Below are 86,285 nucleotides of genomic sequence, written 5' to 3'. Positions count from 1 at the left end.
ACCATGTCTGGGTGACCATAGCCAGGCAAGCATCTAGAGTACCCCCTGGAAGCAGATGTTGGTGCGACCCAGACAAAGCAGACATGTCCGTTTGCATCTGTTTGTCTTTGTGCCGCGCAGCGCAGCCTTTGTCTGAAATGGCAGCTCTGCCAGTGCTTGCGGGAACGCTCTCTGTATGGCTGCTTGCGCTCAGGGGAATCGATGTCCTGCAGCTTTGATTTAACTTGTTCAGCTCGCCAAGTTGGCCATAGAAGGCCAGCGTCATGAGATGCTGACGATGACGCAAAGGAGGGCAGCTAGCATCCCACGTAGAAAAAAGCCCCGACACTTTGATTGGTGTCGGGGCTTTTTGCTTTGAGCGAGCATTAAGACTGGCCCCATTGGCATGGGAATAGCGTCGTGAAAGGTGCGTAGTAGCTCCAGTCCATCACCACAAATATTACCCAAAAGCTGCCGAAAATCGGTTGAATACTCGCTTGTGAGCCAGATAAAAACTCAATGCTCTTTTTCAAGGCTGCTGAAGCAGCCCCAGGGTGTGACTTCAGATCACAGCGGCAATGGCCTTGCACACATAGTCGATGTTCTTGCTGTTCAGCGCAGCCACGCACATGCGGCCGGTGTCGGTGCCGTACACGCCGAATTCGGAGCGCAGGCGTACCATTTGCTCCTTGGACAGGCCGGAGTAAGAGAACATGCCGATCTGGGTGGTGATGAAGGACATGTCCTGCGTTACGCCCGCAGCCTTTAGGCCGTCCACCAGCTTTTGGCGCATGGCCTTGATGCGCACGCGCATCTCGCCCAGTTCCTTTTCCCACAGAGCGTGCAGCTCGGGGTTGTTCAGAACTGCCGCGACCACAGCGCCACCGTGTGTGGGGGGGTTGGAGTAGTTGGTGCGGATGACGATCTTCAGTTGCGACAGCACGCGAGCCGCTTCGTCCTTGTCGGCGGCGACCACGGACAGGGCGCCCACGCGCTCGCCATACAGGCTGAAGCTCTTGGAGAAGGAGGTGGACACAAAAATGTCCAAACCAGCGGCCACGAACTTGCCAATCACGGCGCCGTCTTCGGCGATGCCGTGGCCGAAGCCTTGGTAGGCCATGTCCAGGAAGGGAACCAGACCCTTGGCCTTGACGACGGCGATTACTTCATCCCATTGAGCGGCAGTGATGTCATAGCCTGTGGGGTTGTGGCAGCAGGCGTGCAGCACGACCACGGTGCCGGCTGCGGCAGCGTTCAGGTCGGCCAGCATGCCGGCGAAGTCGATGGAGCGGGTGGCTGCATCGTAGTAAGCATAGGTGCCGACTTCAAAACCAGCGTTGGTGAAGATGGCCTTGTGGTTTTCCCAGCTGGGGTTGGAGATCAGCACCTTGGCGCTGGGGTTGAGCTTCTTCAGGAAGTCAGCGCCGATCTTCAGGCCGCCGGTGCCACCGATGGCCTGGACAGTCGCCACGCGACCGGACTTGACCACATCGGATTCGGCGCCGAACACCAGAGCCTTGACGCCGTTGTCGTAAGCAGCGATACCGTCGATGGGCAGATAGCCACGGGCGCTGGGCTTGTCCATCATGGCCTTCTCGGCGGCCTGCACGCACTCCAGCAGAGGCAGCTTGCCGTTGTCGTCGAAGTACACGCCCACGCCCAGGTTCACTTTGCTGGGGTTGGTGTCAGCGTTGAATTGCTCGTTCAGACCCAGGATGGGGTCGCGGGGGGCCATTTCGACGGCGGTAAACAGAGACATGAAAAAATCCTTGAGGGATGGAAATAAGTCAGGTCACCCCCAGCTACTGCTACCAGGAGCGTGTTGACGAGTGCGACGGGCGCGGTGCTCGAAAAAACGCATCAGCCTAGGTTAGGCTTGAGGGTTGGTCTGACATTCTACTCCGCGCTAACCCTATGCGTCATGGACATGACATCATGCAAGAAGAAAATATGACTGCTGAGCCACAAGGCCGTTTTGTGCAATACCCGGACTCTCCGTTCGAGTTGTTCCAGCCTTATCCGCCGGCGGGCGATCAGCCTACGGCCATCGAGCAGCTGGTGGAGGGCGTGAATGACGGCGAGACCTACCAGACGCTGCTGGGGGTGACGGGTTCGGGCAAGACCTTCACCATGGCCAATGTGATTGCGCGGCTGGGCCGTCCGGCCATTGTCTTTGCGCCCAACAAGACGCTGGCCGCACAGCTCTACTCCGAGTTCCGGGAGTTTTTTCCTAAAAATGCTGTCGAGTACTTCGTCAGCTACTACGACTACTACCAGCCCGAAGCCTATGTGCCGCAGCGCGACCTGTTCATCGAAAAGGACAGCGCCATCAATGAGCACATTGAGCAGATGCGTCTGTCCTGCACCAAAAGCATCATGGAGCGGCGCGATGTGGTGATTGTGGCCACGGTCTCGGCGATTTACGGTATCGGCGAGCCCGAGAGCTACCATCGCATGATCATGACGCTGCGCACCGGCGACACGCTGAATCAGCGCGATGCCATTGCGCAGCTGATTCGCATGCAGTACCAGCGCAACGATCAGGATTTCTCGCGCGGTACCTTCCGCGTGCGCGGCGATACGATTGACGTGTTTCCGGCCGAGCATTCAGAGCTTGCCGTGCGCATTGAGCTGTTCGACGACGAGGTGGAGAGCCTGCAGTTGTTCGACCCGCTCACGGGGAGGGTGCGTCAGAGCATTCCGCGCTTTACGGTCTACCCCAGCAGCCACTACGTGACGCCGCGCGACAAGGTGCTGGCGGCGGTGGAGACCATCAAGGAAGAGTTGGCCGAGCGTCTCAAGCAGCTGGTGGGTATGGGCAAGCTGGTGGAGGCCCAGCGGCTGGAGCAGCGCACCCGCTTTGATCTGGAAATGCTCAGTGAAGTAGGGCACTGCAAAGGCATCGAGAACTACACCCGTCATCTCTCCGCATCCAATCCCGGCGACCCGCCGAGCACGCTGACGGACTACATGCCGCGTGACGCCATCATGTTTCTGGACGAAAGCCACCAGATGATTGGTCAGCTCAACGCCATGTACAACGGTGACCGAGCGCGCAAGACCACGCTGGTGGAGTACGGCTTCCGTCTGCCGTCGGCACTGGACAACCGGCCGCTCAAGTTTGAAGAATTCGAGCAGCGCATGCGCCAGGTGGTGTTTGTCTCGGCCACGCCGGCCGAGTATGAAAAGACCCATGCCGGCCAGGTGGTCGAGCAGGTTGTGCGCCCCACGGGTTTGCTCGATCCGCTCATCGAGGTACGGCCCGCCATCCATCAGGTCGACGATGTGCTGCAGGAAATTCGCCTGCGCGTGGATAAGGAAGAGCGCGTGCTCATCACTACGCTGACCAAGCGCATGGCCGAGCAATTGACGGAATATCTGACTGACAACGGTGTCAAGGTCCGTTATCTGCACTCCGATGTGGATACGGTCGAGCGGGTTGAAATCATCCGCGACCTTCGTCTGGGCGCTTTTGATGTGCTGGTCGGCATCAACCTGCTGCGTGAGGGGCTGGATATTCCCGAGGTATCGCTGGTGGCGATTCTCGATGCGGACAAAGAAGGTTTTCTGCGTGCCGAGCGCAGCCTGATTCAGACCATAGGCCGGGCTGCGCGTAACGTGAATGGCAAGGCGATTCTGTATGGCGACCGCATTACGGTATCGATGAAAAAGGCCATCGACGAGACGGAGCGGCGCCGTGAAAAGCAGAGGCTTTTCAATGAGGTGAATGGAGTTGTTCCAAAGCAGATTGTCAAGAGGGTGAAAGACCTGATTGATGGCGTGTACAGTGAAAAAAGTAGCAAAGAGGCCGAACGTTTGCAGGATCAGGCCCTGCAGAAGGCGCGTGTCGAAGATATGTCAGAAAAAGATATTGCCAAAGAAATCAAACGCTTGGAGAAGCAAATGCTTGAGCACGCCAAGAATCTGGAGTTCGAACAGGCAGCCCGGGTGCGCGATCAGCTCTCACTGCTCAAACAGCAGCTCTTTGGGGCAACTCCGTAGGACGGAGCCTTCGGTTTTGTCGGGGTTATTACGTGAGTGTGCGCCGTTACCCGACAAAATTGATGGGGAATGTGATATACTTCGATCAAATACTTAACAACAAACTTCCCTCACAGAAGGGCTCTGAACCTAATTGCAGGACGGAGTAAGGGCGGAGACTGTGCTCGTCTAGGTAGCTGTGGCCGGGCGGGCGTTTCTGTAACTAACAATCCTGACTGAAGGAGCTCATATGCGTCTTACGACCAAAGGCCGCTTTGCGGTCACCGCGATGATCGACCTGGCCCTGCGCCAGAACAACGGCCCTGTCACGCTGGCAGCCATCAGCCAGCGTCAGCAGATTTCGCTGTCTTATCTGGAGCAGTTGTTCGGTAAGCTGCGTCGTCACGAGCTGGTGGAATCCACTCGTGGCCCTGGCGGCGGCTACACCCTTGCTCGCAAGGCCACAGACATCACTGTGGCAGACATCATCGTGTCGGTGGATGAGCCGATTGATGCCACGCAATGCGGCGGTAAAGAAAACTGTCTAGGCGAAGCAGGTCGCTGTATGACCCATGAACTGTGGGCAGCACTGAATCAGCGCATGGTGGAGTTCCTTGATTCCGTCACGCTGCAAAAGCTAGTGGATGAGCAACTGGCCAAGGGCATCCAGATTGAGGATAAGCCCGTGGTTCGCCGCGCCATCTCTACTGCTCCTGTGGTCAAGCCTATCCGCGTGAATGCACCGAATTCGGTGTTTGCGCTGGGTAACGCCTTCGCTAAATCCTGATCCGGGCGCCGCTCAAGCTTGGCTTGTGCGGCAACTCGATCAGCATGAAGCCTGATTCCGATAGTCAGGGCGGGGATGCATGCATGGCTGTGCGGCATGTTCCCTCGCTCAGACGGCACCTTTGAGTGCATCGATTTCCTCACGATTTGTCAGCCAAAAACAAGACGAGCCAGTCATGGACATGACCCCGCACTTTCCCATTTATCTCGATTACGGCGCAACGACTCCCATGGACCCCCGCGTCGTAGACGCGATGATTCCTTGGTTGCGTGAGCATTTTGGTAATGCTGCATCGCGTAGTCACGCCTGGGGTTGGGAAGCTGAAGAAGCTATCGAAAACGCCCGTAAGCAAGTGGCCGAGCTGATCAATGCTGATCCCCGTGAAATCGTGTGGACCAGCGGTGCGACCGAGTCCGACAACCTGGCTATCAAGGGTGCTGCGCACTTCTACCAGGGTAAGGGCAAGCACCTGATCACGGTGAAGACCGAGCACAAGGCTGTGCTGGACACCATGCGTGAGCTGGAGCGTCAGGGCTTTGAAGTCTCTTATCTGGACGTCAATGAAAACGGTCTGCTGGATCTGGAAGTGTTCAAGGCGGCAATTCGCCCTGACACCATCCTCGCCAGCGTGATGGCTGTGAACAATGAAATCGGTGTGGTTCAGGATCTGAACGCCATCGGCGCTCTGTGCCGTGAAAAGGGCATCATCTTCCACGTGGATGCCGCTCAGGCCTCCGGCAAGATGGTTCTGGACATGCAGAGCATGCCCATCGATCTGATGAGCCTGGCTTCGCACAAGACTTATGGCCCCAAGGGTATTGGTGCTCTGTACGTTCGCCGCAAGCCCCGCGTGCGCCTCGAAGCGCAAATGCACGGCGGCGGCCATGAGCGCGGTATGCGTTCAGGCACGCTGGCGACCCATCAGATCGTGGGCATGGGCGAAGCCTTCCGTATCGCCAAGGAAGACATGTCCAAGGACATGGAGCATGCACGTGGCTTGCGTCAGCGCTTGCTCGACGGTCTCAAGGATCTGGAGCAGGTCTTTGTGAACGGCGACATGGAAAATGGCGTCCCCCACTACCTGAATATGAGCTTCAACTACGTTGAAGGCGAGTCGTTGATCATGGGTATCAAGGGTCTGGCTGTTTCCTCCGGCTCTGCCTGCACGTCTGCCAGTCTGGAGCCCAGCTATGTTCTGCGCGCCCTGGGCCGTAGCGACGAGCTGGCTCACAGCTCGCTGCGCATGACTTTCGGTCGCTTTACGACTGAAGAAGAAATTGACTACGCGATCAAGACAATTCGTGAAAACGTATTGAAGCTGCGCGAGCTGAGCCCTCTGTGGGAGATGTACAAAGACGGCATCGACCTCAGCACTATTCAATGGGCTGCACACTAAGTACAGATTACAAAGAGTTCAAGAGGTAGACACCATGGCTTACTCCGAAAAAGTTGTTGATCACTATGAAAACCCCCGCAACGTAGGTTCGTTCGACAAGAGCGATGACTCCGTGGGCACGGGCATGGTCGGTGCGCCCGCTTGCGGCGACGTTATGAAACTGCAGATCAAGGTCAACCCCGCCACTGGCGTGATTGAGGATGCGCGTTTCAAGACCTATGGCTGTGGCTCTGCCATTGCTTCGTCTTCTCTGGTGACCGAATGGGTCAAGGGCAAGACGCTGGATGAGGCTGCGGCCTTGAAGAACAGCCAGATCGCTGAAGAGTTGGCTCTGCCGCCCGTCAAGGTTCACTGCTCCATTCTGGCTGAAGACGCCATCAAGGCTGCGGTGAACGACTACCGCGCAAAGCGCACCACGACGGAAGCCTGAGGCCATGGCTATTTCAATGACCGAGGCGGCCGCCCGTCATGTGAATCGCTACCTCTCGCGTCGCGGTAAGGGTGTTGGCGTTCGTCTGGGCGTCAAGACCACAGGTTGCTCCGGCTTGGCTTACAAGCTGGAGTATGTGGACGAGATACTGCCCGATGACGTGGTGTTTGAAGACCACGGCATCAAGGTGCTGGTGGATCCCAAGAGCCTGGCTTATATCGACGGCACCGTGCTTGATTTTGTGCGCGAAGGCCTGAATGAAGGCTTTAAGTTCGGCAACCCCAACGAGCGTGATCGTTGCGGTTGCGGCGAGAGTTTTAGAATTTAAACTCCCCCTGAGCCGCTTTGCGGCTTCTCCCCGAGGGGGAAGACACCTTCGCCGTGAGGCGGCTTTTGCTTGGTGTTTCTGGCCTTGGTCAGCTCCCTGGTTTGAGTAAAGGAAGCCGCCTCAGCCCTGCTGAAGGCGGTTTTTTAATGCCATGAATCTGCAATCTGACGACTTTGAATTGTTTGGTCTGCCGCGCAAGTTTGCCCAAGAGCGCAGCCAGATTGATGCACGCTGGAAAGAGCTTCAGCGCGAAGCGCATCCTGACCGCTTTGCTGCGCAGGGTGCTGCCGCGCAGCGTGTGGCCATGCAGTGGTCTGTGCGCATCAACGAGGCCTATCAACGCCTGAAGGACCCGCTCAAGCGCGCGGCATACTTGTGCGAGTTGCTGGGTGCCCCCGTGCGGGCTGAAGACAACACCGCCATGCCCACCGCATTTCTGATGCAGCAGATGGAGTGGCGCGAGTCTTTGGACGACGCTTCTTCTGAGGCAGCGCTTGATGCGCTGGATGACGAAGTACTGAGCGCCAAAAAGCAGATGCTGGCTGAATGCGGCCGTTTGCTGGATGACGTGAATGACCCCGCCGCAGCTGTGCAGCAGGTAAGAGCCCTCATGTTTGTTGCGCGATTTGCGCAGGACGTGGAGCGCCGCCGCGAGCAACTGGGACAATAAGACCCAGAGCACCGTTCGCGGCATTGCCAGAGGACGTATCCATCTTGAAAAGGCCAGCCCTGCTGGCCTCTGACATTTCAAAAGAAGAATTTCATGGCGCTTTTGCAGATTTCCGAGCCCGGCCAATCCCCCGATCCCCATCAGCGACGCATTGCCGTAGGTATTGACCTTGGCACCACGCATTCTCTGGTCGCTTCCGTGCGCAATGGCGTGGCCGAGTGCTTGCCTGATGATCAGGGCCGCGTGCTGTTGCCATCCGTGGTGCGATACATGGAGATGGGCCGCCGCCAGATCGGTTTTGACGCCAAGGCCGCGCAGGCTGCGGATGCCGCCAACACGATCAGCTCTGCCAAGCGCTTCATGGGCCGCAGTCTGGCCGATATCGAGTCGCCTGAAAACCTGCCCTACCACTTTAAGACAGATGGCGACGGCAGCGTTATCTCCATCAATACGGTGGACGGTGCCAAGACGCCCATCGAAATCAGTGCCGAGATTCTGGCCACCTTGCGTTTTCGCGCTGAAGACACGTTTGATGACGAACTCTACGGCGCTGTCATCACCGTGCCTGCGTATTTTGACGATGCTCAGCGTCAGGCCACAAAAGATGCGGCCAAGCTGGCCGGCATCAACCTGCTGCGCTTGATTAACGAGCCCACTGCGGCTGCCATTGCCTACGGTCTGGACAATGCTGCAGAGGGCGTCTACGCCGTGTACGACCTGGGTGGCGGCACCTTTGATATTTCCGTACTGCGACTGTCGCAGGGCGTGTTTGAAGTCATTGCTACCGGCGGTGACTCGGCACTGGGCGGCGATGATTACGACGATGCACTGGGCTTGTGGGTGGCCGAAAAAACCGGCACGCAGCTGCACAGCGCCGCCGACAAAACCATCTGGCGCATTGCTGCACGCAACTGCAAGCAGGCTTTGACAGATGCAGAAATCGTAGCGTTTACCGCTGATCTATCGTCGGGTTCAGTCACTTTTGATGTCAAACGTGAGGAATTCAGTACGCTGACTGCTCACTTAACCAATAAGAGTCTGTCTGCCGTGCGCCGCGCGCTCAAAGATGCAGAGCTGAGTCGCGACGAAGTGCAGGGCGTGGTTCTGGTGGGCGGCTCCACCCGCATGGCGCAGATCCGTCAGGCCGTGGCCGACTTCTTTGGCCGCGAACCACTGACCAATCTCAACCCCGATGAAGTGGTGGCGCTGGGTGCTGCCATTCAGGCCAATCAGCTGGCTGGCAACAGCACCGCTGGTGATTTGCTGCTGCTGGACGTGATTCCGCTCTCGCTGGGCGTGGAAACCATGGGTGGCCTGGTCGAGCGCATCATAACCCGCAACGAAACCATTCCCAGCGCACGTGCACAGGACTTCACCACGTACAAAGACGGTCAGACTGCGCTGGCCATCCACGTGGTGCAGGGCGAGCGTGATCTGGTGGCAGACTGCCGCAGCCTGGCGCGCTTTGAGCTGCGCGGCATTCCCCCTATGGCCGCCGGTGCAGCGCGCATTCGCGTGACCTTCACGGTCGACGCCGATGGCCTGCTTGCCGTCAGCGCCAAGGAGCAACTCAGCGGCGTGGAAGCGCACATCAACGTCAAGCCATCCTATGGCCTGTCTGACGATCAGATCGCTCAGATGCTGCAAGATGGTTTTGCCACCGCCCAGCAGGACATGAAGGCCCGCGCACTGGTTGAGGCGCGTGTGGATGCCGATCGCATGATCTTGGCTACAAACAGCGCACTGGATGCCGATGGCGATGTGCTCAGCAGCGCAGAGCGCGAGCATATTGATGCGCTGATGGCTGCCTTGCATGCTGCCGTCTCCAGCGAAGACCCTGCGGTGGTGGAAGCTGCGACACAGGCGCTGGCCAAGGGTACGGAGGCGTTTGCCGCCGAGCGCATGAACCGCAGCATCCAAAAGGCGCTGGCGGGCAAAAACCTCAATTCCATTTAATTCATAAGCAGAACAATGCCCATCATCAAAATTCTTCCCCACGCTGCGTACTGCCCCAACGGCAAGGAAATCGATGCGCCCGTTGGCACATCGATCTGCGAAGCCATGCTGGACAATGGCGTCAATATCGAGCACGCCTGTGATATGAGCTGTGCCTGCACGACATGTCACGTCATCATCAAGGAAGGCTTCAACTCGCTGAATGAAGCGGAAGAAGAGGAAGAAGACTTGCTGGATCGTGCCTGGGGTCTGCAGCCTCAGTCGCGCCTGTCTTGCCAGGCCATTTTGTCGCGTGAGAATGTGACGGTGGAGATTCCCAAGTACTCCATCAATCACGCGAAAGAGAACCACTAACCCCCTGAGGCGCTTTGCGCATTCCCCCTTTCTCGCCTCGCGGAAGGGGGGTGCTGCCTTCGCTGCGGGGCGGCCCTTGCTCGGTCGCTCTGAGTGGGGACGGTGCCAGTTGTTTGGCAATGAAGGCGATGTCAGCGTCGCGGGTCGCAGGTAACAGAGAGAAAACGAATGTCGCGCCAAATTTTCCTGGATACAGAAACCACGGGTCTGTCAGCCATTGATGGCGACCGCCTGATTGAGCTTGGCTGTGTGGAAATGGTCAACCGCAAGCTCACCGGCAACAATCTGCATCTGTATTTCAATGCCGGCCGCGACAGCCATCCCGATGCTTTGCGTGTGCACGGCATCACGACAGAGTTCCTGAAAGACAAGCCGCGTTTTGCCGACAAGATTGATGAGATCTGGGAGTACCTGCAAGGGGCCGAAGTCATCATTCACAATGCGCCGTTTGACTTGGGGTTTCTGAACAACGAACTCAAGCTTGCCAAGCGCCCGCCCATCAAGCAATGCATCGGCAGTGTCATCGACACCTTGGTCATGGCCAAGGAGATGTATCCGGGCAAGCGCAACTCGCTGGACTCTCTGTGCGACCGACTGGGCGTTGACAACTCCAACCGCACCTTGCACGGCGCCTTGCTGGACTCGGAGTTGCTGGCGGATGTCTATATCAACCTCACCCGTGGGCAAGAAGCCCTGCTGATGAGCGATGAGCCAGTTGATGCCCCCACTGCAGGCGCTATCGTCATGCCTCTGGTGGATCTCAGTACTTTCAAGCTACCCGTGCTGCGCGCTAATGAGCAGGAGCAGCAGGCGCACGACGATGTGCTCAAGCAACTGGACAAATCCAGCGGCGGCAAGACAACTTGGCGCAGCTTTGAAAATGTGAGCGCCGAATCGTGAGAGAATAACGCTCTAGGGTGATTAGCTCAGCGGTAGAGCACTGCCTTCACACGGCAGGGGTCACAAGTTCGAACCTTGTATCACCCACCAAACATGCAACCCTCTTGGATCATTGATCTAAGAGGGTATTTGTTTTTGGAATTCCATGGGCCGTTGCATTGATGCATGGTTGGCGGGTCATTTCGTGACTCGGTGCCAATTTTACACCAATGAACTCCTTAGACAGAGTACCGCATCATGGGCGAGCGCTGAGGCTAAGTCCAAACTGAGCAGCAGTGCTTTTGTTGAGGTTTCTCGCCGATATGTTCGTATCCCGGTGAATTTACTCAGCGATTCCAGCAACTTGAACCAGTGGAAGCTACGGTAGTTCTCAGCGAGGAGCGGACTATCTACAAAAGATGCCAATCGCTTCTTGTCCGTTGCAGAAGATGAGTTGAGCTTTCCCTGCCGTCGCGGTAAATGATTCGTCAGAGCGAATGGTTCAGTGGACTTGTTCTTGGTTCCGCTTCTTTGCGCCAACTTTGGTTACGACGAAGAAAATAGCCGCAGCCAGAGCCATGATCAATCCGCCGAAGAATAGATGAAATGATTGCAAAACAACCGCACCGACGAAGAACAGAGCCGTAGGGATGGCAAAAAATAGGATGAACAAGATCATGAACATATGTGCTCCTGTTATATGAAACCTCACCTAATGTAGCCTTCTAACTTGCATTCAAAAAGCACATCAAAAAAGCACATCAAGAGACGTTTTTCGTTCTCTTAAATAGGAATTTTTTCCGCCAGTTGAGTCTCAGCAATGGGCAGCCGGCAACAGTTGCAGATTGACGAGGAGTCGACCTTTCTAATGCCTCACCCATGTTTGCTTGCGTCGCGTTTTGGAGCTCGTGAGCGAGGCTCTAGAACAAGCAGGCAATCCAGAATTTATGGCGCAGCAGGTAGAGCGTTAATGGAGCGCAGAACGCCGCGTGTAATGCTCTGACGCTTGGCAAGGTCACCCAGCCTGTTTGGAGTGTCCATGTTCAAGGCGAAGAAGACGGGGCCACTGGGCCACTCGACCCAGCCCACCCACCAGCCGATTTTCCCGGTCCATCCCGTTTTGGTACGGAGTATCCAGTCAGGGCTGGCTTCATTGACCATCACGTCCTTCACAAGCCTCTGGTGTTCAACCTGAAAAGGCAGTTGATTGCGGTACAGCTGCTGCAGGAAAGCAATCTGCTCGACGGATGAGATGGCAAGGTCGCCTTCAACCCAGAATGGCTTGTCGCCCGTGGCGACAGCATTGCCATATCCGATCGTGTGCATATAGGCGGTCTCGCGTGTATCGCCAAGTTCCTTGGCGAAGCGCTCATATACCCAGACCGTGGAATTTCTCATCGCAGAGCGCAGATTTTGGTCCGCGTTCCACGCCGCAGCAGATCGTTTCACGCCATCCCACGGAATGAGCTGAAATTCGTCACGCAGCAGCCCTGAATCAAGCGCGAATAGGCTGTGCGGAATCTTGAAGGTAGAGGCTGGCGAGTAACGTTGATATGCACGAGATACGTTGTAGACGTGGGTCGTTTCAGATTTACCTCGGGCATCGAGAACGACGATGCTTCCTTGTGCATCGGCATCTGTGAAAAATCGAGACCATTCGGTCATTTCTTGAAACTGCGGACCAGCCATCGCCACTTGAGCAAACCCGGCGGCCAGGGCGGATAACACCAAACTTCGTCGATTCATGCGTCTAGTTTAAAGGTCAAAGGAACTCGTTTTAGGGTGGCTGGGATAGTGGCCTGGGTCGCATGCTGTCGGTTGTCAGGAGCTATTCCTGGCCACGGTGTGTTAGTTGCAACAGCGTGGGCATCCTCGTTGGGGTGAGGTGAGTCTGGTTATTCGCAAATCAGCCCCTGAAAAATCAACAGGCCGCGCCACTGTGCTTAAGTGGGGCGGCCTGTTGTGTATGCGGTTAGCAGATCAACCAACCGGGGGCTGATGGTAAACAGCGCGGTATGTTGAATGGGTTTGCTGCGTCGATCAACGTGCTTCCATGGGTTCCAAGTTTGCATGTTGCGCTGCAGAAAAGGTTGCTTCAATTTCTGCAAATATGGCTTTGCTACAGAAAATTATTCTGCTTAATACGGATATGCAGTAAATTCAAGGTTATGGATACCTTGGATAAAAAGATTCTTGCTGAACTCCAGTCCAACGCACGCGCCAGCTTGCAAGACATTGGGGCGGCGGTGGGCCTGAGCGCATCGCCTTGCTGGACGCGCATCAAAAAGATGGAAGAGGCAGGCGTGATCGAGGGCTACACCGTGCGGCTGAACCCGCAGGCGCTGGGACTGGCTGATTCGGTGCTGGTCATGGTCACGCTCGACAGCCATTCCGACAACACGCTGGAGAAGTTTGGCGAGGTGCTGGCCACCATTCCCGAAGTCGTGGAAGCGCATCTGGTCTCGGGCGATTACGACTATCTGCTGCGCATTGTTGTGAAAGACACACGAGACTACGAGCGCCTGCTGCGCGAGAAGCTCTACAAGATCAAGGGCATACGCCACAGCCAGTCTAGCTTTGTGCTGCGTACGCTGAAGCGCGCTGATCTGCCTTTGGGTGTGTGAGTGAAGCTCTGAGCAGACCCCAAAGTGCTCAGAGTATTTTTCGGCGTATCAAGGGTCGTGTTGGCGGGTCTTAGCGCATGGCTCGGCGCAGGGCGGCGCTGCTCCAGTCCACGGCAATGCTCAATAAAAGCATAGCAATAATCACCGTGCTGGCTTGCGCATAGTGGAATAAAGACAGCTCAAAGTACAGCAGCTGACCAAGTCCTCCAGCGCCCACAAAGCCCAGAATGGCGGCCATGCGGATGTTCATCTCCCAGCGGTACAAGGTGTACGCCAGCAACTGTGGTGTTGCGCCGGGGAAGGTGCCGTAGCAAAACGCCAGCAAGCGGCTGCTGCCAGACAGGCGTAGCGCATGGGCGGGCGCTGCGGGGGCGTTTTGCAAGGCCTCTGCATACAGCCGTCCCAGCACGCCGGTTGTGTGCAGGGCGAGGGCCAGAGCACCGGCAAACGGCCCCAGACCCACGGCCAGCGCGGTGATGGTAGCCCATACCAGTTCCGGCACGGAGCGCAGCACGTTCAGCACCGCATTCCACGGCGCCCGCCAGCGCGGCAGGGCCAGCAGCAGACCGGCTGCGGCGGCCAGCAGCGTGCCGATGATGGAAATCGCCAGTGTCTCCCACACGCCTTGCAGCACTTTTAGCAGCCAGGGTTGGCTCAGGTCTGGTGGAAAGAAGCCGCGCACAAAGTCGCCCATGCTGCTGGCAGCGTCTTGGGTGAACAGGGCCGGTAAATCCATGTCCAGCAGGCGCAGACTGCCCAGCAGACCGGCGAAAGCGGCTATCAAAAATGCTGCAGTGCGCCAGCCAAAGGGCTGGGCGCGGGCGGCAGGGGCCGTATCCAGCGCACGGCGCAGCCACCATGAAAGCAGATCGGCAACTGCCACCAGTACCATGAAGGCCAGCAGGATGCTGGCCGCTTCGCCGCCGTTAAGCATCTTCATGGCCTGATCCATGAGCTGGCCCAGACCGCCCGCGCCCACAAAGCCCATGACCACGGAGGCGCGAATCGCGCATTCCCAGCGGTACACGGTGTAGGACGTTAATTCCTTGGCCGCCTGTGGCAGCAAGCCATAGAGCAGGGCTTGCAGGCGGCCCGCGCCGCTGGCACGCAGAGCGCGAGCGGGCGCGGGGTCGGTGGATTCCAGAATTTCGGCATAAACCTTGGCCAGCATGCCGCCATAAGTCAGGCCCAGCGCCAGCACGCCCGCAGCGGGGCCGAGGCCAAACACGCGCACAAAGACCAGCGCCCAGACCAGCTCCGGTATGCCTCGCAAGATGGTGAGCACGCTGCGGGCCACCGGGTTGAGCGTGACCCGCTCACGCGCTGCGCCGGTCGATAGATAGGACATGGGCACGGCAATGGCAAAGGCCAATGCCATGCCAGCCGTGGCAATGGCCAGGGTCTCCAGCGTGGCCTGGCCCAGATAGCCGAGGAACTCGCGGCCTGTCTCGGGTGGCAGAAAGCCTGCGAGAAAACCGCCAATCACCTTGAGATTGTTGGCGTCAAAAAACGGTTCCAGCGAAAAGCCCGAGGTCTGCAACATGGGCCACAACACGATCAGCGTGACGACCAGCCATGTGAGGCGGCCGCGTGCAGCGGGATCGCGCTGTGCCATTGCTGGCCGCGCAGCGCTTACCGACATGCGATCACCTGAATGGGCGTGGTGGCGCTGGGCTCATCGCTGGGCGTCGACGACAGGCTTTGCAGCGTGGGCAGGGCCACGGCGCTGCCATCGGCATTGGCGTACAGAGCTTGCAGCAGCGCGTCGGTGACTTGGGCAGCGGGCAGGTCAAAGGCCACGCGCCCATCGCGTATGCCGACGATGCGGGCAAAGTGGCCCAGTGCCAGATCGACGGCGTGCAGGCTGGCCACCAGCGTGGCATTGCGGGCGGCGGCTTCCTGGACCAGCAGTTGCACGGTGGCCTGTGACAAAGCGGGGTCGAGGGCGGAGACCGGCTCGTCCGCCAAGATCAGCTCGGCTTGCTGGTAGAGCACGCGGGCAATGCCCACGCGCTGCAGCTGCCCGCCAGAGAGCTGGTCGCAGCGGGCAAACAGTTTGTCTTCCAGTTGCACACGGGCTAGCGCATCGCGTGCGCCGGGCAGGTCTTGTGGGTAGGCCAGCGATGCCAGCGCCTTCCACAGCGGCCATTGCCCCAGTTTGCCTGCCAGCACGGCGGTCACCACGCGCTGGCGCAGGGGGATGGGGGCGGCTTGGTGCACGGTGCCGATGCGGCTGCGCAGCACTTTCAGCGTGCTGGCCGGTGATTGGGCAGACGCGGCTTGCCCCAGCACCTGCATGCGGCCTGCGGTGGGCAGATGGTGGGTGCCAATGGTGTTGAGCAGCGATGTTTTGCCCGCGCCCGAGGGGCCGATGAGCGCAATGCTCTCGCCTTGCATGGCGGACAAATGAATATGGGACAGGGCAACAAAGCCGTTGCCGTGGGTCAGGCCCACGTCGTCCAGCATGAAACTCATGAGACGATTACTCTAAAAATGGTAGCTGCCAGCGCTTGATTCATAAGCGCTGGCAGTCAAAAAAGCCCGAAGTTTTTTACTTCAGCAGACCAGCCGACTTACCGGCAGCTTCAATGCCGTCGTAGTTCTTGGACTCGGTCGCCACGAACTTGGAGGCACGCTGCAGGTCCATGATGGCCTTGTGCTCGGGCTTGGAGGGGTCCAGTGCCAGGAAGGCGTCTTTCAGCTTCTTGATGATGGCGGGGTCCAGATCACCGCGCACCGTCCAGTTGTAGTCAAAGTAGGTGGGGGTGGTGGCAAACACGCGGACCTTGCTGGTGTCGACTTTTTTGGATTCGACCAGCTTGTCCCACACGGAGGTGTTCAGCACGCCGGCATCGGCCTTGCCTGCGGCCACGAAAGCCACGGTCGCATCATGCGCGCCGGAGTAGGCCACGGTCTTGAAGTCTTTTTCAGGGTTTAGGCCGTCTTGCTGCAGAAAGAAGCGGGGCATCAGGCTGCCGGAGGTAGACGATGGCGCGCCAAAGGCAAAGGTCTTGCCCTTGAGGTCAGCCAGGGTCTTGATGGCGGGGTCTGCCGTGATGAATTTGCTGGTGAAGACCGCATCTTCCGCGCGCTGCACGATGGGGATAGCCGTGCCGTTTGTACGGATCTTGGCCTGTACATAGGTGAATCCGCCCAGCCATGCCAGGTCCAGTTTCTTGGTGGCCAGAGACTCGACCACAGCGGCGTAGTCGGAGACGGGGGTGAACACCACCTTCATGCCCGTGGCGTGCGAGAGGTACTCGCCCAGGGGCTTGAACTTGCGCTGCAGCTCGGTAGGGGCTTCGTCGGGGATGGCCGAGACGCGGAGCACGGCGGGGGTGTCGGCGTGGGCGCTGAAAGTGGTCAGCGAAGAAGCGGCCATAGCTGCCACGGCCAAGCCGCGCAGCGCCGTGCGGCGAGCGAAAGATTGCGTCATTGAAGTGTTCCGTTCAAAAAGCCACCGCCGTCCGGTTACACGGCGGTTTAATAGGCCCAAGCCTTGCTTGTGGCGAATGAAAGACCATAGGCAGTACACCGACTGCTGGGCTCATTGTTACGTATTTGCTAAAACCACGGTGCACTCTTTACTTAGATTGAATAGCAAAAAACCCCGTAAAGACGGGGCTTGGAGCGCTAGCAGCTACTTGGCTGCGGGCTTTGTCACCGAAGGCTGAGTGGGCCCCCGGTGGTGCCGCTATCAAGGCTGGCGCATCTCCCGCGCATAGTGTTTGGGGTTGAACTGCGCCACCATCAGGCACACCAGTGCGGCAACGCCGGCTTGATAAAGCCAGCCCACCGTCCAGCTGCCGCTCAATTGCTGCAGCTGCGCCACGATCCAGGGGGCCAGCGCCGCCAGAATAAAGCCGCCGCCCTGCATCAGCGCATTGAGAGCGCCAGCCTGGGTGGGGGAGGGCAGATGGTCCAGCGCCACCAGCATGTAGAGTGAGAAGCAGCCGCCCAGACCAATGCCCAGAATCACAATGCTGAGCGTGGGGGCGGCCGTGGGCCACAAAGCCATCAGCGCAAAGCCGACGGCTTGCAGCAGCAGGGCCACGATGATCCAGAGGCGGCGGTCCGTGCTGTGTGCTGCCAGCGCGGGCATGATCAGGGCCGATGCGGCCTGCGCCACTGAAAGAATGGCCACTAGTGAGCCGCTTTGCGTCGCCGTCCAGCCATGGGTTTGATAAAAGGGTGCCAGCCACGCCACGGTGGAGGCATAGCCGCCATTCATCAGGCCAAAGCTCAGCACCAGCAGCCAGGTGCGGCGGCGGCGCATCAGCCATGCGGTGTCGCTGGCGACGGGTTGGCTGTGTGTTGCAGCCGTCGCCGGGACGGGCAAGCCGATGCGGCCCAGCGCATAAAAAGCCAGTGGCAGGGCGATGACCACGGGAACGGCCCACATGGCCAGTGAAGCTTGCCAGCTCATGCCCCATTGAATGGCCAGCGGCGAGAGCTGCGCTCCAAAGGCACCGCCGCCCATCAGTGCTGCGGAATACAGGCCCATCATGAAGGGCACGTTATGCGGCGACTGGCGCTTGATCAGACCCGGCAAAATGCTTTGCACCAAGGCCACACCCGCGCCACACAGGCCTGCCGTGGCAATCAGCACCATGCTGCTGGCACCGGCGATGCGCAGCGCACAGCCCAGAGCAATCAGCACCAGCGCGCTGACGATGGCCTGGCGGGCCCCCATTCGCTGCAGGGCCGTGGGTGCAAGCCAGCCGCCCAGTCCCATGAGCACCATGGGTAGCAGCGTGAGCCAGGAGAAGGCGCGCAAATCCATGCCTGTGGCGTTCTGTATCACGGGGCCCAGCGGGCCGGGTGCCGAAAGAAACGGGCGCAGATTGATGGTGATGAGCACCACCACGGTCAGCCACAGCAGGGGCGAGACGCGTTGAGGTTGGGAGGGCGATGAGGTCATGAAAAATTCCGGCCTGGCCGCTGCGCTTGTGAGGTGACGAGACTGCGATCCAAGGGCTTGTTGTATTCGTTTGTATGCCGGGGCACGGCGTGCTTGTAGTCACTGTGCCGTGCATTCATGTCTTTGCCTGCTGCGAGGCATCAGTCTGTTTCAGGGTAAGGCCAGGCGGCATCGCCGTACAGCTGCTCTGGGCGGATGCCCGTGTCAATACGCGTGATGGGCAGGGGCGGTGGCGTCAGCGACAGGCGCAGGCGCTGATAAGTGCCTTCGCTGGACATACCGTAAGGCGCTGCATCGTTGTTGTCGAAGGCGAAAAACACCTGCTCGGCCCCATTCATGACCAGCGCCGCAAGGCACATGGGGCAGGGGTGGCCGCTGGCATAGATGGACAGACCGGCAAGGCTGGGGTTGGCGCGCTTTTGCGTGCCCGCGCGAATGGCTTCCATCTCCGCATGGGCGCTGGGGTCGTGGCTGGCGATGATGTTGTTCACGCCCGTGGCGATGACTTCATCGCCCAGTGCCAGTACGGCACCAAAGGGGCGACCGCCCTGCAGACGATTGGCATGGGCCAGATCCACGGCCAGACGCATGAGTTGTTGATGCTTGGGTGTGCTTGTCATGACTATGAAATTTATAGCTGCTTGCGCATATGGAATATACGTAGAGCACGGTTTTTGCATGAAGTTCCGAACAGGTGAGTACCTGCTGAGAGCAGGGTACACCCGTACCACCAAGCCTGTAGTGACTCGCAGATCAAAGCTTTTTTGCGCAGATGGACGGGTTACAGCCCCGCCCATCCAGCGCTGGCGTTATGACTGCGCCGTGTTGTCCAGCCCCGGTGCACGGTACACCAGCACCTTGAGGCTGCACTCTTCATTCACGTCAGCAAACACGGGAGGGTTCGCCAGACGTTGCATAAACTTCAGCTCGGGCGCGATTTCGGTCATCTGCTCCTGCAGAAAGGCGGTTCCTAGCTCGGGGGCGTTCAGGCACAGCAGCACCTGCCCTTCGGGCGCCAGCAGATCGGGCAGGCGGCGCATCAGGCGGGCATAGTCCTTGGTGGCGATAAAGCTGCCCTTTTGATAACTAGGGGGGTCCACCACAATCAGGTCATACAGGCCGCCACGGGTGATCTTGCCCCAGCTGCTGAAGATGTCATGCGCCGCAAAACTGGCTCCAGCCTTGACGCCGTTGATCTGGTGGTTGTGCTGGCCGGTGGCCAGCGCGCTCTTGCTCATGTCCATATTGAGCACCTGACCGGCACCTGCCAGTTTGGCGACGACAGAGAAAGCGCAGGTGTAGGCAAACAGGTTGAGCACTTTCATGCGCTCTGGCCGGGTGTGAGCCAGCACCTGCTGGCGCACCCATTCGCGGCCGGCGGCCATGTCGAGGAACAGGCCGTGGTTTTGTCCGCGCGAAATATGGATGAGGTACTTGGCGCCGCCCTCGGTCACCACATGTGGCTCGGGCAGCTCGCCGCTCATGACACGTGTTTCGACCCTGCCACCGCTTTCGCGAGTCTGGAAGGCCCAGGTCAGCGGCTGGCCTGCAGGGGCAATCTGCTGCCAGCGCTGCTCAAGTGCCTGACCAATGACGGTCAGTTGTGCCTCATCCATGGGGGCAAAGCTGGTCAGCACGATGACGGGCGGGAACGCATCCAGAGAGATTTGTTCGCAGCCCGGATACAGCCCGCCCCGACCGTGAAAGATGCGCTGGGCATCGGTGCAATAGGGCATCTGGGCAATGGCGGCTAGCAGGGCTTGCATGGAATAAGACTTGGCGAATTGATCACTAAAGGGCGCCAGTGTATGCAGTTCAGCGCGCCTGGGCGTGTTGCTGCGTCATTCCTGCCGCTCAATCAGACCCAGCCCAAGCCCAATGGCGATGGAAGTACGCCGCTGCATGACTGGGCAACGGCCCAACAAGTCACTTCTCTAAGACGCATTGATTCCGCAACGAGCTGCCCCACTGGCTTCCTGCAAAAAGCCTCGGCGCGAGGTTTTTGTGCAGGAAGTGGCCAAGGGTGGCGGCAAGCAAGCTCAACCGACAGGTAATGCGAGAGCGATTGCGTGCTTAGTGATACACCCGCCGCACATCAAAAAAGCAGCTTTCAGTGCCGCCAATGCCTTGCAGGCCGGCTTCTGCGGCGGCGCGGGCGGCTTTCATCCAGCGGCCAAACATGAGTTTGGCCTCGTCGCTGATTTCATCGGGCGGTGTGTCTTCCAGTCCTTGAACCAGAGAAAGCGCTTCGCTGACCTGATCTTCGCCCCCGAGCTGGCGTGCCAGTACGCGGGCGTAGCGCGCTTCGGCTTGCTGGCGTTTGTCTTCGGGCAGTTCTGGGTAGTCGCAGAGGGAGACGGTGAAATGGGCTTCTTGCATGTCCATATATCCACAGTGTTTAGACTGTTTAAATATACAGTAAGCAACTGTCTTTGTATCCAGTGTCTATGATTTTTTTGCACGCCGACCACGGCATGATGGTCAATAAGCACCGCGTAGACTGGGCTGCATGAATCAAGTTGCTCCCTTGCCGTTCTTTGCCCATGCCTTGTTTGTCACGCGTATTGGCGTGTGCGGCATGGCCTGGAATGCTCACGCGATTACGGCAGTGCAATTGCCGGAAGCGACTTGCGCCGAAACACGCGAGCGCATGCTGCTGGGCCTGCACAAACGCCATGCGCTGCAGCCGGACCGCGGGCCAGCGTCTTATGGCGCGCTCACCTCCCCATCAGAGGTGCCGATGTTTGCGTTGCAGGCCATGTCGGGTGTGCAGCGCTTACTGGCGGGAACAAATGCCGGCCTCGAGAGGGGCTGGGCTGATGTGTCCGCTGAAAATGCTTCTTTGGGCGTCTTGGGTGATATGCGCGATGTGTACCGGCCTTGCGCGGCAGATCTGGCTCAGGACAATGGCTTCGCGGCCTTGCCCGCACTGGAGCAGATTGCGCTTGATGAATTCGCCGTGCCAGAGTTTCATTCGCGGGTCTATGCCTTTACACGTGCGCTCAAGCCAGGGCAGACCGCCACTTATGGTGAGGTGGCCACGGCTTTGGGCGCACCCGGTGCTGCGCGGGCCGTGGGGCAGGCGCTGGGTGCCAACCCGTTTGCGCCGATTGTTCCCTGCCATCGCGTGCTGGCGGCGGGTGGCAAGCCCGGCGGTTTTTCGGGCGGCCAAGGCGCTTTGACCAAGCTGCGCATGCTGGAGATTGAAGGCGGTGCCTGGGGTGGAACGCTGTCCTTGTTTGCGGATTGAGCGGCGCGTTGCCACCTGCGGGACAGCACCGACACGCAGGTGACAAGTGCGCGCTTTTGCCGCCCGCACAATCCATTCAGCCACCCATGCAGCCATAGAGCGCATTGGTCTTAGTTTTTGATTCTTGATAACAAGCAGGAGACATGGCAATGACACGTACGGTGCAGCAACTTTTTGACCTCTCGGGCAAGACCGCTCTAGTGACCGGTGGCTCGCGCGGGCTGGGTTTGCAGATGGCGCATGCGCTGGGCGAGGCGGGGGCCAAAGTCCTGTTGACTTCGCGCAAGGCGAATGACTTGCAGGAGGCCGCTGCCGAACTCAAGGCCGCAGGCATCGAGGCAGACTGGATTGCCGCCGACTGCGCCGACGAGGCCGATATTGACCGATTGGCCCAAGAGGCCGTGCAGCGCCTGGGTCATGTGGACATTCTGATTAACAACGCGGGCGCCAGCTGGGGCTCGCCTGCTGAAGAGCACCCGACGGCGGCCTGGGACAAGGTGATGAACCTGAACGTGCGCGGCTACTTTTTGCTGAGCCAGCGGATTGCCCGCCTGTCCATGCTGGAGCGCAAGAGCGGCCGCATCATCAATCTGGCGTCGATAGCCGGGCTGGGCGGCAATCCCACGGGCATGAAGACGATTGCCTACAACACCTCCAAGGGGGCGGTGATCAATTTCACGCGTGCGCTGGCGGGCGAGTGGGGCGAGCATGGCATCACCGTGAACGCCATCTGTCCTGGTTTCTTCAAGACCAAGATGGCAGCCATCTTGATTGAGACTCTGGGCGAAGACGAGATGAAGTCCCATGCCCCACTGCGCCGTCTTGGCGACGACGAAGATCTGAAGGGCCTGACCCTGCTGTACGCCAGTGACGCAGGCAAGCACATCACCGGTCAGTGGATGGCGGTGGATGGCGGCGTGAGCGCGCTGGTAGGCGGCTGAGACTGAGGAAAGGTGAAGCCGTATTTTTGCGCCGCGTTGCCTTTTACCCAAGTCTGGCGCGCTTACATTCACGGCTTTGCTGCCGCCTGCTGTAGTGCTTGCGGTGCTTCACTTTCCTGAAAGGTCTTGCGGTGTTGTCATTTGGTCCTGATATTCCTTTTGTGCATGAGCTGGGTTTTGTCCTTATCAAGGCGGAAAACGGCGAGTCTGAGCTGCAGTACACACCGCGCCCCGAGCATCTGAACTCCTTCGGCGTCACGCATGGCGGCGCGTCGATGACTCTGCTGGATGTGACCATGGCCGTGGCCGCGCGCAGCGTGGATTTTGAGCAGGGCATTGTCACCATCGAGATGAAGACCTCCTTCATGCAGGCGGCCAACGGCCCGCTGGTGGGCAAGGGCGTGATGCTGCATCGCACGGGCACCATGGCTTTCACCGAAGGCCGTATTTACGACGCGCAAGGCCGACTTTGCGTGCATGCCACGGGCACCTTCAAATACATGAAGCGCAAGCCCAAGGTGGATGGCGATGTGAATGGCGAATTGCGTTCGCTGGCCACGGATTGAGTGCAGGTTTGAGTGCAGGTTATCGCTCCTGTTTCAGGAGCTGGTAGCGCTGTCTCTATCTGGGATTGATATGAATTTAGCTTTGAGTGTCTTATAAATCAGACGCTGGCAGCTATCAAATTTGAAATTTCAACGGAAGTTCACACAGGAGACAGGTCATGACGGTCAATCAGCAAATCCTTCTGGATAACCGCCCTCAGGGCGAAGCGGTGGAGAGCAATTTCAAGCTGGTGCAATCGCCGCTGCCCACAGTAGGCGAGGGTGAGGTGCTGGTGCGCCACCACTATCTGAGTCTGGACCCCTATATGCGCGGCCGCATGAATGACTCCAAGAGCTATGCCCAGCCCCAGCCGCTGGGTGAAGTCATGCAGGGCGGCACGGTGGGCGAGATTGTGGAAAGCCGCCACCCCAAGTTTCAGGTGGGCGACAAGGTGGTGGGCATGGGCGGCTGGCAGGAGTATTCGGTGGTCAACCCCAGCGTGCCCGGTGCGCTGCGCAAGGTCGATACGACCCATGTGCCGCTGTCCTACTACCTGGGCGCTGTGGGCATGCCCGGCGTGACGGCTTGGTATGGTCTGGTCAAGATCATCAATCCCAAGGCCGGTGAAACCGTGGTTGTCAGCGCCGCCACTGGTGCCGTGGGCAGTGCCTTTGCGGCGCTGGCCAAGGCGCGCGGCTGCCGCGTGGTGGGTATTGCGGGCGGGGCTGAGAAATGCCGCTATGCCGTGGAAGAGCTGGGCTTTGACGCCTGCATCGATTACCGCGAGCACCCTGACACCAAGACCATGGCCAAGGCATTGAAGGACGCCTGCCCGAACGGTATCGACGGCTATTTCGAAAACGTGGGCGGCTACATCTTCGATGCCGTGCTGCTGCGCACCAATGCCTTTGCGCGCGTGGCCCTGTGCGGAATGATTGCGGGCTACGACGGCCAGCCTCTGCCAATGGCCAACCCGGCTCTGCTGCTGGTTAACCGTATCAAGCTTGAAGGCTTTATCGTCAGCGAGCACATGGAAGTCTGGTCCGAAGCGCTGACCGAGCTGGGTGGTCTGGTTGCCGCTGGCAAGCTCAAGCCGCGCGAGACGATTGCGCAGGGCTTGGCGGCTGCACCCGCTGCATTTCTGGGCCTGCTCAAGGGCAAGAACTTTGGCAAGCAGCTGGTGAAGCTGGTTTAAACGCCTGAGGCACTGCGTGCCTTACCCCTTTCTCTACGCGCTTCGCGCTAGGGAAGGGGAACAACATCCTCGCTGCGGGGCGGCCCTTGCTTGATGTTTCTTGTTTGGGCAGCGTCCATTTTTCGCATCGCGGTGTATTCGTAGATAACAAGATACGGAGACATGGATGATCACGAATTTCAAAGGAAAGACGGCGGTTTTGACCGGGGCTGGCTCGGGTTTCGGGCTGGAGTGCGCACGCATTGGCGCCAGCAAGGGCATGAACCTGGTGCTGGTCGATGTGCAGCAGGAAGCACTGGACAAGGCCGAGGCCGAGCTCAAGGCCACAGGTGTCAAGGTGCTGGCACGCAGGGTCGATGTGTCGGATGCGGCGCAGATGGAGGCGCTGGCCGCTGAAGTGAAAGCCCAGTTTGGCGCGCCGCACTTTGTGTTCAACAACGCAGGTGTGGGTGCGGGCGGTCTGGTCTGGGAAAACTCTGTGGCCGACTGGCAATGGGTGCTGGGCGTCAACGTCTGGGGCGTGATTCATGGCGTACGCCTGTTCACCCCCATGATGCTGGAAGCCGCCAAGGCCGATCCCAGCTTTGAGGGCCATATCGTCAACACCGCCAGCATGGCGGGCCTGCTGGCCCCCCCCAATATGGGTATCTACAACGTCAGCAAGCATGCCGTGGTGTCGTTGACCGAGACGCTGTACCAGGACTTGGCTTTGGTGACTGACCAGATTAGCGCCAGCCTGCTGTGCCCGTTTTTTGTGGCCACCGGCATAGGCCATAGCGAGCGCAATCGCCCGCAAACGCTGGAAGCCCAGCCGCTGACGGCCAGCCAAAAGATTGGTCAGGCCATGACGGACAAGGCGGTGGGCTCAGGCAAGATCACGGCGATCGAGGTGGCGCAGAAGGTGTTTGATGCCATCAGCACAGGCCAGTTCTATATCTATAGCCATCCACAGGCGCTGGGCTCGGTGCAGGTGCGTATGGAGGATGTGGTGCAGGGCCGCAACCCCACCGATCCGTTTGCGCACAAGCCTGAGCTGGGCGTGAGCCTCAAGGCGGCATTGCGGGCCGCTTGATCAACCACGGAAGACAAAAAGCCTTGCCTCTGCAGCAAGGCTTTTTTCATGGAGCTGGCTGGAGTTCGGTTTCAGTCGCAGGACGCACCAATCTGAGCAGTAGGGCATTGCCCTTGCCCATATCGGGCGTGGCCTGCAGTGTTTCGGTGTTGACGGCCCATGCCTGCTGGGCGGACAGACTGGAGAGGTTGTTGGACCGGTCCACCTGGCTGTAGTTGTAGCTGTTCACCCGCGTCGAGTTGACGGAAGCCGTGCCCGTCCAGTGCCAGTCGCGCGGGGCATTGGGAAAGAGGGTAGGGTTCAGGCCCTGTGGTTTGCTGCTGCGGTCCAGCAGACGTTTGAGTTCGTTCACGCGGGGCAGGCGCCAGCGCTGATCTTCGGCCTTGCTGCGCTCGGCAGCATGGGTCTGGGCCTGTTTGTAGTTGAAGACCTTGGCGCTGCCGATGCAGGCTTTGCCATTCCAGTCCATACCTTCAGCGCAGCGGGCCCAAGCCAGTTTGGCGCGGGTGTCGATCACGGATTTTCCGTCGGCAGCAATCTGAAAAGCAGAAGGCGCAGGTGTGGACCTTGAATCTTGCGCGATGGCAGCGTTGCTCAGGCTGCTGAGCAGGCCAATAAAAATCACAGGAGCGAAAACAGTTGCGAACACAGCGACAGCAGAGGGTGAAGTAGATGCCTGATTGTGCGCAGATCGGGCACCGGCATTGGCCCGATGACGGCCATGAAAGCGGCGCTATTGCTTAGAGCGTGTTTACGATCTCTACGGTGCCGCGTTGAGACGCAATCGGAATGAGTTCGCAGCGAGGTGACACAGCTTGCATCGGGATGCAAGCAAGCCGCAGCGCGAAGAAATCACCCGATTTCGTCTCAACCCTTCGGGCCAGTGCTTTTGCGGGCGGTCTGCGGCGTTGCGAATCCTCGCAATAGCACGGCTATTGCTGCGGTATCGCGCCTTGCATTCCATCCCACAAAGGTACTGGCGCGACATCGAGGAGATCGTCAATACGCGCTTAAGCCTTTGAGTCAGACCCAAGAGGTTTTCTGGCGTCAGAGCCAGCTGCTCCAAGAAAACAGCGTTCAGCACAAAAATCAAGTTACCACGACAATTGCCTCCCTATGCAAGCTTCTGTTTCCCTGCGTCTGGTCTTGATTCTGGGCCTGTTATCGGCCATCGGGCCGTTCGCCATTGATATGTATTTGCCCGCACTGCCTCAAATTGGTAGCAGCCTGGGTGCCGAGGTGGGTGCGGTGCAAGCCAGCCTGACCGCGTTCTTTCTCTCCATTGGTGTGGGTCAGCTGCTTTACGGCCCGGTCTCAGACATGGTGGGCCGCAAGCCGCCGCTGTACTTTGGCCTGACGGTGTTTGCCGCCGCAAGTGTGGGCTGTGCGCTGGCCCCCAATATTGAGACGCTGGTGGCCTTTCGTTTTGTGCAGGGCCTGGGCGCTGCCGCCTGCATGGCCGTGCCGCGTGCCGTGGTGCGCGATCTGCACACCGGCCACGCCGCGGCTCGCATGATGTCTTTGCTGATGTTGGTGTTCAGCGTTTCGCCGATTTTGGCCCCTCTGGTCGGCAGCGGCGTGATTGCTGTCGCGGGTTGGCGTGCGGTGTTCTGGGTGGTGGCAGCGGCGGCCTTGCTGGGCTTGATCGCGACCTGGCGCGGAGTCGAGGAGACGCGCACCGCCAAGGCACGACTGGACAGCAGCCTGAGTGGCGCCTTGAAGGCGTACCTGCGCCTGCTGCGCGACTGGCATTACATGGGCCTGGTATTTATTGGCGGCTGCGCCATGGCGGGCTTTTTTGTCTATCTGGCGGGCTCGCCCTTTGTACTGATCAATTACTACGGCCTGTCTTCCACCGAGTACAGCATGGCGTTTGCGCTCAATTCCATCGCCTTTATTGGCGCGTCGCAGCTGACAGGGCGACTGGGTCAGCGCTTTGGCCTGGTCAATGTGGTCAAGGCCGCGGCGTCGGCATCGGGCGTGACCATGGTTGCTTTGCTGGTGTACTACCTGATGGGCGGCGAGCAGTTGATGGTGTTGATCGTGCTGTATTTCATTGCCAGCGCTTTCATGGGACTGGTGATTCCCACGACTTCGGTGCTGGCGCTGGAGGAGCATGGCGAGATTGCCGGCACGGCTTCGGCTTTGCTGGGCACGCTGCAAATGCTCAGCGGCGCGGCGGCCATGCAAATCGTGGGTCACTTCTCCAACGGCAAGCCCTTGCCCATGGTGACCGGCATGGCGCTTGGCGCGTTGGTGGGTGTGGCGCTGACTTGGATCACATTGGGCAGGACTGCCGGGGCGCGAGCAGCGCATGACTGATAGCGCCACCAAAGCGGGCTCCACGCCTTACGACGGCCTGCCAGATGGTGCGCGTGGCCGCGCCATGCTGGTCATTATTCTGGGCCTCACGCTGTCGGTGCTGGACAGCAGCATCGTCAACCTGGCCTTGCCGGCCATTGCCCGCGAGCTGCAAGCCAGCTCGGCACTGACGCTCTGGGTTGTCAACGCCTATCAGTTGGCGGGGCTGGTGCTGTTGCTGCCTTTGGCCGCTTTGGGTGAGCGCATGGGCTACCGGCGCATCTACCTGATGGGCATGGTGGTGTTTGTGATGGCCTCCGTGGCGGCGACGCTGGCCAATTCACTGAGCACGCTGATTGCCGCACGGGTGTTTCAAGGGATTGGCGCCGCCGGCGTGATGAGCGTGAATGCTGCACTGGTGCGCCTTACCTATCCGCGCGCCATGCTGGGGCGGGGCATGGCAATTAACTCGCTGGTGGTGGCGACGTCCTCCATGGCCGGGCCTACGGTGGCAGCGGGCATTTTGTCGGTGGCCAACTGGCCCTGGCTGTTTGCCATCAACGTGCCGCTGGGCTTGCTCACGCTGTGGATGGGCTATAAGGCCTTGCCCGCCAACCCTGTGGTGAACCGCCAAAGCGAGCCGATTGCGCTGCTGGATGTGGTTCTCAATATTTTGATGTTTACGCTGCTGTTTCTGGGGGGCGAGCAACTGGGCGTGCGCATGGGGCAAGAAAATGCAGCGGGCAGCTCGTTCATGCCTTCTGGCTGGTGGCTGCTGGGTGCGGGTGTGGCGGTGGGTTATGTCTACCTGCGCCGCCAGTGGCATAAGACAGCACCGCTGTTTCCGGTGGATTTGATGCGCATTCCGGTGTTCAGACTGTCCATGTGCGGCTCGGTCTCGGCCTTTTGCGCGCAGATGCTGTCCTACCTGGCCCTGCCGTTTTTGCTGCTGGAGGCTAGAGGCCTGTCTCCCATTGAGGCAGGCATGCTGATCACGGCCTGGCCGCTGGCCACCATGCTCACCGCCCCAGTGGCCGGGCGGCTGATCGGTAAATACCCCGATGGGCTGCTGGGCGGCATTGGCATGGCCATGTTTGCCACAGGTCTGTGGTTGCTGGCTGCCATGCCGGTGGATGTGGCGCACTGGGACATGGTCTGGCGCATGGTGCTGGCGGGTAGCGGTTTTGCGCTGTACCAGTCGCCCAATAATCACACCATCGTCACCTCGGCCCCTTTGTCGCGCAGCGGTGCGGCGGGCGGCATGCTCAGTTCTGCCCGCATGACGGGTCAGACCCTGGGCGCGGTAGTGTTGGCCACAATTTTTGCCATCTCTGGCGGGCATGGCGGTAACGCGGAAGCACTGGCCCTGGCAATTGCCGGTGGCTTTGCTGCACTGGCCGGTGTGTTCAGCATGATGCGCGTGGGCAAGGTTCCAGCCGCAGCAGGTGCTCGCAAACACTGATTTTGATTCAAAAAAGAGCGATAGACCTTTGGTATAAAGCACCAAAAGCTATTGATTTGGTAGCAAGCTTGGGGTGGCTCTCTAGTCCGTTGAGATGACGTGGGAGGAGCCGCCGCCATTTATATTGAAGTGTCAAATATCAAGCGCTGCATAGCGCTTTCAGCAACGGCCACGGGGTAGGCGTATTAGCTCCAGGTCGTTGCGAGGTCGCCTGCTTTACATTTGATTCATATTGACGGCGCACAATATTGATAAGTTCTTTAGATCAGACCGCACGATAGACACGTATGACGATTGACCAGCATGCTTCACTGAGCCCGCGCCGCAAGGCGCATTTTTCTTATCTGCCCAGTGCAAGCCCGCTGAGTTCTCACCGCCCGAGATGGGCGCTGGCGCTGGGTGCCGTGCTGATTGCCGGTGCACTGGCCGCTTGTTCCAAGCCCGCAGACGAACAAAGAGGCCCGCCCAAGACAGAGCCCAAGGTCGGTGTGGTGACCTTACAGCCGCAAAGCCAGCAACTCGATGCCAGCCTGCCCGGCCGTACCAAGGCCTTTATGACCGCAGAGGTACGCCCCCAGGTCTCGGGCATCATTCAAAAACGCCTGTTTACCGAAGGTGCTGTGGTCAAGCAGGGCCAGCCTCTGTATCAGATTGACCCTGCTTCTTTAAAGGCCACGGAAGCCAGCGCCATTGCTGCCGTGGCCAAGGCCGAGGCCAGCCAGCGCACGCTGGCCGCAACGGCACGCCGCAATGCGGAGCTGGTGAAGATTGATGCCATCAGCAAGCAAGCGTTTGATGAAAGCCAGGCGGCTGCGGCACAGTCGGCATCCGATGTGGCGGTGGCCAAGGCCAATCTGGACACTGCGCGCATCAACCTCAAATACAGCCGCATTGAGGCACCCATTGGTGGCCGCATTACTTTGTCTGCCGTCACGCCCGGTGCACTGGTGACGGCCAATCAGGCGACTGCGCTCACCACCATCGTGCAGCTGGACCCCATGTATGTGGACTTCACCCAGTCCAGCAATGACCTGATGCAGCTCAAGCGTGATCTGGAGTCCGGCCGCTACCAGAAGGTGGATGGCGACAAGATCCCCGTGCGCATTCAGTTTGACGACGGCAGCGACTATGCCCAGCAAGGCAAGCTGGCGTTTGCGGGTGTGATCGTGAACGACACCACCGGCACGCTGACGCTGCGCGCTGAAGTCCCCAACCCCGATGGCCTGCTGATGCCCGGCATGTACGTGAAGGCCTTGCTGCCCACGGCGCTGGCCCCTGATGCGCTGCTGCTGCCACAGCAAAGCGTGACGCGTGATCTGGCTGGCAAGCCCAATGTGATGGTGCTGGCCGAAGGCGATGTGGTGGAAAAACGGGAAGTGCAGCTGGACCGCGCCGTGGGTGCGTACTGGCTGGTCAAGAGCGGCCTGAAAGCGGGCGAGCGCGTGATGGTGGACGGTTTTCAGCGCACCAAGGCCGGTGACAAGGTCAAGCCCGAAGAGGTGGACATGAAGGCGAATGCCGAGCGCAAGAGCCTACGCGGCGAGCCGCCTGTGCAGGGCGCAGCCGATGCACCTGCCGCCAAGGCGCAAGCCAAGTAAGGCGGGGCAGTAGTCATGGCTCAGTTCTTTATCAACCGGCCCATTTTTGCATGGGTCATTGCCATCGTCATCATGCTGGCGGGCGCGTTGTCTATCTCTTCACTGCCTCTAGAGCAGTACCCCGATATTGCACCGCCGCGCGTGACGATCTCGTCGCAATACACAGGTGCTTCGGCCGAGACCGTGGAAAATTCGGTCACGCAGATCATCGAGCAGCAGATCAAGGGCATCGACAACATGCTCTATATGAGCTCGACCAGTGATGCGTCGGGCCGCTCGCGCACCACGCTGACCTTTGCGCCGGGCACGAACATCGACGTGGCTCAGGTGCAGGTGCAAAACAAGCTGCAGGCCGCCATGAACCGCCTGCCCGATGCCGTGAAAAGCCGGGGTGTGTTTGTGAACAAGGGCGGCCAGGATTTTCTGGTCACTTACAGCTTCTACTCGCTGGACCCATCGGTGACCGATGTGGCCATTGGCGACTATCTGAACAGCAATCTGATTGATGTGATCGGTCGCCTGGAAGGCGTGGGCGACATCAACGTCTTCGGCTCCCCCTATGCCATGCGCATCTGGATGGACCCAGCCAAGATGGAGAAGTATGCGCTGATCCCTTCTGATCTGGTCAGCGCGCTCAACTCGCAAAATGCCCAGGTCTCGGCCGGTCAGCTCGGAGCCTTGCCTGCGGTGCAAAACCAGCAGCTCAACGCCACCATTACGGCGCGCACCAAGCTGCAGACGCCTGAGCAGTTCCGTGACATCGTGCTGAAGTCAGCCACCGATGGCTCGGTGGTGACGATGGGCGATGTGGCGCGTGTAGAGCTGGCGGCAGACAATTTGAATATTCAGGCCAAGCTCAACGGCATGCCCGGTGCGGGTATGGGCGTGATTCTGGCTGACGGTGCCAATGCCATGCAGGTGGCCGATGCGGTGGCGGCCAAGCTGGCTGAACTCAAACCCTTTTTCCCCAACAAGATTGATTATTTTGTGAGTTCGGACTCCACGCCTTTTGTGCGTGCGTCGATTCACGAAGTGGTCAGCGCTTTGGGCGAGGCCATGGTGCTGGTGGTGATCGTGATGTTCATCTTCCTGCAGAACTTCCGCGCTACCCTGATTCCGGCCATTGCCGTGCCCGTGGTGTTGCTGGGTACGTTTGGTGTGTTGTCGATTGCCGGTTACTCCATCAACACGCTGACCATGTTTGGCATGGTGCTGGCCATTGGCCTGCTGGTGGATGATGCGATTGTGGTGGTCGAAAACGTCGAGCGCGTGATGCACGAGACGGGCAAGTCGCCCAAGGAAGCCACGCGCCAGTCCATGACGGAAATTACGCCCGCACTGGTGGGTATTGGCGTGACGCTGTCTGCAGTGTTCATCCCCATGGCCTTCTTCGGTGGCTCCACGGGCGTGATCTATCGTCAATTCTCCATCACCATCGTCGCTGCGATGGCGCTTTCGGTGTTTGTGGCGCTGACCTTGACGCCGGCGCTGTGCGCCACCTTGCTCAAGGCCCCCGAGCACCATGGCGGTGAAGGCCATGCGCGCCCCGTGCGTTCAGGCATGTTGGGGTTGAGCGACAAGTTCTTCAACTGGTTTAACCACAGTTTTGATCTGACGGCCTCACGCTATCAGGGCTCGGTGGCTTATATGCTGCGCCGCTCAAAGCGGATGATGCTGGTGTTTCTGGCCATCTGTGCGGCAGTGTGGCTGTTGATGGCGCGTCTGCCCACGTCCTTCCTCCCCGACGAAGATCAGGGCTTTGTCTATGTCAGCGTGAACCTGCCTTCAGGCGCCTCGGATGCGCGCTTGCAGCAGGTGCTGGATGAGGTGCGTAACTACCTGCTCAAGCAGCCCGAAGTCACAAGCTTCAACCAGGTCTCCGGTCTCAATGGTGACCAGAGTTCGGCACGCGGTTTTGTGCGCTTGAAGCCCTGGGCCGAGCGCACCTTGTCTTCTCAGTCTTCGATTGCCGTGGCCCACCGCGCGACCAAGGAGCTGGCTTCCATTCGTGATGCCCGTGTGTTTGTGATGAACCCGCCTGCCGTGCGAGGCCTGGGTGCGAATGCGGGTTTCAACTTCATGCTCAAGGACATCAACGGCATGGGACACGATGCTTTGCTGGCGGCCAGTAAACAGGTGGAAGATGCCGCCCGCAAGAGCCCTGAGTTGACATCGGTACGTACCACCAACCTGGAAGATGCCTCTGAACTGCGCCTGGATATCGACGACCGCAAGGCAGCAGCTCTTGGCCTGGCATACACGGACATCAACAGCGTGCTTTCCAGCGCCATGGGCGGCACCTATGTGAACGACTTTTTGAATAACGGTCGTGTCAAGCGTGTCTACATTCAGGGCGATGCGCCGTATCGCATGTTGCCGCAGGACATTGCCAAGTGGACGGTACGCAACAAGAGTGGCGAGATGGTGCCCTTCAGCGCCTTCTCACGCACGTACTGGGCCTATGGTTCGCCTCAGCTGATGCGCTACAACGGCGCGCCGACCTATGAATTCATCGGCAGCGCAGCGCCGGGCGTCAGCTCGGGCGTAGCCATGAAGGTGGTTGAAGACATTCTCAAAACTCTGCCGCAAGGCATTGGCTATGAGTGGACGGGTGCATCGCTGCAAGAGCGTCAGTCGGGGGCGCAGGCTCCCATGCTGTATGCCATCTCGATTTTGTTCGTATTCCTGTGCCTGGCTGCACTCTATGAAAGCTGGACGGTGCCGCTGTCCGTCATGCTGGCCGTGCCGCTGGGCGTGGTGGGCGCGTTGCTGGCCACCTATACACGGGGCTTGACGAATGACGTGTACTTCCAGGTGGGTCTGTTGACCACAGTGGGTCTGGCATCCAAAAACGCGATTCTGATTGTCGAGTTTGCGGTGCAGCTGCAAGAGCAGGGCAAGAGCGTGTTCAACGCCACAGTGGAAGCCGTGCGTTTGCGCCTGCGCCCCATCTTGATGACATCGCTGGCCTTTGGCTTTGGTGTGATTCCGCTGGCCATTGGTACAGGCGCTGGCGCAGGTGGCCGTAACGCCATTGGTACTGCTGTGTTGGGCGGCATGGTGGCATCGACAGTGCTGGGTATCTTCCTGGTGCCGGTGTTCTTCCTGCTGATTCGCAGCTGGTTCAAGAGCCGCCTGCGCACTGACGACGAAGCAACAACCAAGGAGAGCGCAGCATGAGGCGCCTGAGCATGAATATTTCTGCGATCGCTGCTGCCTGTGCTGCTGCGCTGCTGGCAGGCTGCAATCTGGCACCCGTCTACAAAACGCCCGATCTGCCCGTGCCTGAAACCGTTTCGGCCAACGCTGCGCCGGTGCTGGCCAGCGAAGTCGCTTTGCAGCAGGCGCAGGCCCTGCAATGGCTGCAGTCGCCCCAGCTGCGCGATGTGGTGGCGCTGGCGCTGAGCAACAACCGCGATTTGCGCGTAGCGGTCGAGAACATAGAAAAGGCACGCGCCCAGTACGGCATCACGCGGGCTGACTTGCTGCCGGGCATTACGGCTCAGGCCCAGGGCAACCGCACGCGTAGCGCGGCGGATTTGACGACGACTGGGCGCAGCACTATTAATGAGCAATACACAGCCCAGCTGGGCTTTGCCAGCTACGAGCTAGACCTGTGGGGGCGGATTCGCAACCTCAGCGAAGCATCGCTGCAGCAGTTTTTGCTGAGCCAGGAAAATCAGCGCAATGTGCAGATCAGCCTGGTGGCCGATGTGAGCAATGCCTGGCTGACGCTGGCTGCCGATCAGGCTCGCCTGCAACTGGCAAAAGACACGCTGGACAGTCGCATCAAGGCGTTCGAGCTGACACGCAAGATGTATGAGCTGGGCTCTACATCGGGTCTGGTTCTGGCACAGAACCAGACCACGGTAGACACGGCGCGAGGTGATGTGGCCAGCTATACCTCGCAGGTGGACAGAGACCGGAATGCACTGCAGCTGCTGGTCGGTGGCCCTGTACCTGCCCCGTTGCTGCCCACAGCGCAGACGCTGATGAATGGCGCAGGGGATGGTATAGAGAGTGGCAGTGATGTGGCGGCACTGAAGGCCGTACCCGTGCCCCTGCCATCTACCGTGCTGCTCAAGCGCCCGGATGTGCAGGCGGCTGAGCGTAATCTGCAAGCCATGAATGCCAGCATAGGCGCGGCACGGGCGGCCATGTTCCCCAGCATCACATTGACGGGCAGCATCGGGACGGGCAGCAGTGACCTGGATCGCCTGTTTGGTAACGGCAATAGCACCTGGAGTTTTATTCCGCTGGTACGTCTACCCATCTTTGATGCTGGCCGTAACCGTGCCAATGTGCAGGTGGCCGAGAGCAATCAGCGTATTGCACTGAACCAGTACGAGAAGTTCGTGCAGACGGCTTTCAGGGAGGTGGCTGACGTTCTGGCAGACCGCGCCCAATGGGGTGAGCGCCTGTCAGCCCAGACCAGCATGGTGGCCAATACGCAAAAGGCGTTTGATCTGTCGAACGCCCGTTTCAAGGCTGGTGTGGACAACTATTTGTCTGTGCTCGATGCACAACGCAGTCTCTACACAGCGCAGCAGACCTTGATTGGCCTGCGCCTGTCGGAGCAGCTCAACCGCGTGACCTTGTGGAAGGCGTTGGGCGGCGAGGAGGCTGCGCAGCAAAGCTGATCTTTGTGTGCGCTTAAAAATAAAAGCCGCAGCTCGAAAGACTGCGGATTTTTTGATAGCGCCTAGCGCTTTATGAGTAAGCGGTTAGAGCGAATTTCATGCGAAATTCAGATTCAAGGCATCTTGAACAGCAAGGCGACCTGGAGTTGAAACAGGGTCTTGGCATTCATCGGCACTTCGGGGTGAATGACCGTGTTGTTCATCATGGCCATCCAGAGGGGGGCGAGCAGCAAGGCCGGGTGCTGAATCAGTTCAGGCGCCTTAAGCTCTCCGCGTTCAGCAGCCAGTTGGGCAAGTCTGCTGAAATGCTCCAGCAAGGCATCGTTCACATAGCGGCGATACATTTGCGCCAGAAGTGGAAATTCCAGGCCTTCAGCGATGACCAGTCGAGCTGTCGCAGAGCGTCCGCTGCTGTCAATGACCTCTGCGGCTGCGCCCACCGTACGGAGCAGATATTCACCCACAGATTCATGCTCAAGCATGGGGCTGGATTGCAAGGCCACAGCTGCAGAGGCGATATGGGTCTGTATCACTGCTTCGAATAAGGCATCTTTGCTATCAAAGTACCGAAACAGGGTGACTTTTGAGAGACCTGCGCGCTGCGCGACCGATGCGGTGGTGCCACGCGCATAGCCATGCTCCAGAAATTCCTCAAAGGCCGCCGCGACGATGGTGCGGCGCGTCGCCTGAGTCTTTTGTGGGCTGGGGCCGCGCGGTGTGCGCTTGGGGCGGTCGAGGTCTAGTTGAGTCATGGCGCGAGAGAACTTGTTATAGAGCTTCTGGGCTTGTTCGGTATGGCTGAGATGCGCTGACTGAGCTTGGCAAGACTGATTGAAAGAGGAACGCCTTACCCTGCTCGGCCAGAGATCATTTTGATATACGGCACTCACCCAATGATGGCACATTCCTCAATATAGCTTACCGAGGAGAAGCCATAGCTCAGACTCGCCAGCGCATCATCACCTGGGTGCCGCCCCCTTGCCTTGGGTGAATGTGCAGATCCCCTCCAATTTCGCGCATGCGCTTGAACATGTTGATGACGCCGTGGCCGGATTGGGATACATCGCTAAGCACGGCGCGAAGATCAAAACCCTTGCCGTTGTCTTCGACGCTGAGGCACCAGTCCCAGCCAAAACATTCGGGGTCATCGCTCTCATAAGGCTCCAGCGTGACCCAGATGTCACTCGCATGAGCGTGCTCCAGCGTATTGCTGAGACTGGTTTGCACCACGGCCAGAATTTGATGGGCAACGCGGCCTTTGGGCAGGGTACGGCTGGTGTGTCGACCGATACCTAATTCAGGATCGCAAAGCTGCCAGTGCAGAGCCAGACCTTTGCGCTGCAGCACTGGATCCAGCCTATGGCGCAGCCGAGCCAGACGCATGGTGAGACTGTCGTCTTGCGCGTCCATGGAGTCCACAATCAGGCGTAAATCCAGCAAAGACCGCTCAAGCACTTCTTTGATGGGGCTGCCTTCGGTGAGCGCTTGCCCATCCATCAAGGTCAAGGCCTGCACTAGCTGGCTGCCCAGTGTGTCGTGCAAGTCAGAGGCGATGCGCTTTCTCTCCTCCTGCACCTCTCTGGAGGGGTGGACGCTGAAGCGCATTTTGGCTTTGATGACGCGATAGATTCTTGGCATATAGCGCAAAGCCATCATCAAGCCGATTAATGCAGCCAGAATGCTGATGAAGAAAAACCAATTGTTATCTCGTATGGAGGTAATGAAACACCAGCATAATATTACACTGACCTGCAGCATATTAGCTGCAGACCTGAGCCCAAGACTGCGTAAAGATTCCATATCAACCTCAAAATGGTTGATTGACGGATGAAATGATTTGACTCAGCTGAGCCTGTACGGGTATTCCTATATCAGTCCTCGCAATGAGGCTGCTCTCACTGCATGGGCTCTTGTTTTGGCTTGCAACTTTCTATACATGTTTTTTACATGTGTCGAAACAGTGAGTGTGCTTATTTTTAAGTAGCTTGCTATTTCAGGGGAACTATACCCGCAGGCAATCAATTTTAATATTTCAATTTCTCTCTCTGAGAGCTTTTCTTCTGCAAGAAAATTTGAAGTTGGCATGCTTAATGGGTGGGTTTTTTCTAGGCGGGAAAGCATCTTTTTTGCCAGCGATGGCGTGATAGATGCACCGCCATTAGCAACTTGCAGAACCGCTTGCGAATAGTCTCCAAACCAGGAGTTCTTTAACAAGTACCCCACGGCACCTTTCTCAAAAGCCTGAAAAACTTTGTCATCACGCTCCGTCACCGACACCACAATGCTGAGCACATGGGGGCGGGTCTGGTTGACAAGATCGAGCAGCTCCAGGCCTTCTCCGTCGCCAAGGTTGAGGTCCACGATCAGCACATCGAAGTCCTGAAGCGGGATGTTCTTGCGCGCCTCCCTCAAACTGGATGCCTGTCCCACGAGCAAGGTTCGAGAGTCACCCATGAGCTCTTGGGCAATCACTCTGCGGATGTGGCTGTCATCGTCTACTACAAAGACTCGCACAGGCTGGCTTTGTTGTCCCACCATGTGCATGGGCCACATGTGCATGTTTGCAGTGTGTGCGGAGTCTCCTGTTCCACTGAAGGATGCAGGGCAAAAAGATGTTTGAACAGCCGACATGGTTCACTCCCTGCTAACAACTGGAAATTTATGAGCTGATTTGGAAAATAAATTATGAGATTTTTTAAATCTATAAAAACTGTTAATTCAATATTTTTTTTACCAAATTTACAAAAAATCACTTTAAATCTAGGTATTAATCATTGAGTATTTATAAAAACTATTGATTTATTATTTTTAGTTGAGATGTTTAATTTATCTATTGGATCATATAAGGATAAATTTTTTGTCGGACTATTGGCTAGTCTTAAAAGACCAAGAGATATTTATTTTCCGTAACGAGGGCGGTAACTTTTTTTCGATATTGGTGTGTGATGTGGATTAAATTTGATTTCTTAAAGATAAGAAATTTACATTTTTATACTTCACTGATTCAAGTGTCTAAAAATGCAAACTGCATAGCATGAAGATGCCGTCTATCAAAGGCTGTAAAGGTTTATTTGGCAGTCTTCGAAGATTGAAAAAATTTCTTTCGATCAAGGTATTCCTGATTTTTTCACCTGTGCTGAAACTGGCGCTGACCGAAAGCAAGTTTTGAAACGGAACTTAAGACATTTCAAAAGTTGCAGACGGTTTATGGGAGGTGTTGCAGTGAGATGCAACAACTCTGTTGCCTCAACTCTCTCAGTGTTCTGGGAACTGGCTAATCAAAGGGTCCATCATGAAAAAATCTCTGATTGCAATGGCTGTCGTCGCTTTGGCTGGTGTTGCATCTGCTGCTGTTAGCAGCAATAGCATTGCTGCAACGAACACGTCGTCCAGTGCCGGATCGGCTACGTCGTCAAATGCTGCGAGTGCAGGCAACGGAAGTGCCTTGAGCTTCAATAGTGCTTCTTCGGCTGCTAATGCAACCGCAGGTGCTACTGGTGGAGCAGGCAACATTGGCCATACTGCTATCGGCGGTGCAGCCGTCGGCGGTAGCGCTACAACTACAGGTTCCGTGCAAAGTCTGGCTGCAACGTCCGGAAACGGCGTAGCTGCAGGCGGCGGCGTGACCAGTGCCAATGCGCATTCAGGCGCAGCTGCCGGTTACGGCGCTAGTGCACCTGGCGGTGCCGCTGTAGTGGGTGGTGCAGCCGGTCAGGCAAATTCGCACACCAACAATGCCGCGGGTACTTATGCTGGCCCTGGTGGCGGTATTGCGGCAGTCAATAGCACGGCCGGTACGCAATCCAACTACGGCGCCACCTCGGGAGCCATTTCCGGCCCTGGCGGTGCTTGGACCAACAACACCTCCGGTGCTAGCTCGGTCGGACATGTCAACACCAGTGGCGGTGCTCTAGGTAATGCCGGCGGCTTCTCTAATGGTGGCGGTACTGGCGGTAGTGCAGGAGCCGGATCGGGTTCCTTCGCTTTCTAATAGTTATCCACCCTAGTTATGCTTGTCCCCGGGTCTTGCCGTTCAAGGCAAGACTCGGTGTCAAAGGAGAAAAAGCATGAAAGTCTCAATAGCTTTATTAAGCCTTTGTGTTCCTTTGTGTAGCGTTGCGCAGAATGCCGATAGCAGCGCGCAAAGCTCCTCTTCCTCATCTTCCGTGGGGGCCCAGCAAAATCAGTCGATTACGTTCATTACGCCTGCAGCAAGTCCGGCGGTGGAGTCTCGGTCTGCATCAACCATGGACAGTCGATCGACTCAGACCGTTGATAGTCGCTCAGACCAAAGCATTACGACATCTGGAACGACGACCCAGAACATTAACAGCACCATTGGTGGAACGTCCAAGAACATTGTGGAGTACACGGGTTCGTACACCATGAAGAATGTGCCCAGCGTCAATGGTCCAAACTTGACGACCAGCAATGACACTTGCATGGGAAGCAGCAGCGGCAGTGCCAACGGGCCTGGCTTCGGTGTGAGCTTTGGAACGACTTGGTCAGACGATCATTGCAAGCGTCTGAAAATGAGTCGCGAGCTCTGGAACAAAGGCATGAAAGCCGCATCTCTGGCCATGGATTGCATGGACCCGGCAGCGCGTGTTGCACTGGAAATCACGGGTTCGAAATGCCCTCAATCCATGACGGCGGATGAGCGCCGCAGCAACTACGGTGCAAATGCCTCTGCTGAAGGTAGCGTCGCAATGCTGCCAGAGCAGCAGACAGCTTCCAGCTCTCCGGTCAACCAAGCATCGGAATTACAGCCTGGATCCACCTCGGCGCTTTATCCTAATTGATGGGCGCTGAACAGAATTCAGGAGGCTGCTATGTATAAAGCTCTCGTTTTTGTCGCGGCAGTCGCTGGCTGCATTCCTGTATGGTCTGCAGCAGCCCCTGTCATTGCCAATATGCCACTGAGCATTCAACGCCAAATTTTTGGCAGTGGCGAGCAAAGCGGGGGGGGGGAGGAGCAGGCTCAGCCCGTAGGCAACTACGGTGTATGGCATGTGCCTCAGTACCTGCCTGGCTACCCGACTGCTGCAACTATTTGGCCTCGGGCCATCACCGTGAAGTGTAAGAACGGCAATTGTGAAGGCTATGTGATCACCCCGCAAATGGGGCCTGGTGAGTATCTGTTTTTTATTCCGGTTGAGGAGTAGATTCTGTTATCTGTCGCTATAAGGCATGATGAATGTCTGCTGCTGATACACAGCAGCAAAGCAGCTAAGGACTTCCCGCAAGCACTCAATGTTTTGCGGGATTTCTTTTTTTCGCTTCATCTTTAGAAAACTCCCAGAGCCAGCCCTGCAGCCAATGATTGGCCCAGTTCCTCGCAGCGCTGCAAGTCGGCGGAGTCAATCTGCTTGGGCGCGAGAATGGCCTTGGGCGTTTGCGCATGAGTGCAAATGATGAGGGGTTCGGCCACCGCTCTCAGATGCCAACCCGTCGCAATTCGCTCTATTTGTCTGGCGGCGTTGCGGCCGTCGCTGCCCGCACAGATCAGGCTGGCATAGGGGCGGCCCTGAATTTGATCGAGTGCACCGTAGTAGCTGCGATCAAAAAAATCCTTCATCAAGCCGCTGATAGCTGCCAGATTCTCAGGTGTGGCAAACAGATAGCCTTGGGCGCTCAGCAAGTCCTGCGCACCTGCCTGGCTTGCATGCAGCAATCGCACATCAACCGACCCTTCACGCAGGGCACCTGCACAGGCCGCCTCAGCCATCTGGCAAGTTCCGCCAGTATGAGAGTGGTAGATGATCAGTAAAGCAAGGCGCAGAGGCATGGTGAATGATCTGTTCAGAGGTTTGTATCCAGCAAATTTGCAGTGCAATAACCTACTGAAATATATTGGATCTCTGTGATTGTTGTTTTCAACAGACGATCTAGTACCGCTTTATAGAGCTCCTAAAAGTGACTAAGCGTTGAGGAATATTGACGTTTATTAATTTTCCAGACGCGCTGTGCTCTTGATTTTTTTAGCGCTTTGCACTTGATGCATCTGGTTTTACCTATGATTTGAAGCGTGTGTGACAACCTGAATGTCACATCACTCAGGGTATTCACTTGGCACAAATTTTCTTTGGTTTGTAGGAGTATTCTTACAGGCTGTGACATGACTTTGTTGTCGCAGCGGAGACCGCAAGCGCATTTCAGAGCGTGTGTGTAGCAACTTCATAACTCAGGACTCTTGTGTTTTTGGCATGTCCCCATTTGCGACACAACCGACGATAAAGGCAAGCCGACGCTGGCTGGCTCTGCTTGCATTGGCACTGGGGGTCTCTGGCGGTGTGCTGGGAGCCTGGGCTTTGCGCCATCAGCATGAATTGCGCATGGAGAAGCGGCTGCAGTTCAGTGCTGATATGGCGACGCGCTTGCTGGAGCAACGCCTGGGGGACTATGTTCAGTTGCTGGCAAGGCTGGCCGATGATCTGAGCGGCATTGAGTCGCTGAATCAGCAGATGTTTGCCCAACATGCGCATGCCCAGCTAAGCCAAAGAGGGTTGATGGGTTTGCAGGCTCTGAGCCTTACGCGCGCCTTGGGCGCGGGCAAGTATGTCGACCTTGAGAAGGATTCGCAGGCGTTTGAGGTTGCTTACGCTTGGCCAATAGTTGGCAATGAGGCCTTGGTTGGAACCAACGCGCGCCAGCCTGCTGAGGCCTTTCATTCTTTGATGACGGTCTGGCATTCACGCCAGATGTCTATGTCCGCGCCATTTCGCTTTTTGCAGCTTCCGGGTAGCCCGGATGGAGTGATTTTGCGAGTGCCTTTGCGCACCGTTTCCGATGTCCGCTCTGGTGGTGTGCAGCCATTGCCACTGATGGGGACGGTGAACGCCAGTATCAGGTTGGATGATCTGATCAGAGGCGTGGTGCCAAGCAATCTCTATCCGCAAGTCGCCATGCGCCTGCTGGATGTGAGTCCTGCCGCGTTGCCCAAAAAACCTTCTGTCTCAGGGGGAAAGGTTTTCGTGCGGAGGGTGGATACGCGTGGCCTGTCTTCACAGACGCTATTTACTGGAAAATTGTGGAAGGCGTCTGAAAGCCATCAGGAGTTTGATTTGATCAAACCGCTGGAGCGGGAGATACAGGTGAGTGACAGGGTCTGGGCTTTGCAGTTCAAGCCCGCGCTCAGCAGTCAGCACAAGTTGGAAAGAATATTGCCCTGGCTGATGCTGGCTGCCGGTGTGCTTGTTGGTCTTGCGCTGGCCGCCGGGGTTTCGGGTTGGTGGCAGAGTCGTTGGAGTTGGCGCAAGCGCATCAAAGTCAGCGCGCAGGCCCGCCAAGAGAGTGATGCCCGCTTTCATGCCATGTGCGAGCAGGCCGCCATGGGCGTCATTGAGATGGATGTTGAGACGCGTAGCGTGCTCAAGGTCAATCAGCATCTCTGCCGAATGCTGGGTTACGAAGTCCATGAGATTGATCAACGCAACGCGATGGATCTGGTCATGCCTGAAGACCAGGCCCGTTGTGCACAACTGCTGAAGGGGCTCGATCTGCAGCAGTTTCAGCACAATGCAGCAGAGTTCTGCTTGCGTGCCAAGGATGGGTCACCAGTCTGGGTAGAACTCAACGCCTTTTTGACGGGCCGGCAAGATACCAAACGTTTGCAGCTGCTGGTGAACGACATCAGCGAGCGCAAGCGGCTGGAGCAAATGGAGCGCTTGGGCCACCAACAGCTGCGCAATCTTATGCAGAGGCTGCCCGTAGGGGTCGTCATGGAAGACCTGAGCGGTCGTCTTGTGTACTGGAATGATGAATTTCTGCGACTGGCCGGCCAAGGCAGCAAAACCGGTATCACCACCTCGCAATGGTGGGAGTGCATGTTCCCCGATGCAGCAGAGCGCGAGCGCGTGGTGCAGCGCTGGGAGTTTGCCAAAGCCCAGGCCAGCCAGCTGCTCAAGGCGCAGCAGACTGTTCGGGTTGCGGATGATGGCATGGAATGGGAAGAGATCTTTACCCATTCAGCAGCCAGCATGATTGCTGCCCAGCTGCTGGTTCTGACAGGCGTGGATGGTGAGCGCCGCACCGTGGCAGTTAGTGCAGTGCTGCAAAACGATGGCTGCCTGATGGTGATGCAGGACCAGAGCCAGCGCATCGCAGCCGAGCAGGAAGTCAAGCGCCTGGCTTTCTACGATGCGCTCACCGCTCTGCCCAACCGTCGCTTGCTGGCTGACCGACTGCAGCATGCGCTGGTTATGGCGCAGCGAAAATCGCATTTCGGCGGTGTCGTGCTGCTAGATATTGATAACTTTAAGGCCTTTAACGAGACCTATGGTCTTGAGCAGGGCGACTTGCTGCTGCAGGCACTGAGCCAGCGTATTCTGGGCTTTCTGCCGCCGGGTGCCACAATCGCACGCCAGGGTGGCGATGATTTCGCATTGCTGATTGAAAATCTGGGCGGGGACTCCGTCGCCGCCGCTGCCCGGCTGGAGAAGGAAGCCAATCAATGGCTGACCCGGCTGCGTGAGCCGATGGTGACTGGGGGCGTGACGCACTCCATCACGGTGAGCATGGGCCTGAGCCTGTTTGGGGAGCAGGCGCTGACATCTGAAGAAGTACAGCGGCGCGCCGAAATGGCGATGTACCAGGCCAAGAATCTGGGCCGCAACCTTAGCTGCTTTTTTGACCCATTGCTGCAATCTGCTCTGCAAGAGCGCCGTTCCATGGAGCATGACATGCGCAGTGGGCTGGAAGCGGGAGAGTTTGAGCTTTACTACCAGCCACAGGTAGAAATGGGCAAAGTAATTGGCGCCGAAGGCCTGCTGCGTTGGAAGCACCCAGAAAGAGGCTTTGTGCCCCCGGCACAGTTCATCTCCCTGGCCGAGGAAACCGGCGTCATCCTGCCCCTGGGCGAGTGGGTGCTGCAATCAGCGTGCCAGCAACTGGCCAAGTGGGCCAGGCACCCGCGCTATGCGCAGTTGGTGCTCTCGGTCAATGTCAGCCCAAAGCAGTTTCATCAGAGCGGTTTTGTTGAGCAGGTGCTCAAGGCGCTGGCTGAGCATGGGGCCAATGCCAAGCTCCTCAAGCTGGAGCTAACCGAAGGCATGCTGCTCTCCGATATGGATGACACCATCGCCAAAATGAACCGCCTGAAGTCCTACGGCATCAGTTTCGCGCTGGACGACTTCGGTACAGGCTACTCCTCTTTGTACTACCTCAAACGTCTGCCGCTCGATCAGCTCAAGATCGACCGCAGCTTTGTGCGCGATGTGCTGACCGACCCCAATGATGCGGCCATCGCTCGTACTATCGTGGCGCTGGCCAAAAATCTGGGCTTGCATGTGATCGCCGAGGGCGTGGAGACACAGGCGCAGAGCCGTTTTCTAGAAGACATTCGCTGCTATGCCTGGCAGGGCTTTCTGATGAGCCCCCCTGTGGAGGTGCTTGAATTCCAGCGTCTGGTGACCTATGGCAATGTGCCGGGCGCACTGACACCGGCACTCAGTCCAGCGTCTTTGCGTTAAGTGGTGCTTAAGCAGAGACAATACGGTCTTTGCCCGATGAGAGATTGGTGTGCCTGAAATTAAGACCCTGCTGTTGTTTGCCTTGACTGCTGTTGCCGAAATTGTGGGCTGCTATTTGCCCTGGCTCTGGCTCAAGCAAGGCGGCAGTGCCTGGCTACTGCTGCCTGCCGCAGCCAGCCTGGTGCTGTTTGTCTGGCTGCTGACCTTGCACCCCTCGGCCTCGGGGCGCATCTATGCGGCTTATGGTGGCATTTACATCAGCACGGCATTGGTGTGGCTTTGGCTGGTGGATGGCATCAAGCCCAGCGCCTGGGACATGGGTGGGGCGGTCGTCTGCCTGCTGGGTGCAGGCCTGATTGCATTTCAGCCGCGCGGCTGAGAGTGACGGATTCAAGAGAAATACGAATAAAAACCGTCTCAAACCCCTGTCAGTCAATCACAAGCTGCTATGGTTTGTGTGTTTGCCCCAATCTTGGCTGACCATAGTGCGGGGCGCGTTATGATTCCTGCTGTTATCGGTTGCACGCAAGGCTTGGGAAAACTTAGATTTTTTCAAGATTTTTGTCTGCGCAACCGGTTTTTGCGTTTCTGCTTTTCCCCTCACAATGCCTTTACAGGCCAGCCTCTAGACCGATCCTGACACCGTGCGCCTGAATACCATCAAGCTCTCCGGCTTCAAATCCTTTGCCGAGCCCACCAATTTCGTTCTGCCCGGGCAGATGGTCGGCGTGGTGGGCCCTAACGGTTGCGGCAAGTCCAACATCATGGATGCGGTGCGCTGGGTGCTGGGCGAGAGCAAGGCCAGCGAGCTGCGTGGTGAGTCCATGCAGGACGTTATCTTCAACGGCACCACGCACCGCAAGCCATCAAGTCGCGCCAGTGTGGAATTGTCGTTCGACAACAGCGATCACCGTGCCGGCGGCCAGTGGGGACAGTTTGGCGAAATTGCCGTCAAGCGTGTTCTCACGCGTGATGGCAACAGCAGCTACTTCATCAATAACCAGCCCGTGCGTCGACGAGACGTGCAGGACGTGTTTCTGGGCACCGGGCTTGGCCCGCGCGCCTACGCCATCATTGGCCAGGGCACGATCAGCCGCATCATCGAGTCGCGCCCGGAAGAGCTGCGTCTGTTCCTCGAAGAAGCGGCTGGTGTTTCCAAATACAAGGAGCGCCGACGTGAGACGGAAAACCGCCTCTCGGCCACGACCGAGAACCTCACCCGTGTGGAAGACATTCTGCGCGAGCTCAACGCCAATCTCGACAAATTGGAAAAGCAGGCCGAAGTTGCGGCCAAATACAACGGCCTGAACGCGCAGGTCACGCTCAAGCAGCAGCAGCTGTGGTTTATGAAGCGTGCCGAAGCCGAGGGCGAGCAAGACCGCGTGCGTGTTGAAGGCCTCAAGGTCGTCAACGAGCTTGAAGAGCGCATGGCCGATATCCGCAACAACGAAAGCGGACTCGAAACCCTGCGCCAGTCGCATTACGACGCCAGCGATCAGGTCAACCAGTCGCAAAGCAAGCTCTACGAAGCCACGGCTGAAGTCGGCAAGCTGGAGGCCGAAATTCGCTACGTGGTGGAAGGCCGCCAGCGCGTGCAGCAACGTCTGCAGCAGCTGGCCGAGCAACTGCTGCTGTGGAGCAGCCGCAGCGAAGAGGCACAGGGCGAGATTGAGAACATCGAAGGCGCAGGCATGGATGCCGAGGAGCAGGCAGAAATGCTGGCCGCTCAACTCGAAGAGCAAAGCACCCGCCTGCCGGACCTGGAAGATGCACTGCGCAATGCACAAAAGGCTGACTCGGACCAGCGCGGTTCTGTCGTGCAGGTGCAGCAGCAAATTCAGGTGCTGGCCGCCGAGCAGCGCAGCCTGGATGAGCAGCGCCGCCAGTTCGAAACCCGCTACGAGCGCCTGCGCGTTGACCGCAATGCGCTGGAAACGCCTGACGAAGCGCGGCTGAGGAATTTGCAGGTGCAGCTTGCTGAAGCGCAGGAATTGGCCGAGATGGCCGATGCCGTACTCAACGAGCTGCAAGACAGCGTTCCCCAGCTGGACGAAGACCGCCGCACTCGCCAGCAAGCCGTGAATGCCGAAAGCAGCCGCCACTCCGATCTGTCTGCGCGCCTGGAAGCGCTTAAGGCGCTGCAGGAAAAAGTCAAGACCGACGGCAAGCTCCAGCCTTGGTTGGCCAAGCATGGTCTGGAAGGCATGCAGGGCCTATGGAGCCGCATCGCCATTGAGTCGGGCTGGGAAAATGCCTTGGAAGCCGCATTGCGCGAGCGCCTTGGCGCTCTGGAGGTCGGCCGCCTTGATATGGTGCGCGGCTTTTTGGGCTCGGGTGGGCAAGATGCGCCGCCAGCCCGCCTGGCTTTCTTCAGCACCGCACAAGCGGCGGGAGCATCGTCCACGGCCCGTTTTGCCCGTCTGAGCGACCTGCTCAAGATCAACGATGCCGGTCTGCGCGCCGTGCTGGTGGACTGGCTCTCGGATTGCTACACGGCTCCCTCGCTTGATGAAGCGATGGCCAAGCGTGCTGAGTTGCAGGCCGGTGAAACCATTTATGTGCCGACGGGCCACGCTGTGACTGCGCACAGCGTCACGTTTTACGCGCAGGACTCCGAGCAATCGGGCCTTCTGGCGCGTGCGCAGGAAATTGAGCATCTCGAAAAAGAAGTTCGTGCCCAGGTACTGATTGCAGACGAGTCGCGCTCGGCACTGGTGCGGGCCGAAAGCGCCTATGCCGATGCCTCGCAGCGTCTGATCGCCGCACGCCGCGAAGCCACTGAGTCGCAAGGCCGTGCGCATGAGCTGCAGGTTGAGACTCTGCGCCTGTCGCAACTGGCCGAGCAAGCCCGTGCGCGCAATGCCCAAATCTCTGCGGATCTGTCCGAGGTCGAGGCTCAGCTCTCCGATATCGAAGAGCGAAAGATCTCTGCTGAAGGCCGCTTTGAAGAGCTGGACATGCAGCTGGCCGATAGCCAGGAGCGCCACGCCCAGCTGGGCGACCGCGTGCTTGACGCCGAGCGCCGCCTGAACGAGTCACGCGAGCAACTGCGCACGCTGGAGCGCCAAGCCCAGGAAGCGACCTTCTCGCAGCGCACTTTGCATGCCCGCCGAGGCGAGCTGTCGCGCACCATTGAAACGGCCAGTCAGCAAGCCAAGTCGCTGGCCGAAGAGCAGCAGCGTGCACAAGACGAGTTGACGCGCCTGACCGATGCCGCTGCGCAAGGTGGTTTGCAGGATGCGCTGGACCTGAAGATGCAGCGCGAAAAAGATGTGGCCCAGCGCCGCAGCGAATACGAAGACCTGACCAACAAGCTGCGCGCCAGTGATGAGCGTCGCCAGAGCCTTGAAAAAGCGCTGGACCCTCTGCGTCAGCGCATTACCGAATTTCAGCTCAAGGAACAGGCCGCGCGCCTCGGTCTCGAGCAGTACAGCAATCTGCTGACCGAAGCCAATGCCGATCTGGCCGCCGTCTCACAGTCCATTGCCGAGGGCAATGTGCGCATGCACGGCCTGCAGGGCGAAATTGATCGCCTGCACCGCGAAATTGCCGCACTGGGCGCGGTCAATCTGGCCGCGCTCGATGAGCTGACGCTGGCCCGCGAGCGCAAGACCTTCCTCGATGCGCAGATGGACGACTTGACGCGGGCCATGGAGACGCTGGAAGACGCCATTCGCAAGATTGACGCCGAAACGCGTGATCTGCTGACCGGCACGTTTGACATCGTCAATCAGCACTTTGGCCGCATGTTCCCCGAACTGTTTGGTGGTGGTCAGGCCAAGCTGGTGATTACCGGCGATGAAATTCTGGATGCCGGCGTGCAGGTGATTGCCCAGCCGCCCGGCAAGAAGAACCAGACGATTCATCTGCTCTCTGGCGGGGAGAAGGCGCTCACGGCGATCGCGTTGGTGTTCGCCATTTTTCAGCTCAATCCCGCGCCTTTCTGTTTGCTCGATGAGGTGGACGCGCCGCTGGACGATGCCAATACCGAACGCTATGCCAAGCTGGTTCACAGCATGAGCAAGAGCACGCAGTTTCTGTTCATCAGCCATAACAAGATTGCCATGGAAATGGCGGAGCAGTTGATCGGTGTGACCATGCAGGAACAGGGCGTTTCACGAATTGTTGCAGTGGACATGGAGTCCGCACTGTCCATGGCTGAGCTATCCTGAGCTTGGTTGCCACTTTATTGAAGAACTGTTTTTTCACATGAGTAATTTGCAAATCAGTCTGGCTGTTCTGGGTGTGGTGCTCTTGGCTCTGATCGTTGCCTACAACTCCTGGTCTGCACGCCGCAATGCGCCCAAGCGCGCAGAACCCGTCGAGGAAAGCTCCGATCCGCAGCGCCATGAGCCCGGCATGAATACGGTCGGCCACGGCTCCGACCTGACCAAGTACCAGAGCGAGCCTGTGCTGGGTGACTTTGGTCAGGCCATTCCCGGCACCGACCCCGTACAGATGCCCGAGTCTGGTGGCCGTTTTGCCGAGGCCGATGCGGAACTGGCCCGCCTTGTGGCCCGCGAAGCGCATGAAGAAGCACAGCGCCAGGAGGCTCTGGCTCAAGATGCGTCTGCTGTGAATGAGCCAGAAGGCGAAGTCACCGCCCAGCGAACTGATGCTGCGATTGCCGCCGTCACGACTCAGGCCGCTCCTGCGCCCAAACCACTTAAGGCCGATCCTGTGGAGCCGGTGCTGACCGCTGAGACTTTGTCCGTTTCCATCCCGCCAGCATCGTCGGTAGAGCGCCGTGGTCATCTCGATGAGTTGATCGACGCGATTACCCCCGTCACCGTGGCGCAGATGGTGCCCGGTGAGGTGGCGCTGCAGGCCCAGCCCAGCACACGCCGTGCGGGCAACAAGCCGTTTGCCATTGAAGGCATGAACCAGGACAGCAGGCAGTGGGAGCCGTTGCAGGCCGGTCAGCGTTATCTGGGCTTTCAGGCCGGTGTGCAGCTGGCCAACCGCACAGGCTCGCTCAATGAGATTGAATTCTCGGAATTTGTCACCAAGATTCAGCGCTTTGCCGATGCACTGGGTGCGATGGTCGATGTGCCTAACATGCTCAACGAAGTCTCTCGCGGCCGTGAACTGGACCAGTTCGCCAGCGAGCACGACGCGCAGCTGAGCTTCATGCTGCGCGCCCGTCAGGCCTCGTGGAGCGCTGGCTATGTGCAGCAAAACGCTCAGCGCCTGGGCTTTGTCACCACGCCCATGCCTGGCCGCATGCTGCTGGCTTCCCCCATTCATGGTCTGCCGCCCGTGCTGGTACTCAGCTACGACCCGCAGGCCGCCATGGGGGATGACCTTGATCAGTCCGTGGTGCGTGAATTTTTGCTGAGCCTTGATGTCGCCCAGGTGCCGCGCGGCCAGCAGCCCTTTGTGCGACTGCGCCAGGTGGCCGAGCAGCTGTGCCAGACCATGGATGGCGTACTTTGCGACCAGAATGGCTATCTGCTGCCCGTGTCCGCGCTGGACCCGATTCAGCATGATCTGGAGCTGCTCTACGACAAGCTCGATAGCCGTGAACTGTCGGCGGGATCGCTGCTCGCCAGAAGGCTCTTTAGCTAAATAACAAAGGCCAACAATGTTGGCCTTTTTCATCTCAGACCTTGAATTGCAGCGGGATGCGTATGACCGAGAATTTAGACCTTTTTTCCGCTGAACCTCAGGATTCAAAAGCGCAGGCAGCTACGAAAACAGGTATTCCTGAAAGCGTGCTCGCTAAGGTGGCGCAGCTGCGTGCCCAGCTTAACCAGTGGGCGCATGAATACTATGTGCAGGATGCGCCCACGGTGCCTGATGGCGAGTACGACCGCGTCTATCAGCAGTTGCAGGCGCTGGAAGGTGCTTATCCGGAACTCATTACCCCTGACTCGCCCACACAGCGCGTGATTGGTGCTGTGCTTGATGGGCTGGCCCCTGTGCGCCATGCGGTCCCCATGCTCAGCATTCAGACCGAAACCGATAACGAGGCCACAGGCGCCATCGCTTTCGACCAGCGTGTGCGCAAAGAGCTGGAGCTGACAGAGGCCGACCCTACTGTGGAATATGTGGCCGAGCCCAAGTTCGATGGTCTGGCCATGAACCTGCGCTATGAAAACGGTGTGCTGGTGCAGGCCACCACGCGTGGCGACGGCGAGGTGGGCGAGGATGTGACCCACAACATTCGCACCATTCGCCAGATTCCGCTGCGCCTGCCCGCTGACCAGAATGTGCCGCCCGTGGTGGAAGTGCGCGGCGAGGTACATATGGCCAAGGCTGATCTGGACAGGCTCAACGAGCGCCAGCAGGTTGCCGGGGCCAAGACCTTTGCCAACCCGCGCAATGCAGCGGCAGGATCGGTACGCCAGCTGGACTCGAAGATTGCTGCGCAGCGCCCGCTCTCGTTCTTTGCCTATGGCCTGGGTCAGATCACCCCTCCCGAGCAGGGCGGCCCGGACTTTGGCACCCATTACGCCATGCTGCAGACGCTTAAATCATGGGGTTTTCCGGTCGCACCTCAGGTCTGTATTGCGGTTGGTGCTTCTGAATTGGTAGCATTTCACCAGCGCATCGGTGCCGAACGCGCTAATTTGCCCTATGAGATCGATGGCGTGGTCTACAAGGTCAACAGCCTGGCCTTGCAGCGTCAGCTGGGCTTTAAGTCGCGCGAGCCGCGCTGGGCTGTGGCCCACAAATATCCGGCGCAAGAGATGCCTACGCTGATGGAAGCCATCGACGTGCAGGTGGGTCGCACCGGCAAGCTCACCCCCGTGGCGCGGCTGTCACCTGTGCAGGTCGGCGGAGTGGTGGTGACCAATGCCACGCTGTCTAACCTGTTCGACATCCGTAAAAAAGGCGTGCGCGTGGGCGATATGGTCATCGTGCGCCGTGCCGGAGATGTGATTCCCGAGGTGGCAGGCAGGGTGCCTGGTGTTCGTCCGGTTTACGTACCCAACTTTCGCATGCCTAAGACTTGCCCCATCTGTGGTAGCGAGGTGGTGCGTGAAAAAGGCGAGGCAAACCATCGTTGCACGGGCGGCCTTTTCTGCGCTGCGCAGCGCAAAGAGGCCATCCTGCACTTTGCTCACCGCCGCGCCATGGACATTGAAGGCCTGGGGGGCAAGCTGGTCGATCAGCTCGTCGATGCACAGGTGGTGCGCGTGCTGCCTGACCTTTACAAGCTGGGGCTGACGTCGCTGGCGGCGCTCGACCGCATGGCGGTCAAATCGGCCCAGAATGTGCTTGATGCGCTGGAGAAATCCAAGCGCACGACGCTGCAACGTTTTCTGTTTGGCTTGGGGATTCGCAATGTGGGTGAGTCCACCGCCAAAGACTTGGCCAAGCATTTCGGTACGCTGGACGCCATCATGGACGCCAGCGAAGAAGCGCTGCTGCAAGTCAAGGACGTGGGACCTGTGGTGGCCAACAGCATTCACACCTTTTTTGCCCAGCCGCATAACCGCGAGGTGGTGGAGCAACTGCGCGCCTGCGGCGTGAACTGGGAAGAGGGCGCGCCTGCTGAAAAAGCGCCGCAGATTCTGGCAGGCCTGACCGTGGTGCTGACCGGCACCTTGCCCACACTGGGCCGCGACACGGCCAAAGATATGCTGGAAGCGGCAGGAGCCAAAGTCTCTGGCTCGGTCAGCAAAAAGACGAGTTATGTGGTGGCCGGTGCCGAGGCGGGCGGCAAGCTGGCCAAGGCCGAAGAGCTGGGCGTGCCCGTGCTGGACGAGGCAGGCTTGCTGGCGCTGCTGGCAGGCGAGAAGCCTGTGTCATCTTGAAAAGCGCTGAGTGCGGTAGAAAGCAAGCATGAACAAATTGCGACGCAAACCGGTTGTGGGTCTGGCATTGGGCAGTGGCTCGGCCCGTGGCTGGGCGCATTTTGGAGTGCTACATGCGCTGCGCGAGGCAGGAATCAGCCCCGACATCATTTGCGGCACATCCATAGGCTCGCTGGTCGGCGCAACCTATGCAGCGGGCGAGATGGATGCGTTTGAGAGCTGGGTCCTGGGTCTTGGCAAGCGCAAGGTGTTCGGCTTCATGGACTTCAACCTGGGCGGTGGTCTGCTCAAGGGCGAGAAGATCATCGATTTCTGGCGCGAGAACTTTGTGCAGGAAACCATGGAAGAGCTGGGCGCTCCGTTTGGCTGCGTAGCCACCGACCTGCAGACGGGTGCCGAGGTCTGGTTGCGCAAGGGCTCGATTGCCGAGGCAGTGCGCGCCTCCATCGCGCTGCCCGGCTTGTTTACGCCCTCCACACACGACGGGCGTTTGCTGGTCGATGGCGGGCTGGTCAACCCTGTGCCTGTGTCGCTGGCGCGGGCCATGGGGGCCGACATTGTGATTGCTGTTGACCTGAATGCAGACATCATGCGCAAGCACATGAAGCCCGTGGACATGAGCGAGACCGATCTAAAGATTCATGCCCGTGAGGTCAGGGCGTCTCAGATGCCGCTTGACGAAGACGATGAGCCGCCGCTGCCGCTTGGACAAATTCCCGAGGCACTGGCTGCCCATGCCTCCCCCGTGGGCTGGTCGGGCAAGTGGAAGCGGAGTATGACCAGCGTGAAGACCATGTCGTCGTCAGTCATGCGCATGGGGCGCAAGGACGAAGGCGGTGAGGAGGAAGACGATTCACCGAGCATTCCCTCGCTGCTCAATGTGGTGATGGCCAGCGTCAACATCATGCAGATGCGCATTACGCGCAGCCGTATGGCGGGCGACCCGGCCGAAGTGCTGATTGCGCCGCGCCTCTCGCATGTCGGGCTGATGGATTTTCACCGTGGGCGCGAGTCCATCGACGAAGGCTATGCGGCGACGCAACTGGTGCTGCCTGCGCTCAAGGGCTGGGGGCTGTAGAGAAGCAGATAAGGCATGGGCAGTTCAGGGTTGATGCCTTGCGACCCGCTCAGCCCTGGCTTCAAAGTAGAGGCGTTAGCTGTGGATATAGGTCCAGCCCGCTTGCTGCATGCGGGCAATGGCTTCCACGGCACCCATGGGCAGTACCTGAATGTTCTGGGGTGCAGTGATGCCGTTGTTTTTCAGTGTGTTGGGGCACAGCAGCACATGCGCCAGGGCGGGGCCCATGTCATCGGGCTGGTCGAGCACGGCTTGCACGGCCTGGGCGTTGACCACGATCCAGACCTGCAGCGCAGGGTGGGCTGTCGTCAAATTCTTGAAGTTGCCGCGAGCACGCGCCAGCGCTTGCGGCGTGGGGGCATGCAGCACCACGCGGGTGTCGGGGTGCAGGGCAGGAAGCAGGGAATTCCAGTCAGGTTGGCTCATGGTATGCAGTCAGAGTTTGCTACTGGGATGATAGCTTCTAGCTCTTTTTGAATATGGGCTACAGGCTATTTTGGCTCTTAGGGTGCGGCTGTGCCCATCACACTGTTCAGCAGCCCTGGGGGCATGCCGGTGCGCGTCTGTACCAGACCCTGTGCGTTTTTCCAGATGGTTGCAGGTGTGGCGCGCAGGCCCATGCTGTTCATGAGCGAGACATTGTTGGCCAGCGCATCACGGGCAGACAGGGGAATGCGCTGCAGGGGCGCGATCCCCAGTGTGTCGGGGGTTTTGCCGCTGGCGTCGGCATAGGCCAGAGCATGGCTGGCCAGCGCTTGCTCGGGGGCTTTCGCTGCCAGAATGGCGGCGGCCTTGCCCTGGCTGCTGGGGCGCAATATGCCCACCAGAATATGGCGCAGCTGCAACTGGCCCGCTTGCACCAGAGGCCGCGCATCGCGCCACAGCTGGTTGCAATAGGGGCAGTTGGGATCGGTGAAGACATAGGCAATCTGTGGTGCATCGGGCTTACCGTCGCCAATCCAGTGCGTGCCTTCCAGGTCGCTCCACAGCTGCTGGCCCATGGGCTTTTGCACGGCGCTCTGCAACGTCTTGGCGTTGACGTCTTTGCCCTGCGCATCAATGACAGTGCCAATCACCCAGTGCTTGCCGTCGGGCAGGCGGTAGATGGGGATGGGCTGCTGGTCGCGGTAGGCGGCCCATGCCTTGAGGCCACCGGCCGATGGCATGGGGCCGGCAATGGTCAGGCCTTGCTCGGCCAGAAAGTGCGCCGAAGGCAGCTCACCCGAGGTGCTGGTGATCTCTGGTTTGTCGCTCGTTTTCGTCGAGGCGACGGAGTCGTGCGCAAAGGCCACAGCGACCACCGTGGCCGCTGCGGCTGCGGCGATAGAGAGCAGCAGGGGCGATGACTGGCGAAGCTTGGACGGGAAGCGGGGCAACTGGCGGGGCACGATCAAAATCTCCGTTTTTAGTTATGGCTTATCAGGGCTGTATTCGCGGGCCTGAGTCGCGGGTCTTAGTGCTCGCTGGCGCTATGCCCCGTAGATGCTCGGCAAGGCTGGCGCGAGATAGCTCGCCCATGCGCATGCCTTGGAGCTGCCCGCTTGCATCATAAAAATAGGTCGATGGCAGGCCGCGCTGCTGCCAGTGCTGGCTGGCGAGCTGCTGCGGGTCCAGCAGCACCTGGGATGCTGGCAAGGGCATGGTCTGCAAGTAGCGCATGACTTTGGCAGCGTCTTCGCCCTGATTGATCCAGACAAAGCGCACGCCGGGGTGTTCTTTCTGGGCCTGCGCCATCACCGGCATCTCGCGCTTGCAGGGCGGGCACCAGCTGGCCCAGAGGTTGATGACCAGCGGCTGGCCTTTGTAACTACTCAGGTCCACCGTCTGCGCGGCAGCATTCACAAAAGGCGTGCGCGGTAAGGGCATGTTTTGAGTGGCAGGCCAGGTGCGCATTGCGTAACCAGCTATCAAGATCAGAGTGCCCACCGCCAGCGCCTGCAAGCTGCCGCGGCGCAAAGCGGCTTGTTGGCGGCTGCGCCACAGCGTCCAGAATAGGGCGGCAAGCACGCCGGCCCAGAGATTCCAGCCGCCATCGCGGATATCGAACATGCGCAGCAGGCCGCTCAGGTGATCGGCCGTGCTTTCACTCCCGTACTCGGGCCACCACTGCGCCACATAGGTCAGGCGTGCGCCCAGCAATCCGGCAATCGTGGCCTGTAGCAGGGCTGATTCCACCGGCTGGCCGCTGCGCAGTTGCAGGCGTCTGGCCCACCACTGACTGGCAAACAGGGCGATAAAAACAATCAGCGCCATGGTGGGCAGGGCGATTGGGCCTAGCAGCACGCTAGGGGGCAGAGCCAGCCAATGTGCGGCGGATTGAGGCGGGGCGCTGGCTGGTGCCGCGTTTTCGGGCTCTGTATCCAAGTTCAAGCGCAGTTGCTGCGTAGTCACGCTGGCCTGCTGCGCCGGGTAGCACACGCCAATCTCCGCGCAGCCCTGCCATTGCAGTTGCAGCGGCCATTGCTCTGCTCGGGTGGGCAGGGCGACCTGCACTGCGAGCTGCTGGTGAAACACCTGTACCGTGCCAAAAAAGGCATCTGTCAGTGTTTTGCCTTGCGGAATTTCGGCCTTCAGGCTCTGGCCCTGGGCATCGCTGATGCGAATCTGATCGCGGTAGAGGTAGTAGCCGGGCGCAATCTGCCAGTGGAGGGTGAGCTGCTTTTCTTCTGGCTTATCTTCGGTTTTGATAGCGCTGAGCGCAGGTGGCAAAAGGATGAACGCCTGCTCCGCACTCAAAACATCACCCTGCGTGCTGTCTGCCTGGCTGTTGAGGCTGGGAAGGCCCAAAGGCTGAGCCCACGCACCGGCCCCGCTCAACAACAGAGCTGAGAGCAGGGCGGTGGAGGCAAAAAGACGTGGGCGCATGGGCGGGTGAACATTCGAAGGCGGAGTGAGTCAGCCGTCAATCTTGGGCGCAAGGGATTAAGTCGCGGTTAACGCTGGGAAAACCTAAATCTGCGATGCTGATCACTTTTGACGAATAGGCACGTAACTTGCGCTTACTCACCTCAAGAGGTGCTGCTAGCCAGAGTTTCGTGGTGACGACGATGCATGTGCTGTTAGTAGAAGATAACGCTTTGGTCGCCAGCGGGGTCAAGGCTGGCCTGCAGTTACAGGGCTTTGGTGTCGATGTGGTGGGCTGCGCCAGTCAGGCGGATGCGGCCATCAAATCATCGCACTTTGATGTGTGCGTGCTGGACCTGGGTCTGCCTGATGAGGACGGCCTGCACCTGCTGGCGCGCTGGCGCAGTCAGGGCGTTGAGCTGCCGGTGCTGGTCCTGACCGCACGCGACGCGGTGGGGCAGCGCATTGAAGGCCTGCAAACGGGCGCAGACGATTATTTGGTCAAACCCTTTGATCTTCATGAACTGGCTGCACGCCTGCATGCGCTGTTGCGTCGTGCGGCAGGCCGGTCTGTGGACTGGATTGTGCTGGGCGATGTCAAGGTGGATCTGGCCGCCGGCCAGGCTTTGCGTGACGGGCAGGCGGTTGATTTGTCGCGCCGAGAATGGGCTTTGCTACGGGCGCTGCTGCAGTCGCCGGGCCGCGTGCTCAATCTGGAACAGCTGCGGGACAGCCTCTATGGTTACAGCCTTGATGTGGAGAGCAATGCCGTGAATGTGCATGTGCACCATCTGCGGCGCAAGCTGGGTACAGATATTGTGGAGACGGTGCGCGGTGTGGGCTTTCGCCTGGGGCGCATTCAAGGCGGCAACTGATGCGTAGTTTGCGGGTTCGACTGCTGGTATGGCTGTGTCTGGCGCTGTGTACGCTCTGGGGCGGTGTCGCCACCTGGATGTTTACCGGCATGCGCCATGAGTTGCGCTCGGTGCTGGATGACCGGCTGATTGCATCGGCCCGCATGGTGGCGGGCATCGTCCATCAGTTCAAGCCGCAAAACGCCAGTCCTGAAGACTGGGGGCCCATGCTTAACGTGGTCGCGCGTGATGGCGTGGCCTGTGAAGTTAGCATGATTCGCAGTGAAGTGCATACAGCACCTGCATCAGAAGCTAGCAATTCTGAAGCATTTGCTGCGGAAGCAGGTACTGAAAGACCTGCGACGTTGATCCCGGCGTCTCCGCTGGAGGTGCCGCGCAGTCATGTGGGGGCTCAGGCGGGAGACAGGGCCGGAGATAAGGTGCCGCCCGTGCACATGCCGGAAGCGGCTGAGCCCGATGATTCGCAGGTTCTGGCCCGAACGGCCGGTGCTCCCAGCTTTCAGGCTCCGCTGCCGTTGGGCTTTTCCACCGTCATCAAAGGAGGGCGCCCATGGCGCACCTATGTGCTGGAAGATCACGGCGTGCGCATTGCCACGGCTGACCGCATTGATGTGCGCGAGGGGCTGATCTACGGCTTTGCCTACACCATCATCCTGCCCTTTTTGCTGGCGCTGCTGGCCAGCATGGTGCTGATGTGGTGGGGGGTGACCCGGGGTCTGCGGCCACTGGAGTCGCTGCGCCAAGAACTCAGCCAGCGCCCGCCTAGCGATGACTCTCCGGTGGCGCAGGGCCGCCAGGTCAAAGAACTGGCGCCGCTGGTGCAGACCATTAATCATTTGCTGCAGCGTGTGCACAGCGCGCTGGAGCGGGAGCGCCGCTGGACGGATGATGCGGCCCATGAACTGCGCACGCCGCTGACGGCGGTGAAGACCCATGTGCAAGTCGCACAGATGGCCGTGGCCAGCGTGGGCGCACAGAAAATGGTTTCGACTTCTGATGCGGCGGCTGTGCCTGCCGCGCAGACCATGCAATGGCAGATGACCCACGATGCGCTGGAGCAGGCCGGTGAAGGCGTGGTGCATTTGCAGCACACGCTGGAGCAGTTGCTGCTGCTGGCGCGACTTGATGGGCAACCGGCTGGTGACGAGGGCGATGAAGGCGATGGCACACGCCCCATGGTCTGCGGCTCTGAGCCCGCCTGCGCCTGGGATGCATTGGAAAAAGCCTGGGGGCTGGCCGCTACGGCGATTCCCTCGGGTCAGCAACGTCTGCGCTGGCTGCCAGGGCAGGCGCAGGGCGATGCTCGGCTGGAGGATTTGCGGGTGGTTGTGCCACAGCCCCTGCTGATTTCTGCACTGCGCAATCTGATCGAAAATGCCTTGCGCTATGGGCAGGTGGCGGGGCAGGATCCGTCGGATTTCCCCGTGTCGCTGGGTATGCGCTATCTCAAGCATCTCAAGCGTTCTTTCAAGCAACTGCCGGTAGATGCTGGTGGCTTAGCGGATGGAACTTTGCCAAGGCCTGAGCGCATTGCGGGATATGTGGAATTCACCGTGCTTGATCAAGGGCCGGGTTTGAACCACGAGGATTGCGCCGTCGCCACGCAGCGCTTCTGGCGCAAGCAGCACCAAGCGCATGGCAGCGGGCTGGGGTTGGCCATTGTTCAGCGGATTGCCCAGAGCAGCGGTGGCGTACTGGAGCTGCTGCCACTGGCACAGTGGCTTGAGCAGGGCGATGCGAGCGATTGGGCTTCTGCAGCGCCTCCTACAGGGCTGGTGGTGCGTCTTTACTTGCCGGTCATGGCTTGCAGCGCAGGGGCTGATAAGGGTATGGATACTCTCTGAGCCCGGATTTGTAGCCGATTGTTCCAGGCATTAATTGGCTCTTAAGGAACCTCTGCATAAGTCCCCAACGCATGTGCTTGCACATGCGTGCCGGGTGCGGCAGCATCCCGGCCTATGCAGCAATTTGATCTTGGCCTGAACCTTTCCACCAAAAAAACACGCAAACGCGAATTCCTGGAGCAGATGCAGCAGGTCGTGCCGTGGAAGGATCTTGTGGCATTGATTGCTCCTTACGCCCCGGAAGGTCGCAAAGGACGGCCTCCGTTTCCTGTTGAGATGCTGCTACGCATTCACTTCATGCAGCAGTGGTTCAACCTCGGCGATCCAGCGATGGAAGAAGCACTGCATGACATGCCCTTGTTTCGGGAATTCGCTAGCCTGTCATGGGGCAGTGCCACGCCTGATGAGAGCACTATCCTGCGGTTTCGTCATCTATTGGAAAGACACAAACTGGCCGAGCAAATTCTGAAGACGGTCACGGACTTGCTGGAGCGTAAAAAGCTGCTGCTTCGCACGGGAACCATTGTGGATGCGACGCTGATTGCAGCGCCCAGTTCAACCAAAAACAGCACCAAATCTCGTGATCCTGAAATGCACCAGGCCAAGAAGGGCAATCAGTGGTACTTCGGCATGAAGGCCCATATTGGCGTGGATGCTGATTCTGGTCTGGTGCACACAGTGCGAGGCACATCGGCCAACGTCAGTGATGTCGTTGAAGCCAACAGCCTGCTGCATGGAAAAGAGATTGATGGCTATGGTGATGCAGGCTACCAAGGTGCAGACAAACGCCCCGACATGCCGACGCCAGAACCTGAGCGAAAATTCCAATGGCATATCGCCATGAAGCGCAGCCAGCGCAAGGCTCTAGACCTTCAGCACCCGGTATCGGCCATGCAAGAGCAGCTTGAGCAGGTGAAGTCCAAAATCCGGGCCAAGGTCGAACACCCATTCAGAGTCATCAAGCGTCAGTTTGGCCACGTCAAAGTTCGCTACCGAGGCTTGAGAAAGAACACACAGCAATTGCATACCCTGTTTGCCTTGGCGAACTTGTGGATGGCCCGTGGCCGTTTGCTAGTGAACAGCCAACCCAAGCCTGTTGTGGGTGCGTAAAAAGCAAGATGCCCGCGAAACGCGGGCATCTTGAGTGTCAGAGGCAAGCAAACATCACACTCGTTCAAGCACTATCACGCTTGAAATCGAGTTTTGCAGAGTTTCCTTAATCTTATATAAGTATCTTCGAGGGATGCGCTTGCTGTCATGGGCTTCTACGTCCTTGTCATCATCGGCCAGACGTCGGCGCTTGCACCAGCCTGATGTGGGTCTGGTGGGCGCGGCGTACAACTCCATTCCCAAGATGAATCGCTTGAACACTAAGACTCTGCCCCGGTCGTGGGTGGCTGTCGGCATTTCCATGCTGATGGCGACTAGCGCCTGGGCGCAAGAACCTGCTGCCGCCAAGGCCGCATTGAACGGCAATGCCACGGCTGGTGCCAAGATTGCCCAGTCCGGCTCTGCGGGCGGCGCTGCCGCCTGTGCCACCTGCCACGGTGCCAAGGGTGAAGGTCAGGCCGGCTTTCCCGCGCTGGCAGGTCAGCACCCCGGCTATCTGGAGCGCCAGCTGAACCAGCTGGCAGCAGGTGCCCGTCAATCGGCTGTCATGGCTTCCATGGCCAAGGCCTTGAGCGAACAAGAGCGCGCTGACGTGGCGGCTTATTACGCCACCCTGCCACTGCCCATCAAGGCGGTGCGCGGTGCTTTGCCCGGCAAGAATGACGATAGCGGCGCATGGCTGGTCGAGCGCGGCCGCTGGGCGGACGGCATTCCTGCCTGCGCGCAGTGCCATGGCCCCGGTGGTGTGGGTGTGGGCAAGGATTTCCCGGCCATTGGTCACCTGTCTGCCGACTATATGCAGAGCCAGATCGATGCCTGGAACAAGGGCCAGCGCGAAGCCGGCCCTCTGGGCCTGATGGGCGCTGTGGCCAAGAAGCTCTCGGCGGATGACGTCAAGGCTGTCGCTGCGTACTACCAGCGTCTGCATAACCCAGCCGCTGCTGCGCCTGCAGCACCCGCCAAACCTTAAGCCTCGGGAGTTGACTATGTCGGAACAACAAAAAACGGCTTCCAAAAGCTCCAATCTTGCTGAATACGCCGTGGTGGCGTGCATGTTTGCTGGCTTGGGCGGTGCGCTCTGGTATGGCATGAGCGTAAGCAGCCCCCAAAAGGCTGAAGAGCCTGCCAAGGTCGCCGCCACTGCGGCAGATGCCAAGGCCGTGGCCGTGGTGGCCAAGCCCGGAGCATTCACGCCTCCCGGCGAAACAGACATGCCTGAAGGCCCCATGGGCGAGTGGATTCGCCGTGGCGAAGCCATCTTCACACGCACGCCCACCAATGCCGTGGGCTTCTCGGGCAACCCGCTGAGCTGCACCAACTGTCACCTGGATGCCGGTCGCCTGAAGGGAGCCGCTCCCATGTGGGGCGCATACCCCATGTACCCGGCCTATCGCAAGAAGACCGACCACGTGGACACCTTTGCCGAACGCGTGCGCGGCTGCTTCATGTACTCCATGAACGGCAAGGCGCCTGATGATGGGCATGACGTGCTGGTGGCGCTGGAGTCTTACGCCTACTGGATGGCGCAAAAGGCCCCCACCGGCGAAAAGCTGCCCGGTGCAGGCTTCAAAAAGGCAGGCGAACCCCAGGAAAAGCCCACGTACGAAGCCGGTGCCAAGGTCTATGAAGCCAAGTGCGCGCTGTGCCACAGTGCGGACGGAAAAGGCCAGTTTGTCGGTGATGTCGCCGTGTTCCCGCCGCTGTGGGGCAAGGACTCCTACAACTGGGGTGCTGGCATGCACGACATCGACAAGGCTGCCAACTTCATCAAGAACAACATGCCCTACGGCAATGCGACGCTGAGCGATCAGGAAGCATGGGACGTGGCAACCTTCATCAACAGCCAGGAACGTGGTCAAGACCCCCGCTTCAATGGCAACTTGCAGGCCACGGCTGAACAGCACCACGGCAAGTTCTCCATGTACGGCAAGGAAGTGAACGGCAAGCTGCTCAAGGGTCTGTAATCAGGCACTTGATCGGGTTTGCTGGACATGAACCCAAGGCCAGCTCTGCATAAGAGCTGGCCTTTTTTGTTTCATGACTTTCAGGCTTCTACCGCATTACCATAAAGCGCAAGTAGCTCATCTTTTGATAGTGATTGAATTCGTTAGACGTAAAAAAGCCCGGCGAACCGGGTTTTTCAGGTAGATGGCTCAAAAAATCAAGCCATGAACAGGTAATGATCGACGAGCAGAGCCAGAAACAGCAGGCTCAGGTGAATCAGCGAGAAGCGGAAGGTGCGGCGCGACAGCGCATCCGAATAGTTGCGGTACAGAGCCACGGCGTAGCCAATAAAACCAGCGCCCAGAACCACGGCGGCAAACAGGTACAGCCAGCTGCTCATGCCGTACATAAAAGGCAGCAGGCCCGCGGCAAACAGCACCACGGTGTAGAGCAGAATCTGCAGGCGCGTGTATTCGCTGCCGTGGGTCACGGGCAGCATGGGCAGGCCGGACTGGCGGTAGTCTTCCACGCGGTACAGGGCCAGTGCCCAGAAGTGCGGCGGGGTCCACAGGAAGATGATGAGGAACAGAATCAGCGCCTCGGGTCCCACATTGCCCGTCATCGCGGCCCAGCCCAGCACGGGAGGCATGGCACCCGATGCACCGCCAATCACAATGTTTTGGGGCGTTGCAGGCTTGAGCACCACGGTGTAGATCACGGCGTAGCCCACAAAGGTGGCCAGCGTCAGCCACATGGTCAGTGAATTGGTCCAGACCCAGAGAATCGTCGCGCCAAGCAGGCAAAGAATGGCCGAGAAGGCCAGTGCCTGCTGGCTGGACAACTCTCCACGCGCCGTGGGGCGCCACGCGGTGCGCTTCATCTTGGCATCGATATGGCGCTCTACCAGGCAGTTGAAGGCGGCAGCAGCAGCGGCCACCAGCCAGATGCCAGCGCAGGCCACGCCCATATGTATCCACTGGCCAGTCGTTGGCCAGCCGGGCACGGCCAGCACCATGCCAATCAGCGCGCAAAAAACAATCAGTTGCACCACGCGCGGCTTGGTCAGCGCATAGAACTGGCTGACTCGCGAGGTGTTGTCCAACAAGGCTTCACTTTGACTCATGCAATCACTCTTTGTGCGCTATGCCTCAGCAGGGCGGCGCGTCATTTCAGGTCGGTTGGTGGTGACGGCATTGCTGCGCGTCACGGCCAGACTCCAGACCACAATCGTTACCAGGGCCGCGGCTCCACCAGTGTGAAGCACGGCCGCAACCAAGGGCCAGTCCAAGACCACGTTGGACAGACCCGTCAAAACTTGTAGCACTACAAAAAAGCCCAGCAGGCGGCGCTGCTTGGTCAGTGCCGGTGCGCGGCGCAGTGTCCACCACAGGCCCGCAAGGGCTGCCACCACCGCATAAGCCGCAAGGCGGTGGATGTAGTGAATGGCGGTCAGCGCTTCAAAGCTAATGTTGCTGCCATCTTTGAGCAGCCCCAGTGGGCGCCAGATCTGCAGCGCCTCACCAAAGTTCATGGCAGGCCACCAGCTGCCTTGGCAGCTCGGGAAGGTGGTGCAGGCAAGCACGGCGTAATTGGTGCTGACCCAGCCGCCCAGACTGACCTGAATTACCAGCAATGCCAGACACAGCCACAGCGCGGCACGTAAGCCCTTGGCAATGAAGGCCGGTGTTTGGCCCGCTTGCTTCATGCTCAAGGCTGAAGCCGGAATGGCCAGTAATGCGAGCAGGCCGGTTCCACCCAGCAGGTGCAGCGTGACAATGGCCGGAAACAGTTTCATCGTCACTGTCAGTGCGCCAAAAGCGCCTTGTATGCAGACCCAGACCAGCGTCACTGTGGGCCACCAAGGGTTCAACGCGCCCTGTGCGGCTTCGGGTTGGCCTGCTCGACGAGCGGCTCGGGCCTGCTTCCACGACATCACGGTCATCGCAATGATGAGCACACCCACGGTGGTCGCTAGATAGCGGTGAATCATCTCCACCCAGGCTTTGCCGTGGGTGACAGGGCCAGTAGGCATGGCTGCCTGGGCCTCGGAAATCTGTGCGTGCGCCGCAAGAGGGCTTGAGCTGCCATAGCAGCCGGGCCAGTCGGGGCAGCCCAGACCGGAATCCGTCAAACGCGTGAAGGCGCCAAACAGCACCAGATCAAAAGTCAGAAACAGCGTCAGCACACAAAGCGCTTGCAGTCGCTTGCTAGGCCCCGTGGCGCGATTACGCCACCACACCCAGCACAGCGGGCCGAGTGCCAGAGCCAGGCCAAACGCCATCAGCTCCAGCGCCGGAGCCAGGTCATACAACTGCTGTTCAGTCACGCGCGGTCCTTGTGCATCGGCACACTGGCCTCTCTGAGGCGGCCAGCAGGCAAGTCGAAATTGCAAAAGCAGATCAGCATGGTGGAGAAGGCGCGGGCTAAAGCTATGTTGGTGTTTTCAGAAAGTATTGAAGATCCAGGCCAAGCGCTGCATGGGATAAAACCTGCATGACTTGGTGTCGAGTCTGGCGAGCAACGGCGTTGTCCGTTGCGAGATGACTGAAACAGTCGCTGAATGCAGGCTCTTTGATCCCGCACAATTTTACCTGTGTGATTTGTGGCAATGCAGCATCTCTTTCAGTGCCCCTAATAAAGCCGTGGAACGCAAGCAGCGCAGGCCGTGTTCAAGGGAAATCACGGGGGTAGAAATAGGCAATACAGCTGATTTGCGACGCCAGCGTTTCAGGCTTGTTATACGATTGGTTACTGCTTCACGGCTTGCTACCGTGATTGCATTCAGCGGCAACTACCTTGCGTAGCCTTGCCCAGCAATGCGGGCGTCGTTCAGTGGTAGGACTCTTGCTTCCCAAGCAAATAACGTGGGTTCTTATTGCAGGCTAAGTCAGATGCACATTGCAGGCCCCGAGCAACCGGTCAAAATGCGGGTGTAGTTCAATGGCAGAACGGCAGCTTCCCAAGCTGCATATAAGGGTTCGATTCCCATCGCCCGCTCCAGATTTCTAAATAAAAACAAGGCATTAGGAGGCCTTGTTTTTTCAGAAAATTACTGAATTGACGACGCCCTCCATATTAAATGCCCGGCAACGCTGCGCTGAGCACTAGCGTGTATCTTGAATGCACGCAAGTTGTTGATTCAATTAAACTTCACGTATGAAAAAGTTGCTTGGAATCTTTGCGCTTGTGTTGCTTTTGTCGGGCTGCTATGCGGCAGGCTCCGGGTATAGCTATGGCTATAGTGATGTCCACATCTATCAGCCCTATGGCGGTTCGTATTACTACGGCCCGTCGTACGGGCCTGGGCATGTGCATCGTCCGCATCACACGCATCACACGCATCGCCCGCCAGCACACAGACCTCATTCTGGTCACGGCATGCATGGCAGCCATCGTCCCAGCCAAAGTGGCAACAGGCCACATGGTGGCGGGCACCGTCCAGGCAGCGGTGGTCATGGCCGTCACTGAATGCAATCTGTGCAGGGCGCGCGAGCTCGCTGCGCTGTGATTTTCATTGGCGCAGAATGGTGTCACCAGTTGATTGGCTCTGCTTATGAGCGGCCAACGCCTGAAAAAACGGCACACGACTGACTTCTTGCTTCTTTCAGCGGCAAGACACATTTCGCCAGTTGAATTTTCCGTCGTTGAAAAACTCAGTCCAGATCGACATCGGTGGCTCCTTGCGCAAGGAGAAAGTGATCTGGTTTGGGATGTTGGGCCCGAGCGCCGCCAACTCGCCCATCTTGGTATAGACCTTTACAAAGCAGTTGCTGAGTTCTTCGCTGCCGTTGGAGTCGAGAACGACGCGGTAGGTTTTGACGAATTCCTCCCAGTCCTGCCGTTTCGTTACATAGGTATGCAGGCGCACATAAGCTCGATTCGTGCTCTTGATGCTGGGCTTTTTCATGTGTGCCCTCCTGAGAGTGTCTTTACAGAGAGATGACGCGAAGTGAAATCAAACTTGACTTTTGACATTTTTTTGCAGTCTGCGCAGATTTGTATCAAGCAAGAATCTGAAAAAAATGTAGGCGCTTGTGCTGACACGCTAATAGTTGGCGGTGTCATGAAAACCGAGTACGTATAAAAATCCTGTGATATAAGGGGCTTGCTTGGAAAAAGGAGTAAGAGGTTGAAGTTTTCAGCTTTCCCACTCGATGATTAACAAGCCCTTGAAAGCCTTATGCGGCGCGGCTTACAGCTCGGCGATGGCTGTAGATACCATCCCAGATGCCATGCGAATAGATGCATTGGCGAGTGGCGCAGCGGCCTTCTCATTCGCCTGGCGGCGGGATTCGATCCAGGCGTCGATCTCGGCTTCGTCCCATGCCACGCGACGTGGCGACAGCACGATGCGTTTGGGAAACCGGCCAATGGATTCCAGTTTCAGAATCCAGCGATCAGACAACGGCACTTTAGCGCAAAGCGCCTTGCGGTCTATCAATTTCATAGTGCTCTCCAGTAGAAAAGCCCGCTCATGGTAGTTGCGGGCTTGGGTGTAATGGCAGTGTGCTTGCGAACGTTTTTCGCAGCGCTTTAGGGATTGACTGATCCGGTGGATAAACCTAAAGAGGCGTATCCGTCCAAGCTGGCGGGGTGATGGCTCTGTGTGCCCGCATGCTTGGACGACCTGGTCGGCAGCGGCATGGCCAGGTTGTAATGCGCCAGCCAGAGCAAAGCGCAGGCGCTTTGAAAAAGGGTAGGGCTGCCTCCCAAGGTGTAGCTAAATATTGCTCACTTCCCGGCTACGGGCTGGGACCAGGGCGCAGCTCACTACCGTCGCCAGCAACTCGCTGCGGGGTGGGCGGCAATGCAGGGTGTGGATCTGCGCTCGCTCCAGATCCACCACCACGGCCGCGCCGGGCTTGAGCGTTGCTGCGCGCTCCAGCCAAAAGCGCTGGGCGCTGCGGCCTGTCCACGTCACGCGCCATGGCTCGATGTGGTGGGTGCCCAGCCGGTCATAAAGCAGCATCTGCAACTGAAAAGCGCCGCATCGTGCCGTGCTGGCTTGCGGCGCGGTTTTGCTGAGGTAAAGCGTTCCTGTGTGTCGCATGTTGGTTCCTGATTGGGCATAAAAAAACCCGCGCGGCTTAGGCCGGGCGGGCTGAGGTTGAGTGGGTGTCTATTTCTACGGAGTCTTATTTCGTCCGCGATAGTTCAGGTCACTGGCTGAGTAATTCTCACGTTTGCGCCAGTCCATCTGGATAGGGCCGGCATGCTCGGGAGGATAGGTGATGCGTTCTTTCTCCCGGCTGAGCTCCCAACGCTTGGCTTCCACGGAATGGTGGACAGTCGATTTTTTTATTTTGCTCATTGGCAAGGATCTCAGTAAATTGACAGACAGTTGTCCCACGGTACATGGTTGCTGCAGACGGGTCTATCGATTTCTTTTTCAGGATGCGAGGGGTGTCTCGCCTCAGGGCGGCATCTTTCGGCGATGGTCTAAGACTGAAAACCAAAGGTCTTTCCGTTCACCTATACTGATCCAACTCGCTGTTCAGGTTGTTCGCCCCGACAGCGCCTGTCTGACACCTATGCCGCCCCTTGGCCGCCGGTAACCGCTCTTTCACGCAAAGCACGCGGTCGTCACTCCCCCTCCTGCGAACTCTCCCAGACCCTGAACATTTTTATGGGTCTGCGCAGTCCCACCCAATTTCTGGCGTGGGCACTTCATCTCTCTCTTTCATTTGACGGCTAACACGCCTCAGCGTGCGGCTGTCCGTATTCATGCTGCAAAAAAATATTACAGAGCAGATCGGCCGCTATGTGGTCACACCTCTGACACAACCCATTTCCAGCGGCCAGTTCCTGGCTGCCGTTTCCATTCGACGTGGCGCCTATGACCGCGTCATTCGATTCATCCCTCAGTTTTCTAACGAGTCGCTCGCATCCAACTACGCCCTCACTGAAGGTCGGAACATGGTGATGAACCAAAGCTTGAACTGAGTGCCTATCGCTTTTACTCACAGGAGACACTTTGGCTAAAGAAGAACTAATCGAGATGCCCGGTCGCGTTGATGAAGTCCTGCCAGATTCGCGCTTTCGCATAACTCTGGAAAACGGCCATCAGCTCATTGCTTACAGCGGCGGAAAGATGCGCAAGCACCGCATCCGCGTGCTGGCTGGCGACAAAGTGACCGTAGAAATGTCTCCCTACGACCTCAACAAAGGGCGAGTGACTTTCCGTCATCTTGCTCCTCGCACTGGCGCGGCACCGGCCTTCAAGCGCCGCCGCTAAGCCCGCTCAACTAATTACCCGCTCATCGCTGAAATGCCTGAGCAACCTTTGAAAGAACACTATGCAATCCAATCTTTATGTGACCAACCTCAGCTACAACGTTGACGGTGATGCCCTGCGCACACATTTCGGCAGCTGCGGCGATGTCGTCGCTGCTGACATCATCATGGACCGTGAAACTGGACGCTCGCGCGGCTTCGGCTTCGTGGAAATGAGCAATCCGGAGCAGGCACAAAAGGCTATCGAAACGCTGCATGACCAGCCGCTCGGCGGCCGTGCTCTGGGAGTGGCCTTGGCCCGTCCACGCAAATAATCTTCTTCGATCTGTAAGAAGGAATGGCCCACGCCAAAAGCGTGGGCTTTTTCTTTTTGGGGATCGCTTCATGCTGCTGACCGCTTTTTGAGGAAAGCATCACAGACACCAAAAAGCCCGCGCGGCGTGGCCGGGCGGGCGGGGTTTTGAATGAAATAGGGCGCTAGCGCTTATGTATCAAGCGCTAGCAGCTATGAAATTGATAAAGCTGTGCCGCGTTACCGCAGCTGCAGACGGCCCTGCTGGGCTGGCTGGCCTTGCGGCGCAGCTGGCACGCAGCTCTCGCGCTTGCGGGCTTCAAACTCGGCGCGCTCGGCCATGCGCTGGGTGCAGGCCGCCGCCAGTCTGGCCAGCGTGGCATCGCTCAGCATCAGGTCGGTGCGAATGGCCTGGGTCAGCTGGGGCAGCGTCATCAGCATGGCACCGGCCTCCATGGGCTTTACATAAGGGGCCAGCGCATCGCCCGGGCCTTGGGTGAAAGACAGCAGCAGGCGGGTGAAGTGAGCGGGCTCGTCGCCCTGCATCGCGGCATCAAACACGGCCTGATAAACCTGCAGCGTGGCTGCGTGAGCCAGCTGGCGGGCATGCTCCATGCGGCGGGTATCGGGCTGCTTTGTGTAGCCGCCGGTCTGGCGAATGCTTGGCAGCACCTCGCTGGTCACCCATTTGGCAAACTTGCGCGCCTCAGGTTTACGGCTGCGCAGGACGAGGGCGTAAAGGCCGGATTCGCTGACAAACAGCATGCTTCCGCCGCGCTCTAACGGTTCGTTATACCGCTCGTCTTCGTCGATGTGGTCGCTGATCGCTTTGCTGGTGTTGCGATAGCCGAGTGCTTCGCAAACATCGGTGGCAACGAACCAATGCTGGTTGTCGCGAGTGATGACGCGGACGGCGTGGGTGCCGAAATTGAAGGGGGTGATGTCAGCCATTGAGGCCTCCAAGCGTTGCGGATTGCTACAACCACCGCCCTTGCTTCCAAACAAGTGGCGGTGACTCGAAGGGGTTGGAAGACCGGGCAACGCTTGCGCAAAACCGGCGAGCCTCGCGGCTCCCCCTCCGAGCCACCATAAAACTGGGGCCACAGACGACAAAGCCGCACGACTGCGGTACAGGATGCGGCTTTGTGTCACCGCAAACATTGCTTCGGGCTTCCAAACCCGATCACGCTTTACTGGCGTGACGGTATGGAGTGTAGCGGAAGCCTAGCCCAGACGCAAAAAAGCCCGCGTATGCGGGCTGCGTGGAGGTACTCAGAATGATATTTCGTCGTTTGTTCCTTGAAGTTCATTCAAGTATTCTTGAGCACTGTCGACTAACTCACGGATCTCATGCTGGTTGTCTTTTGCATATTTTTGCAAAAATGTCTGAAATGAATCAATAGCTTCGTCAGTGCGTTTCAAGTCTTTTAAAACAACGCCTTTGTTGAATACTGCATATGCAAACTGTTGACGTAGCGTTGCAGATTTTTCATTATCAAATTTTTTGATAACCTTGTTATATTCAGCTATCTCATCATCATGTTTTTCTAAACTGCCAAATATAATTCCTTTTGAGACTAACGCTATAGCTAAATGTTCTTGAAGAGTAACGTCAGTTTCATTTTTGTTTCTATTTTCAATTTCATTATAAAATTTAATTTCATCTTCAACTTCTAATTTATTCAAGCATTTTAATGATCTTATTTTCCCGATCAATGCTTTTGAGAAATGCTGACGATGCAGGAGAAGGTCACTTTGACTAAAGAGTGAAATTATTTTGTTGAAAACTTCGATTGCGTCTTCATAGCGTTCAGAAATATTTAGTATTAAGCCTTTGTTTACTATTATTTTCGAAAATTGTACATCAAGAAGAGGTGTCGTATCATGGCTGAAGCATTGTTCTAGATGGTCAAGAAGCATCAGTGCCTCTTCGTGGCGGTTAAGTGCACTAAGTATTACCGCTCGAGCATTGATGTATTTTGAGTGCATTTCTGCTGATATTGACTCTTCCCAGGATTTTCGAATGGCCTTTTCAATACTTATAAGTGCAGACTCAAAGCGTTTGGCTGAGTAATCTGCAGTAGCGCGAACGAAATGTTCTTCTGCAGTGAATTCAATTTCAGGTTTTTCTTCTAAGTTTTGATTTGCTAATTTAACCGTATCTAAGTCTTCTTGAGAGGATTGAGATGAATTTGGCTGATTAATAATATTTTCGGCCGCTTTGATGACTAATTCGCTAAGGTTCTTGGTGGTGTCGGCTGCAATCTTGTTTATGCCTAGCTTAGTTTCTATGACGTGATCGTCCACCTCTTTTTGAGCACTGAGTGCCTTTTTTCTAAGAATATCAATTTCTTTATTTAGCTCAATACTTTTTTCTGAAAACCAGCTAGCGGAAGCTGCTTTAGCTTCTGTGATTGCACGATTTCTAGTACTTATAAAAGCGAGGAAACCAACTGCAATAGTAATAACTGTTATTCCGATTCCAACTAGTGTAGAGTGATTGGAAATGGTTGCCATATAGTTGGCTTGTTGTCCTGTCCATAGTCCAATATCTCCAACTCGCTTGTCTTGAGCGTCTAGTCGGTTTGAGGTGACTTCTTTGAGGACTGCGAGCTCTTTGTCAAATACCTGAATTTGCTGCTGCAGCTGCTGGACATCGGTCTGCGTTACTGGCTGGCTGAGTTCAGATGCCGATGCGACGAGTGCAAGGCAAAGGCCAACGAATAAAAGGATTTTTCGCGCGATCATGTGGATTGGGCGGACAGCCATGTTGTCTCAGTGGTTTGAAACAATTGTAAGTGCGACCTATTGCTGCAATCTTTCAGTTCTCAATGCGCGGGTGGTTTTGAGTTTTGACCCAGGCTACGGTGCTCCGCAGAACGGGGTGAGTCGCCTTTGATCTGGCTCAAGGGTGGGGAGCCCCCTCGGGCTACGCTTGAAGTTCCGCAACTTCAACCCGAGAGGGCTACCCATGACCATGCAACTACCCATGACCATGCAATTTGAACCAAACCAATTAGCAGCTGCCGAACTGGCTGATCGCTATATTGAGATCGTGCTTTCGACCAAGCCTGAACAGCTCATTGGCCCTGTGTCTTCGCCGACTGGGGATGTCACAGCGTATGCGCAGCGGTTGACGAACTTTCGCCTGCAACTGATCAATCAGCTTTCTCAGCAACCTTTGCCGAGCTTTGAGGAAGATTGATTTCTTTCTTGCAAGCCTTGTAGACCTGCGCAACTTCTTGTCCAAAGTGCTGTCCGTGGTGCCCGTCGCACTTGAATTTAAAAACAGCGATCAGTGGCAGCAGTGCTTTGATCAACATAGGTCTGAGCTTTCATGAATAAAGCCCGCAGGGTGTAAACCTTGCGGGCTTTTTTGTGTGGGGGGAGGGAGAGGTTGGCGTGGATGGCGGCCTCAAGTGATGCCTGTGAGTTTGGCTAGCTCTGCCAGCCGCTGGTGGCCGATGGCCATTTGCTGTTGTCGATCGCGAAGCCTGTCCAGCAACGTTGTCCCTTTGGCGTGCCAGTCGGTTTTTAGAACCATATCGGTGGGTAGGTTGCGCAGGGCTAGCAGGTCACGCTGCTGATCTGCGTTCAGGTTGCGCAGTTCTCTGGAGAGCAGGGCTTGCTCGCCAGCCAGTCGCACCAGTTCATCGCGGTTTTGGGTGTCGGTCATGAATACTCCTTTGTTATGAAAAAAGCCCGCCAGGTCTGGAACCTTGCGGGCTTTTGTTTGGGTGGTGCTTGCTTCTGAATTGGTGAGCGCGTTGCGCTGGCTCTATCTGCGTTTGAAAGTAGTTTGCTACCGATAGGCTTGTTTGGCTCTCGCTAGCTGCTTTGTTTTCAATAGCGCGTAGCAGGCGGCTGCGCTGGCGGTCGCGGTGCTGCAGTTCTTGCAGCACGGTGTCGATAGGGGGCATGGGCTGTTCACGGGTGGGCTGGCGGTTGACTTGAGGTTGCGGCGGCAGCTCAGGGCTTTTCGCGCAGGCATTGGACGGTGTGGGCGTCCAGCCATTCGGCGTGCATGCCGGGGCAGGCAAATTCGTCGCGCACGGATTTGGTGAGTGTTTTGGGCTCGTCGGCCTGAGCGCTGGGAGTGGCCAGCCAGAGGGCACCCAAAGCGATTGCGGCAATGAGGATCAGGGATTCGGTGATTTTTGCCATGATGTTTCTCCGGTCTGGCGCTTATCAGCCAAGCGCAAGTAGCTATCAAACTTGATGAGGTTGACCGTTCAGAGCGGCCAGGCTTCGGGGGTGGTGGCGATGACGACGGCCACGCCGATGAGGCAGAAGAGGCCGAGCAGGGTGAGGCCCCATTGCGCGGCGATCAGTAGCTTTGCTCCAGTGCCGGGGCGAGCAAGAGCAGGGCAGTCAGGAGCAGCGTGAGCAGGACGGTGGGGATGTGTGGCCATTTCACAGGCCTCCCTTCTCGCGCAGGCGCTGCACGAGGTCTTCATCAACGGGCTGAGGAACAGTGCTGTACAGCATGAAATCTCCTTGAGGCGAGAGGCGGGCCCGCTGGATGGGCGGGGTGAATAAAAAAGGCCAGTGCTTTTGTGGGCAGGCGAAACCAACGAAGGGGCGGAGTGAATGCGCTTCGCGCTCTGGCGGGAAAAACAGGTGCTGCTGGGTGGCAGCGCCATCAAGGAAGAGTGCAGGGCCCGGCTTTCGGTCTGTCGGTGGCGGCATTGGATTGCCACGGTCCACACCCGGCTTGCACTCTTTCTTGATGGCCCCGCTTCAGCCCTGCGGGTGTGGGCACAGATCTGTAGCGACCTGTTGCTGTAAATTCTACTGTTATTTTAATCAGTGCTGTGCATTTGTACAGTAGTTTAAATTTTGCCTGTACAGGGCGTCAACAGACGGCTGCGCCATGTGTTGCGTGGTTGCACTGTGTGTCTGCGGGCAAAGAAAAAGCCCACCGGCGTTAGCGGGTGGGCTTGGGGGTAAAGGCCGTTGCCTTGCGGCTGCCTGGGGGAATCAGAGGGAGGGAGAGGACATCCCAGGCTCGGCTGAAAAGTGATGGGCGTCGTCACCATCGGGTGTGATCGCTCCAACCGCAGCTCACAGCATGTGCACTGCGGTATGGGTAAAGCGTATTTCGGGATGGGATTTTGAGCAATACCCTGTGCCGAGAACGATCACATCGGATGGCCCCGCTTGACCCTGCGGGGAGAGGTCGCGCTTAAGGCCTGCGGGGCCGGGGGGCTACATGGGGAGATCTCCGTGCAAAAAAAAGCCTACCGTGAGGTGGGCTGAACTCCAACTGGATAGCGGCCGGCTTTCACCGGCCTGCGGTTCTTCTTAACGTTGGGCGCTAATGCCTGTGCGGCTGCGCGCCGGAGTTAGATATAGGGCACACCGTAGTGGTCGTAGACCCGGCGGCCGTATTCGTCGGTGTATTCGGGCAATGTGCTTCCCTCGTAACGAGGGGCGTTTTCAAGCCGTTCTTTGGTGACTGAGACTACGTACCCGCCTTTGTCGGGGTCGTATTTGAGTGTGTCCCATGGCAGAGGGTAAAGGTCTGTGCCGATGCCCAGAAATCCGCCGAATTCCATCACTGCGTATCGAACCTTGCCCGTGAGCTTGTCGATCATCAGTGAGTCGATGGACCCCAGCTTGTCGCCGTTGGGGTTGTAAACGTTGGTGCCGTTGACACGATCGGATGAGATGACAGGTGAGGCTAAGTGCATTCCTGCTCCTTTCTATGCGTGGTTCAAAACAACCCCGGAGCGCTTGGCAAGCGCTGGGGCGCGCACTTTCAGCGCTGCTGTGCTTTTTGTGGCTGCCCGGGCTGCTGCTGAGCCGGGTTTTTCTGCTGGCCCGGGGTCTGCTGTTGCTGCTGACCGGGCTGGTTGGTGTTTTGGCCTGGCTGGCGTTGACCGGGGCTTTGCTGCTGCTGTTGCTGCTTGTCCTGCTGGTTGGGATTCTGCTGCTGGTTAGCTTGTTGCGTCATGTCCTTCACTCCTTCAGGTTGGTGACCAGCAAACCGGTTTGGCTTGCTGTGATTGCATGGTCACCGCATCAGGAAAAACCTTTCTGTAGGAGAAGGGGGCGCAAGCCTGAAAAATGTGAATTAGCCACCATTACGTAGCATTTGGCTTACGTTTGAGGCGGAACTCTCGATATTGCTCACAAGATTCAGCATAAAGCGCTGCGGATGACGCTGGGTTTCAGGCCCATTGAGGGCTCTGGCCGCTGCCGCTAATGTGAAGGCCGTTCAAACCGCAGCGCCCTGGTGCAAGGCGCTCTGGTCTGGCCCCGATGCGCTCGGGGTGGGCGGTGCCGGGATTCCAACCGGCGTTGCCGTTCTTGCTCTTGGCCGCATTCGCCTCACCCTTTTGACCGTGTACGCACTTTGGCGGCTGGATACGGCAGGGATGCCGCGCAGAGCAGCGGCCGTGCCCGCTGATGCGATGGAGCCCGGGGACGCTCCGCGTAGGTGGAGCAAACGACATGGGCATGCGATTTTTGAAAGACCGGGCCTGACCCGGTCGATACCGATGGCGCCCATCGCATCTGCAATCTGCTGTATCCCTGAAGCCAGTTCGCGTTGGCGTTGGTGGCTTCGGCCTTTGGTTGTGCCCCTTGGACAGTCCAGTGACTGCTGCGATGGCTGGATTTAACCATGGTTAAATTATTGCTGTCAACCATGGTTAAGTTTATCTGTGAAGTTTTCTTCAATCGATGCGGTACAAATGAAAAAGCCCGCTGCTGCGGGCTTGTACGAGATGGCGGATGACTACGTCTGTTTGCGCACCATCACGTGCGTGGCGCGCTCACCCTGAATCACTTCAGCGACCTCATAACCCAGAGTGCGCATGTCCAGGCCTTGCCAGAGGTTCTCGCCGTGGCCCAGTAGGATAGGGCGGACGGCAAGGTAGATCTCATCGATCAGCCGAGCCTGCAAGAACTGGCGTACGGTGGCCACGCCTCCGCCAATACGGATATCGCGTCCGGCAGCAGCCACTTTCGCTTGATCCAGTGCGGATGCTCTTCCGTTCGTGACGAAGTGAAAATCGGTGCCGCCCTGCATATGCAGGCTGGGACGAGCATGGTGAGTCAGTACAAATGCGGGCACATGGTAGGGAGGCTCGTCGCCCCACCAACCTTGCCAGCTCTCGTCGGGCCAGGGGCCGCGCACTGGGCCAAACATGTTGCGGCCGAGAATCCAGGCACCAATGTTCTCGAAGGAGCGCTGTGCCATCTCATTGTCGATGCCTGTTTCACCGCTTGGCGAGCCGCCGTGCATCTTTTGGAAGACTTCGGTGGGGAAGAACCAATCCATGAGTTTCGTTCCTCCGACGCCGAGCGGATTGCTTAGGCTCTGTTCAGGTCCAGCAGAGTAGCCATCAAGTGAGATACCGAAGCACGAGACTTTGATTTTCATTGCGGTACGCCTTTCTGAGCAGAGAAGGAGGAATGTGGTCAGGTGCTACGGCGATGGCTTGTGCTAAAGCTTCTGGCCGTTCCAGGCCCACACAACTCGGCCCAGCACGCGAACCTGATGGTCACCGTTCAGCTCGTCCACGGTCTTGATGTTGGGGTTGTCGGAGCTGACTTCCAAGTTGCCGGTCATGCGCATGCGAACGCGCTTGATATAGGTCTGGCCGTGTACATCAAGCACATAGACGCCTTCATGGCTGGCGGGGTCGCGCGAGCCTACGTCGACCAGCAGCACATCGCCGTCGCTGAAGGTGGGCGACATGCTTTCGCCGTGGGCGTGAATGAACTTCAGCTCCTGGAGATTGCCGGGCTTGATGTGCTGGTTGATCCAGTGCGCGGATAGGGCCAGGTCGCCCACCACATAGTCTGCATCGAGCGTGTCATTGCCTTTGCCCATGCTGCCGCTGTTGGCCAGCAGGGGGATGCGCACCAAGTCTTCGTTTTCTTCTGAAAAAACAATGCTGTTGGCGTTGCGAGCCATGTCGCCCATGCCGGTTGCAAGCCAGTCCGACGACACATTCAGGCGTGCGGCGGCCTTGGCGTTGTTTTCGGCGGTGAAAGCCTTGCTCTCGCCCTCAAGGACTTTGCGCGCAGCCTGATAGGAGACGCCAACAGACCTCGCAAGCTCTGTGATGTCTACGCCGGCAGCTTTCATTGCCTTCTCTATGCGTTCTTTGTAATCAACCATGGTTGAAATCATGGCGGAATCAATACTAACTATGGTTGCTTTCATGTTTTAACTAAGGTTAAACTTGCGGCATGACGATCCGAAAAACAGAGGCCATAGAAATGTTGGGTGGCTCCACCAGAGAAGTGGCGGCCGCTTTGGGTGTGTCTTACCAGGCCGTCGACAAGTGGCCCGACGTTCTCAGCGACAAGGTCGCCGACCGCGTACTTGCTGCATGGACACGTCGAAATGTGGAGGGGTTGCCGCCGCCGTTTGCGAAGTCAGCCTCTCAGCCTCAATCCGGTCAGGAGGCTGTTCATGGCTGAGAAGCTAAAGATTCGCCTACTTGGCGTAGAGCAGCTTGTCGCGGATCTGGACTTGCTAACGCAAGCGGCCGAGGGATCGCTTGAGGTTCGCAATGCTCTTGTCGATTTCTTTGGCGGCGCTATTGAGACTGCGGGCATCGATATCCAGAACGGTGCCGCATCCCAGGCAGGTGAGCTTTGGATTGAGGCGAAGCTTCCCAACAGACTCGCTGCGCTCGCGGTGGCACTTCGGGCAGGTGATCTTGATGCTCTGTGAGTCGAGGATTCCCATTCTGTCCGCCCTCCTTTGGGTTGTTGGTGAAGGTGTCGCAGCCGCCATCGTAACCAAGTGCAGGGCGGACGCCTTTGTGCAGAGGCAGCACTTAACTCCTGGCTTCAATAGAGCCGGGAGTTTGGCCATTCTGCAGCAGGCGGTGTTTCATGGATAAGTTTCCTACCTCGACCTGTGCATGGCGTATTGAGCGTGCTGACTTTGCGCGTCCTGGCTTTACCACTGATTTTGAGGAAGCAAAGCACTGGATTGGACTTGGGGCAGCTGTCATTCCGCTGCATGTTCCGCCGCCTGCGGCTAAGTCTGTTGTGCGCTGGGTTGATCCTTTGCTGGAACGCGAGTCTGCGACGGATAGATATGTTGCCGGTGCACGCTTGGTGGCGGACGAATCTAGCCGCCTTTTTCCTGATCTACCCGAAGAGCGGCCTCGTCCAGAGCAATCAACTCGTCGATCTTGGCTGAGTACTCCGTCCAGAGATCCGGTCGCTGAAGTCTCGGCTCCAGAAATTCCATTCCTGCAAGGACTCGCAGGTCGTATTTTTCGCGCAATTCGCGCAGTTGTTCGAGGCTCAACATGGTGAGCATGGTGCGAATGATGGCCACGGTGGCCAGTTGCCTGTTCAGCAGGGCAATGCGTGCCTCGTTGAGGGCAAGAATGTCTTTGCGGGCGTCCGCCAATGTGTACTCGGGTTCGCTCATGTGTGCCTTGATAAGAGTCACTGAAAGAGGTTTGGTGACTGCCATCGTACTCAGACATGCGCAAGTTGCCAGTGCCTGTGTTGACTTTCACGTCAGCACCCGCACCACCACGCGCTGCAGCTCTTCGATCACAGGCATAGGCACGCTGCCGGTGCGCAGCATTTCGTGGATGCATTGGTTGTTCCAGCGGGCGACTTTGCGGGTGGTGAAGCTGTCGCGGCCTTCGACGTCGAGGACGAAGACGATTTGCTGCAGTAGCAGCTCCATGGCCTGGGCCCACTCGGGTGTGGCGGCGATGGGGGTTTGCTTGGCTGTCTGCGCAGCGGCCGTCAGCGATGCGCCTGAGAAGTGAGGTGAGGTCATGAGAAGCAGTGTCTCTTTCCCTCCCCATGCAAACAATGGCGAAGCAGGTAGCCCAAACGACATGCGGGCGCCTGCCGATATGGCGGATGCGGCGTATCTGATTGCGCACAACCACCCGGGCGGCGTGCGCGTGCTGGCCGAGCGCATGGGCGTGAGTGCCAATACGCTGCAGAACAAGCTGAACCCGAACAACACCACGCATCACCTGACGTTGCGCGAGTCTGTGGCGTTGCAGGTGATGTCGGGCAACCCGGCAATTCTGCATGCCATGGCGGCGGCCCTGGGCTACACCTGTGTACCCGCGTTGCCCGACCAGGCCGCGGGCGACCCGGTGGAGGCGTTTGTGGCCTTGCAGCAGGAGGTGGGCGAGTTCACCTCCGCAGCGGCAGACGCCTTTCGTGGCGGCAAGGCCATGGTGAGCCGCAACGAGATCAAGCGGCTGCAGTACCGCTACAACGAGCTGATATCTACCTTGAACCAGCTGCTGGCCACGGCGGCAGCGCGCGTGCCGGCGCCGGCGGAGGAGGGCTGATATGCATATCCAGCTGAGCGCGCGGGTGCTGAACCAGGCGGAGCTGCTGCGGCAGATCCACGGCCTGACGGGCGCGCAGGCCGCCAAGGCCTATGCCAAGGCGCTGAACGACACGGGCTTCGAGATCCGCCGTGCCATGCAGGACGAGATGCGCACGGTGTTCGACCGGCCAACGGATTACATCCTGCGCAGCCCGTTCGTGCGCATGGTCACGGCCGCCAAGCTGAGCGTGACGATCGAGCCGACCTATATGGGCGGCAAGGGGATCGATCCGCAAAAGATTCTGGATGCCCAGACCTGGGGCGGCCGCCGGCGCGACAAGCGCAGCGAGGTGGCGCTCAAGCGCGCGGGCATCTTGCCTGCCGGATATCAAACGGCGATTCCCGATGAGGCCAGAGGTGGCCCTTACCCCGGCAGCGATGACGGCAAGGGCAACTTGCGAGGAGCCTTTCTGGTGCAGCTGATCAGCTACTTCCAGGCGTTTGGCGAGCAGGGCTACAAGGCCAACATGAGCGCCAAAGGCTATCTGCGCGTGCATCGCGGCACGAAGAAGCAGACGGGCCGGCGCTATTTCGTGACCTATGGCAAGACACGCGGCGGGCCTCGCATCACCCAGAAGGGCGAGCAGGACGAGCGCACGGCGCATCTGTCCCCCGGCATCTGGGCCGCCAGTGGCACAGGCGGTGCGCTCGTTCGACCGGTCTTGTTGTTTGTGCGGCCAAAGCGGGGCTACCAGCCGCGCTTTGACATGGACAAGGTGGCCAAGCGTGCCGACGCCACAGCCTATCTGGAGCGCCGCATTCGCTACCGTTTGCGCGAGGCCGCAGGCGTATGACATCAATGAATAAAGCAATGAATTTGAGCGCAGGCGCAACGCCTGGCGCAGTGATATCTGGAGGTTTGACCATGCAGCCATCCCAAGCCCGTGTGACCGGCAAAGACACCAGTGCAGAGGCATTTGCCGCGCTGGGCAACGAGACGCGCCGCCGTTTGCATGAGCGCCTGTACGAGTCGCTGCGCCATGCCCACCAGCACGGCGTGCGCGATATGAGCCGGCGCGAGTTGCGCGACTACCACAACGCGCAGACAGGCGAGTGGCTGGAGCTGTGCAGCGTGGCCAGCACGGTCAACGCCCTGCTGGCCGCCGGGCGGCTGGAGGAGGGCGCTGCGCGCATGTGCAGCCTGTCCCCACGCCAGCGTGACATCAAACCCGTGCGCTGCAAGGCGCGACAAACGGCCCTGGCCTGATAACGAGAAGAGTATGAGCACCATCATCATGTCGGCCTGCTGGCCTATGCAGGGTATGTCTGCTGCGCAAAAGGCGGTTCTGATATCGCTGGCGGATCAAGCCAATGACGACGGCTATTGCTGGCCTTCTGTCAAAACCATCACGATGCGCACTTGCCTGTCAGCGCGGGCTGTGCAGGGGGCGATTCGGTGGTTGGAATCGTCTGGAATCTTGCGTTCCAGCGAACGCCGCGGCACGTCGACCGTGTACCAGTTGACCCCCGCAGCATATGCACCCCCGCAGCAAATGCACCCCGCACCAGCTGCACCCAGGGGTGCACCAGCTGCACCCCCACCCCCGCAGGAGCTGCACCCCACCCCCGCAGCAGCTGCACCCAAACCATCAATGAACCATCAATTGAACCGTAAAGAACCAGAAGACAAGCGCGTGGCCGCGCCGACCTTTGCCGTTCCGGACTGGATCAACCGGGCTCACTGGGATGCCTGGCATTCCTGCGCCAAGCGCAAAAAGGCGACCGATGCGCAAAAGCAGATGGCGGTGGACAAGCTCGATGCCTGGCGACATGAGGGTGTGGACCACGCAGCCGCGCTGGAGAACGCCGCCATTGCTGGCTGGCAAGGCTTGTTCAAGCCCGACATGGCGCCTGAGGCGGGCCGCCGCAGTGGTGGCCGCCAGCCTGCCAACACCTACAAGCATGCCGGTGCAGCCGCAGCCATCTTCGACGGAGTTTGGGAATGAAAAACATCGCCACCTTTGCAGACCACGCCATGCGAGATCCGCAGGCCTATCGCGACACAGCCGAGGAGGCCGCAGAGGCTTCGCTGCAGGCAGTCAGCCTGGTGATCCGCAAGCTGTTCATGCTGCTGCACGGCTCGTACGGGAGCCTGTTCACCAGCAAGTTCGCCACGGGCCAGATGGCTGGCAAGCACGACAAGGGCGCGATCTCGGCCATGAAGGTCTGGGATGCCAAGCTGTCGCGCTTTCCCGCCACGGTGGTGGAGCAGGCCGCCTCTCGCCTGGCTGCCGAGCATGCGGACTTCCCGCCCAACCTGCCGCAGTTCGAGCAGATGTGCGATGCCGTCATGCCGCGCCAGACCTATGCCCAGCAGCAGGGCCTGTCCGCCTTGCCCGCACCAGTGGCAGCGCAGCCCGTGAAGGTCAGCCTGCAACAGCGCAACGACGGCAAGGACTGGGCGCGCCGCATCGTGGCCCGCATGGAGCAGGGTGACACCAGCATCTCGATGTACTCCGGCAAGTCCGCCCGCATGGCCCTGGGCCTGGAGGTCAAGGTCTGATGGTGCGTCGCACAAAAAATAGGCAGATCGAGGGCCACGGGTCCTTCCCGAGAGCCTCTGAAGCGGGTAATTCGAGCCGCGTTGTCGGACTGTTGCGTGAGTTTCCTAAGGGGGTTGTATTGTGCTGATGATTGAGCTTCAAACCCGCCCCAAGCAAGCAGACTTTGCTAGCGTTATCGGAGTGTCGCAGCAGAACGTCAGCGCGTTGATGGCTGAAGGCAAGCTGCCCACCGGCGGCACCTGGGCCGAGCTGCTGATCGCCTACTGCCACCGCCTGCGCGAAGTGGCGGCCGGGCGCATGAGCGGCGAGCTCGGCGGCCTCGACCTGGTGCAAGAACGCGCCGGCCTGGCCAAGGCCCAGCGCGAGGCGCAGGAACTGAAAAACGCCGTCGCCCGCGGCGAGTACGCGCCCATCGGCATCCTGGCCGACGTGCTCGGCCTGGCCAGCTCGGCCATCGTCGATCGCATGGACCAGTTCGAGGGCCAGGTGCGCAAGGCCTGCCCGGATCTGCCGCAAGAGGTGCTGCTGATCGTGCTGCGCATCATGGCCGATGCGCGCAACGAATGGATCCGCTCCACCTCCCAGCTGGTCAACAAAGAGGTCGAAGCCATGGCACAGCTCGACATAGACGAGACCGCAGCACTTGATATCAGAGCGGATGCAGATGAGGAGGGCGACGCCGCATGAGCGCGCCCCTCAGCCCCGAAGCCATGGTCGCCATCCAGGCCGCCGCCGCGCTGGGCCTGTCCAGCCTGCGGGCCGATGTGCCGCAAACCCTCAGCGAATGGGCGGCAGAGCACTTTCTGCTGGCGGGCGAATCCAGCCACCAAAAGGGCGGCTGGGTCGGCTGGCCCTTCCAGCTCGGCATTCTCGACTTCATGAGCGACGACCGCATCGAAGAGCTGGCCGTCAAAAAGAGCAAGCGCGTGGGCTATACCAAGATGATCACCGCCTTCGTCGCCTACAACATCGCCCACCGCCGCCGCAAACAGGCGCTGTGGCAGCCCACCGATGACGACCGCGACAGCTACGTCAAAAGCGAGATCGAGCCCGTGCTCGATGGCGTGGCCGCCGTGCAGGCTGCGCGCCGCCAGGGCAAAGGGATGGAGGACACCATCAAATACAAGCCCTTCCGCGACAGCGTGCTGCACCTGCTGGGCGGCAAGGCTGCGCGGGCCTACCGCCGCATCACCGTGGCCGTCTCCATCCTCGACGAATGGAGCGCCTTCGACCAGAGCATCGAAAAGTCCGGCGACCCTGGCAGCCTGGCCAAGGGCCGGCTGGAAGGCGCGCCATACCCCAAGTTCGTCGGCGGCAGCACGCCCCGCGTCAAAGGCATGTGCCATGTAGAGCGCGCCTGCGAAGAATCCGACGCCTACGTCCAGTACCACATCGAATGCCCGCGCTGCAGCGCGGAGCACCCGCTTGTCTGGGGTAGCAAAGAGCTGCCCTACGGTTTCAAATGGGTCAAAGGCCAGCCCGCCAGCGTGCACCACGTCTGCCCCCACTGCCTGGAGAGCATCACCCAGGCCGACTACCTGCCCGGCGGCTGGCCGCTCACCGGCACCTGGGTCTGCAAAAAAAACGGCCGCCGCTACGGCGCAGACCGCATCTGGCGCGATGCTGCGGGCCAACCCTGCCGCCCGCCGCGCACCCTGGGCGTGCATGTCTGGGCCGCCTACAGCCCCCAGCGCACCTGGGTCAGCATCGTCGATGAGTTTGAAAAGGCCCACCGCGCCCTGCAGGCAGGCGACGTGGGGCCCATGACCGGCTTTACCAACGAAACCCTGGGCGAGACCTGGGAGCTCAAAGGCGACAGCAGCGACGAACACGCCCTGCAGGCCCGGGCCGAAGACTACCCCCTGGGCCGCGTGCCCGCCGGTGCGCTGCTGCTTACCGCCGGGGTCGACGTACAGCGCGACCGCTGGGAAATCGCCATCTGGGCCTGGGGCCGCGGGCTGGAAAGCTGGGCCGTTGCCCACCAGGTCATCCAGGGCAACCCCGCCAGCGAGGCCGACTGGGAGCCCGTCACCCAATACCTGCAGCAGCGCTACGTGCAGGCTTGGCACGGCGGCAGCCTGGGCCTCAGTGCCATCAGCATCGACTCGTCCGACCAGACCCAGGCCGTCTACAACTGGGTGCGCAGCGCGCAAGGGCAGCTCACCGGCCTGCGCGCCATCAAGGGCGACAACAACGACAACCGCAACATCGTCGGCCCCAGCAGCCTGCAAGAGGTCAACTACCGCGGCCGCAAGATATCGCACGGCATCAAGCTCTGGCTGGTGGGGGTGGACAGCGCCAAAGACCTGCTGCTGGGCCAGCTGGCTATAGACAAACCCGGCCCCGGCTACGTACACACCAGCCAGAAGCTGCCGCGCGAATGGTACGAACAGCTCACCGCAGAGCAGCGCGTGCTGGTCAAGGTCAACGGCAAGGACGTGTACCGCTGGGTCAAGCGCCGCCCGCGCAATGAGGTGCTGGACTGCCGCAACTACGCCCTGCACGCCGCCATGTGCCTTGGCATCCACAAATGGCCCGACGCCCGCTGGCTGCAGCTGGAGCAAACCGTGCAGCCCCCGCAAGACCTGTTCAACACCGCCCGGGCCCAGGCCGCCAAGCCAGAGCAGCCAAGGGCAGACGCAGCGCCACCACGGGCCAAAACGTCACGCGAAAGCGAAGACGACGAGCTTTTCGCCCCAATGAGCTTTTATTAATAAATAAAACCAATGCAAGCCCAAGCAGCACAAGCGCAACCAGCTATCAAAACAATGAACGAGAAAAACTCAAGCTCCACCCCTCCCGTACCCAGCAACAACAAGCTGGACCCCATTGCCGTGCTGCGCGAAGAACTGGCAGCCGCTGCGCTATGCCATGGCGTAGAGCGAGTGGAGGATTTGACGGAAGAGCTGGTGCGCCGCTATGTCCAGCGGCTGGGTGGGGTGCAGGTTTATGTGCCGATTGAGCGCTCACTGAAGCGTGAACGTTTAGCTAGGGAAATACGTGCCAGCTTCGATGGGCGAAATGCTCGCGAGCTTGCACAAAGGTTTGGGGTGAGCTTGCGGCAGGTGCAGCGAATTTTGTTGACTCCGCTAAAAGCGTAACGTCCGAGCTGTGTGGTTGCCTAAATAGGAGTACAGGTGATATCTGTATTACATTCCGTCACAACCAATTTTGTACGGAGACGGTCCCATGCCAATCACGGTCATCAATGCGGTCATTCATGGATTTGAAAAGGAACAGCACACTCTGGGTGTGCCAAAAGATAAAGTTTTTAAACGCCCTGATACCTTGGATGTTACAAAGCCGCCCGTGATTTCCCTAGTAGAAGGTGTGGCCAAGCTGCTTGGTAAAAAGGACAACACTCTTGCCTGGGGGCGCTTTAGTGATAAGAGCGACAGAGGACCATTCCCAGCTAGCTTTGGAGTCAGTGTTGCATATATACCTGGAAAAAATGACCTGAATAATAAGAATCTATTTCATAAATTGACAATTACTGCAATGGATGAAATTGTTCTTAAAGCTGAAAAAAGTAGGCTCTCAACAGGTTCGAGAATACTATTTTCATACTATTGTGATGAAAATGGTAAAAATAATCTTCTGATTGCAATGATTAAGCAAAAAGGAGGAATCCAATTAACGGATGAATATGAGCCTGTGACTATTGAACAAGTTGATATGTCTAAATTAAGTCATGCAGCTGAAATTAAATGCTCGGAATATTTGGATGTAATGGACCAAGAGAAGGAGTATGCGAAGCTGGGCGTGATAGAGGAAGATTTTGAGCTCAAACCTTATCTCGCTTTTATGTCGACCAGAGATTCTGATGGTTCAGCGGATTACTTTATTAATGCTCTCGGCTGTGTAGTACATCGCTCTTCAAAAAAATCTACAACAATGGTTATTAAGGCGGCGTATGATTTGTGCAATAAAGATAAGGACTTGAGGCCGTTTGCGGTGAATGTCAGAGATGCGGTTCGCCAGTATCTTGAACGACAGTTAAAACTTGGTAACCCTGCAACTCTGGAAGAGATAAAAAATGTAATCGTTCACGAGTTGCCACCTGAATTTATGCCGCGCATGGATAGTTTTGTTGAGACAATGAATGGAATTGATTATAGGCTGCCAACAGAATTTGATGTAAGTGATGAAGCTCTAGAAAAATATACCAGATTTGTTTTGAAAGATGATGATCTTGAGATTAAGTTTGATAAAACAGATTTTGGTGTTGATGAAAATAATAAGATTAGGTATAACCGGCAAGACAAGTCAATTCGAATTAGATTGACAGACAAGCAGGCAGAAAAATTTGATGACTTGTTAGGCTCAAATAATTCAAATAATGCGCCCCAGAATGATAGTGGCTACTCATTTTCGAGGGCGATACAGTCAAAACCAAAGCAATTTGTTACGGATAATAGAAATGCCGATGTGCCAATGATTGTATTAGAGGCATTAAGGCAAGATGTTTAAATTATTTGTAGAGCTTTACCGTGCAATGGGCACTCCTTCCTTTGAGGAAGGGAAGCGCTTTACTAAGCAATGTGAAGTTACTGCGGGTTTGCAGAACGCGATTTATAAATACCAGAATTCTTTAGAGAAAATTGTTGAAATTGACTTTGATTATGTTGATGAACGAAATGTAGAAATCGGTTTTAGGATTCCATCATCAGTT

85 protein-coding genes and 2 tRNA genes are annotated in these 86,285 nt (G+C 58.3%); 53 read left to right on the top strand and 34 right to left on the bottom strand.

Annotated elements, in window-relative coordinates; translation table 11 throughout:
• Positions 1-541: 541 nt before the first annotated feature.
• On the bottom strand, positions 542-1,738 hold the full coding sequence (locus tag HF327_RS18815; protein WP_198461842.1) for an amino acid aminotransferase: 1,197 nt from the start codon (positions 1,736-1,738) through the stop codon (positions 542-544).
• Positions 1,739-1,914: 176 nt separating this feature from the next.
• Here HF327_RS18815 and uvrB point away from each other — a divergent pair, with 176 nt between their 5' ends.
• The 10 genes from uvrB (at position 1,915) to HF327_RS18765 (ending at position 10,871) form a co-directional block, all read left to right on the top strand.
• On the top strand, positions 1,915-3,981 hold the full coding sequence (gene uvrB / locus HF327_RS18810; RefSeq protein ID WP_328701916.1) for an excinuclease ABC subunit UvrB: 2,067 nt from the start codon (positions 1,915-1,917) through the stop codon (positions 3,979-3,981).
• A 229-nt stretch (positions 3,982-4,210) separates the two neighbouring features.
• A complete protein-coding gene (gene iscR / locus HF327_RS18805) occupies positions 4,211-4,747 on the top strand; it encodes a Fe-S cluster assembly transcriptional regulator IscR (protein ID WP_003054211.1) in 537 nt (178 codons plus the stop codon).
• 175 nt (positions 4,748-4,922) lie between these two features.
• Positions 4,923-6,143, top strand: coding sequence for an IscS subfamily cysteine desulfurase (locus HF327_RS18800; protein ID WP_198461841.1), 1,221 nt, complete (start codon positions 4,923-4,925; stop codon positions 6,141-6,143).
• 34 nt (positions 6,144-6,177) lie between these two features.
• The gene (gene iscU, locus HF327_RS18795) at positions 6,178-6,573 is read left to right on the top strand and encodes a Fe-S cluster assembly scaffold IscU (protein WP_099736699.1); all 396 of its coding nucleotides are present in this window, start codon (positions 6,178-6,180) and stop codon (positions 6,571-6,573) included.
• A 4-nt stretch (positions 6,574-6,577) separates the two neighbouring features.
• On the top strand, positions 6,578-6,901 hold the full coding sequence (gene iscA, locus HF327_RS18790) for an iron-sulfur cluster assembly protein IscA (RefSeq protein WP_099736700.1): 324 nt from the start codon (positions 6,578-6,580) through the stop codon (positions 6,899-6,901).
• 151 nt (positions 6,902-7,052) lie between these two features.
• Positions 7,053-7,571, top strand: a complete 519-nt coding sequence (gene hscB / locus HF327_RS18785; RefSeq protein ID WP_198461839.1) for a Fe-S protein assembly co-chaperone HscB — start codon at positions 7,053-7,055, stop codon at positions 7,569-7,571.
• Positions 7,572-7,664: 93 nt separating this feature from the next.
• A complete protein-coding gene (gene hscA / locus HF327_RS18780) occupies positions 7,665-9,527 on the top strand; it encodes a Fe-S protein assembly chaperone HscA (RefSeq protein WP_198461838.1) in 1,863 nt (620 codons plus the stop codon).
• Positions 9,528-9,542: 15 nt separating this feature from the next.
• Positions 9,543-9,881, top strand: coding sequence for an ISC system 2Fe-2S type ferredoxin (fdx, locus tag HF327_RS18775; protein WP_198461837.1), 339 nt, complete (start codon positions 9,543-9,545; stop codon positions 9,879-9,881).
• 168 nt (positions 9,882-10,049) lie between these two features.
• Positions 10,050-10,781, top strand: a complete 732-nt coding sequence (gene dnaQ, locus HF327_RS18770; RefSeq protein ID WP_198461836.1) for a DNA polymerase III subunit epsilon — start codon at positions 10,050-10,052, stop codon at positions 10,779-10,781.
• A gap of 15 nt (positions 10,782-10,796) precedes the next feature.
• Positions 10,797-10,871: transfer RNA gene (locus HF327_RS18765), tRNA-Val, on the top strand.
• 391 nt (positions 10,872-11,262) lie between these two features.
• Here HF327_RS18765 and HF327_RS18760 read toward each other — a convergent pair.
• Positions 11,263-11,445: a hypothetical protein gene (locus HF327_RS18760; RefSeq protein WP_198461835.1), complete on the bottom strand. Its 183-nt coding sequence runs from the start codon at positions 11,443-11,445 to the stop codon at positions 11,263-11,265.
• 260 nt (positions 11,446-11,705) lie between these two features.
• Positions 11,706-12,449, bottom strand: coding sequence for a class D beta-lactamase (blaOXA, locus tag HF327_RS18755; protein ID WP_198461859.1), 744 nt, complete (start codon positions 12,447-12,449; stop codon positions 11,706-11,708).
• Between the two features lie 479 nt (positions 12,450-12,928).
• Between blaOXA and HF327_RS18750 the strand changes: the two genes are divergently transcribed.
• Positions 12,929-13,384: an Lrp/AsnC family transcriptional regulator gene (locus HF327_RS18750; RefSeq protein ID WP_198461834.1), complete on the top strand. Its 456-nt coding sequence runs from the start codon at positions 12,929-12,931 to the stop codon at positions 13,382-13,384.
• A gap of 70 nt (positions 13,385-13,454) precedes the next feature.
• On the opposite strand, the gene phnE is transcribed toward HF327_RS18750, so the two are convergent.
• From phnE to HF327_RS18715, 7 genes are all read right to left on the bottom strand, one after another.
• Positions 13,455-15,026, bottom strand: a complete 1,572-nt coding sequence (gene phnE, locus HF327_RS18745) for a phosphonate ABC transporter, permease protein PhnE (RefSeq protein WP_198461833.1) — start codon at positions 15,024-15,026, stop codon at positions 13,455-13,457.
• Positions 15,017-15,859, bottom strand: a complete 843-nt coding sequence (locus HF327_RS18740; protein WP_198461831.1) for a phosphonate ABC transporter ATP-binding protein — start codon at positions 15,857-15,859, stop codon at positions 15,017-15,019. Before HF327_RS18740 ends, phnE begins: the two co-directional genes overlap by 10 nt.
• Positions 15,860-15,935: 76 nt before the next feature.
• Positions 15,936-16,820, bottom strand: coding sequence for a putative selenate ABC transporter substrate-binding protein (locus HF327_RS18735; RefSeq protein WP_198461829.1), 885 nt, complete (start codon positions 16,818-16,820; stop codon positions 15,936-15,938).
• Positions 16,821-17,081: 261 nt separating this feature from the next.
• Positions 17,082-18,305, bottom strand: coding sequence for a cyanate transporter (locus HF327_RS18730; protein ID WP_198461827.1), 1,224 nt, complete (start codon positions 18,303-18,305; stop codon positions 17,082-17,084).
• Positions 18,306-18,445: 140 nt separating this feature from the next.
• Positions 18,446-18,925, bottom strand: a complete 480-nt coding sequence (locus HF327_RS18725; protein ID WP_268904717.1) for a nucleoside deaminase — start codon at positions 18,923-18,925, stop codon at positions 18,446-18,448.
• A 189-nt stretch (positions 18,926-19,114) separates the two neighbouring features.
• Positions 19,115-20,071, bottom strand: a complete 957-nt coding sequence (locus HF327_RS18720) for a class I SAM-dependent methyltransferase (protein WP_198461825.1) — start codon at positions 20,069-20,071, stop codon at positions 19,115-19,117.
• Between the two features lie 307 nt (positions 20,072-20,378).
• A complete protein-coding gene (locus HF327_RS18715) occupies positions 20,379-20,684 on the bottom strand; it encodes a hypothetical protein (RefSeq protein WP_198461824.1) in 306 nt (101 codons plus the stop codon).
• A gap of 130 nt (positions 20,685-20,814) precedes the next feature.
• On the opposite strand from HF327_RS18715, the gene HF327_RS18710 reads away from it, so the two are divergent.
• The 5 genes from HF327_RS18710 to HF327_RS18690 all read left to right on the top strand — a co-directional run bounded on the left by HF327_RS18710 (position 20,815) and on the right by HF327_RS18690 (position 25,309).
• Positions 20,815-21,555: an MGMT family protein gene (locus HF327_RS18710; protein WP_198461823.1), complete on the top strand. Its 741-nt coding sequence runs from the start codon at positions 20,815-20,817 to the stop codon at positions 21,553-21,555.
• Between the two features lie 149 nt (positions 21,556-21,704).
• The gene (locus tag HF327_RS18705; RefSeq protein WP_198461855.1) at positions 21,705-22,496 is read left to right on the top strand and encodes an SDR family oxidoreductase; all 792 of its coding nucleotides are present in this window, start codon (positions 21,705-21,707) and stop codon (positions 22,494-22,496) included.
• A gap of 131 nt (positions 22,497-22,627) precedes the next feature.
• Positions 22,628-23,062, top strand: a complete 435-nt coding sequence (locus HF327_RS18700; protein ID WP_198461822.1) for a PaaI family thioesterase — start codon at positions 22,628-22,630, stop codon at positions 23,060-23,062.
• Between the two features lie 158 nt (positions 23,063-23,220).
• Positions 23,221-24,237, top strand: coding sequence for an NADP-dependent oxidoreductase (locus HF327_RS18695; RefSeq protein WP_198461821.1), 1,017 nt, complete (start codon positions 23,221-23,223; stop codon positions 24,235-24,237).
• Between the two features lie 166 nt (positions 24,238-24,403).
• Positions 24,404-25,309: an SDR family oxidoreductase gene (locus HF327_RS18690; RefSeq protein ID WP_198461820.1), complete on the top strand. Its 906-nt coding sequence runs from the start codon at positions 24,404-24,406 to the stop codon at positions 25,307-25,309.
• Positions 25,310-25,355: 46 nt separating this feature from the next.
• On the opposite strand, the gene HF327_RS18685 is transcribed toward HF327_RS18690, so the two are convergent.
• Positions 25,356-25,958, bottom strand: a complete 603-nt coding sequence (locus HF327_RS18685) for an Lcl C-terminal domain-containing protein (RefSeq protein ID WP_328701913.1) — start codon at positions 25,956-25,958, stop codon at positions 25,356-25,358.
• Positions 25,959-26,425: 467 nt separating this feature from the next.
• Here HF327_RS18685 and HF327_RS18680 point away from each other — a divergent pair, with 467 nt between their 5' ends.
• The 5 genes from HF327_RS18680 (at position 26,426) to HF327_RS18660 (ending at position 35,310) form a co-directional block, all read left to right on the top strand.
• Entirely contained in the window at positions 26,426-27,631 is a 1,206-nt protein-coding gene (locus tag HF327_RS18680) for a multidrug effflux MFS transporter (RefSeq protein ID WP_198461819.1), read from the top strand.
• Positions 27,624-29,072, top strand: a complete 1,449-nt coding sequence (locus HF327_RS18675; RefSeq protein ID WP_198461818.1) for an MFS transporter — start codon at positions 27,624-27,626, stop codon at positions 29,070-29,072. The genes HF327_RS18680 and HF327_RS18675 overlap by 8 nt, the downstream gene beginning before the upstream one ends.
• Before the next feature lie 287 nt (positions 29,073-29,359).
• Positions 29,360-30,670, top strand: coding sequence for an efflux RND transporter periplasmic adaptor subunit (locus HF327_RS18670; protein ID WP_198461817.1), 1,311 nt, complete (start codon positions 29,360-29,362; stop codon positions 30,668-30,670).
• 15 nt (positions 30,671-30,685) lie between these two features.
• Positions 30,686-33,850: an efflux RND transporter permease subunit gene (locus tag HF327_RS18665; protein WP_198461816.1), complete on the top strand. Its 3,165-nt coding sequence runs from the start codon at positions 30,686-30,688 to the stop codon at positions 33,848-33,850.
• On the top strand, positions 33,847-35,310 hold the full coding sequence (locus HF327_RS18660) for an efflux transporter outer membrane subunit (RefSeq protein WP_198461815.1): 1,464 nt from the start codon (positions 33,847-33,849) through the stop codon (positions 35,308-35,310). Before HF327_RS18665 ends, HF327_RS18660 begins: the two co-directional genes overlap by 4 nt.
• Before the next feature lie 113 nt (positions 35,311-35,423).
• Here HF327_RS18660 and HF327_RS18655 read toward each other — a convergent pair whose 3' ends face one another.
• From HF327_RS18655 to HF327_RS18645, 3 genes are all read right to left on the bottom strand, one after another.
• Positions 35,424-36,062: a TetR/AcrR family transcriptional regulator gene (locus HF327_RS18655; RefSeq protein WP_198461814.1), complete on the bottom strand. Its 639-nt coding sequence runs from the start codon at positions 36,060-36,062 to the stop codon at positions 35,424-35,426.
• 187 nt (positions 36,063-36,249) lie between these two features.
• Positions 36,250-36,948 carry a sensor histidine kinase gene (locus HF327_RS18650; RefSeq protein WP_236024283.1) on the bottom strand — a complete coding sequence of 233 codons (699 nt, stop codon included), beginning with the start codon at positions 36,946-36,948 and terminating at the stop codon, positions 36,250-36,252.
• Between the two features lie 228 nt (positions 36,949-37,176).
• Positions 37,177-37,941: a response regulator gene (locus tag HF327_RS18645; protein WP_236024282.1), complete on the bottom strand. Its 765-nt coding sequence runs from the start codon at positions 37,939-37,941 to the stop codon at positions 37,177-37,179.
• A gap of 661 nt (positions 37,942-38,602) precedes the next feature.
• Here HF327_RS18645 and HF327_RS18640 point away from each other — a divergent pair.
• From HF327_RS18640 to HF327_RS18630, 3 genes are all read left to right on the top strand, one after another.
• Positions 38,603-39,301, top strand: coding sequence for a hypothetical protein (locus HF327_RS18640; protein WP_198461812.1), 699 nt, complete (start codon positions 38,603-38,605; stop codon positions 39,299-39,301).
• 256 nt (positions 39,302-39,557) lie between these two features.
• On the top strand, positions 39,558-40,112 hold the full coding sequence (locus HF327_RS18635) for a hypothetical protein (RefSeq protein ID WP_236024281.1): 555 nt from the start codon (positions 39,558-39,560) through the stop codon (positions 40,110-40,112).
• A 30-nt stretch (positions 40,113-40,142) separates the two neighbouring features.
• Entirely contained in the window at positions 40,143-40,475 is a 333-nt protein-coding gene (locus tag HF327_RS18630; RefSeq protein ID WP_198461810.1) for a hypothetical protein, read from the top strand.
• Between the two features lie 122 nt (positions 40,476-40,597).
• On the opposite strand, the gene HF327_RS18625 is transcribed toward HF327_RS18630, so the two are convergent.
• Positions 40,598-41,098 carry a flavodoxin family protein gene (locus HF327_RS18625; RefSeq protein ID WP_198461809.1) on the bottom strand — a complete coding sequence of 167 codons (501 nt, stop codon included), beginning with the start codon at positions 41,096-41,098 and terminating at the stop codon, positions 40,598-40,600.
• A gap of 547 nt (positions 41,099-41,645) precedes the next feature.
• On the opposite strand from HF327_RS18625, the gene HF327_RS18620 reads away from it, so the two are divergent.
• The 6 genes from HF327_RS18620 (at position 41,646) to HF327_RS18595 (ending at position 53,621) form a co-directional block, all read left to right on the top strand.
• A complete protein-coding gene (locus tag HF327_RS18620; protein ID WP_198461849.1) occupies positions 41,646-44,780 on the top strand; it encodes a bifunctional diguanylate cyclase/phosphodiesterase in 3,135 nt (1,044 codons plus the stop codon).
• Between the two features lie 49 nt (positions 44,781-44,829).
• Positions 44,830-45,159, top strand: coding sequence for a YnfA family protein (locus HF327_RS18615; protein ID WP_198461808.1), 330 nt, complete (start codon positions 44,830-44,832; stop codon positions 45,157-45,159).
• A 265-nt stretch (positions 45,160-45,424) separates the two neighbouring features.
• Positions 45,425-48,952: a chromosome segregation protein SMC gene (smc, locus tag HF327_RS18610; protein WP_198461807.1), complete on the top strand. Its 3,528-nt coding sequence runs from the start codon at positions 45,425-45,427 to the stop codon at positions 48,950-48,952.
• A 37-nt stretch (positions 48,953-48,989) separates the two neighbouring features.
• Positions 48,990-50,348 carry a cell division protein FtsZ gene (locus tag HF327_RS18605; RefSeq protein ID WP_198461806.1) on the top strand — a complete coding sequence of 453 codons (1,359 nt, stop codon included), beginning with the start codon at positions 48,990-48,992 and terminating at the stop codon, positions 50,346-50,348.
• Positions 50,349-50,410: 62 nt separating this feature from the next.
• Entirely contained in the window at positions 50,411-52,543 is a 2,133-nt protein-coding gene (gene ligA / locus HF327_RS18600; RefSeq protein ID WP_198461805.1) for an NAD-dependent DNA ligase LigA, read from the top strand.
• Positions 52,544-52,571: 28 nt separating this feature from the next.
• Positions 52,572-53,621, top strand: a complete 1,050-nt coding sequence (locus HF327_RS18595; protein ID WP_198461804.1) for a patatin-like phospholipase family protein — start codon at positions 52,572-52,574, stop codon at positions 53,619-53,621.
• A gap of 75 nt (positions 53,622-53,696) precedes the next feature.
• On the opposite strand, the gene HF327_RS18590 is transcribed toward HF327_RS18595, so the two are convergent.
• The 3 genes from HF327_RS18590 to HF327_RS18580 form a co-directional block, all read right to left on the bottom strand.
• A complete protein-coding gene (locus HF327_RS18590; protein ID WP_198461803.1) occupies positions 53,697-54,047 on the bottom strand; it encodes a DsrE family protein in 351 nt (116 codons plus the stop codon).
• Positions 54,048-54,124: 77 nt separating this feature from the next.
• Complete coding sequence (dsbG, locus tag HF327_RS18585; RefSeq protein ID WP_328701911.1) at positions 54,125-55,009, bottom strand: thiol:disulfide interchange protein DsbG; 885 nt, start codon at positions 55,007-55,009, stop codon at positions 54,125-54,127.
• A 31-nt stretch (positions 55,010-55,040) separates the two neighbouring features.
• Complete coding sequence (locus HF327_RS18580) at positions 55,041-56,486, bottom strand: prolipoprotein diacylglyceryl transferase family protein (RefSeq protein WP_198461802.1); 1,446 nt, start codon at positions 56,484-56,486, stop codon at positions 55,041-55,043.
• Positions 56,487-56,668: 182 nt separating this feature from the next.
• On the opposite strand from HF327_RS18580, the gene HF327_RS18575 reads away from it, so the two are divergent.
• From HF327_RS18575 to HF327_RS18555, 5 genes are all read left to right on the top strand, one after another.
• Complete coding sequence (locus HF327_RS18575; RefSeq protein ID WP_198461846.1) at positions 56,669-57,340, top strand: response regulator; 672 nt, start codon at positions 56,669-56,671, stop codon at positions 57,338-57,340.
• On the top strand, positions 57,340-59,184 hold the full coding sequence (locus HF327_RS18570) for an ATP-binding protein (protein WP_198461801.1): 1,845 nt from the start codon (positions 57,340-57,342) through the stop codon (positions 59,182-59,184). The genes HF327_RS18575 and HF327_RS18570 overlap by 1 nt, the downstream gene beginning before the upstream one ends.
• Before the next feature lie 114 nt (positions 59,185-59,298).
• On the top strand, positions 59,299-60,294 hold the full coding sequence (locus tag HF327_RS18565) for an IS5 family transposase (protein WP_198461800.1): 996 nt from the start codon (positions 59,299-59,301) through the stop codon (positions 60,292-60,294).
• Positions 60,295-60,538: 244 nt separating this feature from the next.
• Positions 60,539-61,264 (top strand): c-type cytochrome, encoded by a 726-nt coding sequence (locus HF327_RS18560; RefSeq protein ID WP_099737937.1) that lies wholly within the window; start codon positions 60,539-60,541, stop codon positions 61,262-61,264.
• A 16-nt stretch (positions 61,265-61,280) separates the two neighbouring features.
• Positions 61,281-62,258, top strand: a complete 978-nt coding sequence (locus tag HF327_RS18555; RefSeq protein WP_198461799.1) for a c-type cytochrome — start codon at positions 61,281-61,283, stop codon at positions 62,256-62,258.
• A gap of 197 nt (positions 62,259-62,455) precedes the next feature.
• On the opposite strand, the gene cyoE is transcribed toward HF327_RS18555, so the two are convergent.
• Both cyoE and HF327_RS18545 read right to left on the bottom strand, forming a co-directional pair.
• A complete protein-coding gene (gene cyoE / locus HF327_RS18550) occupies positions 62,456-63,361 on the bottom strand; it encodes a heme o synthase (protein ID WP_198461798.1) in 906 nt (301 codons plus the stop codon).
• 18 nt (positions 63,362-63,379) lie between these two features.
• Positions 63,380-64,564: a COX15/CtaA family protein gene (locus HF327_RS18545; protein ID WP_198461797.1), complete on the bottom strand. Its 1,185-nt coding sequence runs from the start codon at positions 64,562-64,564 to the stop codon at positions 63,380-63,382.
• A 600-nt stretch (positions 64,565-65,164) separates the two neighbouring features.
• Here HF327_RS18545 and HF327_RS18540 point away from each other — a divergent pair.
• Both HF327_RS18540 and HF327_RS18535 read left to right on the top strand, forming a co-directional pair.
• Positions 65,165-65,238 (top strand) — tRNA-Gly (locus HF327_RS18540).
• A gap of 244 nt (positions 65,239-65,482) precedes the next feature.
• Entirely contained in the window at positions 65,483-65,746 is a 264-nt protein-coding gene (locus tag HF327_RS18535; RefSeq protein ID WP_198461796.1) for a hypothetical protein, read from the top strand.
• 96 nt (positions 65,747-65,842) lie between these two features.
• Here HF327_RS18535 and HF327_RS18530 read toward each other — a convergent pair whose 3' ends face one another.
• The 3 genes from HF327_RS18530 to HF327_RS18520 all read right to left on the bottom strand — a co-directional run bounded on the left by HF327_RS18530 (position 65,843) and on the right by HF327_RS18520 (position 67,288).
• The gene (locus tag HF327_RS18530) at positions 65,843-66,145 is read right to left on the bottom strand and encodes a hypothetical protein (RefSeq protein ID WP_099736744.1); all 303 of its coding nucleotides are present in this window, start codon (positions 66,143-66,145) and stop codon (positions 65,843-65,845) included.
• Positions 66,146-66,430: 285 nt separating this feature from the next.
• Positions 66,431-66,685: a helix-turn-helix transcriptional regulator gene (locus tag HF327_RS18525; RefSeq protein ID WP_198461795.1), complete on the bottom strand. Its 255-nt coding sequence runs from the start codon at positions 66,683-66,685 to the stop codon at positions 66,431-66,433.
• 273 nt (positions 66,686-66,958) lie between these two features.
• Positions 66,959-67,288, bottom strand: a complete 330-nt coding sequence (locus HF327_RS18520; protein ID WP_198461794.1) for a hypothetical protein — start codon at positions 67,286-67,288, stop codon at positions 66,959-66,961.
• Positions 67,289-67,962: 674 nt separating this feature from the next.
• On the opposite strand from HF327_RS18520, the gene HF327_RS18515 reads away from it, so the two are divergent.
• The 3 genes from HF327_RS18515 to HF327_RS18505 all read left to right on the top strand — a co-directional run bounded on the left by HF327_RS18515 (position 67,963) and on the right by HF327_RS18505 (position 68,786).
• Positions 67,963-68,181, top strand: coding sequence for a hypothetical protein (locus HF327_RS18515; protein ID WP_198461793.1), 219 nt, complete (start codon positions 67,963-67,965; stop codon positions 68,179-68,181).
• 31 nt (positions 68,182-68,212) lie between these two features.
• Entirely contained in the window at positions 68,213-68,473 is a 261-nt protein-coding gene (gene infA / locus HF327_RS18510; RefSeq protein WP_099736749.1) for a translation initiation factor IF-1, read from the top strand.
• Between the two features lie 61 nt (positions 68,474-68,534).
• On the top strand, positions 68,535-68,786 hold the full coding sequence (locus HF327_RS18505) for an RNA recognition motif domain-containing protein (protein ID WP_099736750.1): 252 nt from the start codon (positions 68,535-68,537) through the stop codon (positions 68,784-68,786).
• A 218-nt stretch (positions 68,787-69,004) separates the two neighbouring features.
• Here the strand turns inward: HF327_RS18505 and HF327_RS18500 are convergent, their stop codons facing one another.
• Complete coding sequence (locus HF327_RS18500; RefSeq protein WP_198461792.1) at positions 69,005-69,715, bottom strand: BRO-N domain-containing protein; 711 nt, start codon at positions 69,713-69,715, stop codon at positions 69,005-69,007.
• 321 nt (positions 69,716-70,036) lie between these two features.
• Positions 70,037-71,533, bottom strand: coding sequence for a tetratricopeptide repeat protein (locus HF327_RS18495; RefSeq protein ID WP_198461791.1), 1,497 nt, complete (start codon positions 71,531-71,533; stop codon positions 70,037-70,039).
• A 202-nt stretch (positions 71,534-71,735) separates the two neighbouring features.
• On the opposite strand from HF327_RS18495, the gene HF327_RS18490 reads away from it, so the two are divergent.
• Positions 71,736-71,969, top strand: coding sequence for a hypothetical protein (locus tag HF327_RS18490; protein ID WP_198461790.1), 234 nt, complete (start codon positions 71,736-71,738; stop codon positions 71,967-71,969).
• Between the two features lie 210 nt (positions 71,970-72,179).
• Here the strand turns inward: HF327_RS18490 and HF327_RS18485 are convergent, their stop codons facing one another.
• The 7 genes from HF327_RS18485 to HF327_RS18455 form a co-directional block, all read right to left on the bottom strand.
• Positions 72,180-72,440 (bottom strand): hypothetical protein, encoded by a 261-nt coding sequence (locus tag HF327_RS18485; protein ID WP_198461789.1) that lies wholly within the window; start codon positions 72,438-72,440, stop codon positions 72,180-72,182.
• A 293-nt stretch (positions 72,441-72,733) separates the two neighbouring features.
• Positions 72,734-72,928, bottom strand: a complete 195-nt coding sequence (locus HF327_RS18480; RefSeq protein ID WP_198461788.1) for a hypothetical protein — start codon at positions 72,926-72,928, stop codon at positions 72,734-72,736.
• A gap of 68 nt (positions 72,929-72,996) precedes the next feature.
• Complete coding sequence (locus tag HF327_RS18475; RefSeq protein ID WP_198461863.1) at positions 72,997-73,176, bottom strand: hypothetical protein; 180 nt, start codon at positions 73,174-73,176, stop codon at positions 72,997-72,999.
• A gap of 933 nt (positions 73,177-74,109) precedes the next feature.
• Entirely contained in the window at positions 74,110-74,457 is a 348-nt protein-coding gene (locus tag HF327_RS18470; protein ID WP_099736758.1) for a PRC-barrel domain-containing protein, read from the bottom strand.
• Between the two features lie 68 nt (positions 74,458-74,525).
• On the bottom strand, positions 74,526-74,720 hold the full coding sequence (locus HF327_RS18465) for a hypothetical protein (protein WP_099736759.1): 195 nt from the start codon (positions 74,718-74,720) through the stop codon (positions 74,526-74,528).
• Positions 74,721-75,506: 786 nt separating this feature from the next.
• Complete coding sequence (locus HF327_RS18460) at positions 75,507-76,154, bottom strand: dihydrofolate reductase family protein (protein WP_198461787.1); 648 nt, start codon at positions 76,152-76,154, stop codon at positions 75,507-75,509.
• Positions 76,155-76,217: 63 nt separating this feature from the next.
• Positions 76,218-76,898, bottom strand: coding sequence for a LexA family transcriptional regulator (locus HF327_RS18455; RefSeq protein ID WP_198461786.1), 681 nt, complete (start codon positions 76,896-76,898; stop codon positions 76,218-76,220).
• A gap of 71 nt (positions 76,899-76,969) precedes the next feature.
• On the opposite strand from HF327_RS18455, the gene HF327_RS18450 reads away from it, so the two are divergent.
• Together HF327_RS18450 and HF327_RS18445 are read left to right on the top strand one after the other, a co-directional pair.
• Positions 76,970-77,203 carry a helix-turn-helix domain-containing protein gene (locus HF327_RS18450; protein WP_198461785.1) on the top strand — a complete coding sequence of 78 codons (234 nt, stop codon included), beginning with the start codon at positions 76,970-76,972 and terminating at the stop codon, positions 77,201-77,203.
• Positions 77,196-77,459 (top strand): hypothetical protein, encoded by a 264-nt coding sequence (locus HF327_RS18445; RefSeq protein WP_198461784.1) that lies wholly within the window; start codon positions 77,196-77,198, stop codon positions 77,457-77,459. Before HF327_RS18450 ends, HF327_RS18445 begins: the two co-directional genes overlap by 8 nt.
• 405 nt (positions 77,460-77,864) lie before the next feature.
• Here HF327_RS18445 and HF327_RS18440 read toward each other — a convergent pair whose 3' ends face one another.
• Both HF327_RS18440 and HF327_RS18435 read right to left on the bottom strand, forming a co-directional pair.
• Positions 77,865-78,173 (bottom strand): hypothetical protein, encoded by a 309-nt coding sequence (locus HF327_RS18440; RefSeq protein ID WP_198461783.1) that lies wholly within the window; start codon positions 78,171-78,173, stop codon positions 77,865-77,867.
• Positions 78,174-78,260: 87 nt separating this feature from the next.
• Positions 78,261-78,536, bottom strand: coding sequence for a hypothetical protein (locus tag HF327_RS18435; RefSeq protein ID WP_198461782.1), 276 nt, complete (start codon positions 78,534-78,536; stop codon positions 78,261-78,263).
• On the opposite strand from HF327_RS18435, the gene HF327_RS18430 reads away from it, so the two are divergent.
• From HF327_RS18430 to HF327_RS18385, 10 genes are all read left to right on the top strand, one after another.
• On the top strand, positions 78,535-79,068 hold the full coding sequence (locus HF327_RS18430; protein ID WP_198461781.1) for a phage regulatory CII family protein: 534 nt from the start codon (positions 78,535-78,537) through the stop codon (positions 79,066-79,068). The two genes, HF327_RS18435 and HF327_RS18430, sit on opposite strands and share 2 nt — an antisense overlap.
• 1 nt (position 79,069) lies before the next feature.
• Positions 79,070-79,903, top strand: a complete 834-nt coding sequence (locus tag HF327_RS18425) for a hypothetical protein (RefSeq protein WP_198461780.1) — start codon at positions 79,070-79,072, stop codon at positions 79,901-79,903.
• A gap of 71 nt (positions 79,904-79,974) precedes the next feature.
• The gene (locus HF327_RS18420; RefSeq protein WP_198461779.1) at positions 79,975-80,316 is read left to right on the top strand and encodes a hypothetical protein; all 342 of its coding nucleotides are present in this window, start codon (positions 79,975-79,977) and stop codon (positions 80,314-80,316) included.
• Positions 80,317-80,329: 13 nt separating this feature from the next.
• Complete coding sequence (locus tag HF327_RS18415) at positions 80,330-81,055, top strand: helix-turn-helix domain-containing protein (RefSeq protein WP_198461778.1); 726 nt, start codon at positions 80,330-80,332, stop codon at positions 81,053-81,055.
• Complete coding sequence (locus HF327_RS18410; protein WP_236024279.1) at positions 81,052-81,612, top strand: hypothetical protein; 561 nt, start codon at positions 81,052-81,054, stop codon at positions 81,610-81,612. The genes HF327_RS18415 and HF327_RS18410 overlap by 4 nt, the downstream gene beginning before the upstream one ends.
• A gap of 127 nt (positions 81,613-81,739) precedes the next feature.
• The gene (locus HF327_RS18405; protein ID WP_198461777.1) at positions 81,740-82,300 is read left to right on the top strand and encodes a hypothetical protein; all 561 of its coding nucleotides are present in this window, start codon (positions 81,740-81,742) and stop codon (positions 82,298-82,300) included.
• The gene (locus HF327_RS18400; protein WP_198461776.1) at positions 82,297-84,327 is read left to right on the top strand and encodes a phage terminase large subunit family protein; all 2,031 of its coding nucleotides are present in this window, start codon (positions 82,297-82,299) and stop codon (positions 84,325-84,327) included. The genes HF327_RS18405 and HF327_RS18400 overlap by 4 nt, the downstream gene beginning before the upstream one ends.
• A 54-nt stretch (positions 84,328-84,381) precedes the next feature.
• The gene (locus HF327_RS18395; RefSeq protein WP_236024278.1) at positions 84,382-84,714 is read left to right on the top strand and encodes a Mor transcription activator family protein; all 333 of its coding nucleotides are present in this window, start codon (positions 84,382-84,384) and stop codon (positions 84,712-84,714) included.
• Positions 84,715-84,802: 88 nt separating this feature from the next.
• Entirely contained in the window at positions 84,803-86,083 is a 1,281-nt protein-coding gene (locus HF327_RS18390; protein ID WP_198461774.1) for a nucleoid-associated protein, read from the top strand.
• Positions 86,076-86,285: hypothetical protein (locus tag HF327_RS18385; protein ID WP_198461773.1), on the top strand; the 210-nt coding region annotated here is incomplete at its 3' end. The genes HF327_RS18390 and HF327_RS18385, both read left to right, overlap by 8 nt.

The sequence above is a fragment of the Comamonas suwonensis genome, from assembly GCF_012844455.2.
Classification (GTDB): domain Bacteria; phylum Pseudomonadota; class Gammaproteobacteria; order Burkholderiales; family Burkholderiaceae_C; genus Comamonas; species Comamonas suwonensis.
This window is presented reverse-complemented; position numbering and strand designations above follow the sequence as displayed.

Excerpts from the sequence above, each read along its gene's own strand:
- HF327_RS18725 (WP_268904717.1), bottom strand. The coding sequence starts at position 18,925 with ATGACAAGCACACCCAAGCATCAACAACTCATGCGTCTGGCCGTGGAT.
- HF327_RS18445 (WP_198461784.1), top strand. The coding sequence starts at position 77,196 with ATGGCTGAGAAGCTAAAGATTCGCCTACTTGGCGTAGAGCAGCTTGTC.
- HF327_RS18480 (WP_198461788.1), bottom strand. The coding sequence starts at position 72,928 with ATGGCAAAAATCACCGAATCCCTGATCCTCATTGCCGCAATCGCTTTG.
- HF327_RS18475 (WP_198461863.1), bottom strand. The coding sequence starts at position 73,176 with ATGGCCACACATCCCCACCGTCCTGCTCACGCTGCTCCTGACTGCCCT.
- HF327_RS18690 (WP_198461820.1), top strand. The coding sequence starts at position 24,404 with ATGATCACGAATTTCAAAGGAAAGACGGCGGTTTTGACCGGGGCTGGC.
- HF327_RS18650 (WP_236024283.1), bottom strand. The coding sequence starts at position 36,948 with ATGCCAAGAATCTATCGCGTCATCAAAGCCAAAATGCGCTTCAGCGTC.
- HF327_RS18500 (WP_198461792.1), bottom strand. The coding sequence starts at position 69,715 with ATGGCTGACATCACCCCCTTCAATTTCGGCACCCACGCCGTCCGCGTC.
- HF327_RS18620 (WP_198461849.1), top strand. The coding sequence starts at position 41,646 with ATGGAGAAGCGGCTGCAGTTCAGTGCTGATATGGCGACGCGCTTGCTG.
- HF327_RS18575 (WP_198461846.1), top strand. The coding sequence starts at position 56,669 with ATGCATGTGCTGTTAGTAGAAGATAACGCTTTGGTCGCCAGCGGGGTC.
- hscB (WP_198461839.1), top strand. The coding sequence starts at position 7,053 with ATGAATCTGCAATCTGACGACTTTGAATTGTTTGGTCTGCCGCGCAAG.
- blaOXA (WP_198461859.1), bottom strand. The coding sequence starts at position 12,449 with ATGGCTGGTCCGCAGTTTCAAGAAATGACCGAATGGTCTCGATTTTTC.
- HF327_RS18410 (WP_236024279.1), top strand. The coding sequence starts at position 81,052 with ATGAAAAACATCGCCACCTTTGCAGACCACGCCATGCGAGATCCGCAG.
- HF327_RS18590 (WP_198461803.1), bottom strand. The coding sequence starts at position 54,047 with ATGAGCCAACCTGACTGGAATTCCCTGCTTCCTGCCCTGCACCCCGAC.
- HF327_RS18405 (WP_198461777.1), top strand. The coding sequence starts at position 81,740 with ATGATTGAGCTTCAAACCCGCCCCAAGCAAGCAGACTTTGCTAGCGTT.
- HF327_RS18530 (WP_099736744.1), bottom strand. The coding sequence starts at position 66,145 with ATGAAAAAGCCCAGCATCAAGAGCACGAATCGAGCTTATGTGCGCCTG.
- HF327_RS18555 (WP_198461799.1), top strand. The coding sequence starts at position 61,281 with ATGTCGGAACAACAAAAAACGGCTTCCAAAAGCTCCAATCTTGCTGAA.
- HF327_RS18390 (WP_198461774.1), top strand. The coding sequence starts at position 84,803 with ATGCCAATCACGGTCATCAATGCGGTCATTCATGGATTTGAAAAGGAA.
- HF327_RS18735 (WP_198461829.1), bottom strand. The coding sequence starts at position 16,820 with ATGACGCAATCTTTCGCTCGCCGCACGGCGCTGCGCGGCTTGGCCGTG.
- HF327_RS18705 (WP_198461855.1), top strand. The coding sequence starts at position 21,705 with ATGACACGTACGGTGCAGCAACTTTTTGACCTCTCGGGCAAGACCGCT.
- HF327_RS18660 (WP_198461815.1), top strand. The coding sequence starts at position 33,847 with ATGAGGCGCCTGAGCATGAATATTTCTGCGATCGCTGCTGCCTGTGCT.
- HF327_RS18665 (WP_198461816.1), top strand. The coding sequence starts at position 30,686 with ATGGCTCAGTTCTTTATCAACCGGCCCATTTTTGCATGGGTCATTGCC.
- HF327_RS18520 (WP_198461794.1), bottom strand. The coding sequence starts at position 67,288 with ATGCGACACACAGGAACGCTTTACCTCAGCAAAACCGCGCCGCAAGCC.
- HF327_RS18395 (WP_236024278.1), top strand. The coding sequence starts at position 84,382 with ATGAACGAGAAAAACTCAAGCTCCACCCCTCCCGTACCCAGCAACAAC.
- HF327_RS18630 (WP_198461810.1), top strand. The coding sequence starts at position 40,143 with ATGTATAAAGCTCTCGTTTTTGTCGCGGCAGTCGCTGGCTGCATTCCT.
- HF327_RS18740 (WP_198461831.1), bottom strand. The coding sequence starts at position 15,859 with ATGAGTTTCATGCTGGACGACGTGGGCCTGACCCACGGCAACGGCTTT.
- HF327_RS18710 (WP_198461823.1), top strand. The coding sequence starts at position 20,815 with ATGAATCAAGTTGCTCCCTTGCCGTTCTTTGCCCATGCCTTGTTTGTC.
- HF327_RS18750 (WP_198461834.1), top strand. The coding sequence starts at position 12,929 with ATGGATACCTTGGATAAAAAGATTCTTGCTGAACTCCAGTCCAACGCA.
- HF327_RS18800 (WP_198461841.1), top strand. The coding sequence starts at position 4,923 with ATGGACATGACCCCGCACTTTCCCATTTATCTCGATTACGGCGCAACG.
- iscR (WP_003054211.1), top strand. The coding sequence starts at position 4,211 with ATGCGTCTTACGACCAAAGGCCGCTTTGCGGTCACCGCGATGATCGAC.
- HF327_RS18570 (WP_198461801.1), top strand. The coding sequence starts at position 57,340 with ATGCGTAGTTTGCGGGTTCGACTGCTGGTATGGCTGTGTCTGGCGCTG.
- HF327_RS18680 (WP_198461819.1), top strand. The coding sequence starts at position 26,426 with ATGCAAGCTTCTGTTTCCCTGCGTCTGGTCTTGATTCTGGGCCTGTTA.
- HF327_RS18465 (WP_099736759.1), bottom strand. The coding sequence starts at position 74,720 with ATGACGCAACAAGCTAACCAGCAGCAGAATCCCAACCAGCAGGACAAG.
- HF327_RS18675 (WP_198461818.1), top strand. The coding sequence starts at position 27,624 with ATGACTGATAGCGCCACCAAAGCGGGCTCCACGCCTTACGACGGCCTG.
- hscA (WP_198461838.1), top strand. The coding sequence starts at position 7,665 with ATGGCGCTTTTGCAGATTTCCGAGCCCGGCCAATCCCCCGATCCCCAT.
- HF327_RS18695 (WP_198461821.1), top strand. The coding sequence starts at position 23,221 with ATGACGGTCAATCAGCAAATCCTTCTGGATAACCGCCCTCAGGGCGAA.
- HF327_RS18430 (WP_198461781.1), top strand. The coding sequence starts at position 78,535 with ATGAGAAGCAGTGTCTCTTTCCCTCCCCATGCAAACAATGGCGAAGCA.
- HF327_RS18565 (WP_198461800.1), top strand. The coding sequence starts at position 59,299 with ATGCAGCAATTTGATCTTGGCCTGAACCTTTCCACCAAAAAAACACGC.
- HF327_RS18490 (WP_198461790.1), top strand. The coding sequence starts at position 71,736 with ATGACCATGCAACTACCCATGACCATGCAATTTGAACCAAACCAATTA.
- HF327_RS18580 (WP_198461802.1), bottom strand. The coding sequence starts at position 56,486 with ATGCGCCCACGTCTTTTTGCCTCCACCGCCCTGCTCTCAGCTCTGTTG.
- HF327_RS18485 (WP_198461789.1), bottom strand. The coding sequence starts at position 72,440 with ATGACCGACACCCAAAACCGCGATGAACTGGTGCGACTGGCTGGCGAG.
- HF327_RS18515 (WP_198461793.1), top strand. The coding sequence starts at position 67,963 with ATGCTGCAAAAAAATATTACAGAGCAGATCGGCCGCTATGTGGTCACA.
- HF327_RS18560 (WP_099737937.1), top strand. The coding sequence starts at position 60,539 with ATGAATCGCTTGAACACTAAGACTCTGCCCCGGTCGTGGGTGGCTGTC.
- HF327_RS18645 (WP_236024282.1), bottom strand. The coding sequence starts at position 37,941 with ATGTCGGCTGTTCAAACATCTTTTTGCCCTGCATCCTTCAGTGGAACA.
- iscA (WP_099736700.1), top strand. The coding sequence starts at position 6,578 with ATGGCTATTTCAATGACCGAGGCGGCCGCCCGTCATGTGAATCGCTAC.
- fdx (WP_198461837.1), top strand. The coding sequence starts at position 9,543 with ATGCCCATCATCAAAATTCTTCCCCACGCTGCGTACTGCCCCAACGGC.
- HF327_RS18400 (WP_198461776.1), top strand. The coding sequence starts at position 82,297 with ATGAGCGCGCCCCTCAGCCCCGAAGCCATGGTCGCCATCCAGGCCGCC.
- HF327_RS18605 (WP_198461806.1), top strand. The coding sequence starts at position 48,990 with ATGAGTAATTTGCAAATCAGTCTGGCTGTTCTGGGTGTGGTGCTCTTG.
- HF327_RS18635 (WP_236024281.1), top strand. The coding sequence starts at position 39,558 with ATGGACAGTCGATCGACTCAGACCGTTGATAGTCGCTCAGACCAAAGC.
- HF327_RS18595 (WP_198461804.1), top strand. The coding sequence starts at position 52,572 with ATGAACAAATTGCGACGCAAACCGGTTGTGGGTCTGGCATTGGGCAGT.
- HF327_RS18470 (WP_099736758.1), bottom strand. The coding sequence starts at position 74,457 with ATGCACTTAGCCTCACCTGTCATCTCATCCGATCGTGTCAACGGCACC.
- HF327_RS18425 (WP_198461780.1), top strand. The coding sequence starts at position 79,070 with ATGCATATCCAGCTGAGCGCGCGGGTGCTGAACCAGGCGGAGCTGCTG.
- HF327_RS18670 (WP_198461817.1), top strand. The coding sequence starts at position 29,360 with ATGACGATTGACCAGCATGCTTCACTGAGCCCGCGCCGCAAGGCGCAT.
- HF327_RS18420 (WP_198461779.1), top strand. The coding sequence starts at position 79,975 with ATGCAGCCATCCCAAGCCCGTGTGACCGGCAAAGACACCAGTGCAGAG.
- cyoE (WP_198461798.1), bottom strand. The coding sequence starts at position 63,361 with ATGAGTCAAAGTGAAGCCTTGTTGGACAACACCTCGCGAGTCAGCCAG.
- HF327_RS18495 (WP_198461791.1), bottom strand. The coding sequence starts at position 71,533 with ATGGCTGTCCGCCCAATCCACATGATCGCGCGAAAAATCCTTTTATTC.
- HF327_RS18625 (WP_198461809.1), bottom strand. The coding sequence starts at position 41,098 with ATGCCTCTGCGCCTTGCTTTACTGATCATCTACCACTCTCATACTGGC.
- HF327_RS18815 (WP_198461842.1), bottom strand. The coding sequence starts at position 1,738 with ATGTCTCTGTTTACCGCCGTCGAAATGGCCCCCCGCGACCCCATCCTG.
- HF327_RS18640 (WP_198461812.1), top strand. The coding sequence starts at position 38,603 with ATGAAAAAATCTCTGATTGCAATGGCTGTCGTCGCTTTGGCTGGTGTT.
- HF327_RS18440 (WP_198461783.1), bottom strand. The coding sequence starts at position 78,173 with ATGAGCGAACCCGAGTACACATTGGCGGACGCCCGCAAAGACATTCTT.
- HF327_RS18460 (WP_198461787.1), bottom strand. The coding sequence starts at position 76,154 with ATGAAAATCAAAGTCTCGTGCTTCGGTATCTCACTTGATGGCTACTCT.
- HF327_RS18525 (WP_198461795.1), bottom strand. The coding sequence starts at position 66,685 with ATGAAATTGATAGACCGCAAGGCGCTTTGCGCTAAAGTGCCGTTGTCT.
- HF327_RS18720 (WP_198461825.1), bottom strand. The coding sequence starts at position 20,071 with ATGCAAGCCCTGCTAGCCGCCATTGCCCAGATGCCCTATTGCACCGAT.
- HF327_RS18535 (WP_198461796.1), top strand. The coding sequence starts at position 65,483 with ATGTCCACATCTATCAGCCCTATGGCGGTTCGTATTACTACGGCCCGT.
- iscU (WP_099736699.1), top strand. The coding sequence starts at position 6,178 with ATGGCTTACTCCGAAAAAGTTGTTGATCACTATGAAAACCCCCGCAAC.
- HF327_RS18435 (WP_198461782.1), bottom strand. The coding sequence starts at position 78,536 with ATGACCTCACCTCACTTCTCAGGCGCATCGCTGACGGCCGCTGCGCAG.
- HF327_RS18415 (WP_198461778.1), top strand. The coding sequence starts at position 80,330 with ATGAGCACCATCATCATGTCGGCCTGCTGGCCTATGCAGGGTATGTCT.
- HF327_RS18450 (WP_198461785.1), top strand. The coding sequence starts at position 76,970 with ATGACGATCCGAAAAACAGAGGCCATAGAAATGTTGGGTGGCTCCACC.
- ligA (WP_198461805.1), top strand. The coding sequence starts at position 50,411 with ATGACCGAGAATTTAGACCTTTTTTCCGCTGAACCTCAGGATTCAAAA.
- HF327_RS18455 (WP_198461786.1), bottom strand. The coding sequence starts at position 76,898 with ATGGTTGATTACAAAGAACGCATAGAGAAGGCAATGAAAGCTGCCGGC.
- uvrB (WP_328701916.1), top strand. The coding sequence starts at position 1,915 with ATGCAAGAAGAAAATATGACTGCTGAGCCACAAGGCCGTTTTGTGCAA.
- HF327_RS18505 (WP_099736750.1), top strand. The coding sequence starts at position 68,535 with ATGCAATCCAATCTTTATGTGACCAACCTCAGCTACAACGTTGACGGT.
- HF327_RS18715 (WP_198461824.1), bottom strand. The coding sequence starts at position 20,684 with ATGCAAGAAGCCCATTTCACCGTCTCCCTCTGCGACTACCCAGAACTG.
- phnE (WP_198461833.1), bottom strand. The coding sequence starts at position 15,026 with ATGTCGGTAAGCGCTGCGCGGCCAGCAATGGCACAGCGCGATCCCGCT.
- HF327_RS18760 (WP_198461835.1), bottom strand. The coding sequence starts at position 11,445 with ATGTTCATGATCTTGTTCATCCTATTTTTTGCCATCCCTACGGCTCTG.
- dnaQ (WP_198461836.1), top strand. The coding sequence starts at position 10,050 with ATGTCGCGCCAAATTTTCCTGGATACAGAAACCACGGGTCTGTCAGCC.
- HF327_RS18730 (WP_198461827.1), bottom strand. The coding sequence starts at position 18,305 with ATGACCTCATCGCCCTCCCAACCTCAACGCGTCTCGCCCCTGCTGTGG.
- HF327_RS18655 (WP_198461814.1), bottom strand. The coding sequence starts at position 36,062 with ATGACTCAACTAGACCTCGACCGCCCCAAGCGCACACCGCGCGGCCCC.